Source organism: Streptomyces flaveolus (genome assembly GCF_044765825.1).
In the GTDB taxonomy this organism is placed as follows: Bacteria; Actinomycetota; Actinomycetes; order Streptomycetales; family Streptomycetaceae; genus Streptomyces; species Streptomyces flaveolus.
Genome location: NZ_JBIWKU010000003.1, coordinates 113,257 through 224,562, shown reverse-complemented (window position 1 = coordinate 224,562; position 111,306 = coordinate 113,257). Strand labels below are relative to the sequence as shown.

At 71.4% G+C, this 111,306-nt stretch carries 107 protein-coding genes and 1 riboswitch (2 of these 108 cut by a window edge); of the genes, 49 read left to right on the top strand and 58 right to left on the bottom strand.

What is annotated here, in order from left to right:
- Positions 1-775, bottom strand: the 5' portion of a protein-coding gene (gene aroA / locus ACIRG6_RS10540) for a 3-phosphoshikimate 1-carboxyvinyltransferase (RefSeq protein ID WP_239762563.1). The gene continues 542 nt to the left of window position 1, outside the view; 775 of the gene's 1,317 nt are visible here — the first part of the coding sequence; the start codon lies at positions 773-775; its stop codon lies beyond the left edge, outside the window.
- A 141-nt stretch (positions 776-916) separates the two neighbouring features.
- Entirely contained in the window at positions 917-1,639 is a 723-nt protein-coding gene (locus ACIRG6_RS10535; RefSeq protein WP_318214360.1) for a M50 family metallopeptidase, read from the bottom strand.
- A gap of 50 nt (positions 1,640-1,689) precedes the next feature.
- On the opposite strand from ACIRG6_RS10535, the gene ACIRG6_RS10530 reads away from it, so the two are divergent.
- From ACIRG6_RS10530 to ACIRG6_RS10485, 10 genes are all read left to right on the top strand, one after another.
- Positions 1,690-2,505 (top strand): SOS response-associated peptidase, encoded by an 816-nt coding sequence (locus tag ACIRG6_RS10530; protein WP_364675795.1) that lies wholly within the window; start codon positions 1,690-1,692, stop codon positions 2,503-2,505.
- 1 nt (position 2,506) lies between these two features.
- Entirely contained in the window at positions 2,507-3,136 is a 630-nt protein-coding gene (locus ACIRG6_RS10525) for an alpha/beta hydrolase family protein (RefSeq protein WP_350714620.1), read from the top strand.
- A gap of 260 nt (positions 3,137-3,396) precedes the next feature.
- A complete protein-coding gene (sigR, locus tag ACIRG6_RS10520) occupies positions 3,397-4,080 on the top strand; it encodes an RNA polymerase sigma factor SigR (RefSeq protein ID WP_364676189.1) in 684 nt (227 codons plus the stop codon).
- Positions 4,077-4,388 (top strand): mycothiol system anti-sigma-R factor, encoded by a 312-nt coding sequence (gene rsrA / locus ACIRG6_RS10515; RefSeq protein WP_189228738.1) that lies wholly within the window; start codon positions 4,077-4,079, stop codon positions 4,386-4,388. The genes sigR and rsrA overlap by 4 nt, the downstream gene beginning before the upstream one ends.
- Before the next feature lie 121 nt (positions 4,389-4,509).
- Positions 4,510-5,835 carry an HD-GYP domain-containing protein gene (locus ACIRG6_RS10510; RefSeq protein ID WP_364820227.1) on the top strand — a complete coding sequence of 442 codons (1,326 nt, stop codon included), beginning with the start codon at positions 4,510-4,512 and terminating at the stop codon, positions 5,833-5,835.
- A 220-nt stretch (positions 5,836-6,055) separates the two neighbouring features.
- Positions 6,056-7,267: an HD-GYP domain-containing protein gene (locus ACIRG6_RS10505; protein ID WP_364675789.1), complete on the top strand. Its 1,212-nt coding sequence runs from the start codon at positions 6,056-6,058 to the stop codon at positions 7,265-7,267.
- A 114-nt stretch (positions 7,268-7,381) separates the two neighbouring features.
- Positions 7,382-8,362 (top strand): tetratricopeptide repeat protein, encoded by a 981-nt coding sequence (locus tag ACIRG6_RS10500; RefSeq protein WP_189228735.1) that lies wholly within the window; start codon positions 7,382-7,384, stop codon positions 8,360-8,362.
- Between the two features lie 72 nt (positions 8,363-8,434).
- Positions 8,435-9,085, top strand: a complete 651-nt coding sequence (gene def / locus ACIRG6_RS10495; RefSeq protein WP_350714624.1) for a peptide deformylase — start codon at positions 8,435-8,437, stop codon at positions 9,083-9,085.
- A 282-nt stretch (positions 9,086-9,367) separates the two neighbouring features.
- Positions 9,368-10,453: an epi-isozizaene synthase gene (cyc1, locus tag ACIRG6_RS10490; protein WP_365021352.1), complete on the top strand. Its 1,086-nt coding sequence runs from the start codon at positions 9,368-9,370 to the stop codon at positions 10,451-10,453.
- On the top strand, positions 10,450-11,865 hold the full coding sequence (locus ACIRG6_RS10485; protein ID WP_403322038.1) for a bifunctional albaflavenone monooxygenase/terpene synthase: 1,416 nt from the start codon (positions 10,450-10,452) through the stop codon (positions 11,863-11,865). The genes cyc1 and ACIRG6_RS10485 overlap by 4 nt, the downstream gene beginning before the upstream one ends.
- A gap of 18 nt (positions 11,866-11,883) precedes the next feature.
- On the opposite strand, the gene ACIRG6_RS10480 is transcribed toward ACIRG6_RS10485, so the two are convergent.
- On the bottom strand, positions 11,884-12,852 hold the full coding sequence (locus ACIRG6_RS10480; protein WP_403322037.1) for a helix-turn-helix domain-containing protein: 969 nt from the start codon (positions 12,850-12,852) through the stop codon (positions 11,884-11,886).
- A 93-nt stretch (positions 12,853-12,945) separates the two neighbouring features.
- On the opposite strand from ACIRG6_RS10480, the gene ACIRG6_RS10475 reads away from it, so the two are divergent.
- The gene (locus ACIRG6_RS10475; RefSeq protein WP_403322035.1) at positions 12,946-13,215 is read left to right on the top strand and encodes a hypothetical protein; all 270 of its coding nucleotides are present in this window, start codon (positions 12,946-12,948) and stop codon (positions 13,213-13,215) included.
- On the opposite strand, the gene ACIRG6_RS10470 is transcribed toward ACIRG6_RS10475, so the two are convergent.
- From ACIRG6_RS10470 to ACIRG6_RS10445, 6 genes are all read right to left on the bottom strand, one after another.
- Entirely contained in the window at positions 13,128-14,141 is a 1,014-nt protein-coding gene (locus ACIRG6_RS10470) for a ribonucleotide-diphosphate reductase subunit beta (protein ID WP_350714634.1), read from the bottom strand. The two genes, ACIRG6_RS10475 and ACIRG6_RS10470, sit on opposite strands and share 88 nt — an antisense overlap.
- Positions 14,141-16,522, bottom strand: a complete 2,382-nt coding sequence (locus ACIRG6_RS10465) for a ribonucleoside-diphosphate reductase subunit alpha (protein ID WP_403322033.1) — start codon at positions 16,520-16,522, stop codon at positions 14,141-14,143. The genes ACIRG6_RS10470 and ACIRG6_RS10465 overlap by 1 nt, the downstream gene beginning before the upstream one ends.
- A gap of 123 nt (positions 16,523-16,645) precedes the next feature.
- Positions 16,646-16,786, bottom strand: a riboswitch (cobalamin riboswitch).
- Positions 16,787-16,838: 52 nt separating this feature from the next.
- Positions 16,839-17,345: a GNAT family N-acetyltransferase gene (locus ACIRG6_RS10460; RefSeq protein ID WP_364675774.1), complete on the bottom strand. Its 507-nt coding sequence runs from the start codon at positions 17,343-17,345 to the stop codon at positions 16,839-16,841.
- Between the two features lie 71 nt (positions 17,346-17,416).
- Positions 17,417-19,045 carry a monocarboxylate uptake permease MctP gene (mctP, locus tag ACIRG6_RS10455; protein ID WP_364675771.1) on the bottom strand — a complete coding sequence of 543 codons (1,629 nt, stop codon included), beginning with the start codon at positions 19,043-19,045 and terminating at the stop codon, positions 17,417-17,419.
- Entirely contained in the window at positions 19,042-19,299 is a 258-nt protein-coding gene (locus ACIRG6_RS10450) for a DUF3311 domain-containing protein (RefSeq protein WP_239762585.1), read from the bottom strand. Before ACIRG6_RS10450 ends, mctP begins: the two co-directional genes overlap by 4 nt.
- 138 nt (positions 19,300-19,437) lie before the next feature.
- The gene (locus tag ACIRG6_RS10445) at positions 19,438-20,202 is read right to left on the bottom strand and encodes a GntR family transcriptional regulator (RefSeq protein WP_239762586.1); all 765 of its coding nucleotides are present in this window, start codon (positions 20,200-20,202) and stop codon (positions 19,438-19,440) included.
- 453 nt (positions 20,203-20,655) lie between these two features.
- On the opposite strand from ACIRG6_RS10445, the gene ACIRG6_RS10440 reads away from it, so the two are divergent.
- From ACIRG6_RS10440 to ACIRG6_RS10425, 4 genes are all read left to right on the top strand, one after another.
- A complete protein-coding gene (locus ACIRG6_RS10440) occupies positions 20,656-21,936 on the top strand; it encodes an extracellular solute-binding protein (protein WP_239762587.1) in 1,281 nt (426 codons plus the stop codon).
- 88 nt (positions 21,937-22,024) lie between these two features.
- Positions 22,025-23,011 carry a carbohydrate ABC transporter permease gene (locus ACIRG6_RS10435; protein ID WP_189228722.1) on the top strand — a complete coding sequence of 329 codons (987 nt, stop codon included), beginning with the start codon at positions 22,025-22,027 and terminating at the stop codon, positions 23,009-23,011.
- Positions 23,008-23,838, top strand: a complete 831-nt coding sequence (locus tag ACIRG6_RS10430; RefSeq protein WP_239762588.1) for a carbohydrate ABC transporter permease — start codon at positions 23,008-23,010, stop codon at positions 23,836-23,838. Before ACIRG6_RS10435 ends, ACIRG6_RS10430 begins: the two co-directional genes overlap by 4 nt.
- Positions 23,839-23,847: 9 nt before the next feature.
- Positions 23,848-25,338 carry a glycoside hydrolase family 3 protein gene (locus tag ACIRG6_RS10425; protein ID WP_403322028.1) on the top strand — a complete coding sequence of 497 codons (1,491 nt, stop codon included), beginning with the start codon at positions 23,848-23,850 and terminating at the stop codon, positions 25,336-25,338.
- A 102-nt stretch (positions 25,339-25,440) separates the two neighbouring features.
- Here ACIRG6_RS10425 and nagB read toward each other — a convergent pair whose 3' ends face one another.
- Complete coding sequence (gene nagB, locus ACIRG6_RS10420; protein ID WP_077796539.1) at positions 25,441-26,226, bottom strand: glucosamine-6-phosphate deaminase; 786 nt, start codon at positions 26,224-26,226, stop codon at positions 25,441-25,443.
- Between the two features lie 586 nt (positions 26,227-26,812).
- Here nagB and ACIRG6_RS10415 point away from each other — a divergent pair.
- A complete protein-coding gene (locus ACIRG6_RS10415) occupies positions 26,813-28,279 on the top strand; it encodes a sensor histidine kinase (RefSeq protein WP_239764920.1) in 1,467 nt (488 codons plus the stop codon).
- A 197-nt stretch (positions 28,280-28,476) separates the two neighbouring features.
- Here ACIRG6_RS10415 and ACIRG6_RS10410 read toward each other — a convergent pair whose 3' ends face one another.
- Together ACIRG6_RS10410 and ACIRG6_RS10405 are read right to left on the bottom strand one after the other, a co-directional pair.
- A complete protein-coding gene (locus tag ACIRG6_RS10410; protein ID WP_003973730.1) occupies positions 28,477-28,734 on the bottom strand; it encodes a WhiB family transcriptional regulator in 258 nt (85 codons plus the stop codon).
- A 319-nt stretch (positions 28,735-29,053) separates the two neighbouring features.
- Positions 29,054-30,022, bottom strand: a complete 969-nt coding sequence (locus ACIRG6_RS10405; RefSeq protein ID WP_318214376.1) for a diacylglycerol/lipid kinase family protein — start codon at positions 30,020-30,022, stop codon at positions 29,054-29,056.
- 116 nt (positions 30,023-30,138) lie between these two features.
- On the opposite strand from ACIRG6_RS10405, the gene ACIRG6_RS10400 reads away from it, so the two are divergent.
- Positions 30,139-30,591 (top strand): hypothetical protein, encoded by a 453-nt coding sequence (locus tag ACIRG6_RS10400; RefSeq protein ID WP_239762596.1) that lies wholly within the window; start codon positions 30,139-30,141, stop codon positions 30,589-30,591.
- Positions 30,592-30,613: 22 nt separating this feature from the next.
- On the opposite strand, the gene ACIRG6_RS10395 is transcribed toward ACIRG6_RS10400, so the two are convergent.
- The 3 genes from ACIRG6_RS10395 to ACIRG6_RS10385 all read right to left on the bottom strand — a co-directional run bounded on the left by ACIRG6_RS10395 (position 30,614) and on the right by ACIRG6_RS10385 (position 32,651).
- Positions 30,614-31,699: an RNA polymerase sigma factor SigF gene (locus ACIRG6_RS10395; RefSeq protein ID WP_350714653.1), complete on the bottom strand. Its 1,086-nt coding sequence runs from the start codon at positions 31,697-31,699 to the stop codon at positions 30,614-30,616.
- Between the two features lie 17 nt (positions 31,700-31,716).
- Positions 31,717-32,130: an ATP-binding protein gene (locus tag ACIRG6_RS10390; protein WP_003973726.1), complete on the bottom strand. Its 414-nt coding sequence runs from the start codon at positions 32,128-32,130 to the stop codon at positions 31,717-31,719.
- A 260-nt stretch (positions 32,131-32,390) separates the two neighbouring features.
- Entirely contained in the window at positions 32,391-32,651 is a 261-nt protein-coding gene (locus tag ACIRG6_RS10385; protein ID WP_189228715.1) for a UBP-type zinc finger domain-containing protein, read from the bottom strand.
- 61 nt (positions 32,652-32,712) lie between these two features.
- On the opposite strand from ACIRG6_RS10385, the gene ACIRG6_RS10380 reads away from it, so the two are divergent.
- Positions 32,713-34,308, top strand: coding sequence for a Na+/H+ antiporter (locus tag ACIRG6_RS10380; protein ID WP_364675759.1), 1,596 nt, complete (start codon positions 32,713-32,715; stop codon positions 34,306-34,308).
- 213 nt (positions 34,309-34,521) lie between these two features.
- On the opposite strand, the gene ACIRG6_RS10375 is transcribed toward ACIRG6_RS10380, so the two are convergent.
- Together ACIRG6_RS10375 and ACIRG6_RS10370 are read right to left on the bottom strand one after the other, a co-directional pair.
- Positions 34,522-35,430, bottom strand: a complete 909-nt coding sequence (locus ACIRG6_RS10375; RefSeq protein ID WP_403322025.1) for a 1-aminocyclopropane-1-carboxylate deaminase/D-cysteine desulfhydrase — start codon at positions 35,428-35,430, stop codon at positions 34,522-34,524.
- Positions 35,431-35,469: 39 nt separating this feature from the next.
- Positions 35,470-36,060, bottom strand: coding sequence for an N-acetylmuramoyl-L-alanine amidase (locus tag ACIRG6_RS10370; RefSeq protein WP_239762601.1), 591 nt, complete (start codon positions 36,058-36,060; stop codon positions 35,470-35,472).
- A 306-nt stretch (positions 36,061-36,366) separates the two neighbouring features.
- Between ACIRG6_RS10370 and ACIRG6_RS10365 the strand changes: the two genes are divergently transcribed.
- The 3 genes from ACIRG6_RS10365 to ACIRG6_RS10355 all read left to right on the top strand — a co-directional run bounded on the left by ACIRG6_RS10365 (position 36,367) and on the right by ACIRG6_RS10355 (position 39,861).
- A complete protein-coding gene (locus ACIRG6_RS10365) occupies positions 36,367-37,773 on the top strand; it encodes a family 2B encapsulin nanocompartment shell protein (protein WP_318214381.1) in 1,407 nt (468 codons plus the stop codon).
- 87 nt (positions 37,774-37,860) lie between these two features.
- Positions 37,861-39,000, top strand: coding sequence for a family 2 encapsulin nanocompartment cargo protein polyprenyl transferase (locus ACIRG6_RS10360; RefSeq protein ID WP_365021360.1), 1,140 nt, complete (start codon positions 37,861-37,863; stop codon positions 38,998-39,000).
- Positions 39,001-39,231: 231 nt separating this feature from the next.
- Positions 39,232-39,861 (top strand): GNAT family N-acetyltransferase, encoded by a 630-nt coding sequence (locus ACIRG6_RS10355; protein WP_364675750.1) that lies wholly within the window; start codon positions 39,232-39,234, stop codon positions 39,859-39,861.
- On the opposite strand, the gene ACIRG6_RS10350 is transcribed toward ACIRG6_RS10355, so the two are convergent.
- Positions 39,858-40,448 carry a TetR/AcrR family transcriptional regulator gene (locus ACIRG6_RS10350; protein WP_318214384.1) on the bottom strand — a complete coding sequence of 197 codons (591 nt, stop codon included), beginning with the start codon at positions 40,446-40,448 and terminating at the stop codon, positions 39,858-39,860. The genes ACIRG6_RS10355 and ACIRG6_RS10350 overlap by 4 nt on opposite strands.
- A gap of 108 nt (positions 40,449-40,556) precedes the next feature.
- On the opposite strand from ACIRG6_RS10350, the gene ACIRG6_RS10345 reads away from it, so the two are divergent.
- A complete protein-coding gene (locus ACIRG6_RS10345; RefSeq protein ID WP_364675747.1) occupies positions 40,557-41,141 on the top strand; it encodes a dihydrofolate reductase family protein in 585 nt (194 codons plus the stop codon).
- Between the two features lie 128 nt (positions 41,142-41,269).
- On the opposite strand, the gene sodN is transcribed toward ACIRG6_RS10345, so the two are convergent.
- A complete protein-coding gene (gene sodN, locus ACIRG6_RS10340; protein ID WP_077796552.1) occupies positions 41,270-41,665 on the bottom strand; it encodes a superoxide dismutase, Ni in 396 nt (131 codons plus the stop codon).
- Between the two features lie 145 nt (positions 41,666-41,810).
- On the opposite strand from sodN, the gene sodX reads away from it, so the two are divergent.
- Positions 41,811-42,245 carry a nickel-type superoxide dismutase maturation protease gene (gene sodX, locus ACIRG6_RS10335; RefSeq protein WP_364675744.1) on the top strand — a complete coding sequence of 145 codons (435 nt, stop codon included), beginning with the start codon at positions 41,811-41,813 and terminating at the stop codon, positions 42,243-42,245.
- Here the strand turns inward: sodX and ACIRG6_RS10330 are convergent.
- Positions 42,149-42,778: a CGNR zinc finger domain-containing protein gene (locus tag ACIRG6_RS10330; protein WP_350714674.1), complete on the bottom strand. Its 630-nt coding sequence runs from the start codon at positions 42,776-42,778 to the stop codon at positions 42,149-42,151. The two genes, sodX and ACIRG6_RS10330, sit on opposite strands and share 97 nt — an antisense overlap.
- 101 nt (positions 42,779-42,879) lie before the next feature.
- Between ACIRG6_RS10330 and ACIRG6_RS10325 the strand changes: the two genes are divergently transcribed.
- A complete protein-coding gene (locus ACIRG6_RS10325) occupies positions 42,880-43,650 on the top strand; it encodes a class I SAM-dependent methyltransferase (RefSeq protein ID WP_318214388.1) in 771 nt (256 codons plus the stop codon).
- 58 nt (positions 43,651-43,708) lie between these two features.
- Here the strand turns inward: ACIRG6_RS10325 and ACIRG6_RS10320 are convergent, their stop codons facing one another.
- The 3 genes from ACIRG6_RS10320 to ACIRG6_RS10310 are packed head-to-tail and all read right to left on the bottom strand — an operon-like array spanning position 43,709 to position 46,417.
- The gene (locus tag ACIRG6_RS10320; RefSeq protein WP_302898714.1) at positions 43,709-44,482 is read right to left on the bottom strand and encodes an amino acid ABC transporter ATP-binding protein; all 774 of its coding nucleotides are present in this window, start codon (positions 44,480-44,482) and stop codon (positions 43,709-43,711) included.
- Positions 44,479-45,417 (bottom strand): amino acid ABC transporter permease, encoded by a 939-nt coding sequence (locus ACIRG6_RS10315; RefSeq protein ID WP_350714679.1) that lies wholly within the window; start codon positions 45,415-45,417, stop codon positions 44,479-44,481. Before ACIRG6_RS10315 ends, ACIRG6_RS10320 begins: the two co-directional genes overlap by 4 nt.
- 37 nt (positions 45,418-45,454) lie before the next feature.
- On the bottom strand, positions 45,455-46,417 hold the full coding sequence (locus ACIRG6_RS10310; protein ID WP_318214390.1) for an ABC transporter substrate-binding protein: 963 nt from the start codon (positions 46,415-46,417) through the stop codon (positions 45,455-45,457).
- Positions 46,418-47,038: 621 nt separating this feature from the next.
- On the opposite strand from ACIRG6_RS10310, the gene ACIRG6_RS10305 reads away from it, so the two are divergent.
- The 4 genes from ACIRG6_RS10305 (at position 47,039) to ACIRG6_RS10290 (ending at position 50,513) form a co-directional block, all read left to right on the top strand.
- Entirely contained in the window at positions 47,039-48,268 is a 1,230-nt protein-coding gene (locus ACIRG6_RS10305; RefSeq protein WP_318214391.1) for an NAD(P)-dependent malic enzyme, read from the top strand.
- A 380-nt stretch (positions 48,269-48,648) separates the two neighbouring features.
- A complete protein-coding gene (locus ACIRG6_RS10300; protein ID WP_364675736.1) occupies positions 48,649-49,614 on the top strand; it encodes a zinc-binding dehydrogenase in 966 nt (321 codons plus the stop codon).
- Positions 49,615-49,743: 129 nt separating this feature from the next.
- Positions 49,744-49,953 (top strand): helix-turn-helix domain-containing protein, encoded by a 210-nt coding sequence (locus ACIRG6_RS10295; RefSeq protein ID WP_055417899.1) that lies wholly within the window; start codon positions 49,744-49,746, stop codon positions 49,951-49,953.
- Entirely contained in the window at positions 49,953-50,513 is a 561-nt protein-coding gene (locus tag ACIRG6_RS10290) for a Clp protease N-terminal domain-containing protein (RefSeq protein WP_403322017.1), read from the top strand. Before ACIRG6_RS10295 ends, ACIRG6_RS10290 begins: the two co-directional genes overlap by 1 nt.
- Positions 50,514-50,546: 33 nt before the next feature.
- On the opposite strand, the gene ACIRG6_RS10285 is transcribed toward ACIRG6_RS10290, so the two are convergent.
- The 7 genes from ACIRG6_RS10285 to ACIRG6_RS10255 all read right to left on the bottom strand — a co-directional run bounded on the left by ACIRG6_RS10285 (position 50,547) and on the right by ACIRG6_RS10255 (position 59,816).
- The gene (locus ACIRG6_RS10285) at positions 50,547-51,614 is read right to left on the bottom strand and encodes a helix-turn-helix transcriptional regulator (RefSeq protein ID WP_364820272.1); all 1,068 of its coding nucleotides are present in this window, start codon (positions 51,612-51,614) and stop codon (positions 50,547-50,549) included.
- Position 51,615: 1 nt separating this feature from the next.
- The gene (locus ACIRG6_RS10280) at positions 51,616-52,560 is read right to left on the bottom strand and encodes a DUF4097 family beta strand repeat-containing protein (protein WP_403322014.1); all 945 of its coding nucleotides are present in this window, start codon (positions 52,558-52,560) and stop codon (positions 51,616-51,618) included.
- A 203-nt stretch (positions 52,561-52,763) separates the two neighbouring features.
- On the bottom strand, positions 52,764-52,946 hold the full coding sequence (locus ACIRG6_RS10275) for a DUF6104 family protein (protein ID WP_003961784.1): 183 nt from the start codon (positions 52,944-52,946) through the stop codon (positions 52,764-52,766).
- A 174-nt stretch (positions 52,947-53,120) separates the two neighbouring features.
- Entirely contained in the window at positions 53,121-56,885 is a 3,765-nt protein-coding gene (locus ACIRG6_RS10270) for a multifunctional oxoglutarate decarboxylase/oxoglutarate dehydrogenase thiamine pyrophosphate-binding subunit/dihydrolipoyllysine-residue succinyltransferase subunit (RefSeq protein WP_403322013.1), read from the bottom strand.
- A gap of 281 nt (positions 56,886-57,166) precedes the next feature.
- Positions 57,167-58,276: a HAMP domain-containing sensor histidine kinase gene (locus ACIRG6_RS10265; protein WP_364675723.1), complete on the bottom strand. Its 1,110-nt coding sequence runs from the start codon at positions 58,274-58,276 to the stop codon at positions 57,167-57,169.
- A complete protein-coding gene (locus ACIRG6_RS10260; protein WP_043380000.1) occupies positions 58,273-59,013 on the bottom strand; it encodes a response regulator transcription factor in 741 nt (246 codons plus the stop codon). Before ACIRG6_RS10260 ends, ACIRG6_RS10265 begins: the two co-directional genes overlap by 4 nt.
- Before the next feature lie 113 nt (positions 59,014-59,126).
- Positions 59,127-59,816, bottom strand: coding sequence for a spermine/spermidine synthase domain-containing protein (locus ACIRG6_RS10255; RefSeq protein ID WP_403322009.1), 690 nt, complete (start codon positions 59,814-59,816; stop codon positions 59,127-59,129).
- Between the two features lie 184 nt (positions 59,817-60,000).
- On the opposite strand from ACIRG6_RS10255, the gene lon reads away from it, so the two are divergent.
- Positions 60,001-62,424 (top strand): endopeptidase La, encoded by a 2,424-nt coding sequence (gene lon / locus ACIRG6_RS10250; protein ID WP_403322006.1) that lies wholly within the window; start codon positions 60,001-60,003, stop codon positions 62,422-62,424.
- A 193-nt stretch (positions 62,425-62,617) separates the two neighbouring features.
- Here lon and ACIRG6_RS10245 read toward each other — a convergent pair whose 3' ends face one another.
- Positions 62,618-63,436, bottom strand: coding sequence for a lysozyme (locus ACIRG6_RS10245; RefSeq protein WP_364675716.1), 819 nt, complete (start codon positions 63,434-63,436; stop codon positions 62,618-62,620).
- Positions 63,437-63,676: 240 nt separating this feature from the next.
- On the opposite strand from ACIRG6_RS10245, the gene ACIRG6_RS10240 reads away from it, so the two are divergent.
- On the top strand, positions 63,677-64,171 hold the full coding sequence (locus tag ACIRG6_RS10240) for a MarR family winged helix-turn-helix transcriptional regulator (RefSeq protein WP_318214400.1): 495 nt from the start codon (positions 63,677-63,679) through the stop codon (positions 64,169-64,171).
- 18 nt (positions 64,172-64,189) lie between these two features.
- On the opposite strand, the gene ACIRG6_RS10235 is transcribed toward ACIRG6_RS10240, so the two are convergent.
- Entirely contained in the window at positions 64,190-64,981 is a 792-nt protein-coding gene (locus tag ACIRG6_RS10235) for a protein phosphatase 2C domain-containing protein (RefSeq protein WP_364820283.1), read from the bottom strand.
- Between the two features lie 441 nt (positions 64,982-65,422).
- Here ACIRG6_RS10235 and ACIRG6_RS10230 point away from each other — a divergent pair, with 441 nt between their 5' ends.
- From ACIRG6_RS10230 to ACIRG6_RS10210, 5 genes are read left to right on the top strand one after another with little or no spacing between them, the layout of a single operon-like run.
- On the top strand, positions 65,423-68,446 hold the full coding sequence (locus ACIRG6_RS10230) for a sensor histidine kinase (protein ID WP_403322003.1): 3,024 nt from the start codon (positions 65,423-65,425) through the stop codon (positions 68,444-68,446).
- Positions 68,443-68,946: a roadblock/LC7 domain-containing protein gene (locus ACIRG6_RS10225; RefSeq protein WP_318214403.1), complete on the top strand. Its 504-nt coding sequence runs from the start codon at positions 68,443-68,445 to the stop codon at positions 68,944-68,946. Before ACIRG6_RS10230 ends, ACIRG6_RS10225 begins: the two co-directional genes overlap by 4 nt.
- Positions 68,943-69,386, top strand: a complete 444-nt coding sequence (locus ACIRG6_RS10220; protein ID WP_239762639.1) for a DUF742 domain-containing protein — start codon at positions 68,943-68,945, stop codon at positions 69,384-69,386. The genes ACIRG6_RS10225 and ACIRG6_RS10220 overlap by 4 nt, the downstream gene beginning before the upstream one ends.
- Positions 69,367-70,005 carry a GTP-binding protein gene (locus ACIRG6_RS10215; protein WP_364675707.1) on the top strand — a complete coding sequence of 213 codons (639 nt, stop codon included), beginning with the start codon at positions 69,367-69,369 and terminating at the stop codon, positions 70,003-70,005. Before ACIRG6_RS10220 ends, ACIRG6_RS10215 begins: the two co-directional genes overlap by 20 nt.
- Before the next feature lie 16 nt (positions 70,006-70,021).
- Positions 70,022-71,284, top strand: a complete 1,263-nt coding sequence (locus ACIRG6_RS10210; protein ID WP_350719222.1) for a styrene monooxygenase/indole monooxygenase family protein — start codon at positions 70,022-70,024, stop codon at positions 71,282-71,284.
- On the opposite strand, the gene ACIRG6_RS10205 is transcribed toward ACIRG6_RS10210, so the two are convergent.
- From ACIRG6_RS10205 to ACIRG6_RS10160, 10 genes are all read right to left on the bottom strand, one after another.
- Positions 71,248-72,402: a C40 family peptidase gene (locus ACIRG6_RS10205; RefSeq protein WP_365020735.1), complete on the bottom strand. Its 1,155-nt coding sequence runs from the start codon at positions 72,400-72,402 to the stop codon at positions 71,248-71,250. The two genes, ACIRG6_RS10210 and ACIRG6_RS10205, sit on opposite strands and share 37 nt — an antisense overlap.
- 104 nt (positions 72,403-72,506) lie before the next feature.
- The gene (locus tag ACIRG6_RS10200; RefSeq protein ID WP_318214407.1) at positions 72,507-72,806 is read right to left on the bottom strand and encodes a hypothetical protein; all 300 of its coding nucleotides are present in this window, start codon (positions 72,804-72,806) and stop codon (positions 72,507-72,509) included.
- Positions 72,807-72,816: 10 nt separating this feature from the next.
- Positions 72,817-73,470, bottom strand: a complete 654-nt coding sequence (locus tag ACIRG6_RS10195; RefSeq protein ID WP_350719228.1) for a TetR/AcrR family transcriptional regulator — start codon at positions 73,468-73,470, stop codon at positions 72,817-72,819.
- 358 nt (positions 73,471-73,828) lie between these two features.
- Positions 73,829-74,767 (bottom strand): AurF N-oxygenase family protein, encoded by a 939-nt coding sequence (locus tag ACIRG6_RS10190; RefSeq protein ID WP_225636049.1) that lies wholly within the window; start codon positions 74,765-74,767, stop codon positions 73,829-73,831.
- 129 nt (positions 74,768-74,896) lie between these two features.
- Positions 74,897-75,400 (bottom strand): DUF3291 domain-containing protein, encoded by a 504-nt coding sequence (locus tag ACIRG6_RS10185; protein ID WP_364820293.1) that lies wholly within the window; start codon positions 75,398-75,400, stop codon positions 74,897-74,899.
- Positions 75,401-75,445: 45 nt separating this feature from the next.
- Positions 75,446-76,903: a penicillin-binding transpeptidase domain-containing protein gene (locus tag ACIRG6_RS10180; RefSeq protein ID WP_364675699.1), complete on the bottom strand. Its 1,458-nt coding sequence runs from the start codon at positions 76,901-76,903 to the stop codon at positions 75,446-75,448.
- On the bottom strand, positions 76,900-78,294 hold the full coding sequence (locus ACIRG6_RS10175; RefSeq protein WP_364820295.1) for an FtsW/RodA/SpoVE family cell cycle protein: 1,395 nt from the start codon (positions 78,292-78,294) through the stop codon (positions 76,900-76,902). Before ACIRG6_RS10175 ends, ACIRG6_RS10180 begins: the two co-directional genes overlap by 4 nt.
- A gap of 427 nt (positions 78,295-78,721) precedes the next feature.
- Positions 78,722-79,966: an ATP-binding protein gene (locus ACIRG6_RS10170; protein ID WP_403321997.1), complete on the bottom strand. Its 1,245-nt coding sequence runs from the start codon at positions 79,964-79,966 to the stop codon at positions 78,722-78,724.
- Positions 79,963-80,766: a hypothetical protein gene (locus ACIRG6_RS10165; RefSeq protein ID WP_403321995.1), complete on the bottom strand. Its 804-nt coding sequence runs from the start codon at positions 80,764-80,766 to the stop codon at positions 79,963-79,965. Before ACIRG6_RS10165 ends, ACIRG6_RS10170 begins: the two co-directional genes overlap by 4 nt.
- A 104-nt stretch (positions 80,767-80,870) precedes the next feature.
- Positions 80,871-81,377 carry a protein-tyrosine phosphatase family protein gene (locus ACIRG6_RS10160; protein ID WP_350719241.1) on the bottom strand — a complete coding sequence of 169 codons (507 nt, stop codon included), beginning with the start codon at positions 81,375-81,377 and terminating at the stop codon, positions 80,871-80,873.
- A 106-nt stretch (positions 81,378-81,483) separates the two neighbouring features.
- On the opposite strand from ACIRG6_RS10160, the gene ACIRG6_RS10155 reads away from it, so the two are divergent.
- The gene (locus tag ACIRG6_RS10155; RefSeq protein ID WP_364675689.1) at positions 81,484-82,287 is read left to right on the top strand and encodes a nuclease-related domain-containing protein; all 804 of its coding nucleotides are present in this window, start codon (positions 81,484-81,486) and stop codon (positions 82,285-82,287) included.
- A gap of 31 nt (positions 82,288-82,318) precedes the next feature.
- Here the strand turns inward: ACIRG6_RS10155 and ligD are convergent, their stop codons facing one another.
- Positions 82,319-83,200, bottom strand: a complete 882-nt coding sequence (gene ligD, locus ACIRG6_RS10150; RefSeq protein ID WP_318214416.1) for a non-homologous end-joining DNA ligase — start codon at positions 83,198-83,200, stop codon at positions 82,319-82,321.
- Between the two features lie 67 nt (positions 83,201-83,267).
- Here ligD and ku point away from each other — a divergent pair, with 67 nt between their 5' ends.
- A complete protein-coding gene (ku, locus tag ACIRG6_RS10145; protein ID WP_364675685.1) occupies positions 83,268-84,293 on the top strand; it encodes a non-homologous end joining protein Ku in 1,026 nt (341 codons plus the stop codon).
- A gap of 561 nt (positions 84,294-84,854) precedes the next feature.
- Here the strand turns inward: ku and ACIRG6_RS37730 are convergent.
- Entirely contained in the window at positions 84,855-85,607 is a 753-nt protein-coding gene (locus ACIRG6_RS37730; protein ID WP_450152403.1) for a hypothetical protein, read from the bottom strand.
- A 191-nt stretch (positions 85,608-85,798) separates the two neighbouring features.
- On the opposite strand from ACIRG6_RS37730, the gene ACIRG6_RS10135 reads away from it, so the two are divergent.
- Entirely contained in the window at positions 85,799-86,014 is a 216-nt protein-coding gene (locus ACIRG6_RS10135) for a hypothetical protein (RefSeq protein ID WP_403321991.1), read from the top strand.
- 26 nt (positions 86,015-86,040) lie between these two features.
- Here ACIRG6_RS10135 and ACIRG6_RS10130 read toward each other — a convergent pair whose 3' ends face one another.
- From ACIRG6_RS10130 to ACIRG6_RS10085, 10 genes are all read right to left on the bottom strand, one after another.
- The gene (locus ACIRG6_RS10130) at positions 86,041-86,787 is read right to left on the bottom strand and encodes a DUF4142 domain-containing protein (protein ID WP_318214419.1); all 747 of its coding nucleotides are present in this window, start codon (positions 86,785-86,787) and stop codon (positions 86,041-86,043) included.
- Between the two features lie 110 nt (positions 86,788-86,897).
- Positions 86,898-87,332 carry a PPOX class F420-dependent oxidoreductase gene (locus ACIRG6_RS10125; RefSeq protein WP_403321988.1) on the bottom strand — a complete coding sequence of 145 codons (435 nt, stop codon included), beginning with the start codon at positions 87,330-87,332 and terminating at the stop codon, positions 86,898-86,900.
- 67 nt (positions 87,333-87,399) lie between these two features.
- Positions 87,400-88,305, bottom strand: coding sequence for a DUF3152 domain-containing protein (locus tag ACIRG6_RS10120; protein WP_403321986.1), 906 nt, complete (start codon positions 88,303-88,305; stop codon positions 87,400-87,402).
- 343 nt (positions 88,306-88,648) lie between these two features.
- Positions 88,649-88,984 (bottom strand): TcmI family type II polyketide cyclase, encoded by a 336-nt coding sequence (locus tag ACIRG6_RS10115; RefSeq protein ID WP_318214422.1) that lies wholly within the window; start codon positions 88,982-88,984, stop codon positions 88,649-88,651.
- A 48-nt stretch (positions 88,985-89,032) separates the two neighbouring features.
- The gene (locus ACIRG6_RS10110) at positions 89,033-89,512 is read right to left on the bottom strand and encodes an SRPBCC family protein (RefSeq protein WP_350719250.1); all 480 of its coding nucleotides are present in this window, start codon (positions 89,510-89,512) and stop codon (positions 89,033-89,035) included.
- A 1-nt stretch (position 89,513) separates the two neighbouring features.
- On the bottom strand, positions 89,514-89,783 hold the full coding sequence (locus ACIRG6_RS10105) for an acyl carrier protein (RefSeq protein WP_239762684.1): 270 nt from the start codon (positions 89,781-89,783) through the stop codon (positions 89,514-89,516).
- A gap of 99 nt (positions 89,784-89,882) precedes the next feature.
- Complete coding sequence (locus ACIRG6_RS10100) at positions 89,883-91,130, bottom strand: ketosynthase chain-length factor (RefSeq protein ID WP_403321982.1); 1,248 nt, start codon at positions 91,128-91,130, stop codon at positions 89,883-89,885.
- Positions 91,127-92,416: a beta-ketoacyl-[acyl-carrier-protein] synthase family protein gene (locus ACIRG6_RS10095; protein ID WP_364675676.1), complete on the bottom strand. Its 1,290-nt coding sequence runs from the start codon at positions 92,414-92,416 to the stop codon at positions 91,127-91,129. The genes ACIRG6_RS10100 and ACIRG6_RS10095 overlap by 4 nt, the downstream gene beginning before the upstream one ends.
- Positions 92,413-92,880, bottom strand: a complete 468-nt coding sequence (locus ACIRG6_RS10090; protein ID WP_239762690.1) for a cupin domain-containing protein — start codon at positions 92,878-92,880, stop codon at positions 92,413-92,415. Before ACIRG6_RS10090 ends, ACIRG6_RS10095 begins: the two co-directional genes overlap by 4 nt.
- Positions 92,881-92,957: 77 nt before the next feature.
- Positions 92,958-94,181 carry a SchA/CurD-like domain-containing protein gene (locus tag ACIRG6_RS10085; RefSeq protein WP_318214427.1) on the bottom strand — a complete coding sequence of 408 codons (1,224 nt, stop codon included), beginning with the start codon at positions 94,179-94,181 and terminating at the stop codon, positions 92,958-92,960.
- A 266-nt stretch (positions 94,182-94,447) separates the two neighbouring features.
- Between ACIRG6_RS10085 and ACIRG6_RS10080 the strand changes: the two genes are divergently transcribed.
- Both ACIRG6_RS10080 and ACIRG6_RS10075 read left to right on the top strand, forming a co-directional pair.
- Positions 94,448-96,112 carry an FAD-dependent oxidoreductase gene (locus tag ACIRG6_RS10080; RefSeq protein WP_364682101.1) on the top strand — a complete coding sequence of 555 codons (1,665 nt, stop codon included), beginning with the start codon at positions 94,448-94,450 and terminating at the stop codon, positions 96,110-96,112.
- A 150-nt stretch (positions 96,113-96,262) separates the two neighbouring features.
- Positions 96,263-96,673: a hypothetical protein gene (locus ACIRG6_RS10075; protein WP_364682099.1), complete on the top strand. Its 411-nt coding sequence runs from the start codon at positions 96,263-96,265 to the stop codon at positions 96,671-96,673.
- A 20-nt stretch (positions 96,674-96,693) separates the two neighbouring features.
- On the opposite strand, the gene ACIRG6_RS10070 is transcribed toward ACIRG6_RS10075, so the two are convergent.
- From ACIRG6_RS10070 to ACIRG6_RS10060, 3 genes are read right to left on the bottom strand one after another with little or no spacing between them, the layout of a single operon-like run.
- Entirely contained in the window at positions 96,694-97,269 is a 576-nt protein-coding gene (locus ACIRG6_RS10070; RefSeq protein ID WP_364682097.1) for a rhodanese-like domain-containing protein, read from the bottom strand.
- A gap of 47 nt (positions 97,270-97,316) precedes the next feature.
- Positions 97,317-98,075: a sulfite exporter TauE/SafE family protein gene (locus ACIRG6_RS10065; RefSeq protein WP_403321976.1), complete on the bottom strand. Its 759-nt coding sequence runs from the start codon at positions 98,073-98,075 to the stop codon at positions 97,317-97,319.
- 2 nt (positions 98,076-98,077) lie between these two features.
- Positions 98,078-99,499: a rhodanese-like domain-containing protein gene (locus ACIRG6_RS10060; protein WP_403321974.1), complete on the bottom strand. Its 1,422-nt coding sequence runs from the start codon at positions 99,497-99,499 to the stop codon at positions 98,078-98,080.
- A gap of 158 nt (positions 99,500-99,657) precedes the next feature.
- Between ACIRG6_RS10060 and ACIRG6_RS10055 the strand changes: the two genes are divergently transcribed.
- The 9 genes from ACIRG6_RS10055 to ACIRG6_RS10015 all read left to right on the top strand — a co-directional run bounded on the left by ACIRG6_RS10055 (position 99,658) and on the right by ACIRG6_RS10015 (position 111,196).
- On the top strand, positions 99,658-100,143 hold the full coding sequence (locus ACIRG6_RS10055; RefSeq protein WP_364820318.1) for a VOC family protein: 486 nt from the start codon (positions 99,658-99,660) through the stop codon (positions 100,141-100,143).
- A gap of 47 nt (positions 100,144-100,190) precedes the next feature.
- Positions 100,191-102,557 (top strand): DUF4132 domain-containing protein, encoded by a 2,367-nt coding sequence (locus ACIRG6_RS10050; RefSeq protein ID WP_364682089.1) that lies wholly within the window; start codon positions 100,191-100,193, stop codon positions 102,555-102,557.
- The gene (locus ACIRG6_RS10045; RefSeq protein WP_364682087.1) at positions 102,557-102,868 is read left to right on the top strand and encodes a hypothetical protein; all 312 of its coding nucleotides are present in this window, start codon (positions 102,557-102,559) and stop codon (positions 102,866-102,868) included. The genes ACIRG6_RS10050 and ACIRG6_RS10045 overlap by 1 nt, the downstream gene beginning before the upstream one ends.
- 96 nt (positions 102,869-102,964) lie before the next feature.
- Entirely contained in the window at positions 102,965-103,750 is a 786-nt protein-coding gene (locus ACIRG6_RS10040; protein WP_403321971.1) for a hypothetical protein, read from the top strand.
- Positions 103,751-103,793: 43 nt separating this feature from the next.
- Positions 103,794-104,378, top strand: coding sequence for a hypothetical protein (locus ACIRG6_RS10035; protein ID WP_403321968.1), 585 nt, complete (start codon positions 103,794-103,796; stop codon positions 104,376-104,378).
- Positions 104,379-105,136: 758 nt separating this feature from the next.
- A complete protein-coding gene (gene hsdR, locus ACIRG6_RS10030) occupies positions 105,137-107,602 on the top strand; it encodes an EcoAI/FtnUII family type I restriction enzme subunit R (RefSeq protein WP_403321966.1) in 2,466 nt (821 codons plus the stop codon).
- A gap of 85 nt (positions 107,603-107,687) precedes the next feature.
- The gene (locus ACIRG6_RS10025; protein ID WP_403321964.1) at positions 107,688-108,287 is read left to right on the top strand and encodes a type IV toxin-antitoxin system AbiEi family antitoxin domain-containing protein; all 600 of its coding nucleotides are present in this window, start codon (positions 107,688-107,690) and stop codon (positions 108,285-108,287) included.
- A 288-nt stretch (positions 108,288-108,575) separates the two neighbouring features.
- The gene (locus ACIRG6_RS10020) at positions 108,576-110,048 is read left to right on the top strand and encodes a class I SAM-dependent DNA methyltransferase (protein WP_403321962.1); all 1,473 of its coding nucleotides are present in this window, start codon (positions 108,576-108,578) and stop codon (positions 110,046-110,048) included.
- Positions 110,045-111,196 carry a restriction endonuclease subunit S gene (locus ACIRG6_RS10015; RefSeq protein ID WP_403321960.1) on the top strand — a complete coding sequence of 384 codons (1,152 nt, stop codon included), beginning with the start codon at positions 110,045-110,047 and terminating at the stop codon, positions 111,194-111,196. Before ACIRG6_RS10020 ends, ACIRG6_RS10015 begins: the two co-directional genes overlap by 4 nt.
- Here ACIRG6_RS10015 and ACIRG6_RS10010 read toward each other — a convergent pair.
- Positions 111,168-111,306: the 3' portion of a JAB domain-containing protein gene (locus tag ACIRG6_RS10010; RefSeq protein WP_403321958.1), read on the bottom strand. The gene runs 44 nt beyond the window's last position; the window shows 139 of its 183 coding nt (coding positions 45-183); the start codon falls outside the window, past its right edge; the stop codon is at positions 111,168-111,170. The two genes, ACIRG6_RS10015 and ACIRG6_RS10010, sit on opposite strands and share 29 nt — an antisense overlap.

Sequence of the window (111,306 nt, the reverse complement as noted above, 5' to 3'; positions counted from 1 at the left end):
GGGCGTTCGACAGGTCCGGCTCGATCGTCAGGTCGCGGCCGAGCAGCGCGCCCGGCGTGACCCGCCAGACGTTCGGCTCGCCGCCGGACTCCGGGGTGTCCACCTGCGCGCCGACCGAGCGCAGCATGTCGACGGTCATGCGGATGTGCGGCATGGACGGCAGCGCCGAGCCGGTGTGGCGGACCTCGACGCCCTGGTTGAAGCGCGGTCCGGACAGCAGCAGGGCGCTGACGAACTGCGAGGACGACGACGCGTCGATCTCGACCGGGCCGCCCTCCAGGGCGCCGCCGCCGTGCACGGTCATCGGCAGCGCGCCGCGTCCGTCGTCGTCGACACGGGCACCGAGCGCGCGCAGCGCGTCGATCACCCCGTGCAGCGGGCGCTCGTACGAACGGGGATCGCCGTCGAAGCGGACGGGACCGTCGGCGAGGGTGGCGACCGGGGGGAGGAAGCGCATGACCGTGCCGGCGTTGCCGACGTCGACCGTGGCGGGACCGTGGAGGCCGGCCGGGATGACCCGCCAGAACTCGCCGGTGCCGTCGGGGCCGACGCCCTCCTCGATCTCGACGCCCATCGCGCGCAGTGCCCCGGCCATCAGCAGGGTGTCCCGGGAGCGCAGCGGGCGGCGCAGCCACCCGGGCTCGGAGGCGAGGGCGGCCAGCACCAGGGCGCGGTTGGTGACCGATTTGGATCCCGGCACATGGACGGTCGCGTCGACGGCTCCGCTCGCGTGCGGGGCGGGCCAGAGGGCGGTGTGCGCGGAATTCACGGTCATGGGCCCCACTTTAATGGCTGAAGCCGATCGGAGATTTTGATCAAAGGCGGCGAAATCCGACCGAAACTGCGCCTTGGGAATTGCCGTGCATATATGCGGCAGTCTTCGGCGCCCGCGCGACCGCCGGCCCCGGGGGCCCGCTCACAGCTCCAGCAACCAGCGGCCCCCGCCGACCAGCGAGCACAGCGAGACCGCGTGGAACAGGAAGAACCACACCGCCGCCGGCGCATGGGACAGCCGGGCCAGCTGGTCCGCGTCCGAGTCGCCGGCCCCGCCCCTCGCCCGCTTGGCCTGGAGCTCGAACGCCGGCCGCACACCGCCCAGCAGCAGGAACCACACCGCCGCGTACGCGAACGCCGCCTGCACCTGCGGACCGGCCAGCCAGGACACCAGCAGGAACGTCCCGCCGGTCAGCACGACCGTCAGCACTCCGTACGCGTTGCGGATCATGACCAGCAGGGCGAGCAGCAGCGCCGTGGCCACCCACAGCAGCAGCGTGACGCGTCCCGAGGCCAGCAGCGCGGCCCCGCCGAGGCCCAGCAGCGAGGGAGCGGTGTAGCCGGCCACCGCGGTGAGGATCATGCCGAGCCCGTGCGGCTTGCCCCGGCTCACGGTCAGGCCGCTGGTGTCCGAGTGGAGGGTGATCCCGGTCAGCGTGCGCCCCGTGAGCAACGCCACGAGCCCGTGACCGCCCTCGTGCGCGATGGTGATCGCGTTGCGCGCCGTCCGCCACAGCGGGCGCGACACGACGACGGCGAGCGCGGCGACCAGGGTGGCGATCACCACCCACAGCTCGGGGTCGGGCTGGGTGCCGGTGATCTCGTCCCACAGGGAGGCGGGCGAGACCGATGCGAGGTGGTCCATGGGGGGGGAAGGCTCCTCGTACGAGCGCGGGGTCTGGCAGTGTGGCACGTATGTGCGGACGGTACGCGGCGAGTCGTCGACCCGAGGATCTCGCAGGAATCTTTGAGATCGAGAAGTGGGAGCCCGAGGAGACCCTGGAGCCCGACTACAACGTGGCCCCCACCAAGGAGGTCTACGCCGTCCTGGACCGTCCTCTGAAGGACGTCCAGGACCCGAGGCCGGTTCGCCAGCTGCGGAAACTGAAGTGGGGACTCGTCCCCTCCTGGGCCAAGACCCCCGAGGGCGGCGCCCGGATGATCAACGCCCGCGCGGAGACCGTCCACGAGAAGCCGTCCTACCGCCGCGCCTTCGCCACCCGGCGCTGCATCCTGCCCGCCGACGGCTACTACGAGTGGGTCACCGGCAAGCAGGAGCGGGACCTGGAGGTCGAGGGGCGCAAGAAGCGGCCCCGCAAGCAGCCCTACTTCGTGACCCCGGCCGACGGCTCCGTGTTCGCCATGGCGGGGCTGTACGAGTTCTGGCGGGACAGGACGCTGCCGGACGACCACCCGGGGGCCTGGTGGGTGACGTGCTCGGTGATCACGACCGAGGCGGAGGCCACCCCGCTCGCCGTCGCCCCGGCCGACGGCCCGCGCGCCCTGGCCGACATCCACCCCCGGATGCCGCTGATGCTGACGCCGGACCGGTGGGACGCGTGGCTCGACCCGGCGCGCACCGACCCCGACGACATCACCTCCCTGCTGACGCCCCCGCCCGCCGGGACGATGCGCGCGTTCCCCGTCTCCACGGCCGTGAGCAACGTCCGCAACAACGGGCCGGAGCTGCTGAAGGAGCTGGACGGGCCGGAAGAGGGCACACTCTTCTGACGTGAAGACCGAGATCATCGACACGGAGGCCGGCGCCGCCCGCATCACCTGGCACCCGGCCGCGAAGCCCCGACTCGTCCTCGCCGCGAGCCACGGCGCCGGCGGCGGCATCGAGGCACGCGACCTGGCGGCACTGGCGGCGGCGCTGCCCGCGCGGGGCGTGACCGTGGCCCTGGTCGAACAGCCCTGGCGGGTGGCCGGCAAGAAGCTGGCGCCCGCCCCGAAGACCCTGGACACCGGCTGGCGGGGTGTCTGGCCCGCGCTGAACGGCCCCGGCCTGCCGGTGATCTCGGGCGGCCGCAGCGCCGGCGCCCGCGTCGCCTGCCGCACCGCGACCGAGCTGGGCGCCCACGCCGTCCTCGCCCTGAGCTTCCCGCTGCACCCGCCGGGCAAGCCGGAGAAGTCCCGGGCCGGGGAACTGCTCGGGGCCGGGGTGCCCACCCTCGTCGTACAGGGCGGCAATGATCCGTTCGGGAAGCCGGAGGAGTTCCCCGAGGGGACCTACGACCTGACCCGGGTGCCGTACGGCGATCACGGCTTCGCCGTGCCCAAGCGGGCGGGGATCACCCAGGAGGAGGCGCTGCGACTGATCACCGACGGCGTCGCGGAGTGGGCCCGCTCACTCGGCTGAGGGCCCGGGAATGACCGGCGGGCGACCACTGTTGTGGCCGACGTACAGAGTTGCTGAACATCAGCACCGACGCCGTACGAGAGGAAGTCCGCCGCATGGCATCAGCCTTCTGCCCAAGTCGCAGCAGCCGCGCCGACCTGGACTGGACGGTGCTGCACGCGGCGAAGACCGCCCCTGTTCGGGCGGCGGGCGGACCGGATCGTCGTCTATCCTCCGATTCCAGCGGGGCCGGTTTCGTCTCCGCGACGTCACTGGAGGAGGTGGGTCCGGTCACTGGGACCGACGCAGGGACCGATCACGGCCAGGCGGAGCAGCCCGAGGGCCGGGGCACGGGCGCGGAGTCGACCGCGGAGCGCAGCGCGCGCTTCGAGCGGGACGCGCTCGAGTTCCTCGACCAGATGTACTCGGCCGCGCTGCGCATGACCCGCAACCCGGCCGACGCCGAGGATCTGGTGCAGGAGACCTACGCCAAGGCGTACGCGTCCTTCCATCAGTTCCGTGAGGGCACCAACCTCAAGGCGTGGCTGTACCGCATCCTCACCAACACCTTCATCAACTCCTACCGCAAGAAGCAGCGCGAACCCCAGCGCAGCGCGGCCGAGGAGATCGAGGACTGGCAGCTCGCGCGGGCCGAGTCGCACATGTCGACGGGTCTGCGTTCCGCCGAGTCGCAGGCGCTCGACCACCTGCCCGACTCGGACGTGAAGCAGGCGCTCCAGGCGATCCCCGAGGAATTCCGCATCGCCGTGTATCTGGCCGATGTAGAGGGCTTTGCCTACAAGGAGATCGCGGACATCATGGGGACACCCATCGGTACGGTGATGTCCCGGCTGCACCGGGGCCGCCGTCAGCTGCGCGGCATGCTGGAGGACTACGCCCGCGACCGTGGTCTGGTCCCGGCCGGCGCCGGAGAGTCGAACGAAGCGAAAGGCTCGGGGTCATGAGCTGCGGAGAGCCGCACGAGACGGATTGCAGCGAAATCCTCGATCATCTCTACGAGTTCCTCGACCGGGAGATGCCGGACTCGGACTGCGTGAAGTTCGAGCACCACTTCGAGGAGTGCTCGCCCTGCCTGGAGAAGTACGGGCTGGAGCAGGCCGTGAAGAAGCTGGTCAAGCGGTGCTGCGGACATGACGACGTGCCGGGTGACCTGCGCTCCAAGGTCATGGGCCGGATCGACCTGATCCGCTCGGGCCAGTCGGTGCCCGAGCACGACGTGACGGCGGCGCCGTCCACTCCGCAGGAGTCCTGAGCCCGGCGGGCCTCGCGTGGCGCGTCACTCGTACGTGCTAATCCGCGGGGCATCCGCCCGCCTCCCCCCGTCGCCGAACCTAGGCTCGCGAGCCTGACAGGCTCGGCCGGGGGAGGCGCTCATGGACGCGGTACCGGCACGGGCGCGTGCGTATGTCGCCGGTGTCGTCCTCGCCGCCCTGCTCTGTCTGCGCCCGCTGCCCGAGATGACCACTCCCTGGTGGGCGGTGCTGCTGCTCGCCGGGCTGTACGCGGGCTGCGAACAGGTCGCCCGGACCCGGTTCGTCGGGACCTGCTACCCCGTGCTGCTCGCCGGGGCCTTCCTGCTTCCGCCGCCCGCCGCCGCACTCGTGGCGCTGCCGGGGGCCCTGCTGTCCCCGGTGACCCAGCGGCCGGCCGCCCTGCGACGGACCTGGCGGGCCGCGCAGCTGACACTCGCCGTGTGGGCCGCGGCCCGGGTGCACGCGGAGTTCGGCGGACGGGACGCGGTCGCGGCCGCCGACTTCCCCTACGCGCTCGTGCCGGCCGGGGCCGCGGTGCTGGGCTTCTGCCTGGTGCTGACCCTGCTGGACGGCGGAATCCTGGCGCTGGCCGACAGGGTGCCGTTACGGCGGGCGTGGCGGGGGCTGTTCTCCCGATCGCTCGCCCCGATCGCCGTGCACGGGCTCGCCGGTCTGATGATGGCCGTCCTGTGGCGCAGCCCCTACGGACCGGTCGCCGCGCTGCTCGTGCTCCTGCCGATGTGCGTGGCGTGGTGGTCCTTCGCCCAGTACCACCGGGAGCGAGCCGCGCACCAGGCGACCATCCGCGCCCTCGTCCAGGCCGTCGACATCAAGGACGGCTACACGCGCGGGCACAGTGAGCGGGTCGGCCACGCCTCGATGATGATCGCCCGCGAGCTGGGCCTGGACGACGAACGCGTCGAGACGCTCCGCTTCGCCGGGATCCTGCACGACGTGGGCAAGCTCGGCGTGCCCACGCGGTTGCTGCGCAAGGACGGGCCGCTCACACCCGAGGAGCGGCGCGTGATCGAGCTGCACCCCGAGTACGGGCACGAGATGGTGCGCGGCATCCGCTTCCTCGGCGAGGCCCGGGCCGCCGTACTGCACCATCACGAACGCCTGGACGGCAGCGGATACCCCTACGGGCTGGCGGGCGGCCAGATCCCCGAGTCGGCCCGGGTGGTCGCCGTCGCCGACGCCTTCGACGCCATGACGTCCACACGGTCCTACAGCAGGGCGCGGCCCGTCGCGGCCGCCGTGGCGGAACTCCAGCGGTGCGCGGGCACCCACTTCGACCCCCGGATGGTCCTGGCCCTGGTGCGGGCCCTGGAACACCACGGCTGGCACCCGGCCGTGACCTCCGATGTCACTCCCGCCCGCCCGTCCGGGGCGGTCGACGGCCGCAGCGAGGACGCGCACGACAGTGTGGCGAGGGGGGCCTCGTGACGCCGGGACGGGCCGGCCGGGACGCACGGCGGCCGGCGGTCCGCCCCGCCGGCGACCGGACGTCGGTCCCGCGCGTCGGAAGGGGCGCGCGGTGACGCCGCCGGGGGCGGCCGGGGCGACGGGGGGCCTCCGTCCCGCCCGCACCGGCCGTGGCCGAGCCGGCCCGTGGCCGGGGCGGGAGCGGCCCGGGACGGGGGCGCGGACCCCCGCGGTACTCCTGATGTACGCCGGCGCCGCCCTCGTCGCGCTCGTGTGCCTCGCCTCCGTGCTGTGGTCGGGCACCGTGGAGCGCCCCGTCGCGCTCGCCTTCGGCATCCTCGTCGCGCTCGGCGAGCTCACCCGCCGCACCGGGGGCGAGGGCCGGGAGACGGCGCCGCTCGGGACCGCCGGAGCGCTGGCGTACGCCCTGCTGGGGGAGAACGCCGGACAACCCGTGCACCACGGGGCCGCCCAGACCGTCACCGTGGTGCTCGTCGCCTCGCTGCTCGGCAGCGTCCCGCACATCGCGCGCGGGGACGGGCCCGTGCTCGACCACCTGGCGCGGCGCCTGCTCACCGTCGCCTTCGCCGCCGTGTGCTTCCAGCCGCCGGCCGGGCAGGGCACCTTCCGTGACTGGGGCGGTCCCGCCTACGCGCTGCTGCTGATCGCGCTGCTCGCCCTGACCGCGCTGTGCGACGCCGTGCTCGCCGCGGCACCGGCGCACGCGCGCACCGGCTGGCCCTTCGGCCCGCTGCTGCGCGAGGAACTGCGAGCCATGGTCGGCATCACCTCCGCGGTGTGCGCGACGGGGGCGGTGATGGCGCTCGGAGTGGCCGTCGCGGGACTGTGGGCGCTGCCCGTCTTCAGCGTGCCGTTGCTGCTCACCCAGCTGTCCTACCGGCGCTACGCCGACGTCCGGGCCACCTACCGGCAGACCATCGCCTCCCTGGCCCGGGCCACCGAGATCGCCGGGTACACCCCGGCCGGGCACGCCCGCCGCGTCGCCGAGCTCAGCGCGGCCGTCGGACGGGACCTGGGGCTGTCCGGGCCGGAGCTGACGGTGCTGGAGTACGCGGCCCTCATGCACGACATCGGACAGCTGAGCCTCGTCGACCCGGTCCCGGCGGGGGCCACGGCCGCCCTGCCCGTGTCGGAACAGCGGCGGATCGCGCTGCTCGGCGGGGCCGTCGTCCGCCAGACCGGCGTCGACGCGGCCGTCGCCGTGGTGGTGGAGCGGCAGGCCGACCCCTGCCACGAGCAGCCGGTCGCCGCGCGGATCGTGCGCGCCGTGAACGCCTACGAGGAGAAGGCACGGGACGCCGGGCCCGGCGGCGACCTCACCGTGCTGGAGGAGCTGCGCCTGGCGACGGCCGGCGACTACGCTCCGGAAGTCGTGGAGGCACTGGCCCGAGTGCTCTCCCGAGGCAGCCTTACCTCGCCCCCGGCTGGGTAACCCATGGGTAATGAGCGCCCCGCAGGCCGTACATGGTTTGATGCGCAGGAGAGGGTGTACGGGGGCGCGGAAAGGCACAGCCAGCCCACTGAACGGAACTGGCAGGCGGGAATCGTGAGGATCTTCGGCAAGGGACGGCACCGGCCCTCCGCCTCCTGGCGGCAGGCCACCGACCGGGCGTTCACACTGATCGGCGACGGTCGCTACGAGGACGCGGGCGCGCTGCTGACGCGAGCGGCCGACCTGGAACCCTGGCTGTCGGAGTCGTGGTTCAACCTCGCCCTGCTGCACAAGTTCCGGCACGACTGGGAGCAGGCCAGAGCGGCGGGCCTGCGGGCCGTGGCGCTGCTCGACCGGGACAGCGGAGCGCCCGACTGGTGGAACGTCGGCATCGCCGCGACCGCCCTCCAGGACTGGCCCCTGGCCCGCCGCGCATGGCAGGCGTACGGGCTGAAGACGCCCGGCGACGCCACGGACGCCGGCGAACCCCTCGGCATGGACCTCGGCAGCGCGGCCGTACGGCTGTCGCCCGAGGGCGAGGCCGAGGTGGTGTGGGGGCGGCGGCTGGACCCCGCCCGCGTCGAGGTGCTGTCCATTCCGCTGCCGTCCTCCGGGCGCCGCTGGGGCGAGGTCGTGCTGCACGACGGCGTCCCGCACGGGGAGCGGACCACGGCCGCCGGGCACGCCTACCCGGTCTTCGACGAGATCGAGCTGTGGGCGCCGTCACCCGTCCCCACGTGGGTGGTCCTCCTGGAGGCCGCCACCGAGGCCGACCGGGACGCCCTGGAGCAGCTCGCCGCCGACGCCGGTTTCGCCGCCGAGGACTGGTCGTCCTCCGTGCGGCTGCTGTGCCGGATGTGCTCGGAGTCCCGGATGCCGTCCGACGAGGGCGACGGCGAGCATCTCGACCCGCACGATCACAGCGAACCGGGGCACCCCGGGCCGCTCGGGCACCGGACCGACGGGCAGCTGTGGGTGCCGGAGCGGGAGTGCGGGGTGGCCGCGCCGGCCTCCCTGGTGCGGGGGCTGCTGGACGGGTGGGTGGCGGACAGCCCGGATTCCCGGGACTGGCGGGACCTCGAAGAGGTCTGCTGAGGCCGTCGTCCCGTTCCCCGTACCCTGTAACAGGCATCAACCCGGGTTTCATGAGGAAGGCGTACGTCGGTCATGGCGCAGCAGGACACCGATCAGCAGCACGCGGGCGTGCTCCCCGTGGACGACGAGGGCTTCGTCGTCGACACCGAGGACTGCGAGGAGCGCGAGGCTGCCTGGCGTGAGCGCGGTACCTCGCGTCCGATCACGGTGGTCGGCAATCCCGTGCTGCACAAGGAGTGCCAGGACGTCACCGACTTCGGCGAGGAGCTTCAGCAGCTGGTCGCGGACATGTTCGCCAGCCAGCGCACCGCCGAGGGCGTGGGCCTGGCCGCCAACCAGATCGGTGTCGACAAGAAGGTCTTCGTCTACGACTGCCCCGACGACGAGGGCGTCCGTCACGTCGGAGTGGTCTGCAACCCGCGCCTCGTCGAACTGCCCGCCGACCGGCGCCGCCTGGACGACAGCAACGAGGGCTGCCTGTCCGTGCCGACCGCCTACGCGCCGCTCGCCCGCCCCGACTACGCCGAGGTGACCGGGCAGGACGAGAAGGGCAACCCGGTCAAGGTGCGCGGCACCGGCTACTTCGCGCGGTGTCTGCAGCACGAGACCGACCACCTCTACGGGTACCTCTACATCGACCGGCTCTCCAAGCGCGAACGCAAGGACGCGCTGCGGCAGATGGCCGAGAACGAGCCGCGCTACCCCGTGGTCGCGAACGACTGATTCACCCCGGCCTCACAAGCCCCAGGCGCACGGCGTCCGTTCGGGTCCGACCCGAGCGGGCGCCGTTCGTCTGCCCGTCACCCGTTCGATCCCTGTCGCCCGCCCGGAGATCCAAAAGCCGACACACAACAGGAAAATTCAGGCGCCGTAGGGTAGTGAATGCAGCAAATCCGTTCCCAGAACGGTCAGTTGTGGTGCTGAATGGAAGAGCGGGGATACGCAACGGCGCACGCCCCGCTCAGCGGGAGGAGTGCGCCACCGGCGGCTGAGAGGGGTTTGTTCGTGCACGCTTTCTCACACGGCACCACAGCGACACCGACCGCGACCGCAGTTCCACCGCAGCTCTCACTCCCGGTGATCGAGGCGGAATTTCCCCGGCAACTGCACCCGTATTGGCCGAAGCTCCAGGAGAAGACCCGTACCTGGCTGCTCGAAAAGCGGCTCATGCCGGCGGACAAGGTCGAGGAATATGCCGATGGCCTGTGCTACACGGACCTCATGGCCGGGTACTACCTGGGCGCCCCCGACCAGGTCCTTCAGGCGATAGCCGACTACAGCGCGTGGTTCTTCGTCTGGGACGACCGGCACGACCGGGACATCGTCCACGGCCGTCCGGCCGCCTGGCGGCAGCTGCGCGACCGGCTGCACACGGCGCTGGACTCACCCGTGGACCACCTGCACCACGAGGACGCGCTGGTCGCCGGATTCGCCGACAGCGTGCTGCGGCTGTACGCCTTCCTGACGCCGACGTGGAACGCCCGGTTCGCCCGGCACTTCCACGCGGTGATCGATGCGTACGACCGGGAATTCCACAACCGCACCCGTGGAATCGTGCCCGGCGTCGAGGAGTACCTCGCACTGCGCCGGCTCACCTTCGCGCACTGGATCTGGACCGACCTGCTGGAGCCGAGCGCGGGGTGCGAACTGCCCGACGCCGTGCGAAAGCACCCCGCATACCGGCGGGCGGCACTGCTGAGCCAGGAATTCGCCGCCTGGTACAACGACCTCTGCTCGCTCCCGAAGGAAATAGCGGGCGACGAGGTCCACAATCTCGGAATCAGTCTCATCACCCATCATCAACTGACTCTGGAAGAAGCGATAGAAGAAGTCCGGCGACGCGTGGAGGAATGCATCACAGAATTCCTCGCCGTCGAACGGGACGTATTACGGTTCGCCGACGAACTCGACGACGGAACCGTACGCGGAAAGGAACTGGGCGGCGCCGTGCGGGCCAACGTCGGCAATATGCGGAACTGGTTCAGTTCCGTCTACTGGTTCCACCACGAGTCCGGCCGGTACATGGTCGACAGCTGGGACGACCGGTCCACGCCCCCGTACGTCAACAACGAAGCGGCAGGTGACGAATGACCGTCGAGTCCTCCCCCAAGTCCTCGGTTTCGCTCGGACAGGGGGCGCCCCCATCCCCTGATATCCGGACCGATCACGCCCCGGAGCTGCGCGAGCCGCCCGTCGCGGGCGGCGGCGTCCCGCTCCTCGGCCACGGCTGGAAACTGGCCCGCGACCCGCTGGCCTTCATGGCCCAGCTGCGCGACCACGGCGACGTGGTGCGCATCCGGCTCGGCCCGAAGACCGTGTACGCGGTCACCACTCCGGCGCTCACCGGCGCCCTCGCGCTGAGCCCCGACTACCACATCGCCGGCCCGCTGTGGGAGTCGCTGGAGGGCCTGCTCGGCAAGGAGGGCGTGGCCACCGCCAACGGCCCGCTGCACCGGCGCCAGCGGCGCACCATCCAGCCCGCCTTCAAGCTCGACGCGATCCCCGCCTACGGGCCGATCATGGAGGAGGAGGCGCACGCGCTCACCGAGCGCTGGCAGCCGGGGCAGACGATCGACGCCACCTCCGAGTCCTTCCGCGTCGCCGTGCGCGTCGCGGCCCGCTGCCTGCTGCGCGGCCAGTTCATGGACGAGCGCGCCGAGCGTCTGTGCGTCGCCCTCGCCACCGTCTTCCGCGGCATGTACCGGCGGATGGTCGTCCCGCTCGGTCCGCTGTACCGGCTGCCCCTGCCGGCTAATCGCGAATTCAACAACGCGCTGGCCGATCTGCACCTCCTGGTCGACGAGATCATCGCCGAGCGCCGCGCATCCGGTCAAAAGCCGGACGATTTGCTGACGGCTCTGCTGGAGGCCAAGGACGACAATGGCGACCCGATCGGGGAACAGGAGATCCACGACCAGGTCGTCGCGATACTCACCCCCGGCAGTGAAACCATCGCCTCCACGATCATGTGGTTGCTTCAGGCACTTGCCGAACACCCGGAACATGCCGACCGCATACGCGACGAAGTCGAAGCGGTCACCGGTGGGCGCCCTGTGGCATTCGAGGACGTCCGCAAGCTCACGCACACCGGCAATGTCATCGTGGAGGCCATGCGTTTGCGTCCCGCCGTATGGGTATTGACGCGGCGCGCCGTGGTCGAGACGGAACTCGGTGGCTATCGCATTCCGGCCGGGGCGGACATCATCTACAGTCCGTACGCAATCCAGCGCGACCCGAAGTCGTACGCCCGCAACCTGGAGTTCGACCCGGACCGATGGCTTCCGGAACGCGTGACGGAACTGCCGAAATACGCCATGCGGCCGTTCAGCGTGGGCAATCGCAAGTGCCCCAGCGACCACTTCTCCATGGCCCAGCTGACGCTGATCACGGCGGCACTCGCGACCAGGTACCGCTTCGAGCAGGTGGCGGGCTCGAACGACGCCGTGCGCGTCGGCATCACGCTGCGTCCCCACGACCTGCTGGTCCGGCCCGTGGCGAGGTGAGCACGACGGGGACGCGTCTCAGGCGGCGGCCTCGGGGCCCCCGAAGGCGCGCCGGTAGGCGTGCGGGGTGGTGCCGAGAGCCCGGACGAACTGGTGTCTCAGGGCCGCCGCCGTACCGAAGCCGGCGCGCCAGGCCACCGCGTCCATCGTCTCGTCCGTCGCCTCCAGCAGCCGCTGGGCCAGCAGCACGCGCTGGCGCAGGATCCAGCGGTAGGGAGTCGTGCCCGTCTCCTGCTGGAAGCGGCGGGCGAAGGTGCGCGGCGACATGTGCGCCCGCGCCGCGAGCTGCTCGACGGTGACCTCCTGGTCGAGGTGCTGTTCCATCCAGGACAGCACCTCGCCGACGGTGTCGCAGGAGGAGCGGGGCAGCGGCCGCTCGATGTACTGCGCCTGACCGCCGTCCCGGTGGGGCGGTACGACCATGCGCCGGGCGATCTTGTTGGCGACCTCCGGGCCCTGCTCCTTGCGCACGATGTGCAGACAGGCGTCGATCCCGGCGGCGGTGCCGGCGGAGGTGATCACCGGGTCCTCGTCGACGTAGAGCACGTCCGCCTCGACCCGCGCCCCCGGGTACTGCCGGGTCAGCTCGTCGGCGTGGTGCCAGTGCACCGCGCACCGCCGCCCCTCCAGCAGCCCCGCGGCGCCGAGCACGAAGACCCCCGAGCAGACGCTCAGCACCCGCGCCCCCCGGTCCACGGCCCGCCGCAGGGCGTCCAGCAGCGCGGGCGGATACACGCGGCGGGCGTAGTCGCTCCCGGCCGGCACGGTGATCAGGTCGGCCTCGTCGAGCCGGTCCAGCCCGTACGGCGTCGAGACGGTGAGCCCCCCGACGTGGGTGCCCAGCGTCGGGCCCTCCGCGGACACCACCGCGAAGTCGTACACGGGCAGCCCGTCGTCGCTGCGGTCGACGCCGAAGACCTCGCAGACCACGCCGAGTTCGAAGGGATGTGCGCCGTCCAGCAGAACGGCGGCCACGTTCTTCAGCATGCCGTCAGTGTGCCTCGAAAGTGGCAGGAAATCGAGGCCCTACGGCAGTCCTGCCACTCACGGTAAGGAGTCTGGAGCGCGACAGTGGTGTCTATGAACGCAGACCAGACAGAAGCCCTGATCGGAATGCTCCTGACCTTCGGACTCCTGGTCCTCATGGTCCTCCCCTCGGTGATCGGCATCGTGCGCGACCGGCGCATCGATCGGCAGATCAGGGAGGCCCAGGAGGACCGGGAGAACCTGGAGGACCGGGAGTCCGTCCCACGGAGGGAGACTCAGAAGTCCTCGTCCAGGTCGACGGTGCCCTCCACCGCCACCTGGTACGCCGAGGGACGACGCTCGAAGAAGTTGGTCAACTCCTGAACGCCCTGGAGCTCCATGAAGGAGAAGGGGTTCTCGGAGCCGTACACCGGGGCGAAGCCGAGCCGCGTCAGACGCTGATCGGCCACGCACTCCAGGTACTGCCGCATCGAGTCGGTGTTCATGCCCGGGAGGCCGTCACCGCACAGGTCGCGCGCGAACTGCAGCTCGGCCTCGACGGCCTCCCGCAGCATGTCGGTGACCTGCTGCCGCAGCTCGTCGTCGAAGAGGTCCGGCTCCTCCTTGCGGACGGTGTCGACCACGTCGAAGGCGAACGACATGTGCATCGTCTCGTCGCGGAACACCCAGTTGGTGCCGGTGGCCAGGCCGTGCAGCAGGCCCCGGCTGCGGAACCAGTACACGTAGGCGAAGGCGCCGTAGAAGAACAGGCCCTCGATGCACGCGGCGAAGCAGATGAGGTTGAGCAGGAAGCGGCGGCGGTCGGACCTGGTCTCCAGGCGGTCGATCGACTCGACCGAGTCCATCCACCGGAAGCAGAACTCGGCCTTCTCCCGGATCGAGGGGATGTTCTCCACGGCCGCGAAGGCGGCGGCGCGGTCGTCCGGGTCGGGCAGGTAGGTGTCGAGGAGCGTCAGATAGAACTGGACGTGGACGGCCTCCTCGAACAGCTGCCGGCTCAGGTACAGCCGCGCCTCGGGGGAGTTGATGTGCTTGTAGAGGGTCAGCACCAGGTTGTTCGCGACGATCGAGTCGCCCGTCGCGAAGAAGGCCACGAGCCGTCCGATGAGGTGCTGCTCCTCGGGGCTGAGCTTCGCGAGGTCGGCGACGTCCGAGTGGAGGTCGACCTCCTCCACGTGCCAGGTGTTCTTGATGGCGTCCCGGTAGCGCTCGTAGAAGTCCGGGTAGCGCATGGGGCGGAGAGTCAGTTCGAAGCCCGGGTCGAGCAGGTTCTTCGTGGTGTCGTTCATCACTGGCAGGCCTCGCAGGACTCGGGGTTTTCCAGGGAGCAGGCGACCGCTTCGGGGTCCGGGGCGGCCTGCACGGGCACGGTGGCCCGGCCGGCGGCGCGGGCGATGCGGGTCGCCGGGCGGGAGCGCAGGTAGTACGTGGTCTTCAGGCCCTGCTTCCAGGCGTACGCGTACATCGAGGAGAGCTTCCCGATGGTCGGCGTCTCCAGGAACAGGTTCAGCGACTGGGCCTGGTCGAGGTACGGGGTGCGGGCGGCGGCCATGTCGATCAGGGCGCGCTGCGGGATCTCCCAGGCGGTGCGGTACAGCGCGCGCACGTCCTCGGGGATCCACGCGAAGTCCTGCACCGAGCCGTTCGCCTCGCGCAGCGCCTCACGGGTGCGGGCGTCCCACACGCCCAGCCGCTTGAGGTCGTCGACCAGGTACGAGTTGACCTGGAGGAACTCGCCGGACAGCGTCTCGCGCTTGAACAGGTTGGACACCTGCGGCTCGATGCACTCGTAGACGCCCGCGATGGAGGCGATCGTGGCGGTCGGCGCGATCGCGAGGAGCAGCGAGTTGCGCAGCCCGGTCGTCGCGATGCGCTCGCGCAGGGCAGCCCAGCGCTCCGGCCAGGCCGCCCGGACGTCGTAGTGGTCGGGGTGCAGCACGCCCCGGGCGGTACGGGTCTTCTCCCAGGCCGGCAGCGGACCGTTCCGCTCGGCGAGGTCGGCGGACGTCTCGTACGCGGCGAGCATGATCCGCTCGGCGATGCGGGTGGACAGGTCCCTGGCCTCGGGGGAGTCGAAGGGCAGGCGCAGCTGGAAGAAGACGTCCTGCAGGCCCATCGCGCCGAGGCCGACCGGGCGCCAGCGGGCGTTGGACCGGCCCGCCTGCTCGGTCGGGTAGAAGTTGATGTCGACGACCCGGTCCAGGAAGGTGACGGCGGTGCGGACGGTGGCGTCCAGCCGTTCCCAGTCGATGTCGCCGCCGGTCACGAAGGCGCCCAGGTTGACCGACCCGAGGTTGCAGACCGCGGTCTCCCCGTCGTCGGTGACCTCCAGGATCTCCGTGCAGAGGTTGGAGGAGTGGACGGTGTGGCCCGGCTCGGCAGTCTGGTTGGCGGTGCGGTTGGCGGTGTCCTTGAAGGTCATCCAGCCGTTGCCGGTCTGCGCGAGGGTGCGCATCATGCGGCCGTACAGCTCACGGGCCGGGAGGGTCTTCCTGGCCAGGCCCTTCGCCTCGGCCTCCCGGTAGGCCGCGTCGAACTCCGCGCCCCACAGGTCGACCAGCTCCGGCACGTCCGAGGGCGAGAACAGCGACCAGGGTCCGTCCGCGTCCACCCGGCGCATGAACTCGTCCGGGATCCAGTGGGCGAGGTTCAGGTTGTGCGTGCGGCGGGCGTCCTCGCCCGTGTTGTCCCGCAGCTCCAGGAACTCCTCGATGTCGGCGTGCCAGGTCTCCAGGTAGACCGCCGCCGCGCCCTTGCGCCGGCCGCCCTGGTTCACCGCGGAGACCGAGGCGTCCAGCGTCTTCAGGAACGGGACGATGCCGTTGGAGTGCCCGTTGGTGCCGCGGATCAGCGAACCCCGGGCGCGCACGCGGGAGTAGGCGATGCCGATGCCGCCGGCGTGCTTGGAGAGGCGGGCGACCTGGTGGAGGCGGTCGTAGAGGGAGTCCAGCTCGTCCTTGGGGGAGTCGAGGAGGTAGCAGGACGACATCTGGGCGTGCCGGGTGCCGGAGTTGAAGAGGGTGGGGGAGGAGGGCAGGTAGTCCAGGCGGCTCATCAGCCCGTAGAGCGCGGCGACCTCGTCCACCGAGCGGAGTGTGTCGTCCTCCGCGAGCCCGGCGGCCACGCGCAGCAGGAAGTGCTGGGGGGTCTCGACGACCTTGCGGGTGAGCGGGTGCCGGAGCAGGTAGCGGCTGTACAGCGTGCGCAGCCCGAAGTAGCCGAAGCGGTCGTCGGCGGCCGGGTCGGTCAGCGCGTCCAGGCGGGCCGCGTGCAGCCGTACGAACCCGGCGGTGCGGTCGGCGATCAGTCCCTCGCGGTGGCCGGTGGCGACGGACTCGGTGAAGGAGGTGACGCCCTGGGAGGCGGCCTCGGCGCGGATGCCGATGGTCAGCAGCCGGGCGGCCAGCCGGGAGTAGACCGGGTCCTCCGAGATCAGGCCGGCCGCGGCCTCCGTGGCCAGCTCCCGCAGCTCCGCCTCGTCGGCCCGCGCGGACCGGCCGCGCAGTGCGGCGGCGGCGACCCGGCCGGGGTCGGCGTCGGGGAGGTCGGCGGTGAGGTCGGTCAGGGTCCGCAGCAGGGCGGCACCGGGTCCGTCGGCTTCCTCGGTCACGGGGGTCGCAGAAGCCGTCGCAGCGGACGCTGAGACCGGGTCGGCTGGCGCGATGGTCACGTGGGGCACTCCCTCGCTCGGCACGGGGCCAGGCGGAGGGCGGGGGCAGCTCACGAGCGCACGCGGCGTCGCGTCCACCGGCCCATTCCGCGAGGCCCGGACGTCATGGCACCCGGACCGGGACGGCCGGGCGCACTGTCGGCAGGTCCTCGGACTGAAGCCCGTGCGCGCTCACGCGGGTACGCGAACACACACAAGTACACCGTTGCGGGACAGTTCCGGATTCGCACCGGATTCCCCTGCGGCGACAGCGAGCATGAGCATACATCTTGTGCCGGGTTCCGCGAGCACCCCCAGATGTTGTGCCGCGCCGGTGTCAGAGCGTCAGTTGGTAGGTGAGCAGCGTGATGTCGTCGAGCTCCGGCAGCGGGTTCCAGTCGCGGTCGGGCGTGCGGGTGAAACCCAGGCGTTCGTAGAGCCGGTGGGCGGTGCGCATGGTCCGCTGGGTCGACAGCACGACGCGTGCGCAGCCCTCGACGGCCCGCGCGCGGTCGACACAGGACCGTACGAGGGCCTCGCCGACACCGCGTCCCCGCGCGTCGTGGGCGACGGCGAGCATGCGTATCTCGGCCTCGCCGGGCCGGGCGATGTCGGCCATGGGGCCGCCGGACGGCACGAAGGTCACGCCGCCGAGGACGCGGCCGTCCGCGGCGGCGACCAGGAGCTCCGCGGCGGCGGCCCGCTTGGCCGCGTTCCGCAGTTCGCCGAGGTAGGGGTCGCTCCCGCCGAAGTCGAGGAGGCCGTCGTGGAGATAGGCGTGGGCAGTGATGTCGCCGAGGGCCCCGTACTCGTCGGGTGACGCCGGCCGGATCGCGAAGTCCATGGGCCGAGTGTGCCCGACGGGCACGACGACGGGCCGCCGGATTTCTCCGACGGCCCGTCGCTCGCGGGGGATCAGTGCGAGGTGCCCGCGGTGGCCGGGGGCAGCTCCACCTGGACGCCGGGGTCGCCCGCGTCCGCCGTGTAGTCGCTCGGCCGGGTCTCGTCGATGCCGTCGGGTGCCTTGGCGGCCTTCAGGACGAACGTCAGGACCACGGTGACCAGGACGTTCAGCACGAACGCGGTGAGACCGATGTAGCCGATCTCGCCGATGCCCGGGATCTCCTTCGAGGAGCCGCCGAAGTGCGCCTGCGTCGGCGAGGCGACCCCGTACGCGGCGGCCGTGCCGTAGACCATGCCGACCGCCCAGCCGGCGAGCAGGGCCCAGCGGTGGAACCAGCGGGTGAACAGGCCGCCCACCAGGGCCGGGAAGGTCTGCAGGATCCAGATGCCGCCGAGCAGCTGGAAGTTGATCGCGACCGTCTTGTCCATCGTCAGGACGAAGACCAGGGCGCCCACCTTCACCAGCAGCGACACCAGCTTGGAGACCTTGGTCTCCTGCGCCGGGGTGGCGTCGGGCTTGATGAAGTCCTTGTAGATGTTGCGGGTGAAGAGGTTCGCTGCTGCGATCGACATGATCGCCGCCGGGACCAGGGCACCGATGCCGATCGCCGCGAAGGCCACGCCCGCGAACCAGTCCGGGAACATGTCCTCGAACAGCTGCGGGATCGCCAGCTGGCCGTTGCTCACCTTGACCCCGGCCGCGATCGCCATGAAGCCCAGCAGGGCGAGCAGGCCGAGCATCAGGGAGTACAGCGGCAGGATCGTGGTGTTGCGGCGGATCACCTCACGGCTGCGGGAGGACAGCGTCGCGGTGATCGAGTGCGGGTACATGAAGAGCGCGAGCGCCGAACCGAGCGCCAGCGTGGCGTACGTCCACTGGCTCGCCTCGCCCGGCACCACCGCGCCGCGCGGCTTCCCGGTCGCCTCGTTGGTCTGGCTGAACGCCTCGCCCGCCTTGGCGAAGATGTCGTCGAAGCCGCCCAGCTTGATCGGGATGTAGATGATCGCCACCGCGATCACGAGGTAGATCAGCGTGTCCTTCACGAACGCGATCAGCGCGGGGGCGCGCAGACCCGACGAGTAGGTGTACGCCGCCAGCACACCGAAGGCGATCAGCAGCGGCAGGTCCTTGACGAACCAGTTGGTGTCCTCGCCGCCGCCTACGCCCATCACGTCCAGTACGGCCTGGATGCCGACCAGCTGGAGCGCGATGTACGGCATCGTGGCGAGGATGCCGGTGACGGCGACCGCGAGCGACAGGCCCTTGGAGCCGAACCGGCCGCGCACGAAGTCCGAGGTCGTCACGTAGCCGTGCTTGTGGGAGACCGACCACAGGCGGGGCAGGAAGGTGAAGATCAGCGGGTAGACGAGGATCGTGTACGGCACCGCGAAGAAGCCGGACGCGCCCGCCGCGTAGATCGCCGCCGGGACGGCCACGAAGGTGTACGCCGTGTAGAGGTCGCCGCCCAGCAGGAACCAGGTGACCCAGGTGCCGAACGAGCGGCCGCCGAGGCCCCATTCGTCGAGGCTGTGCTCGTTCTCGGCCTTGCGCCAGCGGGCGGCCAGGAAGCCCATCGCGGTGACGAGCACGAAGAAGAAGATGAAGACGGCGAGTGCGACGCCGTTCACGCCGTCGTTCACTGGGCACCGCCTTCCCGGCGGGCGCGCTGGTCACGCTGCCAGAGCTTGTACGCGATCACCGTCAGCACGGTGGAGATCAGCACCCACGCCATCTGGTACCAGTAGAAGAACGGGATGCCGATGAGCGTGGGGTCGGTCTTGGCGTACGAACCGACCCACAGCATGGCGACGAACGGTGCGACAAGGCAGAGGGCGATGACGACGCGCACCGGCGTCACCGTCGGCCCTCTGCTCACTTCTGGGGCTTGTGACATGCGGTGGCTCCGTCCCCTCGCTGATCACCTGGTGCAGTGCGCACGAAAATGTAGGTGACGGCGTCAAGAGAGCGGAAGACCTCGTCCGTATATCGGTCCTCAACCGCAATGTCGCGTGCCGCGCGGGAACGACAGGCCCTAGTCCTGGGGACGCTTGAGGCGAGCCACGAACTTGTAGCGGTCGCCCCGGTACACCGACCGGACCCACTCCACCGGCTGGCCCGTCCGGTCCAGCGAGTGCCGGGAGAGCATCAGCATCGGCAGGCCGACGTCGGTGCCGAGCAGGCCGGCCTCGCGCGGGGTCGCCAGCGAGGTCTCGATGGTCTCCTCGGCCTCGGCGAGATGGACGTCGTACACCTCGGCGAGGGCCGTGTAGAGGGACGTGTACTTCACCAGCGACCTGCGCAGGGCGGGGAAGCGCTTCGCCGACAGATGGGTCGTCTCGATGGCCATGGGCTCGCCGTTGGCCATGCGCAGCCGCTCGATGCGCAGCACCCGCCCGCCCGCCGTGATGTCCAGCAGCCCGGCGAGCCGTTCGTCGGCGGTGATGTAGCCGATGTCCAGCAGCTGCGAGGTGGGCTCGAGGCCCTGCGCCCGCATGTCCTCGGTGTACGAGGTGAGTTGCAGCGCCTGCGACACCTTGGGCTTGGCGACGAAGGTGCCCTTGCCCTGGATGCGCTCTAGGCGGCCCTCGACGACCAGCTCCTGCAGGGCCTGGCGCACGGTGGTGCGCGAGGTGTCGAACTCCGCGGCCAGCGTGCGCTCGGGCGGGACCGGCGTGCCCGGCGCCTGTGTCCGGGTCATGTCGAGCAGGTGCTTCTTCAGTCGGTAGTACTTGGGCACGCGCGCGGTACGGACGGTCGCCCCACCCTCGTTCTCCGCACTGCTGACGTCGGTGCTCATGCTCTGCCTTCCCGGCTCCGGGTGCCGAAGCGACCGACATCCCCTATCGGCCACGGCTCACATCGTGGCACGGGTTGGTGCCGGGAGGATCCCGCACGCTCCGTGATCCCTTCTGTATACCTCCGAGGTCCCCGTTGGTCTAGTCCACCGCGCCGCCCGAGGTCATTGGTACGTGCCGTCCGGCCGGTGCCGGCGCCGCGCCGTGGGGCGGTGGTACACCCGGCACCGGTCCGTCCGATGTGTCGCTTGCGCAATGAAAGGTCCCTGCATATCTCGGTCGCATCACGGACGCCCGGAGGGTGCTTGAACACCCTTGACAGCCCTATTGGTCTGGGCCAAGCTCCCCGTACTGGTCTACACCATTGGTCCAGGTCCCGGCCCCATGGGCGGTCCGCGTCGACGAGCAACCGCGGGGAGGCAGGGGGGTTTTGTGGCATCCCTGAGGAGGGTGGCGTGAAGCGCAAGCTGATAGCCGCGATCGGTATCGCGGGCATGATGGTCTCGATCGCGGCGTGCGGGGGCGACGACGGCGGCGACGACGGCAAGAAGGCCGGGGCGGACGGCTACGCCGGCCAGACGCTCACCGTGTGGGTGATGGACGGTTCCTCGCCCGACCAGTGGCAGTCGGACCTCGCCAAGGAGTTCGAGGCGAAGACCAAGGCCAAGGTCAAGTTCGAGATCCAGAAGTGGAACGGTATCCAGCAGAAGCTGACCACCGCCCTCTCCGAGGAGAACCCGCCCGACGTCTTCGAGATCGGCAACACCCAGACCCCGGCCTACGCCAAGACCGGCGGCCTGGCGGACCTGAGCGATCTCAAGAGCGGGCTCGGCGCCGACTGGTCCGAGTCCCTCAACAAGTCCGCCGTCTTCGACGGCAAGCAGTACGCGGCCCCGTGGTTCGTGGTCAACCGCGTGGTCATCTACAACAAGAAGATCTGGGCGGACGCGGGCATCAAGGACACGCCCAAGACCCGCGACGAGTTCTACAACGACCTCAAGACGATCGGCGAGAAGACCGACGCCGAGCCGATCTACCTGCCCGGCCAGAACTGGTACCACTTCGTGGGCCTGGCCATCGGTGAGGGCGCCGAGCTGGTCAAGAAGGACGGGGACAAGTACGTCTCCAACCTGGACGACCCGAAGGTCGCCGCCGCCACCGAGACCTACAAGAAGTTCCAGGCCCTGTCCAAGGCGCCCAAGGACAAGGACGAGGCCACCCCGCAGCAGGGTGAGATCTTCGCCAAGGGCAAGACCGGCGCCATCATCGGCATGGGCTGGGAGGCCGGCACGGCGATCACCGCCAACCCGGCGATCGAGAAGGACCTCGGCTACTTCACCATCCCCGGTGCCACGGCCGGCAAGCCCGAGGGCGTCTTCCTCGGCGGCTCCAACCTGGCCGTCGCCGCGGGCAGCAAGAAGCAGGAGCTGGCCAAGGAGTTCCTGAAGCTCGCGCTCTCCGACAAGTACGAGGGTGCGCTGGCCAAGGCCAACGGCGTCATCCCGAACAAGGAGTCGCTGCAGGGCAACCTGCAGGGCAACGCCGCCGCCGAGGCCGCCGCGCCGGCCGCCGCGGGCGGTGACACCACGCCGCTGATCCCGGAGTGGGCCGCGGTCGAGAACGACCCCAACCCGATCAAGACCTACCTGACGGCCGTGCTGAAGGGGAAGTCCCCCGCCGAGGCCGCCAAGCAGGTCGAAGGCGAGTTCAACAAGCGCCTGGCGCAGCAGCAGTAACACCGGGTGAGCCGGGGCGGGGGCTGGCACACGACGGCCCCCGCCCCGGCTTGAGTTGGACAGGTCGAGAAGAAGAGAGACCGCGAGCATGACCGTGCAGACCGAACGGCCGCCCCGAGGCCCGTCGGACGTCCGCAAGGCGGACGGCGGGAACACCGGCCAGGCGAAACCGAGAGCCGCGTCCCGCGCCGGCGCGCTCGTCCCGTACCTGTTGCTGCTGCCGGCCTGCGCGGCCACTGTGCTGCTGCTCGGCTGGCCGCTGCTGAAGGACGGCCTGCTGTCCTTCCAGAACCTCAACATGGCGCAGCTGATCCAGCACGTCACCGAGTGGACCGGCGTCGACAACTACAAGGAGGTCCTCACCGGCGAGGACTTCTGGCGGGTCACCGTCCGCTCGATCCTCTTCACCGCGGTCAACGTCGTCCTCACCATGGTGCTGGGCGGCCTGATCGGCCTGCTGCTCGCCCGCCTCGGCAGGGTGATGCGGTTCGTGCTGATGATCGGCCTGGTGCTGGCGTGGGCGATGCCGGTGGTCGCCGCGACCACCGTCTACCAGTGGCTCTTCGCCCAGCGCTTCGGCGTCGTCAACTGGGTCCTGGACAAGCTCGGCTGGCACTCCATGGCCGACTTCAGCTGGACCGGCAGCCAGATGTCGACCTTCTTCGTCGTCACCGTGCTGATCGTCTGGATGTCCGTCCCGTTCGTCGCGATCAACCTCTACGCCGCGACCACCACCATCCCCGGCGAGCTCTACGAGGCCGCCTCCCTCGACGGGGCCGGCGTCTGGCGCAGCTTCACCACGGTCACCCTGCCGTTCCTGCGCCCGTTCCTCTACGCGACGACCTTCCTGGAGATCATCTGGATCTTCAAGGCGTTCGTCCAGGTCTACACGTTCAACGGCGGCGGCCCCGACCGTCTCACCGAGATCCTGCCCGTCTACGCCTACATCGAGGGTGTCGGCAACCAGCACTACGGCATGGGCGCCGCGATCGCGGTCCTGACCATCCTGATCCTGCTCGGCCTGACCGCCTACTACCTCAGGATCGTGCTCAAGCAAGAGGAGGACGAGCTGTGAAGCGCTCACTCTTCGGCCGCCTGTGGCCCAACGTCACGGCCGTCGTCCTGTTCATCGGCCTCGTCTTCCCCGTCTACTGGATGTTCGCCACGGCCTTCAAGCCGACCGGCGACATCATCTCGGAGGACCCGGTCTGGTTCCCGACCGACATCACCTTCGAGCACTTCAGGACCGCGGTCGACGCCGACCACTTCTGGACCTACGTCACCAACTCGCTCATCGTCACCGTCTGCGCGGTCGTCTTCTCGCTGATCATCGCGCTGGCCGGGGCCTTCGCCCTGGCGCGGATGCGGTTCAAGGGGCGGCGCGGCTTCATCGTCGGCTTCATGCTCGCCCAGATGGCGCCCTGGGAAGTCATGGTCATCGCCATCTACATGATCGTGCGCGACGCGTCGATGCTGAACAGCCTCGTCCCGCTCACGCTCTTCTACATGATGATGATCCTGCCCTTCACCATCCTGACGCTGCGCGGCTTCGTCGCCGCCGTGCCGAAGGAGCTGGAGGAGTCCGCGATGGTCGACGGCTGCACCCGCGCCCAGTCGTTCCGCCTGGTCATCCTGCCGCTGCTCGCCCCGGGCCTGATGTCCACCTCGATGTTCGGCTTCATCACCGCCTGGAACGAGCTCCCCCTCGTCCTGGTCGTCAACAAGGAGGCGGAGTCCCAGACCCTGCCGCTGTGGCTGACCAGCTTCCAGACGGTCTTCGGCGACAACTGGGGTGCGACCATGGCCGCCTCCTCCCTCTTCGCCGTCCCGATCCTGATCCTCTTCGTCTTCCTGCAGCGCAAGGCCGTCAGCGGCCTGACCGCCGGCGCCGTGAAGGGATAACGCCATCCGATGACGACAATCGCCAGCGGCACCGACACGCTCACACGCGACGCGCTGACCGTCCTCCAGCCCGGTTTCACCGGCACCACCGCCCCCGACTGGGTGCTGCGCCGCCTCGGCGAGGGCCTGGCCTCCGTCGGCCTCTTCGGGCGCAACATCGCCTCGGACGAGCAGCTGGCCGCCCTCACCGCCCAGCTGCGCGCCGAGCGCGAGGACGTGCTGGTCGCCATCGACGAGGAGGGCGGCGACGTCACCCGCCTCGAGGTGCGCACCGGCTCCTCCTTCCCCGGCAACCTCGCCCTCGGCGCGGTGGACGACGTGGGGCTCACCCGGCAGGTCGCCGCGGAACTGGGCCGCCGCCTCGCCGCCTGCGGCGTCAACCTGAACTGGGCCCCGTCCGCCGACGTCAACTCCAACCCCGGCAACCCGGTCATCGGCGTGCGCTCCTTCGGCGCCGGCACCGACCTGGTCGCCCGGCACACCGCGGCCTACGTCACCGGGCTGCAGTCGGCGGGCGTGGCCGCCTGCACCAAGCACTTCCCGGGCCACGGCGACACCGCCGTCGACTCCCACCACGCCCTGCCGCGCATCGACGTGGACGCCTCGGTGCTGGCCGAGCGCGACCTGGTGCCCTTCCGCGCGGCCATCGCCGCCGGCAGCCGCGCGGTGATGAGCGCCCACATCCTGGTCCCGGCCCTGGACCCGGACCGTCCGGCAACGTTGTCCCGCCGCATCCTGACCGACCTGCTCCGCGGCGAGCTGGGCTACGACGGTCTGATCGTCACCGACGGCATGGAGATGCGGGCCATCGCGGGCACCTACGGCATCGAACGCGGCAGCGTGCTGGCCGTCGCGGCCGGCGCCGACGCGATCTGCGTGGGCGGCGGCCTGGCCGACGAGGAGACCGTACGACGACTGCGCGACGCCCTGGTGGAGGCGGTCCGCTCGGGCGAGCTGCCCGAGGAACGCCTGGCCGACGCGGCCGAGCGGGTGCGTGCCCTGGCCCGCTGGACGGCGGCGGCCCGGGCGGACGCCTCGCGGTCCGTGACCGCCGACGGCGACGTGGGCCTGCGCGCCGCCCGCCGCGCCCTGCGCCTCACCGGCGCCGAGGGCTTCACCCCCCTCACCGAACCGCCGTACGTCGCCGCGCTCACCCCCGTCGCCAACATCGCGGTCGGCGACGAGACCCCCTGGGGCGTCGCCGCCGAGCTGGGCCGCCTGCTCCCCGGCACCGAGACCGGCAGCTTCGCCGGAGCGGACGCCGGGGACCAGGTGCTGGCGGCGGCCGGCTCGCGCCGCGTCGTGGCGGTCGTCCGCGACGAGCACCGCCACCCCTGGATGGCGGCGGCCCTCGACACACTGCTGGCGGCCCGGCCCGACACCGTCGTGGTCGAGATGGGCGTCCCCGGCGCCGAGCCCCGCGGCGCCCTGCACGTGGCCACCCACGGCGCGGCCCGCGTCTGCGGCCTGGCGGCGGCGGAGGTCGTCGCGGGCGTCTGACCCGAGCATCCGGCCGTCACGACGAAGGCGCCGCACCCTCCGATCGGGGGGTGCGGCGCCTTCTGCCTTCGGGCCCGCAGGGGGTGTGCGCGGACCTGTCGGTCAGATGCCCTGCCAGTCGGGCTTGTGGGCGTAGGTGTGCCGGAAGTAGTCGGCGAGCTTCAGCTTGCTCGCGGCGGCCTCGTCGACGACGACCGTGGCGTGCGGGTGCAGCTGCAGCGCCGAGGCCGGGCACACGGCCGCGACCGGGCCCTCCACGCTCGCGGCGACCGCGTCCGCCTTGCCCTCGCCGGTGGCCAGCAGCACCAGGTGCCGGGCCTCCAGGATGGTGCCGATGCCCTGCGTGATCACGTGGTGCGGGACCTGCTCGATGTCGCCGTCGAAGAACCGCGCGTTGTCGACGCGGGTCTGCTCGGTCAGCGTCTTGATCCGGGTCCGCGAGGCGAGCGAGGAGCACGGCTCGTTGAACCCGATGTGCCCGTCGGTCCCGATGCCCAGGAGCTGGAGGTCCACCCCGCCGGCCTCGCCGAGCGCGCGGTCGTACGCCTCGCAGGCGGCCTGCACGTCGGCGGCCGTGCCGTCCGGGCCCATGAACGCGTCCATGCTGATCCCGAGCGGTTCGAGCACCTCGCGCCGCAGCACCGAGCGGTACGACTCCGGGTGTTCCGCCGGCAGCCCCACGTACTCGTCGAGCTGGGCGATCCGTGCCCGCGCGGTGTCCACGGAGCCCGCGCGCACCCGGGCCGCCAGTGCCTCGTACACGGGCAGCGGCGTCGAGCCGGTGGCGACCCCGAGCAGGGCGTCGGGCTTGCGCCGGAGCAGCTGCGCCATGGCCTCGGCAATGAGCTCGCCGCCCGCCCTGGCGTCGGGAACGATGACAACTTCCACGCTTGCCTGCCGTTTCGAAGTAAGGGACCCACCCGGTGCCCGGGACTGGCTGTGTGGTTTAGACCAATCTAACAGAGGAGGGTCCCGGAGGCGTGTCGAAACGGCGGCCGGACCCGGACGCGTGCCGACGTGCGCGCGGAAATTGCCCCGGCCGTCCGGCCCCGCTCGTGAGCCAACAGGGTTAGGCTTCAGGCGACCGCCCGGATGCCCGGGTGGCCGTCGGAACACGACAACTGCAAAGACCGTCCACCGCATGGACATGGCTAGTGGTCTAGTCCACAATGGTCACCGAGACACTGGCCGCGACACTCATGCGAGATGGACGTCGGACTTCCGCCTTCCCCGCACAGGAGGGCGGACCGAGGAACCGGAGCTCTCTGCCCTGACTGCCCCGGCTCCTCATCCTTCGGCCGACCGGGACCGCACACCCCACGGCCGATGTTGCTCCGGGCTGCGGTGCCGGGAGGGTTGAGGGTCCCTCCCAGGCGCCGCGGCCCGCGGGTGTTTCCGGGCCCCGGACGCGGCGGAATCTGGCCGATTTCGATCGCTGTCCGTACCGCCAGGTACGCTCGGCCACGTGCCCTCCATGAACGAACTCGTACGCCAGCACACCGCCCTCGACGACTCCGACCTCGAGTGGCTCCACCTGCTGGTCTCGGAGTGGCAGCTCCTCTCCGACCTCTCCTTCGCCGACCTGGTCCTGTGGGTCCCCACCCGCGACGGCACCCGGTACGTGTCCGTCGCCCAGATGCGGCCCAACACCGGCCCGACCTCGTACCAGGACGACATGGTCGGCCACCTCGTCCCGCGCGGGCGGCGCCCCATGCTGGACGTCGCCCTGGACGAGGGCCGGATCGTGCGCGAGGGCGACCCGGAGTGGCGCGAGGAGGTCCCGGTCCGCGTCGAATCCATCCCCGTACGGCGCCAGGGCCGCGTCCTCGGCGTCATCGCCCGCAACACCAACCTCCTCACCGTGCGCACGCCGAGCCGTCTGGAGCTCACCTACCTGCAGAGCGCCTCGGACCTCGCGCAGATGATCGCCGCCGGAGCCTTCCCGTTCGAGAACCAGCAGGTCGACATGGACGCCTCGCCCCGCGTCGGCGACGGCCTGATCCGCGTCGACGGGGACGGCATCGTCCAGTACGCCTCCCCGAACGCGCTGTCGGCCTACCACCGGATGGGCCTCGCCGCCGACCTGGTCGGCCACCACCTGGGCCGGACCACGGCCGAACTCGCCCCGTCCCGCGGCCCGGTGGACGAGGCGCTCGCCAAGGTGGCCAGCGGCTGGGCGCCGCGCGAGTTCGAGATCGAGGCGCACGACGGGGTGATCCAGTTCCGCGCCATCCCGCTCAAACCCAAGGGCACGCGCATCGGTTCGCTGGTGCTGCTGCGCGACGTCACGGAACTGCGCCGCCGTGAGCGAGAGTTGATCACCAAGGACGCCACCATCCGGGAGATCCACCACCGGGTGAAGAACAACCTCCAGACGGTGGCGGCCCTGCTCCGGCTCCAGGCCCGGCGCATCGAGTCCGAGCGCGGCCGCGAAGCGCTGGAGGAGGCGGTACGCCGGGTCGGTTCGATCGCGATCGTGCATGAGACGCTGTCTCAGAACCTGGACGAGCGCGTGGAGTTCGACGAGATCGCCGACCGTGTGCTGGCGATGGTCGCCGAGATCTCGCCCGGCAAGGTGACCGGCCGGCGCACCGGCCGCTTCGGCATCCTGGACGCCGAGGTGGCCACACCGCTGTCGATGGTGCTGACCGAGGTCCTGCAGAACGCGCTGGAGCACGGCTTCCGCGAGGGGGACACCGGCACGGTCGAGGTCTCCGCGGTGCGCGGGGGGACGACGAAGGAGGCACGGCTGCTGGTCACCGTCCAGGACGACGGGGTCGGCCTGCCCGAGGACTTCGACCCGCACCGCTCCGGCAATCTCGGGCTGCAGATCGTCCGCACGCTGGTCGAGGGTGAACTGGGCGGCACCTTCGACATGGTCCCGGCCCCCGAGCGCGGCACCAGCGTGATCCTGGACATCCCGGTGCCGGCGCAGAAGTAGGAGCGGCGGGGGAGAGGGCGGAAGCAGGACCGGGGATACCGGCCGGGGACAGCAAAAAGCCCCGGACCGGTGAAGGTCCGAGGCCAGTGCTCATGCGATGCGGAGCATCGGGGGTACTGCGCGCTGCGGCTCGGGGGCGGGAGTTGCGTACTCGCTGTACGCGCCGCCAAGCTCAGGCTGTCAGCAGGGGTGACTGGTCAGGCGGAGGCCTGACGAGCCCGGTTGCGGGCGGCACGGCGCTTCATCGCGCGGCGCTCGTCCTCGCTGAGACCACCCCAGACGCCGGAGTCCTGACCGGACTCGAGCGCCCACTGCAGGCACTGCTCCATGACAGGGCAGCGACGGCAGACGGCCTTGGCTTCCTCGATCTGCAGCAGCGCGGGACCGGTGTTGCCGATGGGGAAGAAGAGCTCGGGGTCTTCCTCGCGGCAAACGGCGCGGTGACGCCAGTCCATGGCTGCTACCTCTCCTTGGTATGACTGTGCAGGGTGCTTGTGAATGTGAACGCTTTCACGAATCCCTCAACAAGGGAAGGGCCTACCGCCAGGTTCCCGGCGTGGTCCTTGGGTTTGAAGAGGGGTTCCGGTGATCTGTGGAGGCTGGTGTTGCGGGCCGTCCCGATCGCCAAGAAGAGACTCGCAAACCTCGGCGGTGGATACAACCCCTTCCGGAAAGTTTTTTTTGATTCTTCGGTGTCGACTAGGTCACAGCCGTACTTCTATGGGGTGGACCCTGGCCTAAACGTTCGAGTGAAAGGACTTTCGCCGGTTCTGCTCACACAATCACACGCAGTGCACGGCGTACGCCTGTGAACGTCACGCTCGTCCGCAGCCCCAGATGGTCACCGTCCATCTGGAGGGGCAGGGGCACCTTCGAATGCAAGGTGAAGTCACTCAGATCGTGCAGGGTGACGGCGTGCTTGCCGCGGGGGCCGCGCTCGGGGGACGAAGTGAGCAACTGGGTGCCATACCGGGCAACCGCGGCCGTCGACAGCCGGCTGAGACCGAACACGTCGAGCCCGGTGTCGAACGACGCCTCGGGCGACGCGTAGATCGGACGGTTCCCGAGGAACGTCCACGGGCACGTGTTCGAGACTATGGACAGCACCAGATCGGTGACCGGGTCCTCACCGGCGCGTTCCAGCGTGATGGTGCCGCTGCGGCGGTGCGGCTCACCGATGAGCTGGCGCACCACCTGGCGGACGTAGAGAGCGTGTGTGGATTTCTTGCCCTGTTCGCGGTGCTGCTCGACCCGGCCGACCACACCGGCGTCGAAGCCGAGTCCGGCGTTGAAGGTGAACCAGCGGGCCGGCACGGACTCGTCCTCCGAGCCCGGCGTGCCGGAGGCCAGTCCCAGACCGACGGTCCGTTCGCTGCCCTCGCGCAGCGCGTCCAGCAGGGCGCCGGTGGCCTCCACCGCGTGGTTGGGCAGGCCGAGGGCGCGGGCGAAGACGTTGGTGGAACCGCCGGGGACGACCGCCAGACCGGGCAGGTGCTCCGGGGCGGGGCCGGCGTGCAGCAGGCCGTTGACGACCTCGTTGACCGTGCCGTCGCCGCCGAGGGCCACCACGAGATCGATGTCGTCGCTCAGCGCGGCCTGCCGGCCGAGGTCGCGCGCGTGGCCGCGGTACTCGGTGGTGACCGCCTCCAGCTTCATCTCGCTCGCGAGCGCGTGGATCAGCACGTCGCGCGTGCGCGCGCTCGTGGTGGTTGCCGCCGGGTTGACCACGAGAAGTGCACGCATGGTGTGCAGGGTACCTACTGGGCGGTACCCCGGCCCAGACCGAGGTAGGGATCAGGTAAGAGACCGGCGCGGGACCGGGCCGCGGACACCGGCATCGTGCGGGCTACCCTTCAGGGGTGAGCAGTGAGCAGAACCCCACCCCCGAAGCCGAAGCCGCCGAAGAGGCGGGCCCTCGACCCGGCCGGCTGACCGTCGCGGCCGCGCTCGCCGCGCTGGAGGGGCTGGCGCTCGTCGTCGGCGGCGCCTGGATGCTCGTGGAGGGGCTCACGGGGCAGCCCGACGACCGGACCTCGGCCGTCACCGGCGGCGTCACCCTGATCGTCCTCGCCCTGCTGCCGCTGCTCGCCGCGCGCGGGCTGCTCGGCCGGCGCGGCTGGAGCCGGGGACCCGCCGTGATCACGCAGATCATGGCCCTGCCGGTGGCCTACAACCTGCTTCAGGCCGACAGTGTGGCCATCCCGGCGGGGATCGTGCTCGCCGTGGTGTCCGTCACGGCGCTGGTCCTGCTCGTGAACCCCACGACGACCCGGGCCCTCGGCATCCGCGGACCCGGCCGCGTCGAGAAGTAACCGGCGCGACCGGCGCCGAGGACTACTCCTCGACCAGCAGCTTCTCCCGCAACTGCGCCAGCGTGCGCGCCAGCAGCCGCGACACGTGCATCTGGGAGATCCCGACCTCCTGCGCGATCTGCGACTGGGTCATGTTGCCGAAGAAACGCAGCAGCAGGATCCGCTTCTCGCGCGGCGGCAGGTCCTCCAGCAGCGGCTTGAGCGACTCCCGGTACTCGACGCCCTCCAGCGCCTCGTCCTCGGCGCCGAGGGTGTCCGCGACCGCCGGCGACTCGTCGTCGGTGTCCGGGACGTCCAGGGACAGCGTGGAGTACGCGTTGGCGGACTCCAGGCCCTCCAGGACCTCCTCCTCCGAGATCGCCAGCTTCTCGGCGAGCTCGTGGACCGTGGGGGAGCGGCCGTGCAGCTGCGAGAGCTCCGCCGTGGCCGTCGTCAGGGCCAGCCGCAGCTCCTGCAGCCGGCGCGGGACGCGCACCGCCCAGCCCTTGTCCCGGAAGTGCCGCTTGATCTCGCCGACGACCGTAGGCGTCGCGTAGGTGGAGAACTCCACCCCGCGGTCCGGGTCGAAGCGGTCGACGGACTTGATCAGCCCGATGGTGGCTACCTGCGTGAGGTCGTCCAGGGGCTCGCCCCGGTTGCGGAAGCGGCGCGCGAGGTGCTCGACGAGCGGCAGGTGCATGCGGACCAGCCGGTTGCGCAGTTCCGCGTACTCGGGGGTGTCCTTCGTCAGCGTGCGCAGCTCCAGGAACAGGGCCCGCGCCCCGCTGCGGTCCTGCGGGTCGTGCCGTGTGCCCTGGGTGCCGCGCGCGCCCGGCGCCCGGTCGTCGGAGTGTCGCTCGTGCTCGCTCATCGTCCCGCCCGTCGCCCTTTCCCGAGCCCTCGCCTCCGCTCGGCCGGGCCGGGCGGGCGTGCCCCCGGTCCGCCCGGCCGTGGGCGCGCTCCGCACGGCACCGCCCCCGCTCCCGGCCCCCGGAGGGGCGTCGTCCTCCGGGTGCTGCCGGGCCTGCTCGGGAATGCCGTCGATGCCGTCCGTCATGCGTGGGGCCTCGTTCTCAGAACGTGCGCCCTCGGCCGACAGCTCTCGTGTGCCGCGCTCTTCGTCCCGCACCGGCCCGTCCCCGTTCCTCACGTCGGCCCGGGTCCCGCGCCGCGCTGTTTGTAGAGGCTGATCGAAACGGTTTTGTCCTCGTCCACGGCGGAGGAGACCTTGCCCGCGAGAGCGGACAGGACGGTCCAGGCGAAGGTGTCCCGTGAGGGGGCGTGACCGTCCGTGGTCGGCGCCGAGACAGTGACTTCGAGCGAGTCGTCGACGAGGCGGAAGACACAACTGAGCACCGAGCCGGGCACGGCCTGCTGCAGCAGGATCGCGCAGGCCTCGTCCACTGCGATGCGCAGGTCCTCGATCTCGTCGAGGGTGAAGTCCAAGCGGGCTGCGAGGCCGGCCGTCGCCGTACGCAGCACCGACAGGTAGGCACCCGCGGCCGGCAGCCGGACTTCCACGAAGTCCTGGGTCGCGGGCTCGCCTGCGATCTGGGACACCCTCACCTCCAAGGTGGTACAAGCGTTACAGGGCCGGGGGTCGCCCCGGGGGTAACGCGACACGTGGTTCAGCGGTGACGTTATCGCGCTCCGAACTTTCCTGTCCCCGAGACCCCAACCCCTTGCTGTCACTCATAGTAAACACATGAACACGCACAGTGGCTAGGGGTTCGGCGGGCCCAAATCGGGAGAGCGCGCGCCGGGTTGACGTACCCAGGCGCCGGACGGTCGAACCGTCCCCCGGCGCAGTCGTACCAGGGTCACACGAGGACGTGATCCACGAAGCACCAGCGCCAGGTCTCCCCGGGCTCGAAGGTCCGCATCACGGGGTGGCCGGTCTCCTTGTGGTGCGCCGTCGCGTGCTGCCTCGGCGAGGAGTCGCAGCAACCGACGTGGCCGCAGGTGAGACACAGCCTCAGCTGCACCGGATCCGTCCCCTCGGCAAGACATTCCGGGCAGGTGTCGCCCAGCGGCTTCGGCTCCGGGTGCGGCAGCGCGTCGGCGTGCGTGCACTGTTTCATGATTGCCAGGTTACGACGGGCGTGCGGATGACCGCGCGGAGAAAAAGGGTGGGCGAGGACCATGGACGTGATGCCGCTGCTGTTGCTGGTGGCGGGGAGTGCCGCGATCGCCGCGGCGGGCCGGCGCACCCCCGTGCCGGCGCCGCTGCTACTGGTCGCGGCCGGTCTGGCGGTCAGCTACGTGCCCGGGGTGCCCGAGTACACCCTGGACCCGCACGTGGTCCTGCCCCTGCTGCTGCCCCCGCTGCTGTACACGGCGGCCACCGACAGCTCCTACCTCGACCTGCGGGCCCAGCTGCGGCCGGTGGCGCTGCTGTCCGTGGGGTACGTGCTCTTCGCGACCTTCGTGGTCGGCTACGCCGCCTACCTGATCGTGCCGGGGCTGCCGCTGACCGCCGCGCTGGTGCTCGGCGCGGTGGTGGCCCCGCCGGACGCGGTCGCGGCCACGGCGGTCGCGCGCCGGGTGGGGCTGCCGTCCCGGATCACCACCATCCTCCAGGGAGAGTCCCTGGTGAACGACGCCACCGCGATCACCGCCTACAAGGTCGCCCTCGCGGCGGCGGTCGGCGAGGGCGCCACCTGGGCGGGCGGGATCGGCGAGTTCCTGATCGCCGCGGTCGGCGGTGTCGGCGTCGGGCTGGTGCTGATGGTGCCCATCCACTGGCTGCGCACGCACGTGAAGGACGCGCTGCCGCAGAACACGCTCTCCCTGCTGATCCCGTTCGTCGCGTACGCGGTCGCCGAGCAGGTGCACGCCTCCGGGGTGCTGGCGGTGGTGGTCGTCGCGCTCTACCTCGGCCACCGATCGTGGGAGGTCGATTTCGCCACCCGGCTCCAGGAGGAGGCGGTGTGGAAGATGGTCGCCTTCGTCCTGGAGTCCGCCGTGTTCGCGCTGATCGGTCTCCAGCTGCCCGTGGTCCTCAAGGGCCTCGGCGCGTACGAGGGCGCCGACGCCGCCTGGTACGCGGTCGCCGTCTTCCTCGTCGTCGCCGCGGCCCGTTTCGTCTGGGTGTACCCGGCGACCCTCCTGCCGCGGATGCTGTCGGCACGCATCCGCGCGCGCGAGGAGGACCCCGGCTGGAAGGGGCCGTTCGTGATCAGCTGGGCCGGGATGCGGGGCGTGGTCTCGCTGGCCATCGCCTTCTCCATCCCGCTCACCGTGCACGGCGGCGCGCCCTTCCCCGAGCGCAACCTCATCCTGTTCCTGACCTTCACCACGGTCATCGGCACCCTGGTCGTGCAGGGCGTGACCCTGCCGCCCCTGATCCGCCTGCTGAAGTTCCCGCCGCGCGACGTGCAGGCCGAGACGCTCGCGGAGGCCAACGCCCAGGCGCAGGCCTCCCGGGCCGCCGAACAGTGCCTGGACGACCTGCTCGCCGACGAGCGCAACGCCCTGCCGGCGCCCCTGGCCGAGCGCCTGCGCACGGTCCTGGAGCGCCGCCGCAACGCCGTGTGGGAACGCCTCGGGCAGGCCAACCCCGTCACCGGCGAGACCATCGACGACACCTACCGGCGGCTGTCCCGGGAGATGATCAGCGCGGAGCGCGAGGTGTTCGTCCGGCTGCGGGACGGCCGGTACATCGACGACGAGATGCTGCGGACGCTGCTGCGCCGCCTGGACCTGGAGGAGGCGGCGGCGTACCGGGAGGCCGCGTAGGGCCGTCCGGCGGATCGAGGCGTGGAGGAGCCGCAGCCCCGGACCGGCGCCGGTGTGCCGGGGGGATGGGCCCCCGCGAGTCCGTGCGAGCGTGGGGGAGCGGGCGACTGACGCAACGCCGCCGGGGACAGCGCCCACGCCCCTCGGGCAGGGGGAGGGTGTGCCGGACCGCACGTCCGCGGCACGATCCGCCGGACAGGTGCTGGACCGGTCTCAGGGGAAGGGGCGGCCGGTGACGACCGCCGCGAGGGTCGTTCCCCGCGGGAAGGCCCCCTCCTCGGCCAGCGTGAGCAGGGCGTACAGCATCTTCGCGACGTACACGCGCTCGACGGGCAGGCCGTGGCGTCGTTCGAAGTCCGCGGCGAACGAGTCGAGCTCTGGGGTGGTGCGGGCATAGCCGCCGCAGTGGAAGCGGTCGTCGAGGCTCCAGGTGCCGCGCGGCCCGCCGAAGGCCCGCTGCTGGAGCCGTCGCACCTCGTCGGCCATGAAGCCGCCCTTGAGCACGGGTATCCCGAGCGTCCGCCGGTCCCGGGGGAGTCCGGCGGCCAGCCCGGCGAGCGTGCCGCCGGTGCCGCAGGCGAGCGCGACGACATCGGCGTGCCCGGCCAGCTCCTCGCCGAGGGCCCGGCAGCCGCGGACGGCCGCGGCGTTGCTGCCGCCCTCGGGGACCACGACCGCGTCCTCGGTGCCCGCCGCCCGCAGCAGGGCCGCCAGGGTCCCGGGCTCGGCCTTGCGGCGGTACGTCGAGCGGTCGGTGAAGTGCAGCCGCATGCCGTCGGCCACGCAGCGGGCCAGGGAGGGGTTCAGGGGCCGCCCGGCCAGCTCCTGGCCGCGCACCACGCCGACCGTCGGCAGCCCGAGCAGCCGGCCCGCGGCGGCCGTGGCGCGCAGGTGGTTGGAGTACGCGCCCCCGAAGGTGACGACGGTACGACCGTGCGCCGTGGCGAGATTCGGCGCGAGTTTGCGCCATTTGTTGCCGACCAGGTCCGGGTGGATCAGATCGTCGCGCTTCAGCAGCAGCCGCACCCCGCGCCGCTCGAACCGGTCGTCCACAGCCTCCTGCAACGGCGAGGGCAGCCGGGGGCGCAGGGCGGCGAGGTCGGCGGGGTCGGTGCTGGTCACCGCGCCATTGTCACGCCGCTCCGCGCACGGCGTCCGCGGTCACTTCAGCCGGTCCCGGATCCGCGCCCGCATCGACGCCATCGTGAACCCCCTCGGGTCCACCTTCCCCGGCTGCCACTCGAGGTGGCCGATGACGGAACGTTCCGTCCACCCGTGATGGCGGCAGACCGCGGCGGCGGCCCGCTCGATCGCCTCCAGCTGTGCCGCCGGCCACGGGTCCTCGCCGTCGCCCAGGTTCTCGCACTCGAAGCCGTAGAAGTGCCGGTTGCCGTCGGTGTTCGCCTCGTTGTCCCGGGGCAGCGCCTTCTCCGCGATCACCGCGCGCAGGACGTCGTCGTCACCCAGCCCGGCGTGGTTGGCCCGGCCGTAGCCGACCAGGTGGACCTTGCCGTCCTTGGTGACGACCCCGTGGCACAGCGGCCCCGGCAGCCCCTCGTAGCCCTTGCGGCAGATGTCCACGGTCCGCGCGCTGCCCTGGGTGACCGTGTGGTGGATCATCACGCCGTGGACGGGGCCCCACGGGCCCTTGTGGTTGCGGTTGTGGTGCCGCCAGTCGCCGACCTCGACGACGCTGAGTCCCTCCGCCTTCAGGGCCTTGAGGAAACTGCCCGCGGACATGGGTGAGGCCATGGCCGACTCCTTCACGCTGCGCGACGACCGCCGGGCGCGACCGCCTCGTACGGTGCTTGTACCGAAACGGAGCCGTCCCTATGACTCGTTCGGGCCGTGTGCGAGCCGATCCGGACAATGTTGGCCCCGGGGTGACGGCAGGGCCCGGCCCCGGGCGGCCGCGCGAACCCCTCTTCCTGCCCCGGCGGACGGTGATCCATTCCCGCTCTTTCGGGTAATAGCACCGGCACGCTCCGTGAGCAAGGCTGGTCCCCGCACATCGATGCCGGGCGCAGGCGTCCGGCACGACCGGGAGGGCAATTCCTTATGTCGGTAGGCGAAGAGGTCCGCACCGAGCAGACCAGGCCGCAGCAGAGCCTCGGCACGGCGGCCGCGCGGAACCTGGCCACCACGACCAAGTCCGTACCTCAGATGCAGGAGATCAGCTCGCGCTGGCTGCTGCGCACGCTCCCCTGGGTGGACATCCAGGGCGGCACGTACCGGGTGAACCGGCGCATGACCTTCGCCGTCGGCGACGGCCGGGTGACGTTCGTGAAGACCGGCGACCGCGTCGAGGTCATCCCCGCGGAGCTGGGCGAGCTGCCGGCCCTGCGGTCGTACGAGGACGAGGAGGTCCTGTCCGAACTCGCCCAGCGCTGTGAGCAGCGGGAGTTCGGCCCGGGAGAGGTGATCGCCTCGTTCGGCGGTCAGGCCGACGAGGTCTATCTGCTTGCGCACGGCAAGGTCGAGAAGATCGGCACCGGCCCGTACGGCGACGACGCGGTCCTCGGAGTCCTCGCCGACGGCGCCTACTTCGGCGACCAGGCGCTGCTCGACGGGGACGCCATCTGGGAGTACACCGCCCGCACGGTCACCGCCTGCACGGTGCTGGTGCTGCCCCGCCAGGAGGTGGAGCAGGTCGCGGAGCGCGCGGACACCCTGCGCGAACACCTCCAGCAGCAGCGCTCGATCCCCGAGCAGCGCACCAACAAGCACGGCGAGAAGGCCATCGACCTCGCGGCCGGCCACAGCGGCGAGCCGGACATCCCGCACACCTTCGTCGACTACGAGGCGCGGCCCCGCGAGTACGAGCTGAGCGTCGCCCAGACCGTGCTGCGCATCCACTCGCGCGTGGCCGATCTCTACAACCAGCCGATGAACCAGACGGAGCAGCAGATCCGCCTGACCGTCGAGGCGCTGAAGGAGCGCCAGGAGCACGAGCTCATCAACAACCGCGAGTTCGGGCTGCTGCACAACTGCGAGTACGACCAGCGGATCCAGCCGCACGACGGCGTGCCCGGCCCGGACGACCTGGACGAGCTGCTCAGCCGCCGGCGCGGCACCAAGCTGCTCCTCGCCCACCCGCGGGCGATCGCCGCCATCGGACGTGAGCTCAACAAGCGCGGACTGGTTCCCGAGACGATCGACATCGCCGGCAACCGCATCCCGACCTGGCGCGGTGTGCCCATCTACCCCTGCAACAAGATCCCGGTCAGCGAGGCCCGTACATCCTCGATCATCGCGATGCGTACCGGCGAGGCGGACCAGGGCGTCATCGGTCTGCGGGCCACCGGCATTCCGGACGAGATCGAGCCGAGTCTGTCGGTGCGGTTCATGGGCATCAACGAACAGGCCATCATCAAGTACCTGGTCACGGCCTACTACTCGGCCGCGGTCCTCGTGCCCGATGCGCTCGGCGTCCTGGAGAACGTCGAGATCGGCCGCTGGCGGTGACGCCTGTCTTCCGAACGCCGTGTCCCCGCCCGCCCGGGCGGGTACACCCCGGGGGTACGCAGACGGACGCATGGGGGAGGTGAGCCGATGACGGAGGCTGGGCACGGCGCCGCCGAGACGCCTCACCCCACCGGCATCCTGGAACGGCACGGGGCCATCGGCGGGCAGCGCGGCAAGGAGCCGGCGGCACCCGTGTCCGACGGGCACGAGGCGGCGGAGCTCCTGCGCCGGTCCCGGGCCTCGGTCGATCCCGAACTGCGGTCCGCCATCGCGTCGCTCCCCGCCGCCATGCGCCGGGTCGCGCTCTACCACTTCGGCTGGCAGCACGCGGACGGCACGCCCGCCTCCGGGAACGCGGGCAAGGCGATCCGCCCCGCCCTCGTTCTCACCTCGGCCGCCGCGCTCGGCGGGGCCGGGGCCCGGGCGGCGGCGGTGCGGGCGGCTGCGGCGGTGGAGCTGGTCCACAACTTCACGTTGCTGCACGACGACGTGATGGACCGGGACGCCACCCGCCGTCACCGGGCGACCGCCTGGGCCGTGTTCGGCGACGCCGACGCGATCCTCGCGGGGGACGCCCTCCACGCGCTGGCCCTGCGGTTGCTGGCGACGGACCCGCATCCGGCGTCCGCCGCGGCGGCCACCCGGCTGGCGGACTGCGTCATGGAGCTGTGCGAGGGGCAGCAGGTGGACACCGCCATGGAGCGGCGCGGCCCGCACGAGGTCACCCTCGGCGAGACGCTCGCGATGGCCGAGGCGAAGACCGGCGCGCTGCTGGGGTGCGCCTGCGCCCTCGGCGCGCTGTACGCCGGCGCCGCCGACGAGGACGTGCAGGCGCTGGACGCCTTCGGCCGCGAGGCCGGCCTGGCCTTCCAGCTCATCGACGACGTCATCGGCATATGGGGCGACCCGGGCCACACCGGGAAACCGGCCGGCGCGGACCTCGCAGCCCGCAAGAAGTCACTGCCGGTGGTCGCCGCCCTGGCCGCCGGCACCCCGGAGGCCGCCGCGTTCGCCGAGCTGTACGCGGCACCGTATGCGGAGGACAAGGAGGATCTGGAGCACACGGCACTGGCCGTGGAGCGGGCGGGCGGCCGGGACTGGGCGCAGGCCCAGGCGGCCGACCGGATGGCGCGGGCCATGCAGGAGCTGGCCCGCGCGGTGCCCGAGCCGGAGGCGGCGGGCGGCCTGCTCGCGCTGGCCGAGTTCGTGACCCGGCGCAGCACCTGACGGCCACGGCCGCGCAAGACCCCGGAGCCCGTGCAGCGTTCGGCACCTGACCGCCGTGCGACCGCACCGCCGAGGGCTCCGGTACGGCGGGTCCCGCACTTCCCCACGGTGTGCGGGGCCCGCCACCCCACCGCGTACCGCCCGGAACACCGTTCACCCTCCTCGGATGCCTGCCGATAGGCTCAACCGCCGTACGCGTGGGCGCTGTTGAGGCGAAGGGGCGGGCGGGACATGGGTGTGGCGATCCGGACGGCGGGGGAGGGCGACCGGGAACTGGTCGTGCGGCTGCTGGACGAGGCTTTCCAGGACGACCCGGTGAGCCGCTGGGTCTTCCCCGGCGAGGAGTACCGCCGCAGGACCCACCGCCGGCTCATGGCCGCCTTCACCGACGCCGTACTCGCGGACGGGTGGATCGACATCACCGAGGACGGCGCGGCCTGCGCGCTGTGGCTGTCCGTGTCCGAGGACGGGCACGACGACGGGCACGGCGGCGAGACCGACGAGGCGGGCGCCGACGGACCCGCCCAGGTGCGCGAGGCGGTGGACCCGGACAACGCGCGCGTCGAGCGGATAGCCAGGCTGACGGAGGGCATCCACCCCTCCGGCCGTGCCCACGCGTACCTGTGGATGATCGGCGTGGCCCCGGGGCGGCAGGGCGAGGGCCTGGGCACCGCGCTCATCGAGTCGGTCCTCGACCGCTGCGACCGCGAGGAGCTGCCGGCCTATCTGGAGGCGAGCAGCGCCCGCAGCCGGGGGCTGTACGAACGCCTCGGCTTCGAGTTCACCGGCCGCGCCCTGGACCTGCCGGACGGCCCCCGGATGTGGCCCATGTGGCGCGAGCCGCGGCAGGGGGCCCGCTAGGCCTCCGGCACCACCGTCGCCACGATCCGTTCCACCAGAGCGTCCGGGACGTCCACCGTGGGCAGTACGCCGTTCAGGACGTCCGGCAGGGTCAGGTGCTCCAGGATCAGCCCCAGCATCGCGAGATAGAGCACGACGACGGTCTCGTCACCGCCGGGCAGGCCCGCCGCCCGGTGGAACTCCATGCCCTCCTCAAGGTCGCCCCGCACCGAGCGGGTGTACGAGGCGAGCAGTCCGGGGCGCCGGGTGGCCTCCAGCCGCATCTCCAGCAGGGCCAGGTAGCCGGTGCGGTCACGGGTCGCCCGGCCCATCAGGTCGTGCATGAAGGCGGTGACCAGGGAGCGGTCCTTCGGCCTCGTCAGCAGTTCCGCCACCACCTCGGGATCGGGCGCGAGCCGCTGGTGCAGCCGGGTGTCGATCTGGCGCAGCAGATCGTCGCGACCGGTGAAGTAGTTGGACGCGGTGCCCACGGGCACGCCCGCCTCGGTGTCCACCGCGCGGAACGTCAGCCCGCGTGCCCCCTCGCGGGCCAGCACCTCGACGCCCGCGTCGACCAGGGCGGCGCGCCGCTCCGGATTGCTGACCATGTGGAACCTCTTCTCTTGCTCGACCCCTTGCAACCTCTACACATGAAGCACTATAACTGAAGTGGTTAACGTTCCGGACTTCTTCTCCTCCCGACGGAAAGAGACCACTTGCGCAAGCTCACGTACTTCGTCGCCTGCTCGATCGACGGCTTCATCGGAGGCCCGGACGGCGACGCGTCCTTCATGATGCCGTTCGTCGACGAGGAGTTCCTCGCGTTCCTGACAGCGGAGTATCCGGAGACGATGGCGACGCACGGCCGCCGGGCTCTCGGTCTCGACGACCTGCCGAACAAGCGGTTCGACACGGTCGTCCAGGGGCGGGCCAGCTACGACCTGGCCCTGAAGGAGGGCATCACCAGCCCTTACGCCCATCTGCGGGAGTACGTCGCCTCGCGCACGCTCGTCCCGTCACCCGACCCGAAGGTCGAGATCATCTCGACGGACCTGGTCGGCAGGGTCCGCGAGCTGAAGGCGGGGGACAGCCCCCTCGGCATCTACCTGTGCGGTGGTTCCGCCGTCGCCGGCGAGCTGATCGACGAGATCGACGAGCTGGTCATCAAGACGTACCCCGTCGTGCTGGGCACCGGCATGCCGATGTTCGGCTCCGGCTTCGAGGTCTCCCGGTTCGCGCTGGATTCGGTACGGGCGTTCGGAAACGGTGTCCTGGTGCGTACCTACGGCAGGAAGCGCTGAGCCGCCTCCCGGGGAGCGGTACCACGCACCGAAGGGGCCCGGCCGCGTTGGCGGCAGGGCCCCTTCGGGCTGTCCGTCGGCCTGCGATGGTGCACCGATCGCAGGCGTGCGGAGAGACTGACCGGACGTCAGGCCTTCTTGGTCTCCCAGAAGATCTTGTCGATCTGGGCGATGTAGTCCAGCGCCTTCTGGCCGGTGGCCGGGTCGGTCGACGCCTTGGCGGCCGAGAGGGCCTTCAGGGTGTCGTTGACCAGCTGGTGCAGCTCCGGGTACTTCTCGAAGTGCGGGGGCTTGAAGTAGTCGCTCCACAGCACGGAGACGTGGTGCTTCGCGAGCTCGGCGCGCTGCTCCTTGATGACCGTGGCACGCGCCTGGAAGTGCGGGTCGTCGTTGCCGGCCATCTTCTCCTGGACGGCCTTCACCGACTCCGCCTCGATGCGGGCCTGGGCCGGGTCGTACACGCCGCAGGGCAGGTCGCAGTGGGCGCTGACCGTGACCTTGGGGGCAAACAGGCGGGAAAGCATGGAGCGTTCCTTCCTCGTGATCGTCTTCTCAGGGGGGACATTACTCCCTGGGAGGCCCGTTTTCGCGAGTGCCCCCGTGGGCTTAGGACAAAAGTCCGGGGTGAGACTGAGACTGGTGGAGGAAAGACCGGGGAGGTGCCGGGTGATGCCGGAGCTGTCGCAGGAGTCCGAGCGGGCGAGAGGGCCGCTGCCGTTCGGGCCGGCCGAGGTGACCGGGCCGTCGATGGTGCCCACGCTGCACCACGGGGATCTGCTCCTCGTGCACTGGGGGGCCAGGGTCAGGCCCGGTGACGTGGTCGTGCTGCGGCATCCCTTCCAGCAGGACCTGCTGGTCGTCAAGCGGGCGGCGGAGCGGCGCGGGGCCGGCTGGTGGGTGCTCGGGGACAACGCCTTCGCCGGCGGCGACAGCACCGACTACGGGACGGTCCCCGAGGACCTCGTGCTGGGCAGGGTGCGGTTCCGGTACCGGCCGCGGCGGCCCGGTCAGCGCTCGCCGCTCGCCGTGGTCCGCTGGGCCGTCTCGGCGCTCAGGCCGGTGCTCTCCGACCGGTCCGCCTCCAGGCGCTTGCGGGCGCGGTAGGCCGCCACGTTGGCGCGGGTGGCGCAGCGGTCGGAGCAGTAGCGCCGGGAGCGGTTGGTGGAGGTGTCCAGGTAGGCGTTGCGGCAGGGGGACGCCTCGCACAGGCCCAGGCGGTCCACGCCGTACTCGGTGAGGTGGAAGGCCAGGCCCATCGCGGCGATGGCGGCGAAACCGGCGGTCGCGTTGGACGGGTGGTCCGCCAGGTGCATGTGCCACAGGGGGCGGCCGTCGTCGTCGCGGTGGTCGTGGCCGGAGATCTGCGGGCTCACCGGGAACTCCAGGAGCAGGGAGTTGAGGAGGTCCACGGCGAGCGTCTCGTCGCCCTCGTCGGCGGCCTCGAAGACCGCGCGCAGCCGCCCCCGTACCGACCGGAACCGGGTCACGTCCGAGTCCGTGGCCCGCCGGGCCGCCGACTGGTTGGCGCCGAAGAGTTCGCGGACGGCCTCGACCGAGGTCAGGGAGTCCTGCCCCCGCGCCGGTTCCTCGGTGTTGACGAGACGCACGGCGTAATCCGAGTAATAGGCCAGTTCCACTTGTAGTCCTTACGAAGGGGCTCTATGGTCGTGCCTGCGGTCAGGTAACAGCTGATCGTGCCTACAGGGTATTACGTACGCCGACGTGACGGAGGGGCTCGATGACGGACGCGGAGATCACCACCACCACTGCCGACTGGAACGCCTGGCAGGAGAGCTGGGACCGGCAGCAGGAGTGGTACATGCCGGACCGCGAGGAACGCTTCCGGATCATGCTCGATATGGTCGAGACCCTGACCGGCCCCGCACCCCGCGTGCTCGACCTCGCCTGCGGCACCGGCACCATCACCGCCCGGCTGCTCGCCCGGTTCCCGGATGCCGTCAGCACCGGCGTGGATCTCGACCCCGCGCTCCTCGCCATCGCCGAGGGCACCTTCGCGGGCGACGACCGGGTCTCCTTCGTCACCGCCGACCTCAAGGACCCCGACTGGCCGGCGAAGCTGCCGTACGACTCCTACGACGCCGTCCTGACCGCGACGGCCCTGCACTGGTTCCACGCCGAACCCCTCGCCGCCCTCTACGGTCGGGTCGCGGAGCTGGTCCGCGACGGCGGTGTCTTCATGAACGCGGACCACATGATCGACGAGACCACGCCCCGGATCAACGCGGCCGAGCGCGCGCAGCGGCACGCCCGTATGGAGGAGGCCAGGCGGGACGGTGCCCTCGACTGGGCCGAATGGTGGCAGCTCGCCGCCAAGGACCCCGTCCTCGCCGAGCCCACGGCCCGGCGCTTCGAGATCTACGGCGAGCACGCCGACGGCGACATGCCCTCGGCGGCCTGGCACGCGCGCGTGCTGCGCGAGAAGGGCTTCGGTGAGGTGCGGCCGGTGTGGTGCTCCCCGTCGGACACGCTGCTGCTGGCGCTGAAGTAGGAGCACGCGCCGAGGGGCGGTACGGAGATCCGTACCGCCCCTCGGCATGCGCGTGCGCTCAGAGAACCTTGGACAGGAACGACTTGGTCCGCTCGTGCTGCGGGTCGGTCAGCACGTCGCGCGGGTTGCCCGACTCGACCACGACGCCGCCGTCCATGAAGACCAGGCTGTCGCCCACCTCGCGGGCGAAGCCCATCTCGTGGGTGACCACGACCATCGTCATGCCGGACTCGGCCAGGTCGCGCATGACGTCCAGGACGTCACCGACCAGCTCCGGGTCCAGGGCCGAGGTCGGCTCGTCGAACAGCATCAGCTTCGGGTCCATCGCGAGGGCCCGGGCGATCGCGACCCGCTGCTGCTGGCCGCCGGAGAGCTGCGAGGGGTAGTTGCCGGACTTGTCGCCCAGGCCCACGCGGTCCAGGAGCTGCAGGGCGCGCTCCCTGGCCTGCGCCCTGCTGACGCCCTTGACCTGCACCGGCGCCTCCATGACGTTCTCCACGGCCGTCATGTGCGGGAACAGGTTGAAGCGCTGGAAGACCATGCCGATGTCCCGGCGCTTGAGGGCGACCTCGCTGTCCTTGAGCTCGTAGAGCTTGTCGCCCTTCTGGCGGTAGCCGACCAGGTCCCCGTCGACGTACAGCCGTCCGGCGTTGATCTTCTCCAGGTGGTTGATGCACCGCAGGAAGGTCGACTTGCCGGAACCGGAGGGGCCGATGAGGCAGAACACCTCGCCCTGCTTCACCTCCAGGTCGATGCCCTTGAGGACCTCGACCGCGCCGAAGGACTTGTGCACGCCCTCGGCCTTGACCATGGCGTGGGAGGACTGCTTCATGCCGCGGCTCCCTTCGGACGGCGCGTGGGCAGAACGGCGGCCCTGAGGCGCTGCAACGGCGTCGGCGGCAGGGACCGGCTCGAACCGCGGGCGTAGTAGCGCTCGACGTAGTACTGCCCGACGCTCAGGATCGAGGTCATGATCAGGTACCAGGCGGCGGCCAGGAAGTACATCTCGACCGGGGAGCCGGCGTTCTGGCCGATGTCCTGGGCCTGCTTGAACAGGTCGTAGAACTGCACTGCCGAGACGAGCGAGGTCGTCTTCAGCATGTTGATGACCTCGTTGCCCGTCGGCGGCACGATGACCCGCATCGCCTGCGGGATCACGATCCGGCGGAGCGTCTTCGTGTGGCTCATGCCCAGGGCGTGCGACGCCTCGGTCTGTCCTTCGTCGACCGAGAGGAGACCGGCACGGCAGATCTCGGCCATGTACGCGGCCTCGTTGAGACCCAGGCCGAGCAGCGCCGTCAGGAGCGGCGTCATGAAGGACGACCAGTAGTCCTTGTAGATCGGGCCCAGGTTGATGTACTCGAAGACCAGGCCCAGGTTGAACCAGACGAAGAGCTGGACCAGGACCGGTGTGCCGCGGAAGAACCAGATGTAGAACCACGCCACCGACGAGGTCACCGGGTTCTTCGACAGCCTCATCACGGCGAGCAGGATGCCGCCGGCGATGCCGATCGCCATCGAGAGCACCGTGAGGACCAGGGTGTTCCAGACGCCGTCGAGAATGCGGTCGTCGAAGAAGTATTCGGGGATCGTGCCCCAGTTGATCTTGCCTTGCGCGAAGGCGTAGACGACCGAGCCCAGAAGGGCGAGCACGACGACCGCGGACACGTACCGCCCCGGGTGCCGGACCGGAATGGCCTTGATGGCCTCCGGCCCGGCGGGGGGCCTCGCGTCGGGACCGGTCGTCTTGTTGACGTCAACAGTCACGGATGGAGCCTTTCAGAGCCGCGTCGAACCGGACGGTTCAGGAGCCGCCGTTGATCTTGGCCTCGGTGACCGCGCCGTCCGCGACACCCCACTTCTCGACGATCTTCTTGTACTCGCCGCTGTCGATGACGGCCTGCACGGCCGCCTGCAGCGCGTCGCGCAGCTGGGTGTTGTCCTTGGCGACGGCGATGCCGTACGGGCCCGCCTCGACCTGGTCGCCGACGATCTCGAAGTAGTTGCCGCCGCCGGAGTTCTTCACCGAGTACGCGGCGATCGGGAAGTCGGCGGAGACGACGTTCGCGCCCTTGGAGCGCATCCGGGTCTCGGCCTCGGGGTTGGTCGCGAAGTCCTCGATCTTCAGGGTCTTCTTGCCGGCCTTCTCGCACTTCTGCGCCTGATCCTTGGCGAGGTCGTGGGAGAAGGTGTTGCGCTGCACGGCCATGGTCTTGCCGCACAGGTCGTCCCAGGTCTTGATGCCCTGGTCGTCGCCCTTGTTGGTGTAGAGCGAGACGCCCGCGGTGAAGTAGTCGACGAAGTCGACGCCGGCGCCGACCTTCTTGCCGGTGTCGGCGTCGATGCCCTCCTGCCGGTCCTTGGTGTCGGTCATGGCCGACATGGCGATGTCGTAGCGCTTGGATGCCAGACCGCCGAGAAGGGTGTCGAACGTGGCGTTCTGGAACTCGAACTTCACGCCGAGCTGCTTGCCCATGGCGGCCGCGAGATCGGGGTCGATGCCGGCCGTCTTGCCGGAGTCGTCCTTGAACTCGACCGGAGCGTAGGCAATGTCGGATCCGACCTTGATGACGCCCTTGTCACGTATCGCCTGCGGCAGCTTTTCGGCCAGCGGGGCTCCCGAGGCGGACTGGCTGTCGCCGCCGTCGTTCTTCTTGGTCTGGTCGCCGCATCCGGTGAGCAGCAGAGCGCCTGCGACCGCGATCGCACCGACCGCTGCTAGCCGGGACTGCGCGGCGGTCGGACGACGGGTGGAGCTTGCGGTCATGGTGGTTCCTCCGGCGGATGATGGAGTTGCCGATGGGACGGGACGCCGGCCGGGGGACCGACAGGCGCTGTGGGTCGACGAGAGCACACGCCTTCGAGTGTCGCGACCTCGTGTGATTACGGCATCTTGCCATTCGGACTCGGCCATTCAGGGGAGCCGTCATGTCAAAATCGGATAACGGGTGACCCCCCGAACCGCACCAGGTCGGTACATCACGACCGAACCTTTCCGGGAATCGGCCCTTCCGGCCGGAAGATCTTCGGTATTTCTCGTTATACGGACATGGTTCGCGGGCGCGTGTCCCCGTTGAGATGTTGTTCTCCGGGACTGTCAAGAGGTGCCGGGAAGTTGACCGGATACCCGGCTATGAGTCATGTCACCGACATGCGGCGAGCGGCGTCCGACATGTGAGCTTGCACTTATCGGACTCGTCGCCGGAGGCGTCCGTCGGGTAAGAAGGTTCTTTACACCCCTCATCAGGGGCTCAGGGCGCGTGTGCGGCGCGCCCGTCGCGCAGGGGCCCATGCGCATCAACGTGCCATGTCCCTGGGCGGTGCCCGCCCACCCCTCACCAGGAGTGGACAAACCCTCAAACCATGAACACTTAAGGGGTAAGACAAAGTGGCAGCGGAGATCGTCAATCCTCGCAGCGACAGTGACGTCGGTACGGACCAGGAGGCCGGGGCCGAGCCCCTCGACTCCTTCGACCCGGCGTTCGCGCTGCACCGCGGCGGCAAGATGGCTGTGCAGGCCACCGTGCCGATCCGCGACAAGGACGACCTGTCCCTGGCGTACACGCCCGGCGTCGCGAAAGTGTGCAGCGCGATCGCCGAGCAGCCCGACCTCGTGCACGACTACACCTGGAAGTCCTCGGTCGTGGCGGTCGTGACGGACGGTACGGCGGTGCTGGGACTCGGGGACATCGGGCCCGAGGCCTCTCTTCCGGTGATGGAAGGGAAGGCGATCCTTTTCAAGCAGTTCGGCGGTGTGGACGCGGTCCCGATCGCGCTGGACTGCACGGACGCCGACGAGATCGTCGAGACGGTGGTGCGCCTCGCGCCCTCGTTCGGCGGAGTCAACCTGGAGGACATCTCGGCACCGCGGTGCTTCGAGATCGAGCGCAAGCTCCAGGAGCGTCTCGACATCCCGATCTTCCACGACGACCAGCACGGCACGGCGGTCGTGACGCTGGCGGCGCTGCGGAACGCGGCGCGGCTGAGCAAGCGGACGCTGGGTGAGCTGCGGGCGGTGATCTCGGGCGCGGGCGCGGCCGGTGTCGCCATCGCCAAGATGCTGGTCGAGGCCGGCATCGGGGACGTCGCGGTCGCCGACCGCAAGGGTGTCGTCTCGGCCGACCGGGACGACCTGACGCCGGTGAAGCAGGAACTGGCCTCCTTCACCAACAAGGCCGGGCTGACCGGCTCGCTGGAGGAGGCCCTCGCGGGCGCCGACGTCTTCATCGGCGTCTCCGGCGGTACGGTGCCGGAGCCGGCGGTGGCCTCGATGGCCGAGGGCGCGTTCGTCTTCGCCATGGCCAACCCGAACCCCGAGGTGCACCCGGAGGTCGCGCACAAGTACGCGGCGGTCGTGGCGACGGGGCGGTCGGACTTCCCGAACCAGATCAACAACGTGCTGGCGTTCCCCGGCATCTTCGCGGGCGCGCTGCAGGTGCGGGCGTCGCGGATCACCGAGGGCATGAAGCTCGCGGCGGCGGAGGCGCTGGCCTCCGTCGTGGGCGACGACCTCGCGGCGGACTACGTCATCCCGTCCCCGTTCGACGAGCGCGTCGCGCCGGCCGTTACGGCGGCGGTGGCGGCGGCGGCTCGTGCCGAGGGGGTTGCGCGCCGGTGACGGTGTGAACCGTGTGTCGTGAGCGGCCTCGTCCGAGCGGACGGGGCCGTTCGCTTTGGGCGGTGGTGAACCGGGCGGCGTCGTATCGCGGGGTGGGAGGGCGGCGGGCGGGGCCGGCGTCGGGTGGGCGGGGGTCGGACCGGTGGGGGCGCTGCCCGGCGTTGCGGGGTGCCTCCCCCACGCTCGGCTGCGCTCGCGCGGGGGACCCCCATGAGCGGGGGGCCCCACCGCCCACCCGCGCCGCCCCCCTGGGGGTGCCTCCCAGGCCGTTCAGGCACTGGGGGAGGCACGACGGCCCGCACGCAACTGCGTGGCAAGAGGGTGTGTGTCACACGGGCGTACGGTTTCGGATGGCGGGTGCGGAACCTATCGTCAAGGTCATGTTCGCTGCCTACGCCGCCCGAATCGACCGCGACCAGCCGCTGAACGGTCTGGAGCTGGGGGAGCGTCCGGCCCCCGAGGCCCGTCCCGGCTGGAGTGTCGTCGATGTGCGGGCCGCTTCCCTCAATCACCACGACCTGTGGTCCCTGCGCGGTGTCGGCCTGCCGGAGGACCGGCTGCCGATGATCCTCGGCTGTGACGCCGCCGGTGTCGACGCCGACGGCAACGAGGTCGTCCTGCACTCCGTGATCGGCCAGACCGGCCACGGGGTCGGACCCGAGGAGCCCCGCTCCATCCTCACCGAGCGCTACCCGGGAACGTTCGCCGAGCAGGTCGCCGTGCCGACCTGGAACGTCCTGCCGAAGCCGAAGGAGCTCTCCTTCGAGGAGGCCGCCTGTCTGCCGACCGCCTGGCTGACGGCCTACCGGATGCTGTTCACCAACGCCGGGGTGCGTCCCGGTGACTCGGTGCTGGTGCAGGGAGCCGGCGGCGGGGTCGCCACGGCCGCGATCGTGCTCGGCAAGGCCGCGGGGCTCAGGGTCTTCGCCACCAGCCGGGACGAGGCCAAGCGGAAGCGGGCCCTGGAGCTGGGCGCGGTGGAGGCCGTGGAGCCGGGCGCGAGGCTGCCGCAGCGGGTCGACGCCGTCATCGAGACCGTGGGTGCCGCGACCTGGTCCCACTCGGTGAAGTCGCTGCGGCCCGGGGGCACGCTCGTCATCTCCGGCGCCACCAGCGGCGACCGGCCCTCCCACGCCGAACTGACCCGGATCTTCTTCCTGGAGCTGAAGGTCGTCGGCTCCACGATGGGCACCAAGGACGAGCTGGAGGACCTCCTCTCCTTCTGCGCCGCCACCGGCGTTCGTCCGGTCATCGACGAGGTGCTTCCGCTGGACCGGGCCCGGGAGGGCTTCGAGCGGATGGCGTCCGGCGAGCTGTTCGGCAAGATCGTGCTCACCGCCTCCTGAGCCCCCTTCCTCCCGAACGTCCGCGGCGGGTCCGGTTCCTCCGGGCCCGCCGTTCGCTTTCCCGCCCCCCCGTGATCCAGTTGTCAACTGGGGTTGACGAAACGAGCCTTGTCAACCTACGTTGACTGCATGAGCGAAGCAACGGATCTCGCCGCGCGTGCGGGCGACCGTGACCCGCGGGTCGGGCTGCGGGCCGTCGCCGCACTGCGACGGCTGCTGGAGCAACTGGAGGCGGTGCAGGTGCGCAGCGCGCGCAATCAGGGCTGGTCGTGGCAGGAGATCGCCACGGAACTCGGGGTCAGCAGGCAGGCCGTGCACAAGAAGTACGGGAGGCATTGATGTTCGAGCGGTTCACGAAGAACGCCCGCGCCGTGGTCGAGGGCGCCGTCGAGTACGCCGAACGCACACGGACGGGGAGCGTCGGCGCCGAGCACCTGCTGCTCGCCCTGCTGGACCGTGAGGGGAGCCGTGCCTCCTTCGCGCTCACGGCGCTCGGGGGAGGCGAGGGCCGGGAGTCGGTGCGCCGGGCCCTGGAGGAGGCGCGGCGGCGCGCCGGTCTCTCGCAGGCCGAGGCCGACGCCCTCGCCGGGCTGGGCATCGACGTCACGGAGGTCGTCGCCCGGGTGGAGGAGACCCACGGCGTCGGCGCCATGTCCGGCGGGCGGGCGGGCCGGCGCTCGCGGTCGGGGCGTCCCGGCTTCGGCCAGGACGCCAAGGACGTCCTGGAGAAGTCCCTGCGGATGGCCCTCGCCCGGCGGGAACGGTACATCGGGGACGAGCACCTGCTGCTCGCCCTCACTGTCCGCCCGGGAGTGCCCGCCGAGGTGCTCGCCGACCACGGCGTGACCCACGACTCCCTGACCCGGGTGCTCGGCGGCGCGGGGGAGGCCTGCGCCTGACCCGGGCGGACGGGCCCTGCCCGCACCGGGGGTTCAGGCCTTCGGTGTCCGCAGTATCGCCCCGATGTGGGCGGCCGCGGCCGACAGCTCGCGGCGGGCGTCGCGGAGCTGGTCGGCCGTGACGCCGTGGTCGCGGGCCGCGTCACGGATGTCGTCCCGGAAGCGGTCCAGCAGCCGGTCCAGGTCGCGGGCCGGATCACCGGTGGACTCCGCGGTGTCCTCGTGGGCCCACGCCGGCTCGTATCCGGCCGGGAAGTCCGCGGGGGTGCGGGAGTAATCCGGCCGGGAGGCGGACGTACCGGTGTCCGTGCGGCCGAAGCCCCAGTCCCTGCCGAGGTCCTTGCCGAAGTCCTTTCCGAACTCACCGACCTCCTTGACGAGTTCGCCCAGGCCCTCGCGCAGTCCCGTCGGCCAGTCGCCCCGCGAGAAGTGGTCCTGCATCTGCTCCTGAACCCGCTGGGCGATGCGCTGCACCTCCTCCTGCGCCTGGGCGCGGGCCCGCTCCTGCGCCTCCTTGGCCTGGCGCCGGGCCCGCTGGGCCTCGTCACGGGCACGGCGGCTCTCGTCCTTGGCGCGGCGGGCCTGCTCCTTCCATTCCTGCTTGACCCGGCGCATCTCCTCCTTGGCGGCGCGCCAGGCCTCCTTGTCCCCGAGGTCCGTGCTGTCGCCGAGGCCCCCCGTTCCCTCGGCCCGGGGGCCTGTGCCGGTGCCCCGGCGGGCCTCGCCGGCCGCCGCCCGCATCTCCCGGCGCAGATCACCGGCCGCGCCGCGCACATCGGCCCGGATCTCGGCCGCGAGCTCGGCGACCGAGTCGCGGATCTCCAGCTCCAGGTCGGCCAGCTCGCCGCTGCGGTCGGCCAGCTCGGCGCGGCCCGCGTCGGTGATGGCGTACACCTTGCGGCCGCCTTCGGTGGTGTGGGTGACCAGGCCCTCCGCCTCCAGCTTGGCCAGGCGCGGATACACCGTGCCCGCCGACGGCGCGTAGAGGCCCTGGAAGCGCTCCTCGAGGAGCCGGATCACCTCGTAGCCGTGGCGCGGGGCCTCGTCGAGCAGCTTCAGGAGGTACAGGCGGAGGCGGCCGTGGGCGAAGACGGGGGGCATGTCAGAGCACCTTCTTGTCGGTCGTGCCGTCGGCCGGGGCGTCGCTGACGCCGTCGTTCCGGCCGGAAGCGGAATTGTCCCCCGAGTCGCCCTGTGTGCCGCCCGCCGGTCCGGTGTCCTCCGGCTCCCACGGTGTGTCCTCCACGGGCGGCCGGCGCAGCAGCGCGATCGAGCCGGAGACCGTCGTGGCCTTCAGCCGGCCGTTGCCAGCGCCGAGCCGGCCGGTGATCCGCTTGGCACCCCACTGGCCGGTCACCCGGAGGTCCTCGAAGGCACTGGAGACCGTGCCGCTCGCGGTGTTGGCCTCCACCTCGGCGTCGGCCGGCTGGGGCAGCCGGATGGCGATCTCGCCCGAGACGCTGGTGAGGCTGATGTCGGTGGGTCCGTCGGCCGAGTCGAGGTCGACGATCATCGAACCGCTCACCGAGTCCGCCTTGACGGACGAACCGGCCTCCACCACGGTCAGGTCCCCGGAGACGGAGTTGAAGCGCAGGTCCCCGGTGAGGGCCTGGGCCTCCAGATTCCCGGCGACCGTGTCCGCGCGGACCGGTCCCGCGAGGCCCACCAGGGTGGTGTCCCCTGAGACGCCCTTCACCTCGGTGCCCGCGTCGATCCCGGAGACCACGGCCGCGGCGCCGACGACGCCCACTTCCACGCGGGTGCGGGTGGGGACGGCCAGGGAGACCACCGCGCTACGGCGCCAGCCCTTGCGGTCCAGCCACTTCAGGAAGCCCTTCCAGGGCAGGTCCTCGTAGGCCACGGTGAGGGTGCCGTCCCGGTGGGTGACGATCAGCGGCGGGCCCTCGATCTCGGACACCTCCAGTCTGGCGGAACCCTCGTCCGTGCCCACGACGTTCACCGTTCCGTTGACGATGCGCACGTGGAGCTCGCTCACGGACTCGTCGAAGGTGAGCTTCCTGGGCTCCGCGACGGACCACTCGGACATGCTGGGGACCTCCTGACCGAACGCGCCATATCGCGTCCTCGCTCATTCACGATATATCGCGGAGGGGGAAAGTCAAGACACCCGTTCCGGTGGTCGTGACATGCCGAAGGGCCCGCCCCCGGTGGGGCAGGCCCTGTTCTCACATGCGCGGGAGTCGGGACGGACCGGCGGAAGCGTCCCCGCGGTTCGCCCGCTCGTCGTCCCTACTCGTCCTCGTCCTCGTCGTCCAGCCGTGCCAGCCACGTGGCCAGCCGCTCCACCGGCACCTCGAAGTCCGGGTTCAGGTCGACGAACGTCCGCAGCTGCTCGGCGAGCCACTCGAAGGTGACCTCCTCCTCGCCGCGCCGCTTCTCCAGTTCCTCGATGCCTCGATCGGTGAAGTACACAGGTGCTCTCCTGGGGATGGGCCGCCTGGGGCCTCGGGTCCTACCCGTCAAGGTTATGCGCCCGCGCGTGGAGGGCGAGCTCCGCGTCCCCGGGCTCGGCCTGTGCCCATGACGACAGGGCGCGGCCCCCGGAAGTACCGGGGGCCGCGCCCTTCGTCATGGGCCGTACGAGGCTCAGGCCTCGAAGACCTCACGCACCAGCTGCTCCTGCTCGGCCTGGTGCCGCTTCGCGGAACCGACGGCCGGGGACGAGCTGTGCGGGCGCGAGATGCGGCGCAGGCGCTCGCCGTGCGGGACGTCGGCGCCGACCGCCAGGTCCAGGTGGTCGATCAGGTTGAGCGCGATGAACGGCCAGGCACCCTGGTTCGCCGGCTCCTCCTGGGCCCAAAGGTACTTCTCGGCGTTCGGGTACTTGGCGATCTCCGCCTGGAGCTCGGCACCCGGCAGCGGGTACAGGCGCTCGATGCGGATGATGGCCGTGTCCGTGACGCCGCGCTTCTTCCGCTCGGCCTCGAGGTCGTAGTAGACCTTGCCGGCGGTGAAGACGACCTTCCTGACCGCGGTCGGGTCGACCGAGTCGTCGCCGATGACCGGCTGGAAGCGGCCCGTCGTGAACTCCTCCGCCTTCGACGCCGCCGCCTTCAGGCGCAGCATCGACTTCGGGGTGAAGACGACCAGCGGCTTGTGGTGCGGGTTGTGCACCTGCCACCGCAGGAGGTGGAAGTAGTTCGCCGGCGAGGTCGGCATCGCGACCGTCATGTTGTTCTGCGCGCACAGCTGGAGGAAGCGCTCCGGGCGGGCCGAGGAGTGGTCCGGGCCCTGGCCCTCGTAGCCGTGGGGGAGGAGGAGGACCACACCGGAGGTCTGGTTCCACTTCTGCTCCGCCGAGGAGATGAACTCGTCCACGACCGTCTGCGCGCCGTTGACGAAGTCGCCGAACTGCGCCTCCCACAGCACGAGCGCGTCGGGGCGGGCCAGCGAGTAGCCGTACTCGAAGCCCATCGCCGCGTACTCGGACAGCAGGGAGTTGTAGACGTTGTACCGGGCCTGCTCCTCGGCCAGGTACAGCAGCGGCGTGAACTCGTCGCCCGTCTCGCGGTCGATGATGACCGCGTGGCGCTGGCCGAAGGTGCCGCGCTGCGAGTCCTGGCCCGCCAGGCGCACCGGCACGCCCTCCAGCAGGAGGGAACCGACGGCGAGGGTCTCGCCCATGCCCCAGTCGATCGTGCCGTCCTCGACCATCGCCGCCCGGCGCTGCAGCTGCGGCAGCAGGCGCGGGTGGACCGTGATGTGGTCGGGGATGTTGACCTGCGACTCGGCGATCCGCTTGACGACCTCGGCGGTGACCGCGGTGTTCACGGAGACCGGGAACTCGGCCTGCGGGTCGGTGGGCGCGGCGGCCGTGGGCTGCGAGGTGGCCTCGCGGACCTCGGTGAACACCTTCTCCAGCTGGCCTTGGTAGTCCTGGAGCGCCTGCTCGGCCTCTTCCAGGGTGATGTCGCCGCGGCCGATCAGGGACTCGGTGTACAGCTTGCGCACCGAGCGCTTGCGGTCGATCAGGTCGTACATCAGCGGCTGGGTGAAGGCCGGGTTGTCGGACTCGTTGTGACCGCGGCGGCGGTAGCAGATGAGGTCGATCACCACGTCCTTGTTGAACGCCTGGCGGAACTCGAAGGCCAGGCGCGCGACGCGCACGACGGCCTCCGGGTCGTCGCCGTTCACGTGGAAGATCGGGGCCTCGATCATGCGGGCCACGTCCGTCGCGTACATGGAGGAACGCGAGGACTCGGGGGCCGCCGTGAAGCCGACCTGGTTGTTGATGACGATGTGCACCGTGCCGCCGGTGCGGTAACCCCGCAGCTGCGACATGTTCAGGGTCTCGGCCACCACGCCCTGGCCCGCGAAGGCCGCGTCGCCGTGGATCGCCACCGGCAGGACGGTGAAGTCCGTGCCGCCCTTGTTGATGATGTCCTGCTTGGCGCGCGCGACGCCCTCCAGGACCGGGTCCACCGCCTCCAGGTGCGAGGGGTTGGCCACCAGGGAGACGCGGATCTGGTCGCCGTCCAGGCCGGTGAAGGTGCCCTCGGCGCCCAGGTGGTACTTCACGTCGCCGGAGCCGTGCATCGACTTCGGGTCGAGGTTGCCCTCGAACTCGCGGAAGATCTGCGCGTACGACTTGCCGACCACGTTGGCCAGCACGTTCAGCCGGCCGCGGTGGGCCATGCCGATGACGACCTCGTCGAGGCGGGACTCGGCGGCCGAGTCCAGCACGGCGTCGAGCAGCGGGATGACGGACTCGCCGCCCTCCAGGGAGAACCGCTTCTGGCCGACGTACTTGGTCTGCAGGAAGGTCTCGAAGGCCTCCGCCGCGTTCAGCCGGCGCAGGATGCGCAGCTGCTCCTCGCGCTCCAGCTTGGAGTGGGCGCGCTCCACGCGGTCCTGGATCCACTTGCGCTGCTTCGGGTCCTGGATGTGCATGAACTCGATGCCGGTGGTGCGGCAGTACGAGTCGCGCAGGACGCCGAGGATGTCGCGCAGCTTCATCATCGACTTGCCGGCGAAGCCGCCGACGGCGAACTCGCGCTCCAGGTCCCACAGGGTGAGCCCGTGCTCGGTGATGTCCAGGTCGGGGTGCTTGCGCTGCTGGTACTCCAGCGGGTCGGTGTCGGCCATGACGTGGCCGCGGACCCGGTAGGAGTGGATCAGCTCGAAGACGCGGGCGGCCTTGGTGACGTCGTCGTCGTGGGAGGCGTCGATGTCCTTGAGCCAGCGGACCGGCTCGTAGGGGATGCGCAGCGCCTCGAAGATCTCGTCGTAGAAGCCGTTCTCGCCGAGGAGCAGGTTGGCGACCTGGCGCAGGAACTCGCCGGAGGCGGCGCCCTGGATGACCCGGTGGTCGTAGGTCGACGTGAGCGTCATGACCTTCGAGATGCCGAGCTTGTTCAGGGTGTCCTGGCTGGTGCCCTGGAACTCCGCCGGGTAGTCCATGGAGCCGACGCCCATGATGACCGACTGGCCGGGCATCAGACGCGGCACGGAGTGGACGGTGCCGAGACCGCCGGGGTTGGTCAGCGAGACGGTGACGCCGGTGAAGTCGTCCATCGTCAGCTTGCCGTCGCGGGCGCGGCGGACGATGTCCTCGTAGGCCTGCCAGAACTCGAAGAAGTTCAGCGTCTCGGCCTTCTTGATGGCGGCCACGACGAGCTGGCGGTCGCCGTTGGGCTTCACCAGGTCGATGGCCAGGCCGAGGTTGACGTGCGCCGGCTTGACGAGGGTCGGCTTGCCGTCCTTCTCGCCGAACGCGTAGTTCATCGTCGGCATGGCCTTGATGGCCTGCACCATCGCGTAGCCGATCAGGTGCGTGAAGGAGATCTTCCCGCCCCGGGCGCGCTTGAGGTGGTTGTTGATGACGATGCGGTTGTCGAACAGCAGCTTCACCGGGACCGCGCGCACGGACGTGGCCGTGGGCAGCTCCAGCGAGGCGTTCATGTTCTTGGCGACCGCGGCGGCCGGGCCGCGCAGCGTCACGAGCTCGGGGCCTTCGGGGGCTTCCTTGGCGGGCTCGGCCTTCGCCTGCGGCTTCGCGGCCGGCTTCGCGGGGGCGGCGGCCGGCTGGGGAGCCGCCGGAGCCTGGGCCGGGGCGGGCTGCGCGGGAGCGGCCGGGGCGGGAGCCTGCGCCTGGGGCGCCGGGGCGGCCTGCGGCGCGCTCGTGCCCGTGGTCGTCGCGGAGCCGGCCGCCGCCTGGGCGGCGGCCGCCCCGGGCTTGTAGTCGGCGAAGAAGTCCCACCAGGCTCGGTCCACGGAATTCGGGTCCTGGAGGTACTGCTGATAGATCTCGTCGACGAGCCATTCGTTGGCACCGAACGCGGCAGCGGGGTTCTTGCCCGCTTGGTCGGTGTCGGTCGAGATGCTCGAGTTACTGGGGGACTGTGGCGACACGGCGAGAACCGCCCTCTTCCGCTTCACAAGGTGGTGGACAGCGGGAATCAAGGCTACGCCTCCCCGGACCGGAAGGTCAGACCGGGCCCGTTCAACGTCGCGTAAGTCACATTGCAGACCGTGTTTCGGCGCTGGAAATGGCGGGAAACAAGCGAGGTTCTGTTGCGCGTGGGAAGGGGAGACCGCGGCCCTGCGCGAAGAATTCGCGGGCCTGTGCCTGATCACACGTGTCCGTCAGCGCGAACGCTCGTGGATCTTGGTGCTCCGCTTCGAACCCTACGTCAACTCGACGTCGGCGGCAGGCCCGGAAGAGTGATGAGAATCCGGCAGCCCCGCTCGGATTCGGCCACACCGATCCGGCCGCCGTGCAGATCCACCGCCCAGCGGGCGATCGCCAGACCGAGTCCGGTGCCGCCGTCGCTGCCGGGACCGTGCGGCCGGGACACCGAACCCCGGTTGAACCGCTCGAACACCCGTCGCCACTCCGACCGCGGAATGCCGGGCCCCTCGTCCAGAACCTCCAGCTCGAGGGATTCCGGCTGTGCCCCGCGCCGCGCCCTGACCGTCACCCGGCCGTGCGGCGGGCTGTGCTTGACCGCGTTGTCGATGAGGTTGGCGACCACCTGGTGGATGCGCTCGGGGTCGGCGTGGGCGGTCAGGTCGGACGGGAACACGTCGAGGGCCAGATGCACGTCGGTACGCGTGTGGCTGCCGGATCCGGAAGCGATGCCCGCGCGCGCCGAGGCGACCATGTTGGCCTCCTTCAGTACGCCCGACAGGTACGGCCACACCTCGAAGCGCCGCTTGCGCAGCGGTACGACGCCGTTGTCCAGGCGAGAGAGGTCCAGCAGCGTCTCGACCAGCCGGCCGAGCCGCTCCGTCTGCCGCAGCGCGGTCCGCATGGTCTCCGGGTCGGCCTCGGTGACGCCGTCGACGATGTTCTCCAGCACCGCGCGCAGGCCCGCGATGGGGGTGCGCAGCTCGTGCGAGACGTTCGCCACCAGCTCCTTGCGCTGGAGGTCCTGGGCCTCCAGGTCGTCGGCCATGCGGTTGATCGTGACGGCCAGGTCGCCCAGCTCGTCGCGCCGGTTCTCGCGCACCCGGCGCGTGTAGTCGCCGTGCGAGATGGACCGGGCCACGGCGTTCATCTCGTCCAGCGGCGCGGTCAGCGAGTGCGCCACGAACTGCGTGATCAGCAGTGTGGCGATCATCGAGAAGACCGTGATGAAGCGCAGCTCCGTCTTCGTGTGCACCGCGATCACCGACAGGCCGGTGGTGATCAGCACCGACGTGACGACCAGCGCGCCCAGCTTGGTCTTGATCGAGAACGGGCGTACGCCGCCCCAGGGCTCCCCGGGGCTCCTCCGTGCGGCTTCCCGTCCCGAGCTCATGGCGTCGGCGTCTCCAGCGCGTAGCCCACGCCGTGCACGGTGCGGATGCGCTCGGCCCCGATCTTGCGGCGCAGCGCCTTGATGTGGCTGTCGACGGTCCGGGTGCCGGAGGCGTCGGCCCAGTCCCAGACCTCGGCCAGCAGCTGCTCGCGGGAGAGCACCGCGCGCGGGGTGTTGGCCAGGCACACCAGCAGGTCGAACTCGGTGGGCGTCAGGTGGACGTCCTCGCTGCGCACCCGCACCCGGCGCTGCGCGTGGTCGATCTCCAGCTCGCCGAGGCGCAGGATGCCGCTGCGCGGCGTCGAGGCGGCCACGACGGCCCGCTCCACCCGGCGCAGCAGCACGTGCACGCGTGCGGCCAGTTCACGCATCGAGAACGGCTTGGTCATGTAGTCGTCGGCGCCCACGCCGAGGCCGACCAGCATGTCCGTCTCGTCGTCGCGCGCGGTGAGCATCAGCACCGGCACCGGCCGCTGGGCCTGCACACGCCGGCAGACCTCCAGGCCGTCGAAGCCGGGCAGCATGATGTCGAGGATCAGCAGGTCGGGCTGCCAGGCCTCGGCCGTGTCGACGGCGGCAGGGCCGTCGCCCGCCGTTTGCACCAGGAATCCCTCGGCGCGCAGGCGGGTCGCGATGGCGTCCACGATCGTCTGGTCGTCCTCGACCACCAGCACCCGGCGCTGTGCGCCCTGGGTGGCCGTCGCCGTGCCGTTGTGGGAGGTCTGTGTCTGCTCCATCGCCCGCCCCTGAGGTGTGCTTTCCGGAATCCGTGGGGTGATCCCATGACTGCGCTTGACGCTTGAATGATCTGCGCCAGGGCAGCAGCGTACGGGGAGGTGCCGCGCCTTTGCTATCCAGGCCCGATGCCGAGGTGGACGACGTCCGGAACGCCCCGGGCAACCGGGATCTCTTCGGTACGCACCTGCTGGAACCCGGCATTACGCAAGGTTTCTTCGAATTCCGGAGAGGGCTGCGCGGACCATACGGCGAGCACCCCGCCGGGCCTCAACACCCTTGTGCAGCCCGCGAGTCCGGACGGCGAATACAGCCCGTCGTTGCCCTCGGTGACGGTCCAGTCGGGGCCGTTGTCGATGTCGAGGCACAGCGCGTCGTACGTGTCGGAAGTCTCATTGACGTAAGCCACCAGATCCGCCTCGACGATCTCCGCGCGCGGATCGGCCAGCGCCCCGGCGGACAGCTCGGCCAGCGGCCCGCAGCGGTGCCAGTCGATGACGGCGCGTTCGCGTTCGACGACCGCGATCCGCCCCCAGCGGGGGTCGGCGGCCGCGTGGGCCAGGGAGAAGCCGACGCCGAGCCCGCCGATGAGGACGTGCGGTGCCGCCCGGCCGTCGAGCGCCTCGGCCGCCGCGTCCACCAGCCGGCGCTCCGAGCGTCCGTCGGAGGTGTCCATCAGGAAGCAGCCGTTCGCGATGATCTGCAGCAGCTTCCCGTGCCGGCGCAGGACGACCTCGCCGTACGGGCCCTCGCGACGGTCCAGAACTTCCGGGGTGCCGTGGGAGTCGTAAGAGGTGATGGGCATCGGCCCATCCTGGCACTCCGGCAAGGGGAATGACCGGCGGTCCGGTGGCGCTGGTGGTGCGTGAGGGCGGCTCGCGACCCGGCATCGCCCCTTGATCGCTCAGAGCGAACAGGCCCTCGGGAACAATCATCGGCTCCCGAGCATTGAGTCGGCATAACTCAACTTGACTGCCGAAGGGGAGATCATGGCTGCTGAGTCCGCTGCCTTCACACCGCTCACCCTGCCCGTGCTGCCGCTCGACGACGAGGTCGTGCTGCCGGGGATGGTCGTCCCCCTGGACCTGAGCGACTCCGAGGTACGGGCCGCGGTGGAGGCCGCGCAGGCCGCCGCCAGGGACGAACCGGGCAAGCCCCGGGTCCTGCTGGTCCCGCGCATCGACGGCACCTACGCGAAGACCGGTGTCCTCGGCACGGTCGAGCAGGTCGGCCGGCTCGCCGACGGAGACCCGGGCGCGCTGATCCGCGGCCGGAGCCGGGTGAGCATCGGCGCCGGCACCACCGGCCCGGGCGCCGCGCTGTGGGTCGAGGGCACCCGTATCGACGAGAGCGTGCCCGATCCGCTGCCCGGCCAGGTCGCCGAACTCGTCAAGGAGTACAAGGCCCTCGCCACCGCCTGGCTGCGCAAGCGCGGCGCCTGGCAGGTCGTCGACCGCGTCCAGGCCATCGACGACGTCTCCGCGCTCGCCGACAACTCCGGTTACTCGCCCTTCCTCACCACCGAGCAGAAGGTCGAGCTGCTGGAGACCACCGACCCGGCCGCCCGCCTGAAGCTCGCCACCCGGCAGCTGCGCGACCACCTCGCCGAGCAGGACGTCGCCGAGACCATCGCCAAGGACGTCCAGGAGGGCGTCGACAAGCAGCAGCGCGAGTTCCTGCTGCGCCGCCAGCTCGAAGCCGTCCGCAAGGAGCTGCGCGAGCTGAACGGTGAGCAGGAGGGCGAGGAGTCCGACGACTACCGCGCCCGCGTCGAGGCCGCCGACCTGCCCGAGAAGGTCCGCGAGGCCGCGCTCAAGGAGGTCGACAAGCTGGAGCGGTCCTCCGACCAGTCGCCCGAGGGCTCGTGGATCCGCACCTGGCTGGACACCGTCCTCGAACTGCCGTGGAACGAGCGCACCGAGGACGCCTACGACATCCAGGGCGCCCAGGCCGTCCTGGACGCCGAGCACGCGGGCCTCCAGGACGTGAAGGAGCGGATCACCGAGTACCTGGCCGTGCGCAAGCGGCGCAGCGACCGCGGCCTCGGCGTCGTCGGCGGACGGCGCGGCGGTGCCGTGCTGGCCCTGGTGGGGCCGCCCGGCGTCGGCAAGACGTCGCTCGGCGAGTCCGTCGCGCACGCCATGGGCCGCAAGTTCGTCCGCGTCGCCCTCGGCGGCGTCCGCGACGAGGCCGAGATCCGCGGCCACCGGCGTACGTACGTCGGCGCGCTGCCCGGCCGGATCGTGCGGGCGATCAAGGAGGCCGGGTCGATGAACCCGGTCGTGCTCCTGGACGAGATCGACAAGGTGGGCTCCGACTTCCGGGGCGACCCGGCCGCCGCGCTGCTGGAGGTCCTCGACCCGGCGCAGAACCACACCTTCCGGGACCACTACCTGGAGGTCGAGCTCGACCTGTCCGACGTCGTGTTCCTGGCCACCGCCAACGTCCTGGAGGCCATCCCCGAGGCCCTGCTCGACCGCATGGAGCTGGTCCGCCTCGACGGCTACACCGAGGACGAGAAGGTCGTCATCGCCCGTCACCACCTGCTCCCGCGCCAGCTGGAGCGGGCCGGTCTGGACAAGGACGAGGTCACGATCGACGAGGGCGCGCTGCGCAGGCTGGCGGGCGAGTACACCCGCGAGGCGGGCGTGCGCACTCTGGAGCGGTCGATCGCGCGGCTGCTGCGCAAGGTGGCGGCCCAGCACGAGCTGGGCGAGCGGGAGCTGCCGTTCACCGTCACCGACGGCGACCTGCGCGGCCTGATCGGCCGGCCGCACCACGTGCCCGAGTCCGCGCAGGACCCGGCGGAGCGGCGCACCGCGGTGCCGGGCGTGGCCACGGGCCTCGCGGTCACCGGCGCGGGCGGCGACGTGCTGTACGTCGAGGCGTCCCTCGCCGACCCGGAGACGGGCGCGGCGGGTCTGACGCTGACCGGTCAGCTGGGCGACGTGATGAAGGAGTCCGCGCAGATCGCGCTGAGCTTCCTGCGCAGCCACGGCGCCGAGCTGGAGCTGCCGGTGGCCGACCTGAAGGACCGGGGGGTGCACATCCACTTCCCGGCGGGCGCGGTCCCCAAGGACGGCCCGAGCGCGGGCGTCACGATGACGACCGCTCTCGCGTCGCTGCTCAGCGGGCGCCTGGTCCGTACGGACGTGGCGATGACCGGTGAGGTGTCGCTGACCGGCCGGGTCCTGCCGATCGGCGGTGTGAAGCAGAAGCTGCTCGCCGCGCACCGGGCCGGGATCACCACGGTGATCATCCCGAAGCGCAACGAGCCCGACCTGGACGACGTCCCGGCGGAGGTGCTGGACAAGCTCGACGTCCACGCCGTCACCGACGTCCGGCAGGTCCTGGAACTGGCCCTGGCACCGGCGACGAGCGGTGCCGAGCCGGAGGTTCCGGTCGCGGCGTGACGGACGTGACCGGGAGAGGTGAGGGCCCGGGTCCCCGAGAGGGGGACCCGGGCCCGGCCCCTGTGCGGGGCAGCCGTCGGCGAGTGCCCGTCGGCGATGCTCAGTCGTCGGCGAGTGCCTGCACCCGGTCCAGGGCTCCGTTGCTGTGTCTGTCCGGGGGCAACCCCCGGGCCCCCGGCCGGGGGTGTGTGGATCAGCCGTTGGCGAGTGCCTGCACCCGGTCCAGAGCTCCGTTGAACTTGTCGTGGTCCCCGACTGTCGGGCCCGACGAGGTGTACTGCCACATCGTGTAGTAGCCCCAGCCGGCCGGCAGCGTCCCCACCGTGGAGGCGTACCGGGCGATCCACAGCGGGTTGGTCGCGGCGAAGCCGCTGTAGTCGCCGGTGCACTGGGTCCACCAGCTGGTGGCCGTGTAGATGACGGCGTCCCGGCCGGTGCGGGCCTTGTACTGGTTCAGGAAGTCCCGGATCCAGGTCACCATCGCGCTCTGCGTCTTGCCGTAGCAGGCGGCCCCGTACGGGTTCCACTCGATGTCCAGCACGCCCGGCAGCGTCTTGCCGTCCCGGGACCAGCCGCCGCCGTGGTCGACGAAGTAGTTGGCCTGGGTCGCGCCGCTGGTCGTGTCCGGGGTGGCGAAGTGGTACGCGCCGCGGATCATCCCGACGTTGTAGGAGCCGTTGTACTGCTGGGCGAAGTACGGGTTCGTGTAGTACGTCCCCTCGGTGGCCTTGACGTAGGCCCACTTGACCCCGCTGTTCCACAGGGTCGACCAGGCGACGTTGCCCTGGTGGCCGGAGACGTCCACGCCCTCCGTCTGGGTGGCGTCGCCGGGAACGGGGGTGCCCTGCTGTCCGTCGTGGGCCAGGACGCCCATGCCCATGTGGGCGGAGCCGCGGGACGGGACGTCGGCGGCCGACGAGGGCTGGGCGAGGAGAAGGGAGAGGGCGGCGAGCAGAATCCCGGTGGCGGCGAAACGCCGGCCGCGGGCCGATCCGGATCTGTGCACGAGCATGAACGTGCCTCCGATGGCTCGGTGGTGCTCGGTGGGGGTTGCGTGGGTGGGGAGAACCCGTGAGTGGCGTGAGCATGCCATTCACAGGTCCGGTGAAGACGCTACGCACGTAGAACGGGGGGTGGGAAGAGGGACTGGAAGCTGCCGTTGGTCTAAGCCTGCGAAATACTTGCCAAGCTGCGGTGATGGCGGCCCGTGGCGGAAACTTTCAGGACCGGGAAAATCGAGGCAGGGGCTGACGTGCACGAAGACGGAAACAGCGGCGGTCGCCAGAGCGAATCCCACCTGTCCGGCAGTGGTGTGAACCAGCCACAGTTCCTGGCGCTGGAACGCGAGTTGACGGTCCTGCTCCGGCGCGCCCGGGCCAACCAGGGCGAGATGGCCCGGGAGGTCCACCCCGACCTGGAGTCGTCCGCGTACGGCCTGCTCGTCCGGCTCGGCGAGTGCGGTGGCCAGCGCGCCACGGACCTCGCCGCCTACATCGGAGTGGGCAAGGCGACGATGTCCCGCCAGCTGCGCGCCCTGGAGGAACTCGGCCTCGTCGCCCGCGAACCCGACCCCGCCGACGGCCGCGCCTGGCTGGTCACCCTGACCCCGGAGGGGCAGGAGCGGGTGGGCAGGGTGCGGGAGGCCCGCCGGGCCCGGTACGCCCGCCGGCTCGGCGACTGGGACCCGCGGGAGGTGGCGGAACTGGCCCGCCTGCTGCACGAACTGAACCGGGGGATGGAGAAGTAGCTCCGCGGGCCCGCCCCTTCACAGCTCCGCGTACACCACCGTCGCATCGTCGTGCGTCTTGCTGCGGCCGAGGAACTCCCGCGCCCCGGCCGCGTCCCCGTGCTCCAGCTCCCGCACCCGGTCCACCAGTGCCTGCGCGCCCTGCTTGCGCACCAGGGCGAGGCAGTCCGCCCAGTCGCCCTCGCGGAACTTCTCCACCCAGCGCGCGGCCCCGTCCGTCAGCGCCGCCAGCGCCCGCACCTCCGCGCGGGGCAGCGCCCCCGTCACCGCCCGTGCCGCCACCGCGGGGTCCGCCGCGGCCGTGAAGAAGCCGCCCTCCTTGTTGCGGAAGCCGGCGTCCACGATCGCGTCCGTGGCAAGGGCCGAGCGCGGCAGACGGGCCAGCCGGTCGTCCAGGACCGCCGTGACCGTGCCGGCGGGGGCCTCCACCAGCAGGGCGGAGTCGGACAGCACCAGGTACTCGACCAGGTCGGGGGACCAACGCGCCAGGACCACGGTTGCCTGAGGTGTGCGCGGGTGAGAAAGATCACAGGTTGCCGCGTGTGCCACGGAGGTACGTGCGATGGCGCGGGCCAGGACGTCGGAGAGAGGAACATCCGCGAGTGAAACGGTCAGTTCGGTCAGCGCCCCACCGAGCCGCGCGGTGAACCAGGGCACGGAATGCAGACAGCCCGTCGCGCCCCTCGGCGGTGTCACGCCGTCCAGCACGACGAGCGAACCACCCTGTCCCGAGGCCGGTAGTGCGACGCTCGCGAAGTCCTCGTTGGGGTGGTCGGCGAGGCCTGGTTCCGAAACGAGTTCCGTACGCATCCGGCCAGTCTGCACGACCCCTTCACAGCGTCCGCAAAAGACCGGCAACTCTCCCCGAAAACACCTCGGTCGCGCAGGTCAGCAGCCGGATTTGGGGTGGAATGCTTCACTCCGGGAACGCGTGGCGGCACATATTGCCATCGCCCGTCGCAGACGTCCAACCGGCGCGCGGACCGGGCACGTCGCACGAGCCACGGGAACTTGCCCGCCAACTCCCGTCCGGGGTTCACTCCTTCGGGTGGCGGGTCAGGTGATGCACGCCCACCGCCCACCGGCACTGGGAGGGTCTGGAACCGGTGGGGGGCCTGCCCTGCTCACGCGGTTTCCCCGTCCGGCGCACGGTCGGCGGCGGGGGAGCAGCCCAGAGCTTGGGGAAGGGTGCACGCGCCGGCCGGCCAGTTGACGGAGCGCCACCCGGGCCCACGGGTACACGAGTCAGGAATGCGAGCACCGGTGCACAAGACGCGGCCTCGTCGTACAGGCAAGCAGACGGCCCCCGGGGGGAGCGCGGAGCGAACCCCCGGCACCCCCTCCACCCCGGTGGCCGAGGCGCCGCCCGTCGGCAAGGGCCGTCCCACCCATGTACGCAACCGGCTCATCGTCGCCGTGGCGGTCGTGGCAGCGGCCGTCGCCGGAGCCGGGGCTCCCTCGGTCGTGGCCGCCTCCGGGCAACTGCACGACACGCAGGACCTGGTGACGCTCGCCGAGCAGACCCAGGACGCGCTGACCCTCGCCCACTCCCTCGCCGACGAGCGGGACGAGGTCACCCCCTACATCGCCGCGGGCCGGCCGAAGTCCAAGGCCCCCTCCGAGCAGCGCAGCGCCCGCGTCGACCGGCAGGTGGAGGAGCTGCTCGCCGACACGGACACGCCCGCGTCCCTGCGCGAGGACCTCGACGCCATCGCCGCGCTGCGCCGGGCGGCGCTCACCGGGAAGAGCACCGCCCTCCAGGCGCACGAGGCCTACTCCGAGGCGATCGCCGAGCTCCACGCCCTGGCCGAGGAGCTGGCCGAGCGGATGCCGCCCCGCGCGGGCGCCGGCGCCCACGCCCTCGCCGAACTGGACACCGCCGTCCAGCAGGCCGCCGCCACCCGGGGACTGCTGCTCGCGGCCCTCGGCGTGCCGAGCAGCACCGAGACCGTCATCGACCCGGTCACCGGGCTGCCGACCGAGTCCGTCTCCTCCTCGGACGCCGACACCGAGCAGCGCGACGCCCTCGCCGCCGCCGCCCAGCAGGCCCGGGTGCGCTCCGACGCGGCCCTCGCCGACTTCCGCGAGGGGGCGCCCAAGGAGGCGCGGGACAGCTTCGACGCCACGGTCACCGGGCCGGAGGTCAACTCCGCCGAGAAGTACCTCGCCGGCCTCACCGACCAGCCCACCCTCTCCGACGACGACCTCGGCACCTCCGTCAAGAAGCTGGACGCCGCGCTCTCCGCCCGCGTCGACGCCATGCGCGGTGCCGAGTCCGCCCTGTACGAGAAGCGCACCCAGGCACTCGAGCAGCTGCGCGACGACGACGTGACCGCGCTGGAGATCCGGATCGCCGCCCTCGGCGCCCTGATCCTGCTCGCCCTCGGAATCGCCACCGCCATGGCGCGCACCCTCACCCGCCCGCTCTCGGTGCTGCGCCGCGGCTCGGCCCGGCTCGCCGGCGCGCCCGACCCCGCCGCCGAGGAACCGGTCGCCTTCACCGGCCGCAACGACGAGTTCGCCCAGGTCGTCCGTTCCGTCAACGCCCTGCACGCGCACGCCGCCACGCTCGCCGAGCGCGTCACCACGCTGGAGGCCGACCGCAAGCACCTCGTCGGCCAGCGGCAGAAGATGGCCGACGCCCGCGAGGAACTGCGCGCCGAACTCGCCGAGTCCGCCGCCCAGCTCGAGGTCGTCCGCAAGAGCATCGGCTCCACCTTCGTCAACCTGGCCCTGCGCACCCTCGGTCTGGTCGAGCGGCAACTCGCCGTCATCGAGAGCCTGGAGGAGCGCGAGCAGGACCCGGAACGCCTCGCCACCCTGTTCAAGCTCGACCACTTCGCCACGGTCATGCGCCGGCACAGCGAGAACCTCCTCGTGCTGGCCGGCACCGAGCACATCCAGCACAGCGCCGGTCCGGTGCCGCTGGTCGACGTGGTCCGGGCCGCGGTCAGCGAGATCGAGCGGTACGAACGGGTCCGCATCGCCGCGCTGCCGCCGCACGCGCACGTGGCCGGATTCGCCGCCGACGACCTCTCCCACCTGCTCGCCGAGCTGATGGAGAACGCCACGTCCTTCTCGCCGCCCGACCTGCCCGTCGAGGTCTCCGGCTGGCTGCTGGAGAACGGCGAGGTGATGCTCTCCGTCCAGGACGAGGGCATCGGCATGGCCACCGAGCGGCTCCAGCGGCTCAACGCCCGCCTCACCGACTTCGACCCCGAAGCGCCCTACGACCAGGAGGGCGAGGACGGGCTCGGGCTCGGCCTGTACGTGGTGGCCCGGCTCGCCCACCGGCACGGGGCGCGCGTGCGGCTGCGGGAGCAGAAGCAGGGCGGCGTCGCCGCCGTCGTGGTCCTGCCGAGCACGCTGCTCGCGGCGGCGCCCCCGGCGGCCCTCGCCCCGGTCGCGCCGGTGTCCGACGGCACGGGCTCCTTCACCCTGCCGGGCGCCGGCGCGGAGGCCAACTCCAACGTCCTGCACGGCCGCACGGAGAAGGGGGTGCGGCAGGACGTCGACCCGCTGGTGGCCTCGGCGGAAGAGGCCGTACGGCGCGCGGAGGCGGAGGCCGAAGCGGAAGCGACGGCGCAGGCGGCGGACGCTGCCGAGCCCGCGGAGGCGGCGGACGCCGGGGTGACCCCCGAGCCGACGGAGGCGGGCACGCACGCGCAGGAGCCCACCGACGAGGCCGCGGAGACCGGCGAGACGAGGGCTGCCGAGCCGCAGGAGGCCCCGGAGACCGGGGGCGCGCACGGGGTCAGGGACTTCCCGGACGACACCACCATGGAGCTCTTCCTGCCCGCACAGCCGCAGGAGCAGGAGCAGGAGCAGGCCGAGCCCCGGGACCAGGCTCCGACCGAGCCCCCGGCCCCCGAGCCGGCCGCCCCGCAGCCCCCGGCCCCGGCTCCGCCGCACGCCGCCGCCCCGCCGGAGGCGCCCGCTCCCGCCGACGACCCCTACGCCATCGGCCCCGACGTCCACGAACGCACCGCGGACGAGAGTGCCGAGCCGGCCGGTGGCCCCGTCACCGCCAAGGGTCTGCCCAAGCGGACCCCGAAGATCACCACACCCGCCGCGGTCCCACGGCCGCGCACGGCGGGTTCCGTCGACGCCGAGGCGCTGCGCCGCCGCCTGGGAGGGTTCCGCCGGGGGGCGGAGGCCGGGCGGCGCGACGTCGAGGCCGAGATCGCCGAGCGGACGGACCAGAACGAGGCGCCGCCGGCCGCAGGCACCACCGAAGAAGCCACGGGGGGCACTGTCGAGGAGGCAAGCAGTTGACCGCTCCCAGTACCTTCGGGCTGAGCAGCGAAGCCCGTAATCTGCACTGGCTGCTGACCAACCTCGTCGAGGAGGTCCCCGGCATCCTGTCCGTCGCCGTGGTCTCCTCCGACGGCCTGCTCCTGCTCTCCTCCGACCAGGACAGGAACGAGGCGGCCCGGGTGGCGCGGGGCGAGCGACGCGCCGGCCCGCGCGGCTCCGCAGCCGACCTCGCCACGGTCGTCTCCGGCGTCGGCAGCCTGACCATCGGCGCCGCCCGGCTGATGGACTTCGGCAACGTGAAGCACACGATGGTCGCCATGGACGAGGGCAGCCTGTTCGTGATGTCGATCAGCGACGGTTCGCTGCTCGGCGTGCACGGTTCCGCGGACGCCGACATGAGTGTCGTCGCGTACCACATGGCGCTGTTCGTCGGCCGCGCCGGTCACGTGCTGACCCCCGAACTCCGCAGCGAGCTGCGGAAGTCCCTGGAGTCCGAGTCGACGGGGAGTGCCCGATGAGCAGCAGTCCCGGGATGAACAGCCGGGGTCACCTCCCCGTACGCGGCGCGGACCGCAAGCCCTCCCGCGTCCGCCCCTACTCGCTCACCGGCGGCCGCACCCGCTTCGGCCACGTGCTGCTCGTCGAGACGTTCGTCGGCGCCACCGCGGGCACCGCAGCGCTCGAAGCCGCCGAGGAGCGCAAGGAACTGACGAACGGTTCGCTGACCTCCCGCGTGATGCCGGAGATGCGGGCCATCGTCGAACTGTGCCGCCGTATGCGTACGGTGGCCGAGATCGCCGCGCTGCTGAAGATGCCGCTCGGCGTGGTCCGCGTGCTCCTCAGCGACCTGGCGGACCAGGGAAAGATCCGTGTGTACGGCACCGGAACCGGCCACGGCACGGGCCGCCCGGACCGCGCACTGCTCGAAAGGGTGCTCAGTGGACTCCGTCGTCTCTGACGCCGCCTACGGCGTCTCCCCACTCGTCGACCCGGACGAGACCGTGCAGCCCTGGCAGACGGATCGCACCCGTGCGCCGATCGCGACGAAGATCGTCGTGGCGGGCGGCTTCGGCGTCGGCAAGACCACGCTGGTCACCACCGTCTCGGAGATCGCGCCCCTGCAGACCGAGGCGCTGATGACCGAGGCGAGCGAGGACACCGACGACCTCACCGCCACCCCGGACAAGCTCACCACCACCGTGGCCATGGACTTCGGCCGCATCACGCTCGACGACGACCTGGTGCTCTACCTGTTTGGCACGCCGGGCCAGCAGCGGTTCTGGTTCATGTGGGACGACCTGGTGCGCGGCGCGATCGGCGCCGTCGTCATGGCCGACACCCGCCGCCTGACGGACTGCTTCCCGGCGCTCGACTACTTCGAGAGCTGCGGACTGCCGTACGTCGTCGCGGTGAACCATTTCGACGGCAGCGAGCTGTTCGATGCGGAGGACGTGCGGGAGGCGTTGACGATCCCCGCGCACATACCTGTAATGATCATGGATGCGCGCCGCCGGATCTCGGCCATCGAGACCCTCTTGTCCCTCGTGGGCCACGCGCTCGACGAAACCCCCGAGTAGGAGACGGAACACCCGCATGCGGAAGATACTCGTCGTCGGAGCCGGCCAGTCCGGTCTCCAGCTCGCCCTCGGCCTCCAGTCTCACGGCTACGAGGTCACCCTGATGTCCAACCGGACCGCGGACGAGATCCGCACGGGCCGGGTCATGTCGACGCAGTGCATGTTCCACACGGCACTCCAGCACGAGCGCGATCTCCAGCTGAACTTCTGGGAGTCCCAGGCCCCGAAGATCGAGGGACTCGGCGTCTCGGTGGCGGCCCCCGGCTCGTTCGACCCGGGCCCCTCGCAGCGCGCGATCGACTGGCTGGGCCGGCTCGACGGCTACGCGCAGTCGGTCGACCAGCGGGTGAAGATGGCCGGCTGGATGGAGACCTTCGCCCAGCGCGGCGGCCAGCTCGTCATCCACGGCGTGGCCGTCGGCGACCTGGACTACTTCTCCCGCGCCTACGACCTCGTCCTCGTCTCCGCGGGCAAGGGCGAGCTGGTCCAGATGTTCGGCCGGGACGCCTCCCGCTCCCCGTACAGCGAGCCGCAGCGCGCCCTCGCCGTCGCCTACGTGCACGGGCTGGGCCCGCGTCCGGAGCACCCGGACACGGAGGCCGTCCGCTGCAACCTGGTGCCCGGCGTCGGCGAGATGTTCATCATGCCGACCGTGACCACCTCCGGCCGCGCCGACATCCTGTTCTGGGAGGGCATACCCGGCGGCCCGCTCGACGCCTTCAAGGACGTGAAGGACCCCTCGGAGCACCTCTCCCTGACCCTGGAACTCATGGAGAAGTTCCTCCCCTGGGAGTACGCGCGGGCCACCAAGGTCGAACTGACCGACGCCGGCGGCACCCTCGCCGGCCGCTACGCCCCCACCGTCCGCAACCCCATCGGCCGCCTCCCCGGCGGCGGCGCGGTCCTCGGTGTCGCCGACGTGGTCGTCGCCAACGACCCCATCACCGGCCAGGGCTCCAACTCGGCCTCCAAGTGCGCCGCCGCCTACCTCGCCTCGATCCTGGAGCACGGCGACAAGGAGTTCGACGAGGCCTGGATGCAGCAGACCTTCGACCGCTACTGGGAGACGGCCCAGCACGTCACCAAGTGGACGAACGCCATGCTCGCCCCGCCGCCGGAGCACGTCCTGAACCTGATCGGCGCGGCCGGCCAGCTCCAGCCGGTCGCCGACCGCTTCGCCAACGGCTTCAACAACCCGGCGGACTTCGAGAACTTCTTCTTCGATCCGCAGAAGACGGAGGCCTACCTGATGGAGGTCTCCGGAGCCACCGGCGCGTAGGGCGCGGCGTATCCCTCGTCGGTTCCGCCCGTCGCCCCCTCGGGGAGCTTCGGCGGCGTGTACCGCCGCAGAGGCTCCCCACCGGGGTCGGGACGTACGGCGCCCAGCACCGGGTTGGCCGCGATCGGCGACACCTTGACCTCGGCGCCGGGCCGCGGCGCCTGGACGACCATGCCGTCGCCGAGGTACAGCGCCACATGGGTGGCCTCGGGGAAGTAGACGACGAGGTCGCCGGGCCGCAGGTCCTCCAGCGGGATGTGCTCCAGCCGCGCCCACTGCTCCTGGCTGGTCCGCGGGATCGGCGTCCCGGCCCGCTGCCAGGCCACGGAGGTCAGCCCCGAGCAGTCGTACGACGCAGGGCCCTCCGCGCCCCACTGGTACGGCTTGCCGAGCTGCTCCACCGCGAAGCGCACCGCCCGGTCGCCCTCCGCGGACGGCTTGTCGTCGTCGCCGATCGCGCCGGACGCCATGAACCGCTTCTGGGCCTCGGCGATGCCGTTCTTCTCCAGGGCGGCCAGCTCGGTCAGCCGCTCGGTGCTGAGCGAGGCGAGCATGTCCTCCACGGCGTGGAGCCGGGCGTGCACGGCGTCGCGGTCCTTCTTCTGCTTTTCGGCGAGGGCGACTTGCTCGTCGAGGGCCTCGCGAGCCCGGCGGGCCAGGTCGTCGGCCTTCTTCTCGTGGCCGGCCAGGCGCCCCACCGTCTCGACGCGCTCCCGGGCCAGCCGCCCGATCACATGCCCCTGGTCGAGCGCGTGCTGGGGATCGCGGGCCAGCAGCAGCCGCAGGTAGGGGGAGAGGCCGCCGCTGTTCTGGTACTGCTGCCGGGCCAGCCGGCCGACCGCGCCACGGCCGTCGCGCAGGGAGAGCCGGGCCCGGGCCAGCTCGGTCTCCAGCCGCTGCACCTTCGCGCGCTGTCTCGTCAGCTTCTCCTCGGTGCCGTTGTAGGTCTCCGTGGCCTTCTCGGCCTTCCGGTACAGGCCCTGAAGCTCCGTCAGCAGTTCGGCCACGGACCGCTCCGCGGGGGCGGGCGCGGGTTGCGCCGTGGCGGGTACGGGTGCGAGCGCGATCCCCGCCGTCACCGCCGCCGTACAGGCCAGACGGAGAAACCTTCCTGACATGCTGTCACCTCCGGTGCGGCGGCCCCTTCGTCCGCTCCGCACCGCGAGCATCAGACGATCTTGCGGAACGCGCGCGCCGGTGTGCGCGGTTCGGCGCAATCACGTCACCCGTCGGCGTCGTCCGGCTTGCCACCCGGCGTGGCGTCCGGCCGGGACCACGGCCAGCGCCGGCGGGAGCCCTTGCCGCCCTCGGGATCGTAGGCGTACTTCCAGCGTGCGAACCCGATCCGCGCCCGTTCCGAGCGGGGCACGCGACGGTAGACGAGCACGGTGGGCGGTCCGCCGTCCGGGGCCGGTACGGGGATGCGGTACGTCTTCGGCGGATGCCCGGTCGGACCGACCAGCACGGGCAGCACCCGCCCGTCCATGGGGCCGCCCTCGAAGGGGGTGTCTTCGCTCTTCACGGCACCAGTGTCAGACATCCTCCGCCAGCACCTCGACCAGCGCCGAGGTCTGCGGGTCGCGCCGCGCGGTAACCGTAAGCATGGCGAGGAACTGATCGACGAGCCAGTCCCGCAGCTCGTCGACGGGCGGCTGCTTGCCCTCGTCCAGCCAGATCAGCGAGGCCGCCTCCACCGCCGTGATCCACATCCGCACGGTCATCCGGAGCCGCGGGCCGGCCTCGGCGACCTCCAGGTGGCTCATGATGTGCTCGGCGGCGGCCCGGCGCACGCCGTCCACGATGGACGTGGTCCGGGAGGTCTCGGCCACGCTGCCGCCCCGCAGCAGGGCGCTGAAGCCGGTGTCGTGCTGGTCGACGAAGGCCAGGTAGCGGTCCAGGGCGCGGGACAGCCGGGTCAGCAGGGGCCCCTCGCGGGGTTCGTCGAAGCACTGCCGCAGCTCGTCGGCGGCCGACCTGAGGGCGGCCTCGTAGAGCTGCTGCTTGCCGCCGGGGAAGTACCGGTACACCAGCGGGCGCGAGACCCCGGCCTGCTCCGCGACGTCGTCCAGGGAGACCTCCTCCGGCGGCCGGTGCGCGAAGAGGGCGAGCGCGGCGTCGAGCAGCTGACCGCGGCGCTCCTCGACGCTGAGCCGGCGGTAGGCGGGGGTGGGGGCCTGCGGGGTCATGGACCGCAGCGTAATCGCTCCGCTGGGTGGGGCTGGGGGGCCGGTGCGGTGGGCGGTGTCCGGAACGTGCCGTCGGGTCCGGCGGGGGGTACGTCACGTGGTCCGGCGCTGCGGGGGTGTCCGGCGCTGGTGCGGGGCGGGGGTGGGCCGCGGCGCCCGGCGCTGCCGGGGTGCCTCCCCACTCTCGGCTTCTCCCCCACGCTCGGCTGCGCTCGCGCGGGGGGACCCCCATGAGCGGGGGGACCCCCACCGCCCACCCGTGCCGCCCCAGCGGCACTGCTGCCCGCAGCTACGGCAGGTCGAGTGCCGCAGCCGCGGCGGCACTGCTGCCCGCAGCTCAGGGGGGTCGGCTGCGTGTCTAGGCCAGGAGGCCCGAGGACTTCCACAGGCGGCGGCCGGCTCCGCGCAGGACGCCGATGTCGTCCAGGAAGTCGGTCAGGCGCTTCGCGCCGGTCTGCATGATCTCCTTGCGGTGGCCGCTGGCCTGGACCTGTGCCAGGGCCTCCCGCTTGTCCAGGCCGACGTTCGTGTAGACCTCGGGGTTGATGAAAGCCTTGGAGAAGACGCGGGCGAACTCGCCGGAGGTGACCCGGGTGAACTCCTGCGACCACTTCGGGGCCGTCACCATCTGGCGGCGCAGCTCCTCACGGGCGTAGCGCACGTGGCGGGCCTCCTCCACGACGTGGATGCGCGTGACGCCCCGGATCAGCGGCTGGATCCGCTCGTCCGGGAAGGTCAGCCGCTGCATCCAGTCCAGGACCTCCTCGCCGAGCAGCGTGGCGGTGAAGGAGCCGGGCGTCGTGGAGATCGTCTTGAACAGGCGGCCCAGGTGCTGGTGGACCGGGCTGACCGGGTACCACGGGGTCTCACCGCGGGATATCAGCCGGGCGAACATCTTGGAGTGCCGGCACTCGTCCTCGATCTCCGTCAGCGCGTACCGCACGTGCGCGCTCGTCGCCGCCTTGTCGTAGATGTGCCGCACCAGCAGCTGCATGAGGATCAGCTCGAACCAGATGCCGAGCGAGGCGAGCGCCGCGGCCTCGTGCTGGGAGAGCAGGATGCGCTGTTCCTCGCTCATCCGCTTCCACATCGGGGTGTCGTACAGCGACACCAGCTCCGGAGGCCAGAACCACTTGCCCTCCTCGAAGGGCGCGTCCCAGTCCAGTTCCTTGTCCGGGTCGAAGGAGTGCTTGGCGGACGAGTCGAGGAGCCGTTCGGCCACCTGCTCCCGGTCCTTGAGCAGGCCGAGCGCGTCGCGCAGACCGTCGAGCGCGTCGGCTTCCGTCAGGGTCGTCATGGCTGTCCCACCTCTTCGTGTTACCCGCGGTCACTCACTCGTCTTATGAGACTGCCTGTCAGCAAGCTCGTCAATCCCCTGGGCGAGACTTGTTGACCGCGAGTAAAGAAGTGAGGGGTGCTCAGGTCCCTAGACCGAGCAGCCGAGCCCCTCCGGCACCTCGACCGCCGCCGGCCTCGACGCCCCCGGCGGGAACGACGTCCGCAGGGTGAAGGCGTACGGCGTCGGACCGTGCGTGCGCAGGTGGAGCAGCCGTGACTCCGCCTCCGCGACCGTCGGCCGGTGGCCCGCCGGGACCCACCACAGGGTCGCCATCGCCTCGGCCACCCGCTCGAACCACTCTCTGCGCCGGGCCAGCATCTCCCGGTGCTGCCCCTGGTACATGAACGCCGTCAGGGCGTTCGCGTCCCGCCACACCGACATGTTGATGATCAGCCAGGAGTCCCCGAGGACCGGGATGTCGGTCGCGTCCCCCGCCTCGCTCTGCAGGCGCCACACGAACCCCTCGGCGGAGTCAGCGTCGGCGTTCACCGGGTCGAGCCCGTCCACGAAGTCCTTCAACTGCGGCGATTCCAAGGGTGCTTTGAGGCGGGCGATGTTGACCTGTGCGAGTTCGTACGCGGCGTCAGTCATGTACCGAACGTTAGGTCGGGCTGTCTGGGTGCCGGTACCCCCGTCTCATTCCGCGAGCACCGCCTCCATCACCGCGCGCGCGATCGGTGCCGCCAGCCCGCCCCCGCTGATGATCTCCCGGCCGCCCGGGGTGCCCTCCACGACCACCGCCACCGCGACCTTGGGCTCCAGGTCCTGATCGCCCTGCGCCCACGAGACGAACCAGGCGTACGGAGTACCCGAGTTGCCGACGCCGTGCTGGGCGGTGCCGGTCTTGCCGCCGACCGTGGCCCCCGGGATCGCCGCGTTCGCGCCGGTGCCGTCCTCCACCACGCCGGTCATCAGCTCCTTCAGCTCCCTGGCCGTCGACGGCCGCATCGCCTGCCGGGCGGGCCGCGACCCGGCCGTCGCCACGAGGCTGCCGCCCGCCCGCACCGTCCGCTCCACCAGGTACGGCGCCCGCACCTGCCCGTCGTTGGCCACGGCCGCCGCCACCATCGCCATCTGCAGCGGGGTGGCCCGCGTGTTGTACTGGCCGATCGACGACAGTCCGAGCTGCGCGCGGTCCACCGAGGTGTCGAAGGTGCTCCGCGCGACCGAGAAGGGGACGCGCAGCCCGTCGTCGTTGAATCCGAACGCCTCCGCCGTGGCCGCCATGTCCGCCACGCCCACGTCCACGCCGAGCTTGGCGAACACCGTGTTGCAGGACCACTCGAAGGCCTCCCGCAGCGAGGCGTCCCGGCACCCCTCGCCCTCGTTCGTCAGCCGCGTCCGCGTGCCGGGCAGCGTGTACGGGTCGGGGGAGCGGGTCGGCGCGTCGAGGTCCGGGATCAGGCCCGCGTCCAGCGCCGCCGCCGCGGTGACCACCTTGAACGTCGAACCCGGTGGATAGGTCCGGCGCACCGCACGGTTGAGCATCGGCTTGTCCGGGTCGCCGTTCAGCCGCTCCCAGGTCCGGGTGGCGGCCGAGCTGTTCCCGGACAGTAGCTGGGGGTCGTACGACGGGGCGGACACCAGTGCCAGGATCCGCCCGGTCGACGGCTCGATCGCGGCCACCGCCCCCTTGTGACCGCCGAGCCCCTCGAACGCCGCCTGCTGCGCGGCCCCGTTGATCGTCGTCACCACGTCACCGCCCGGGTTGCGGTTGCCCGTGACGTCGTTCCACAACGGCAGCGGCGCGAGCATCGGGTCGGCGCCGGACAGCAGGCTGTCCTCGGCGTGCTCCAGCAGGGTCGTGCCGTACACCTGCGAGGCGAAGCCGGTGATCGGGGCGTACATCGGGCCGTTCGCGTACGTCCGTTCGAAGCGCAGGTGCTCGCCGGTGTCCCGGGAGCCGGTGACCGGCTCGCCGCCGACCAGGATGTTGCCGCGCGGCTGCTGGTAACGGGCGATGTCCGGACGCCGGTTGGCGGGGTTGTCGTCGTACTCCGGCGCCTGGACGATCTGGACGCGGGCGGCGTTCACCACCAGGGCGACCAGCAGCAGCGCGCAGAAGGCGGCGGCGTGCCGGATGTACCGGGTCATCGCGGCTCCTCCCCGCTCACGGTGCCGCCCGCCCCGTCGCCCAGGCTGCGGGCCGCGTGGCTGACCCGGATCAGCAGGGCCACGATCGCCCAGTTGGTGACCACCGACGAACCGCCCTGGGCCAGGAACGGCATCGCCATGCCGGTCAGCGGGATCAGCCCGGTCACCCCGCCCGCGATGACGAACACCTGGAGCGCCACGATCGAGGAGAGGCCGACCGCGAGCAGCCGGCCGAACGGGTCGCGGGCGGCGAGGCCGGCGCGGAAGCCGCGCTCCACCAGCAACGCGTACAGCAGGAAGATCGCGGTCAGACCGAGGAAGCCCAGTTCCTCCCCGGCCGTCGCCAGGATGAAGTCCGACTTGACGGCGAAGCCGATCAGGACGGAGTGCCCGAGGCCCAGGCCCGTGCCGGTCACCCCGCCCGCGGCGAACGCGAACAGCGACTGGGCGAGCTGGTTGGCGCCCACACCGGCCTCGATCGACGCGAAGGGGTGCAGCCAGTCCTCCACCCGGCCGTGCACGTGCGGCTCCAGCCAGCCCACGGCGACCGCGCCCAGCGAGGCCAGCAGCAGGCCGACGGCGATCCAGCCGGTGCGGCCGGTGGCGACGTAGAGCAGGACGACGAACAGGCCGAAGAACAGCAGCGAGGTCCCGAGGTCGCGCTCCAGGACCAGGACGCCGACGCTGACCAGCCACACGGCGACGATCGGGCCGAGCACCCGGCCGGTGGGCAGTTGCAGCCGCCACACGCGGCGGCCCGCGTACGCCAGGGCGCTGCGGTTGGCGGCCAGGTAGGCGGCGAAGAACACGGCGAGGAGCACCTTGGCGAACTCGCCGGGCTGGATGGAGAAGCCCTCGATGCGGATCCAGATGCGGGCGCCGTTCACGGCCGGGAACAGGATCGGCACGGTCAGCAGGACGAGCGCGGCGGCGACGCACACGTAGGCGTAGCGCTGGAGGGCGCGGTGGTCGCGCAGGAGCAGGACGACGACGATGAACAGCGCGACGCCCAGCGTGGACCACACCAGCTGGGCCGGTGCCGCCCGGTCGTCCGGCGTCTCCAGGTCGAGCCGGTAGATCAGCACCAGGCCGAGGCCGTTGAGCAGCACGCCGATGGGCAGCAGCAGCGGATCGGCGCAGGGGGCGCGCAGCCGTACCGCCAGATGGGCGAAGACCGCGAGCACCCCGAGCCCGGCGCCGTAACCGGCGGCGCCGGGCGGCAGGGTGCCCTGCTGGGCGAGGCCGACGTTGCAGTAGCCGAACACCGACAGCAGGACGGCCATGACGATGAGGGCGAGTTCGATGCCACGGCGCCGGGGGAGGCGGGCGGCGGGAGCGGGGGTGTCCGCCTGTGCCACGGTGATTCCGGTCTCGGTTCCGGACTTGGTCATGTCCGGAACTTACCTAAATGATGGGGTGTGCGAGCTGTCGGCATCAACACCAGCGCGGCGCGGGACCGATGTTGTCGATGCAGCGGGCCGCGCCCCAGGCCCCCGTGCCCTCCGTGAGGAGGGACCAGAGCGGGTTGCCCCGCACCCGGTCGCCGGGGGCCTTGCGGTAGACGTGGACGGTCTCGCCCCGGCGGGCGTACCGGATGACCTGCGAGCCGCGGCTCGGCGAGATGCGCAGGGCGAGCCGGTCGGCCGTGACGCGGCCCCGGTGGTCGCCCTGCTGCTGCCGGCCGTCGCGCCCGCCCCCGTCGCCGCCGTTCTCCCCGGCAAGGTCGCCGGTGATGCTGCCGGAACCGGAGCCCCCGCCGTCCCAGTCGTCGTTCGCGACGGCGGGCGTGACGGCGAAGCCGGCGGCGAGCGTGCCGGTTCAGGGCCGCTGAGGCAGCGTCAGGATCGCCAGCGCCCCGCCGTCGGGCGGATTCGCGAACTCCAGCCGCGCGCCGAGCACCTCCGCCTGCCCCAGCGCGATCGTCAGCCCGAGCCCGTGCCCCTTCGCGCCGCTCTCGGTGCGGAACCGCTGCGGCCCGTGCGCGAGGAGGTACTCCGGATAGCCGTCCCCGTGGTCCCGCACGGTGATCACCGGCCCGTCCACGGTGAGCACCACCGGCGCCCGCCCGTGCCGGTCGGCGTTCGCGACGAGATTGCCGAGCACCCGCTCCAGCCGCCGCCGGTCGGTCTCCACCCGCGCGTCCCGTACGACGTCCACCCGCGCATCGGTGCCGGAACCCCGCACGACCCGCCGGGCCAGCGCGCCCAGCTCCTCCGGGTCCGCCTCCAGACGCTCCCGCCCGGTGTCCAGCCGGGAGATCTCCAGCAGGTCCTCGGTGAGCGTGCGCAGGGCGGCCACCCGGTCCCGCACCAGCTCGGTCGGACGGCCCGGCGGCAGCAGCTCGGCCGCCGCGTGCAGCCCGGTCAGCGGGGTGCGCAGCTCGTGCGCCACGTCCGCGGTGAACCGCTGCTCGGCGAGCAGCTTGCCCTGCAGCGACGCCGCCATGGAGTCCAGCGCGGTGGCGACCGAGGCCACCTCGTCCTGCGGGCGCGTCGGATCCTTCGTCCGGGGATCACCGACCCGCGCGTCGAGGTCGCCCGCGCTGATCCGCCGCGCCACGCGCGCCGTCGTGTGCAGCCGGCGCGTCACCCGGGTCACGGCGAACGCGCCCACCACCAGCGTCGCCCCGATCGCCAGCCCCGACGACCACACGATCGCCCGGTCCAGGCCGTCGATGGTGCGCTCGCCCTGGGAGTGGTCGACCCGCACCGCGAGGACCCGGCCGCCGTCGGCCGGGCCCGCCGCCCACATCGTGGGGCGCCCGCCGTTCTCGGCGACCATCGTCCCGCGCCGGCCGGAGGCGGCCAGCTCCCGCAGCGACCGCGGCAGCCCCGGCGGATCGACCCTCGCCCCCGGGCGCAGCGGGTCCCCGGCCTCGTACGCCGCCGTCGCCTCCCGCAGCCGGGCCAGAGCGACGTCCCGGGCCTGCCCCACGGTCTGGTCGGTCACCGAGACGTGCACCAGGACGCCGAGCAGGGCGGCGAGCGCGCAGCACATCACGGTGATGAACACGGCGGCCTTCAGGGCGAGCGGGCCGGCCCACCGCGGCAGGACGGCCCTCACCGGGTGCTCGCCGACGGAGAGGCGGACGGCGACGCGGACGGCGAGGCGGTGGGGGAGGCGGACGGCGAGGCGGTGGGGGAGGCGGTGGGGCGTTTCGCGCCCGCCGCGTCGCCGGTGCGCAGCATCTCGTCGTGGGTGAGGAGCATCGCGTTCTGGTCGGGGTCCCAGGTCCACTGGAGGCGGTACTCGTAGCCCGCCACCTCCGACGGCGACCGGACGATCAGCGACCGCCCGGCCAGCTCGACCGTGCTCACGGCGTCCTCGTAGGACATGACGCGCACGAGCCGGCCCTTCTCCACGCTGTAGACGCGCACGGCCGTCATCTTCGCGGGCAGCAGCCGGAAGCCCAGCGTCAGCTCGGCGTGCCCGTCGCCGGTCAGGTCCCGGTAGTACGGCTTGAGGACGGGGCAGCGGGCGCTCTCGCCGGCTGCGCCGCAGTCGGCCATGCGGCGGGCCGTCTCGCGGTACGGCGCCTTGTCGCCCGCGTAGTCCTTCGGGTGCGCGGCGATCTCGGCCCGTACCGCGGCCAGCGGGTCCGCACGGCGGATGTCGCCGCCCGGCACGGCGACGCCCTCGACCACCTCGTGGTCCACCTCGCCGATGTCGTAGGCCGGGGACGACGCCGGCGTCAGGTCGGGCCACAGCCGGGCGGGACTGACCGCGGTGGATGTGGGGCCCGCGCTCCGCAGCCCGCCCGTGTCACCGCAGCCCGCCACCGTCACCGAGGCCGCCGCGGTCGCCAGCAGCAGCACGCAGGCGGCGGGGACACGGGCCGGGCGCCCACGGCGGCTGGGGAGCACGGCACTCCTGGAGTTCGGTGATCGGCGAGTCGGCGATCGTCGTCGGTGGCCCCGCACCCTCGTTCGTACGGGAGTCCATTTTGCCTGCCCGGCCGCGTGCCGGGCTACTCGGCCAGTTCCTCCAGCAGCCGGGCGGTCACCAGACCGGCCCGCAGATACTCCGCGAACAGCTCGTTGTGCAGCGCCCACGGCGAGCGGCGGGTCCGGATCAGCCGCATCGCATCCTCGGCGCCGCGGCCTCGGTGCATCAGGACCTGGGCCACCACGAGTCCGGAGCGGTTGTAGCCGTGGTAGCAGCGGACCAGGACCCTGCGTCCCTCGTCCAGCGCCTCGCCCGCGGCCTGGGCCAGCCGGATCACCCCCGCGAGCTGTGTCCCGTCCAGCGGCCCGTCGGGGATCGGCCACACCTGGTGCTCGACGCCCGGGTCCGGGCCGTGACCGGGCAGCCTGAGCAGGGTCTGCACGAGGTCGAACTCGTCGCGCACCACGGCGGACTCCAGCAGTCCGCCCTGCCGCCTGAACTCGTGCCCGCCCATCCACAGTCCGGGCACGATCTCGTCCCACGGCCTCGCCGGGGCCGGTACGTCGGATCCCTTGCCACGGGTACGCAACGCGCCTCCCCATCCCGCCCGAGGACCTGCCCCGTTCCCGTTCCAAGGTAGCCCGGTCTTGCCCCACGAGCACCCTCCTGGTCCCATGGTCGTGGGGTGATGGTGCATGAGCGGACTGCGCGTCATACCGACCTGGCGGCACGGCCGGGAGCGGCTCTACGTCTGCCGCGCGGACGGCGGGAACATCGCCTGGTACGACCGTGAGGCGTCCCGGGTCAGCCTGCTGAGCGACGAGCGCGAGGACGAGGTGCTGGAGGCCCTCGGGCCCTTCCTCACCGGCCCCGTCACCGTCGGGCCGCCCCCGGTCCCCACCCCCGCCGAGCTGGCCCGGCTCTCCCTCCACCCGGACGACGACCTCGCCCCCAACCGGCCCGGCGAGGCGCTCCTGGTCGCCCTGGACCGCGACCCCGGCCCGGCGCACCGGCTGCGGCCCGACCCGCGCCGCCGGGAGCTGGCGGCCGAGCAGCTGACCGGGCAGGTCCTCGACCGGCTCGAAGGCGCCGGCTGGCACACCCTGCACTCGGTCCCGCTGCCCGGCGGGGACCGCATCCACCACCTGGTGATCGGGCCCGGCGGCCTCTTCGCCCTCCATGTGCTGCCCGCCCGCAGGCAGCGGGTCCGGATCGCCGACCCGCTGGTCACCCTGGGCCGCCGCGCGCCGTGGCCCCTGCTCGACCGGGTCCGCGCCGACGCCGACCGCGCCTCCTACGCCCTGACCGCCGAGGTCCGGCCCGTCCTGGTCCTCGCCGGCCCGGCCGGCGTGGAGGTCGCGGTCCCGCCGCGCGAGGTCCGCGTCCTCACGGCCGAGGAGCTGCCCGGCCTGGCCCGCCCGGGCGGGGTGCTCAAGCCGGCGGACGTGGAGGCCCTGCACGCGATGGCCCGGGACCGCACCGCGTGGACGCGGGTGTGACGGTCCGGCGTCGGGACGGGCCCGGGAACCGTCAGGGCAGCGGCGCCGCCCGGCGCCGGTCGAACAGCGGTGCCAGCAGGTCGCCGTAGTCCTGCACCCGCGGTCCGAGGTCCCCCGCCCGGAACACCAGCTGCTCCGCCCGCCGGCACGCGGCCACCTCCTCCCACGTCACCGGCGTGGAGACGGCCGGTTCGGTGCGGGCCCGCATCGTGTACGGCGCGGCGGTCGTCTTGCGCGCGGCATTCTGGCTCCAGTCCACGAACACCTTCCCGGGGCGCAGGCTGCGGGTCATCCGGTGCACCACCAGCCGAGGCAGGGCCCGCTCCGCCTCCACGGCCAGCGCTTTCGCGTACTCCGACACCCGCTCGGACGACGACCCGCGCACCCCGGCCAGCAGGTGCAGCCCCTTCGCGCCGGACGTCTTGGCGTACGCCTCCAGCCCGTCCGCCGCCAGCCGGTCCCGCAGCCACAGCGCGACCTCGCAGCAGTGCACCACGGTCGCGGGCGGCCCGGGGTCCAGATCGAACACCAGCCGGTCGGCCTCGCCGGGATCGTCCGCGGTCCACTGGTGCGTGTGGAACTCGGTCACCAGGTTGGCCGCCCACATCAGGCTCGCCAGGTCCTGCACCAGCACCATCCGGGCCGGCCCCTCCGACCGGGGCACCTCGGCGGTGGTGACCCAGTCGGGCGTACCCGGCGGCACGTTCTTGGTGAAGAACAGCTGGCCGTCCGGTCCGTCCGGGTACCGCAGGAAGGACACCGGGCGGTCCCGCAGGTGCGGCAGCAGCACCTCGGCGGTCGTCGCGTAGTAGTGCAGCAGCTCGCCCTTGGTGAGGCCGGTCGCCGGATACAGCACCTTCTCCAGGTTGCTGAGGGCCACCCGTCGCCCCTCCACCTCCGTGATAGGCGCCATACGATGAGAATCTCATGAAACACGGACAAACCGCCCAGCGTGGCAAGCGATCGGAAGGGTGCTGCACGTGAGGTCCATCTGGAACGGCGCCATCTCCTTCGGCCTGGTCAGCATCCCGATCAAGCTGGTGAACGCGACCGAGAGCCACGCGATCTCCTTCCGCCAGATCCACACCGAGGACGGCGGCCGGATCCGGTACCGCAAGGTCTGCGAGCTGGAGGACCGCGAGGTCACCCAGGGCGAGATCGGCAAGGCCTACGAGGACGCGGACGGCTCGATGATCCCCATCACCGACGACGACCTGTCCCACCTGCCGATCCCGACCGCGCGGACGATCGAGATCGTGGCCTTCGTGCCCGAGGAGCGCATCGACCCGCTCCAGTTGGACGCCGCGTACTACCTGGCGGCGAGCGGCGCCCCCGCCGCCAAGCCGTACACCCTGCTGCGCGAGGCACTCAAGCGCAGCAACCGGGTCGCCATCGCCAAGTACGCGCTGCGGGGCCGTGAGCGGCTGGGCATGCTGCGGGTCGTCGGCGAGGCGATCGCGATGCACGGTCTGCTGTGGCCGGACGAGGTGCGCGCCCCCGAGGGTGTCGCCCCGGACACGAACGTCACGGTCCGCGACCAGGAGCTGGACCTCGCGGACGCCCTGATGGACACGCTCGGGGAGATCGACCTGGACGACCTGCACGACGAGTACCGCGAGGCGCTGGAGGAGGTCATCGCCGCGAAGGCCGCCGGCGAGGCGCCCCCGGAGAGCCCGGAGCCGGCGCGGTCCGGCAAGGTGCTGGACCTCATGGCCGCCCTGGAGAACAGCGTGCGGGCGGCGCGCGAGTCCCGGGGCGAGGAGGGGGAGGAGGCCGAGGTCAGGACGCTGCCCAAGACGGCGGCGGCCCGCACGCCGAAGGAGACCGGCGGCAAGAAGTCCACGTCGACCGCCGCGAAGAAGACGGCGGCGAAGAAGACGGCCGCCGCCACGAAGAAGTCGACGGCCGCCGGGTCCGGGAAGAAGACGGCGGCCAAGACCACGGCGAAGAAGGGGGCGGCCAAGAGCACCGCGAAGAAGACGGCATCCCGCAGACGCAGCGCGTGACCCCACGGGAGACGGTGGCCGACCGCGGGCTTCGGGCGCGCGGGGTGCTGGGCCGGGTGATGGTTCCGGGCGTTGGTGCGGGTGCTGGGCGGGGTGGGGCGTGGGCGCCGGCACAGGTGCTGGTGCGGGCACTGGGCCGGACGCGGGCCGCGGACGCCGGCGCGCGGCGCTGAGCCGGGTGCGGGCGCGGGTTCCGGTGCGGGGCGTTGGTCGGGCGAGGACGCGGGGCGCCACCCGGGCGGTGGCGGACGCCCGGGGAACGGCCGACGGTCCGGGCTCGAAGGCCGCGGGGGTTGCGGAAGTGCCGGGTGCCGCTTGGGCGGTGGGGCGGGGGCTCAGTCGATCGTCGGGGTGGTGGCGGGGGCCGGGGGAGCGGTGGACGGTCCGGGCTTGAAGGCCGCGGGGGTCGCGGAGGTGTCGGGTGTCGCTCGGGCGGTGGGGCGGGCGCTCAGTCGATCGTCCGGGTGGTGGCGGGGGCCGGGGGAGCGGTGGAGGGTGCGGGCTTGGGGGCCGTGGGGGTTGAGGAAGTGCCGGGTGCCGCTCGGGCGGTGGCGTGGGGGCTCAGTCGATCGTCCGGGTGGTGGCGGGGGCCGGGGGAACGGCTGACGGTACGGGCGCGAAGACCGCGGGGGTCGCGGAGGTGCCGGGTGCCAGGGAGGCGGCGGTGGGGAGGGCCGTTTCCTCCAGGCGTCGGCCGATGGTGTCGCCGGGTCCGCGGGCGGGGGTGCCGGGGCCGGTGGACAGCTGCGACCACGCCGTGAGCGCGAGGGCCACCGCGGCGGCCGTGCCGACCACCCTTCCGGCCCGCCGGAGCCGGGCACGGCCGTCCAGCTCACGCCACGCCGGACCGGCCCACGGCTCCTGCGGACACCAGAGGTCACCGACCGCGTCCACCCCCTCCCCGCCCGGCGACGCACCCGACCCCGGGCGCACCGCTCCGGGGCGGGGGCGCGGACGCGGGTACGCACCCGGGCGCAGGTCCGGCGAGGGATGCGCGTCCGAGCCGGGGAGCGCGCCGGTCCCCAAGAACGTGTCGGCGTCCCCACCCGGGCGTGGCTCCGGCGGCGCCGGATGCGCGTCCCCGGAGCCGGTCCCCGGGCCCGCCCCCAGGCGCCCGTCCCGCGCAGGGCCCGTGGCCGGGGGTCGGGGGCGGTGGCCCTGGGACCGCTCGCGGGCGGACGGTTCTCTCGGGGCGGTGGCGCGGATGGCCTCCTCACTGTCCGCGAGGAACTTGCGCCAGACCTCCGCGGGCACGGACGGCGTACCGTCCTGCTCCTCCGGTGTGGCGCCGCCGTCCGGTCCTGATGCCGTCATGTTCCCCCTCTTCCCGATCCCGTCGCGTACGCCTCCGCCCCGCCCCGCCTCGCGGAACGACGCCTCGCCGCCGTCCACGGCCACCCCCATGAACGCGCACGGACGCCGGGCCGTTCCCGGGCGCCACCGCGCGTACCCGGCCATGATCGCGGCACCCGGGACTCGGCCGGCGGGAAGCGGGCGGTGACGGCGTGGTGGCGGTCGCCGTGGAGCACGTCATCGCGCGGCGCCGCGCGGAGGTCGCCGCCGTCGGCGAACGGCTCGCGCCCCCGCAGCGGGCGGCATTCGTCGAGGGGCTCACCGCCTTCAGGGAGGCGGGCGGTGAGCCCCTCGCCCCGTCACCGGACGACTCCGCGCCGCATCCGCCGGTCCGGGCGGCGGACGTCACGGCGCCCCCCGGCGCCTGATTCCCCCCGCCGTTCCCGCGGCGCGGTCAGGGAGCCGCCGGTGACGGCGTCGGCGTCGGCGCGGCCGTGTTCACATTCAGGTCGGGGCGCGGCCTGAGCACCAGCACCCGCTCCCCCGGCTGCGGCGGGGGCGGGGTGACCTTCTCCTTCGGCAGCTTCGCCGGGCCGGTCTGCTGGAAGGTGACCTGGTCGTACTCGACCAGTCCGGTCTTCTCCAGGACCGTGATGTGGTCCAGCACGGTGTCGTTGGCCAGGTCGGCCAACTGCCGCACGAGCGTGTTCTTGGTGGTGGCCCGGATCTTGGCGATGGCCGGGAAGATCTGACCGTGGGTCACACGCATGATGTTGACCGCCGAGGAGTCGAACTCCCTGCCGCTCTTGGCGTCGACGGTCGCCACGAAGCCCTGCTGCTGCGGGGAGGCCAGGTTGGGCAGGGTGATGCCCAGCTCGGGGGCGATCTCGCGGCACATCGCGTCGAGGCCGGCGTGCCCGACGACCAGGTGCTCGCCGGCCGTCCTCATCTCCTTGGTCGTGCCGCGCCGCATGGCCATCTCGCCCAGCGGGTACTCCCACAGCCCGGCGGCGCGGACCTTGACGACGAAGTCGCGGTCGGCCTCGGTGAGCGGCCCGTACTTCGTACTCGCGACGACGCGGTCCTGATTGCCGTCGGGCTTGTCCAGGCCGAGCAGGGCCGGGAAAGCCAGCGCGGTGAGGGTCAGGGTCATCGCACCGAACAGGACGACGACTCCGATCCTGCTGCGGGACGGCCGCATGATGCCTCCAGGGCGACGCGTGGGACTCGTACGCCAGGAGGTACGCAAACGGCGCGCGGATCGATCACCGCTCCGGCACAAAACTTGGACCGGCCCCGCCCCCGTCCCGCTCAGCCGAGATTCGCCCCGTACACCCGGTCGACGGTGATCGTGACCAGCACCCGGCGGTCGGACACCATGACCGCCCGGTACTCGTCCCAGTCCGGGTGCTCCCCGGCGGCCGCCCGGTAGTACTCCACGAGCGCCTCGACCTCCGGGCCGTGCGGGTCGGTGCCCGGCCCGGTCAGGGTGACTGTGCCCTCGGCGGTGGCCCAGGACCTGCCGTCCGGGGCGGTCACCTCCAGCGCGGCCCGCGGGTCCCGGCGCAGGTTGGCGGTCTTGGCCAGGCCCTCGCGGGTCGAGACGCGGATGACGCCGGCCTCGGGGTCGTAGGACGGGGAGACGGGGGACAGCTGCGGGCGGCCGTCCGCCTTGATCGTCGCGAGCACGCCGAGCCGGCTCGCCGTCAGCAGGGAGCGCGGGTCGAAGGAGGGTGTGGTGGTCATGGAGGGATCATCACCCCTCGCCCCGCCCGCTGTCCCGCGAACCGCCCGCCGGCGGGGCAGGTCGTTGTCAGGGAACCGAGGGCCCGCCGACGTAGCCGCCGTCGCGGTCGTAGGGCCAGGCGTTGGCGACGCAGCCCTTGAGGCCCTTGATCTGCTGCATCATCGCGGGTGCGGGGCGGCCGGGGCCGGGGCAGGTCTCGTGGCCGTGGCCGATGCGGTGGCCGACCTCGTGGTTGACGATCAGCGCCCGGTACTCGCCGATCGGGCCGTCGAACTCCGGTGAACCGAGCACCCAGCGCTTGAGGTTGACCACGACATCCGTGCCGACGCTGCAGTTCACCTCGCCCCGGGTCCGCAGGCCCGCGGCGCCGCAGATCTCGTCGACGGTGCCGGGCGTGGCGATTTTCACCACGAAGTCGTACGAGCCCGAGCCGACGAGCCGGAACGAGTCGGTGCCGCCGCGGGTCCAGCCGCGGCGGTCGGCGAGCACCTCGGAGACCTCGGCCGCCGCCTCGCTCGGCCGGATGTCGATGCCCTCCTCGACGAGCACCTTGTAGCGCCGGACGCGGCTGCCGGTGCCCACGGTCGTGCCGTCGGCCTGCGCCGTGATGAAGGTGCCGGGACCGGTCGCGGGAATGGCGACGGCGGCGGGGGACGCGGACGGAGAGGCGGAGGCGCTGCCGCTCGGGGTCGCGGACGGCGGCGCGTCCGTGGCGTCGGGGCCGGCCGGCCGCTCGGCGGCCTCCAGCACGTCGGCCGTGTCGGCCGCCTGATCGTCCGTCACCGCGAGCCGGGCGTCGCGCCAGTAGGCGCCGGCGGCACCGGCGCAGAGCAGCACGGCGCCGAAGGCGGCACCGGCCAGGGCCACGCGGACCGGACGTCGTCGCCGCCGCTGTGCGTGGGTGCGGGATCTCGGCCCGTCACCCCCCGACGCCGTTCTCCGGTGGGGGCGGCGGGCGGTGGATCGGCCCACGACGTGCGTCCTCTCTCCTGGTCGGCGGGGCGCGCGGCGGACCGTGGTCCGGCCGCCGTGCGGATCCGGCACGGCACGGGGTGCCGGGCGGTGACAGGTGTGCGGCGCGCTCCCGTGGCACACCTGTGCGCTTCTGCCCCCACGAAGATCAAAGCGGAAGGGTGTGCGAAACCCTCACAGGCCCTCATGTGGGGCTTCTCACCCGGGAGTTGACTCCCTCGGTGCAACCCTCGGCCGCCCTCGACGGTCCGCGCGGGCCTCGCGCCCTGACGGCGGCCGGTACGCGCGTCGGGGCCGCCCGCGGAGGGCGGGCGGCCCCGACGCTGCGGGCGGCGGACCGGCGTCAGCCGGCGGTGCTCCGGTCCCAGGTGTAGAAGCAGCGCGCCATCGCGTCCTTGGGACTGCGCCAGGTCGCCGGGTCGTACGCCGACACGTACGGCTCGAGCCGCTCGCTGACCTGCCGGAACTCCGGATGCCCGGTCAGCCTGCCGATGGCGGGAGCCGGGTCGTCGTCGCTCTCGATGAGGTGCAGGTACACACCGTCACCGAACTCGAAGAGACGGCGCCGGTTGACGCCCACCAGATGGGGCAGCTCGCCGCGGTCGGACTCGGCGAACACCTTCGCGATGTCCGGTGCCGCGCCCGGAGCCATCCGGGCGACGATCAGAGTGTGGTGCATGGGGAGGTGCCCTTCGTCGGTGCCGGTCGGCACTGTGGTTCGACGGGATCAGTCGGCGAGCACCGCGGCGGTCCGCCGCTCGCCCGCGGCCTGCTCGATCCGGTCCCGGATCAGTTCCATCTGCGTACGGGAGTTCCGGTTGATGTGGTCCGTCATCCCCGCGTCGTCGACGGGCGCCTCCGGCTTCATCGCGAAGTCCTGGACCCAGCGCATCCGGGTCCCCTCCGCGGTCTCGGTGTACTCCCAGACGATGTTCATGTACTGGAAGGGACCGGTCTCCACCCGGTGGGCGCGGACGGTGCGCGTCACGGGGTCGGCGACGCGCTCGGACACCCAGCTCCACACCCGCCCCTCCTCGTCCGGGTGCATGGTGAGCCGGAAGGTGACCCGGTCGCCGTCGCGTTCCAGGACGTCCACGGAGGCGTACTCGCTGAACAGCCGGGGCCAGTTCTCGATGTCGTTGGTCATGTCCCAGACCAGCGGCATCGGAGCGGCGATGGTGATCTCGTTGTCGGTGTGCCCTGCCATGTCACACTCCCGTCTTCAGGGCGCCGTTGATCAGCGCGAGGAAATCCGCGGGCGTCTTGCAGCGCTCGGCCTGCTCCGGCAGGCCCAGCCCGTACCGCTTCTCCAACTCGGCCACGATGCCCAGCAGGCCGAGGGAGTCCAGGCCGAACGTGTCGAAAGTGGCGTCGGCCTGCTGCTGGAGGGTGACCGGGTCGACGTGCACACCGGCGGTGCGCTTCATGAGCGCCGACAGTTCCTCGACGGTCACCTGGTAGTCCACTTGGTCGGTCATGTGGAGGTGCTCCTTCACTCGGATCGGCGCCCACCGGGAGGCGGCGCCCGCTCGGGATGGTGATGGCTCGGGAGGGGGCGGGACGGGTCCGTGCGGTGCTCAGGCGGTGGGCGCGCCCTGGCGCAGGACCAGCGCGGAGTTGCAGCCCATGAGCCCCCGGCCGAGGACCAGGGCCGTGCGCGACTCGGCGGGACGGGCCCGGCCGGCCACCAGGTCCAGGTCGTGGCAGACGTCGTACACGTTCGGCGTGGGCGGGATCAGCCCGTGCTCCATGGCGAGCACCGCGGTCGCCACGTCCAGCACCGGCGCCGCGCAGTACGCCCGCCCGGTCCCGGTCTTGGGCGCGGTGACCGGCACCCGCCGTGCGTGCGGCCCGAGGGCGTCGGCGAGCGCGAGGGCCTCGGCCCGGTCCGCCTCCGGCACCCCGAGGGCGTCCGCGAACACCACGTCCACCTCCTCGGGCCGGCAGCCGGCCTCCGCCAGCGCGCCCTCGATCGCCCGCGCCAGCCCGGCCCGCGACTGCTCCCAGCGGGAGGCGCCGGTGAAGGTCGCCGCGTGCCCGGCCACCGTCGCCCGCGTGTCGGCCCCGCGCTCGCGCGCCGCGCCCTCCTCCTCCAGCAGGAGCATCGCCCCGCCCTCGGCCGGCGCGAAACCGCAGGCCGCCTGCGTGAACGGGCGGTAGGCGCGGTCCGCCTCGGTGGCCCGGCTCAGCTCGGGGTAACCGAGCTGGCAGACGATCGAGTACGGGGCGAGCGGCGCCTCCGTCGCGCCGCACACCACCGTGTCGGTACCGTTCCGCACGGCCAGCGCCGCGTGCGCCAGGGCGTCCAGACCGCCCGCCTCGTCGGCGGCGACGACACCGCACGGGCCCTTGAAGTCGTTGCTGATGGAGATCTGGCCGGTGCTGGCCGCGTAGAACCAGGCGATCGACTGGTACGGGCCGACGTACCGCGACCCCTGGCCCCACAGGTTCTGCAGCTCCCGCTGCCCGAACTCGCCGCCGCCCGAACCGGCCGCGGTGACCACGCCCACCGAGTACGGCGACTCGACGTCGGCCCGGCCGAACCGCGCGTCGCTGAGCGCGAGCTGCGCGGCGGTCATCGCGAAGTGCGTGAACCGGTCGGTCTGGACGAGATACCGCTCCTCGGTCAGTTCCGACGGGTCGAAGCCGCGCACCTCGCCCGCCACCCGCAGCGGCAGGTTCTCGCAGCCCTCCCGGGTGACGGGCCCGAGGCTGCTGGTGCCGTCCGCGACGGCCTTCCAGTGCGCCTCCGCCCCGATGCCGTGCGGGGACACCACACCGAGGCCGGTGACGACCGCCCGCCGGGGCCGTTGTCGTCCGCTCATCGCGGCCCTCCTTCCGTGCCGGAACCAGAACCGGAACCGCTGAGTACGACGGCGGACTGGAACCCGCCGAAGCCACTGCCCACCGACAGCACGTGCCGAAGCGAACGCTCCCGGGCCTCGCGCGGCACGTAGTCCAGGTCGCACTCGGGGTCGGGGGTCGTGTAGTTGGCCGTGGGCGGCACCACCTGGTGGTGCATCGCCAGCACGCACGCGGCCAGCTCGATCGAGCCGATCGCGCCGAGCGAGTGCCCCACCATGGACTTGATCGAGCTCATCGGCGTCTTGTAGGCGTGATCACCCAGCGACCGTTTGACGGCGGCGGTCTCGTGCCGGTCGTTCTGCTGGGTGCCGGAACCGTGCGCGTTGACGTAGTCGACCGAGGAGCCGTCCAGCCGGGCCATGGCGAGCGCCGTGTCGATGGCCCGCGCCATCTCCAGGCCCTCCTTGGTGAGCCCGGTCATGTGGTACGCGTTGCCGAAGGTCGCGTAGCCGGAGATCTCGCAGTACACGTCCGCGCCGCGGGCCCGGGCGTGCTCCAGGTCCTCCAGGACCAGCACGGCCGCGCCCTCGCCCATGACGAAACCGTTGCGGTCGGCGTCGAAGGGCCGGGAGGCGTGCGCCGGGTCGTCGTTGTTCGGCGAGGTCGCCTTGATGGCGTCGAAGCAGGCCATGGTGATCGGCGAGATCGGCGAGTCCGCCGCGCCCGCCAGGCACACGTCGACACGTCCCTCGGCGACGGCGTGGTAGGCGTACCCCACCGCGTCCAGGCCGGACGTGCACCCGGTGGACACGGTCTGCACCGGCCCGTGCACGCCGAACTCCTCGGCCACGGCCGACGCGAGCGTCGCCGGGGTGAAGGCCCGCTCCAGATGCGGCTCGGCCCGCCGCTCGTCCACGTCCCAGCGCGAGCCGCGCTCGCTGACCAGGACGTAGTCGTGCTCCAGCCGGGTCGTGCCGCCGACCGCGGTGCCCAGCGTGGCACCGGCCCGCCACGGGTCCAGCCGGCCGAGGTCGAGCTCCGCGTCGCGCACCGCCTCGGCGGCGGCGACGAGCGCGAACTGCACGTACCGGTCGCACCGCTGCACGGTGGCGAGATCCAGCCCCAGCGCGGCGGGATCGAAGTCGCACTCGGCGGCGATCTGGGAACGCAGGCCGGCCGGATCGAAGAGGGAGATGCGCCGCGTCGCCGTACGGCCGTCGGACAGCAGCCCCCAGAACTGGGGTACGCCGATCCCGCCGGGAGCGACGACGCCTATGCCCGTGACGGCGACCCGTCGCCGCGTCATGACACCGCCTCGGCCGCGGCGGCGGGACGCTCGTGCCCGGCGCACCCCGCGTGGCCCTCGTGCGGCAGGGCGTTGCCCTCCGCGTCCTCCGTGTCGACGTGGCCGAGCTCCGGCCGCGGGGCCAGCGGCCCCAGGTGGAAGACGATCCGCGCCTCGACGCCGCCGACGTTGCGGAAGCGGTGGCGCACGTTCTGCGGGATCAGCACTCCCTGCCCGACGGAGAGCGAGTGCGGCGCCCCGTCCAGGTCCACCTCGAGCGTGCCGTCGGTGACGTACACGAACTCCTCGGAGTACGGGTGGTAGTGCTCGGCGATGCGGTCGCCGGGCTGCACGATGGCCACGCCCATGAAACCGCTGGTCGACCCGGCGGTGGTGGGGGTGAGAAGGGCGCGGAGGTCTCCGCCGCGGCGCGTGTTGGGCGCGATGTCGCCGAGGGAGACGATGCGTACCTGCTGGTCTGTCATGTCGGTCACTCCGGAAGGACGGAAGGCGGTGGGGGAGGACGGCGCGCGGCCCGGCCGGCGGGCCGCGCGCCGACGGGTCAGGAAGGGAGCGAACGCCGGTCGGTCAGCGGCGTCATGCGGGCCCGCGCGAGCAGCCGCGACAGGGTGCCGGCGTCCGTCAGGGGCCCGTCGATGCCGACGGAGGCGATGTCCAGCAGCCGCTCGGCCACCGCGACACCGGCCGCGTCGGCGGACCCGGCGCGGTCGTGCAGCCCCAGGACGAACGCGGGCGCCTCGTCCGGGTCACCGGCCACGTCGACCAGCCGTACGACGAGGTCGTCGCGGTGGAAGACGGTGGCGGCGAGGACCGGACCGTCCGGCGTGTACACGGCGGACGCGTCCTGCCGGGCCAGCAGCCGGGCGAGTTCCGGCCCCGCACCGGCCCGGACCGGATACAGCAGCGCACACCGCTGCGGACGCGCCTCGGCCCCGGTCGCGGACGCCACGTGGTGGACGGCCGGCATCGCGGCCAGGGTGAAGAACCGGCGGGCGGAGTGCGGATCGTTCAGGTCGCGGTCCTGCTCCAGGTACGGGTTGAGGGCCTCCTCGACGGCCCGGACCCCGGGCTGCCGGGCGACGTGACGCAGCGCGGCCTGCAGATCGCCCTTCACCTCCACGGCCCGCACGATCCGGTTGCCGTGCATGAAGAGCGAGGTGCGCAGCAGCCGGGTGGCCTCGTCGACCTGGGCCTCGGGGGACGCGTAGTTGGACAGCAGCTCGGCGACCTTGGCCTCGCTGCCGGGCCGCACGGTGAAGGTCAGGGCGTGCCGGACGACGTTGCCCCCCACGCGGGGAGCGGCCCGCAGCTCCTCGCCGGCCGCTGCGGACGGTGCGGCGCCGTCGGCCGCGGTCTCCCGCAGCACGCTGTAGCGCAGGGAGCGGGTGTCACGGACGCAGTCCTGCAGGGGCTCGACGGTCGCCAGGTGCTCGTCGCTGTTGACCCACGCCAGGAAGGGCGCCGCGCTCTCCCATTCGCTGGTGAGCAGCCACTGCGTCGGGTTCTCCAGGGACTGGCACAGCTGGTCGCTGACATGTCCCGGTACGGCCGCGACCCGGTGGCGGATGCGCTCGTAGGCGTTGAGGAACTCCTGCTGCATGCCGTCGTGGATGTCCAGCATCAGCACGACCCGTACGCGCGAGCCGTCGAACGCGGATATCGAGACGCCACCCGCGTCCGCGGACACGGCGGCCGTCGCCCCGGCACCCATGGCTGCGGCATTCGTCGATCCGGTATCCGACGACACGACGGGAGAGACCGTCATCCGGCCCACCTCTTCTCGGGGGAACTTCCTCGTGGACTGGGGGAGTACGACCGTCGCTGCCCGCGCCGTGTGCGGCGGGGTGCGCCGGTCGCGTAAGCACGATCGTGTGCCGTGCCCCCGGGGACCGCGAACCAGACGGGTTAAGCGGGTGAAGCCTGAGCCGCCGCGGGCGTCACGGGGCATGCATGAAGGCCCGGCCCCTGCATGTCCCGGGACCTGCCACTCGACGACGGCCCGACCGGGCCCGACGCAATGGAGGACGAGCGATGAACGAAAGAGCCGATCGACCGGGACCCGGGGTCCACCGCGTCCCGGTGCTGATCGTCGGAGGGTCCCTGGTCGGCCTGTCGACCTCGGTTTTCCTGGGTCGGCTCGGCGTCCGGCACACGCTGGTGGAGCGCCACGCCGGCACCTCCATCCACCCCCGGGGACGCGGCAACAACGTCCGCACGATGGAGCTCTTCCGGGTGTCGGGCACCGAGCCGCACATCCGGCGGGCCGCCGCCACGCTGGCCGACAACCACGGCATCCTCCAGACGCCGACACTGGTCGGCGACGCGGGGGAGTGGCTGTTCAAGCAGATCGACCCCGGCAACGGACTCGCCCGGTTCAGCCCCAGCGGGTGGTGCCTGTGCAGCCAGAACGACCTCGAGCCCGAACTGCTCGCCCACGCCCGCGAACTCGGCGGCGAACTGCGCTTCGGCACGCAACTGCTGTCGTTCGACACGGACGCCGAGGGGGTCACCGCGGTCGTCGAGAACCGGGAGACCGGCGAGCACACCACGATCCGCGCGGACTACCTGGTGGCCGCCGACGGTCCCCGCAGCCCCGTCCGCGAGCAGCTCGGCATCGGTCAAAGCGGTCCCGGCGACCTCTTCCACAACATCAGCATCACCTTCCGCTCCCGCCGGCTCGCCGACGTCGTCGGCGACCGCCGCTTCATCGTCTGCTACCTCACGGCTGAGGACGCGGACGGCGCCCTGCTCCCGGTGGACAACCGCGTGAACTGGGTCTTCCACGCCCCCTGGCACCCGGAGAACGGCGAGACGGTGGAGGACTTCACCGACGAGCGCGTCGCCGCCCACATCCGCCGCGCGGTCGGCGACCCGGACCTCGACATCGAGATCACCGGCAAGGCCCCCTGGCACGCCGCCCAGCGCGTCGCCCGCAGCTACCGCTCGGGCCGCGTCCTGCTGGCCGGCGACTCGGCCCACGAGATGTCCCCCACCGGCGCGTTCGGCTCCAACACCGGCATCCAGGACGCCCACAACCTCGCCTGGAAACTGGCCGCCGTCCTCGACGGCTGGGCCGGTGACGGCCTCCTCGACACCTACGACGCCGAACGCCGCCCGGTCGCGGAGGCCACCAGCGCCCGCGCCGCCGCCCGCTCCGCCGAGCACAGCCACCCGGGCTTCGCCCCGCCCCCGGCAGCCGGAGGCGGCGGCGGACCGCAGCGCGGCATCCTCAACGTCGCCCTCGGCTACCGCTACCCCCAGGGCGCGGTCGTCGGCGCGGACCCGGCGACGCCGGTGGTCCCGGACGCGCTCTCGCTGACGGGCGAACCCGGAAGCAGGGCCCCGCACCTGTGGCTGCGCCGCGGCGACGACCGCGTCTCCACCCTCGACCTCTACGAACGCACCCTCGTCCTGCTCAGCGACGCGACGGAGGCCAGCGGCTGGCACGAGGCGGCGACGCGGCTGGCCCACGAGATGCGGGTCCCGCTGACGCCGTACCGGGTGGGCAAGTCCCCCGACGCCGAACTGCTGCCCGAGGACGACGACACCGACTGGGCGAAGTCCCACGGCGTGACGCGCGGCGGGGCGGTCCTGGTGCGCCCGGACGGCTTCGTGGCGTGGCGCGCCCCCGGACCGGCGCCGGACCCCGCGGCGATGCTGCGTCAGGTGCTGACGTCGGTCCTGTCCCTGGCCTGACACTCCGGGCCCCGCTTGGCCAGACCCGAGCGGCATGGTTCACGCCAACGGGTGAATCCCTGAATGGGCGTCCGGTCCGCCCCCGCCGGGTGCGCTGTGCTGAGTCCGCTGAGACACAGCGCGCGTCACCGGGCAGGGGGAACGGAACACATGGACATGGTCGTCCTGGGCGCCTGGCTGCTGACCGCGGCCCTGGGCGCCTACCTCGCCACCGTCTGGATCCGCCACGGCGGCCTGCGCCAGCGCACGCCCGGCGTGACGCGGCTGCCGCTGTGGCTGGTGGTCGGTCACGTGGTGCTCGCCGTCAGCGGCCTGGCCGCCTGGGCCGTCTACCTCCTGGGCGGACTCCGGGGCACGGCGTGGGCGGCCTGCGCCGCGGTCCTCGTCGTGGCCGCCCTCGGCTTCATGATGCTGCTGCGCTGGCTGCCCAGCTCCGGCCGCCACTCGCAGGCCACGGGCACGGCGGAACGTCACTTCCCGCTGACCGGGGTGGTCGCGCACGGCATGAGCGCGGGCGCGACCGTGCTCCTGGTCGTCCTGGTGGTGATCCGCCAGGTCTGAGGGGCGGCGCCGCGGCGCGGTCAGTGGCCGCGCAGCCGGGCGAGCGTGGCGTCGAGGTCGGCGGGCCGGGGCCGGTTGTGGGGGAGCCTGGCCAGCACGGCCGCCATGCCGCAGGTGTCGGTGAGGGCGGAGAAGACCAGTCCGCCCGCGATGCCCGCGGACAGCAACTGGAAGGCCGGATGCACCAGCACGCCGAGCAGGAGGCCCAGCAGCACGATGAGCCCGGCGGTGAGGCGGACCTGCCGTTCCATGCCCCAGGTGGCCTTCGCGGTCCCCGCGGGCCGGGCGAGTTCGTGCCCCTGCGCGGCCCACGCGCCGGTGCCACCGACGAGGGTCGCGGCGTGGACGCCGTGCTCGGCGAGGACGCGGCAGGCGTTCGCTGAGCGGTTGCCGGAGGCGCAGACGACGAGCACGTCCCCGCGCTCGGCGGCGGCCCGGACGGCGGGCAGGGCATGCCGGAGCCGGTCCAGCGGCACGTTGAGGGCGCCGGGCAGGTGACCGCCGGCGTACTCGCCCGGGGTGCGGACGTCGATGACGGTGAGTTCGTGCAGGCGGGAGTGGGCCTGGCGGGGGTCGAGGGTGGCGGGGGTGGTCATGGGACGAGGTCCTTCCTGTGGACGTCGGGTTGTGCTGTGGTCGCCGTTCACGGGACGAGCGCGTCGGCGAGCATGAAGAGTGCCACCGCGAGGAGCACGTAGGCGAAAAGGGTCTGCAGCGTCCGGCCCCTGACCTTCCCGGCCAGGCGTTTGCCGTCCCAGGCGCCGAGCACGGCGGCCGCGGTGAAGGGGCCGACGACGGCCCAGTCCAGGTGCATCCCGGTGCCCGCCCGTGCGCCGAGCGCGGCCAGCGAGTTGACCGTGATGACGAGGAGGCTCGTACCGACGGCCCGGCGCATGGCCAGACCCAGCACGCCCACCAGCGCCGGCACGGCGAGGAAGCCGCCGCCCACACCCAGAAACCCGGTCACCGCGCCGAGCCCGGCACCGACGGCACCGGCCTTCGCGGGGCGGACGGGGGGACCGGGGCGGCCGGACGGGTCGGTGGCCGGGGAGCGCAGCATCCGCGCCGCCGCCAGCGCGGCGACGACCGAGAAGGCCACGACCAGCGCCGTCGCCGGCACCCGGTCGGCCAGCACTCCGGCGAGCATCGCGGGCACGACGCCCGCGGCGGCGAACAGGAGCCCGGTGCGCCAGGCGACGTTGCCGTCCCGGGCGTGCCCGCTCAGTGCGGTGGCGGAGGTGAGGGTGACGATCACGAGGCCGGCCGTCGTCGCGTCGGCCGGGCCGAAGTGGAGCAGGTAGATCAGGGCGGGTACGGCGAGGACGCTGCCGCCCCCGCCGAGACCCCCCAGGGCCAGGCCGGCGACGGCACCGGCGACGAGCGCGGCGATCAGAGCGGTCATGCTCAGCGGTCGGCGCGGTCGGCGCGGTCGGCGCGGTCGCTCCGGTGGCCCGGGTCGTCCGGGTCACCGGGGCCGGTCACCGTCAGCCCGGCCGCGTCGGCGGCGTCGAAACCGTCGTCGACGGCCACGACGTCCCGTCCGGCGGCGTGGAGCAGCGACGCGGCGATCGCGGCCCGCATGCCGCCCGCGCAGTGCACCCACACCGTGCCCGCCGGCACCTCGCCCAGCCGCTTGTGCAGCTCGTGGACCGGAATGTGCACGGAGCCCGCTATGTGCCCGGCGGCCCGCTCGGAGTTCCGCCGTACGTCGAGGACGACCACCCCGTCCGTGCCGCGCTCGGCCAGTCCGGCGAACGTCGACCTCGGGAACGACACCGGCGACCCGCCCTCGGGCACCCACGCCTCGGGCGCCCCGGTCGCGGCGCCCGCGGGCCGGTCGATACCCACCCGGACCAGCTCCCGCTGGGCGGCGGCCACCTGCTCCGGGGACTCGGCGAGCAGCGTGACGGGCTTGCCCCACGGGATCATCCAGGCCAGGTACGTGGCGAGCTTGCCGTCCGCCTCGAAGTTGTACGACCCGGCGACATGCCCCTCGGCGAAGGCCACGCGGCTGCGCAGGTCCACGACCCACTCACCGGCCGCCAGCCGGGCGGCGATCTCCTCGGCGTCGGCGACGGCCGGCGGGGTCAGGTCGACCGGGGCGGGGCCGCCGGCGTTGGCCGGGCTCATGTGGGTGTAGTACGCGGGCACGTCGTCCAGCCCGGCCAGCAGCCGGGCCACGAAGGAGTCGACGTCCTCGGTCAGCGCGGCGTTGACGGCCTTCTCCCGGCCGATCGTGGTGGCGTCCCCCTCGGCCTGCGCGGAGGAACAGAAGCTTCCGAAGCCGTGCGTCGGGAGGACGGACGTCTCGTCCGGCAGCTCCGCGGCCAGCCGGTGCGCGGAGGCGTGCTGGGCCCGGGCCAGTTCCGCGGTCAGCCGCGGCTCCACCAGGTCCGGACGCCCCACGGTGCCGATCAGCAGCGAGCCCCCGGTGAACGCCGCCACCGGCACGCCGTCCTCCCGCAGCACGTACGAGGTGTGGTGCGGGGTGTGGCCCGGGGTGGCCACCGCCCGCAGCTCCAGCCCGGCGTCGACGTCGACCGTGTCGCCGTCCGCCACCGGCACCCGCGAGAACGAGACGCCGGCCCCGGCCGGCACCAGGTACACGGCGCCCGTCACCCGGGCCAGCTCCAGACCGCCGCTCACGTAGTCGTTGTGGAGGTGTGTCTCCACCACGTGCGAGATCCGCACCCCGCGCCGGGCGGCCACCGCCAGGACCTGGTCGATGTCACGCGGCGGATCCACCACGACCGCGCTCCGCGCGCCGCCGGCCAGGTAGGAACGGTTGCCGAGCCCCTCCAGTTCGAGGGTGTCGACGAAGAACATCGGAAACTCCTTCACAGACGATTACCCCCCGGGGTATCCACCGTAACACGGGTACCCCGGGGGGTATTTTCACGCTTGACCTGAACCAAACTTGAGCTTCTAGGTTCGTTCCAGAGCCGCAGGAACCGACCCGCGGTGGCTTTCCGAGGAGGTTCACCATGACCGAGGACTCAGCCCCCACCGAGATCCCCGACCGCTACCGCTACGCCGTGATCCCGCACATCATGGTCGACGACGCCGCCGCGGCGATCGACTTCTACGAGCGGGCGTTCGGCGCCCGCGAGGCCTTCAGGATCGACGCTCCGGGCGGCGGGGTCCTGCACGCCGAGATCACCGTCGGACGGTCGGCCCTGATGCTCGGCGACGCGGGCGAGGCCGGCGCGGAGACCGCCGGCTTCGCCGCGCCGGCCTCGCTGGGCGGCGGCACCTCCGTCATGCTGCACGTCTTCGTGCCGGACGTCGACGGCCTCGCGCGCCGCGCGGAGGCCGCCGGCGCGGAGATCCTCCAGCCGCCGACGGACATGTTCCACGGCGACCGCACGGTCATCCTCAAGGACCCGTCGGGTCACAGGTGGGTCTTCCTGACCCACCTGGAGGACCTCTCGGAAGAGCAGCTTCTGAGCCGCCTGCCCACCGCCGGCTGACCGACGCGAGGGGTCGTGTTGTCAGTCCCCTCTGCCATCATCCCGCCATGCTGAACGACGCCCCGGCGACCCGCCCCAGCGGCCACGACTCGCCCCCGACGAGCCCCGCCGCCCGGCTGATGCGCGCGCTGACCGACCCGTCGTTCACCGGCGAGGACGGGCGCCACGACCTGTCACAGGTCACCGACGAGGAGCTCGGCAGCCTGTTCGTCGCGGCCTACCGGGTGGACGCCTCGGCCACACCCGCAAGGCGGGCGGCAGCCTTCACGATCGGGGCCGCGGTCAGGGAACGGCAGCCGCGCTACACGCCCGCCGCGTGCCGCCGGCTGTTCGAACTGCTCGTCGAGGAGTGCGAGGAGCACGGCTGGGCCGACCTCACCCTGGGCCTGGACGCACTGCAACACTGCACGGGCCCGCTGCCCGACGTGTCCGAACCGGCCCGCGCCCTCGTCGGGTTGTGGCTGGCCAAGGACTCCGTACGCCAGCCGTACGCGCTGCTCGCGGTCGCGTCCCTCGCCGGCGACGAGACACTGAGCACGGCCGTGGAGCGGCTCTCCCGCGACGTGGGCCCCGTCATCGCCGACGAAACAGCCGTCATCGCCGGGCTCCCTCCGGCCGAACAGGCGGTGCTCTCCGAGATCGACCGGGAGCACCGATTCGTCCCGCCGCACGCCCACGCGTGGCACAGATCGGCCGAGAACCCGGCGTACGTGGCGTTCACCCGCCGCGCGCTGGAAGCGGCCGCCGACCGCACCGACGCCATCCGGGCCGGCGAGATCCCGTACCGGGCGGACAAGGCGTTCACCGACCGGGAGGTCACCTCCCTCGGCCAGGCCCTGCGGGTCGCGCTGCTGCGCGACGAACCCTGGCTGCCGGAGCTGTTCGACCGGCTGCTGCCCGGCATCGCACTCGCCCCCACGGCGGCGAGGACACTCCCGTCACAGGCCCTCCTGTACGAAGTGGTCCGCGCCGCCCAGGACTACCCGACACCCGAGCTGGTCACCGCGATCCGCACCGTGCGCCGTGCCGTCCGGCACGCCGGCGTGCCCAAGCAACTGGACAAGATGCTCAAGAAGGCGGACGCGGCCCTGGCCGAACGCACCGACGTGGCACTACGGCTGCCCAGGCTCGACTTCGACGGCGACGGCGTCCTGCGCCGGACGGCCGGCGACTACCGGGCGCTCGTCACGGTCACCGACACCGCCACGCTGACCTGGGAGAAGGACGGCCGCCCGCTGCGCACCGTCCCGGCACCGGTCCGCCGCGACCACCCCGCCCTGGTCAAGGAACTCCGCGACCTGGTGAAGCGGCTCAACGCCCAACTGGCCACCCTCCTGCGGGCCCTGGAGGGCGGTTTCACCGTCGACGCCGTCCACCCGTACGGCCGGTGGCGCACCGAGCTGGCCGGCCACCCCCTCGCCCGGACCCTCGTAGGCCGGCTGATCTGGGAGATCGAGGTCGCGCCCGACGAGTGGCGGGCCGTACTCCCCGAGACGGACGAGGCCCTCCCCGACGCCCCCGACGACGCCTCCGTACGGCTCTGGCACCCGCTCCGCTCCGACCCCGACGCCGTAGGGGCCTGGCGGGACCTGCTCACCGAACGGCGCGTACGGCAGCCCTTCAAGCAGGCGTTCCGCGAGATCTACGTCCTCACCCCGGCCGAGGAACAGACCGGCGTCTACTCCAACCGCTTCGCCGCCCACCTCGTCCACTACCGCAAGTTGTTCGCCCTGTTCCGCGCCCGGGGATGGAAGAGCCGCATGATCGGCCCCTGGGACGACGGGGACGGCGACGAGGCCGAGCGCACCCTGGCGGCGGGGGAGTGGCGGGTCCGCTTCCACCACACCTGGTCCGACTCCGCCGGCGACGACGACCTGGCCACGACCGACCAGGTGCGCTTCGACCACCGGCAGGAGGGCACCTGGCGCGAGACACCGCTGGCCGACGTGCCCCCGCTGGTGTTCAGCGAGGCCATGCGCGACGTGGACCTCTTCGTCGGCGTGACCTCGATCGCCACCGACCCCGACTGGACCGACGGTGGCGCCCGGCGCGCCTACTGGGAGCGGACCGCGTTCGGCGAGCTGACCGAGAGCGCCCTGGCACGCCGCGACGTACTGGAACGGCTCCTGCCCCGCCTGAAGATCGCCGACCGCTGCACACTCGACGGCCGCTTCCTGCGCGTCCGAGGCGACCGGCGCGCGTACAAGATCCACCTCTTCTCGGCCAACGTCCTGATGGAGCCGGACGACAGCTACCTGTGCGTCGTCGCGGCCCGACGCGCGACGGACCGCACGGTCTTCCTGCCCTTCGACGACGAACGGCTCGCCCTGATCCTCAGCAAGGCGTTCCTGCTGGCCGCCGACACCGACATCACCGACGAGACCATCCTCCGCCAGATAGAACGAGGTGCCTGATGGCCACCGTGACCTTCCGGGACGAGACGCCGACGGGCAAGCAGCTCACAGAGCGGAAGCTGACCGGCCTGCCCGACCGGATGACGGTACGGGAGCTGATCGCCCTCCGAGTCCGCGAGGAGACCACCCGCCACAACACCCACCCCGTCGACGCGGCCCGCCGGACGAAGGCAGCCGAACACGCCTTCCTGACCAACGGCTTCTTCGTCCTGTCCGGCGACCGCCAACTCGAGTCCCTCGACGAGACGGTGGACCTGACTCCGGCCCCCACCCTGATCTTCATCAAGCTGGTCGCCCTGGTCGGCGGCTGAGACGGTCGTACAGTGGCCCGGGGCAACAGGCCAGCCGCACGGGGGAATTGAGCAAGTATGCGATCAGCCGGACCGACCCGGACACTCATCACCGCCATGCTCTGTGCCGCAGCCGTCCTGCTCCTCGGCGCGTGCGGGAGCGAGGTGGCCGACCGGGGGGACGGAACGTCACCGTCGCGGACGACGGCGGAACCGATCCCATGGACGACGATGCAGCCGTCCGAGGTCACCGGAGTCCGTCTCGGCGAGGACCACCGCACCCTGCTCCTCGATGCCCAGGTGCCCAGCGGCCCGCACCCGTGCGTGCGCGAGCTGAAGGCGGTCCTCACCGACCCGCTCTCGGACCTCGCACGGGTACAGGTCACCTTCACCTCGCCGTCGGGGGACAGGGCGTCCGGATGCACCGAGGAGAGCACGGCCACCGCACGGGTGACGCTGCCGGAACCACTGGGCGACCGGGACGTGATCGTCGACAACTACACCCGCTTCACCGCCCACGGCGCCACCCCACCCGCGCTGCGCCTGTGCGGAGAGCTGGGCTGCACCCCACCGGCCACGGGCTGCACCGCGCCCTCCTACGAACAGGCGCTGAAGGCGGTCGACGCCCCCATGCACACGTACCGGAACGCGGAACACTGCGACGGCAAGTGGCTCGTCCTGGACTTCTCCTGGCGCACGGGACCGATCTGCGGCGACACGACGAACCCCGCGTGCACGTCCCGCCTGGGCGACCGCTGGTTCTACCGCGCGGAGAAGACGGGATGGGACCCGTTCTTCCGCACCGCGACAGGAGGCTGTGAGGCCGTACAGCAGAGGGAGCCCGCGTTCCCCACCTGGCTGTGCGCGTCACTGCCCCCGCTGTCCCGCAGCGGAACGGAGTGACAGGACGTTGCGATGCCGACCGCGCCGGTGATTGGGTGACGCGGTGCAACAGCCGCCTCCACAGCCCCAGTACGGCCAATACGGCCCGTACGCACCGTCCACCCCGTACTACGCCCAGCCGACGCCCCATCCCGTCGTGCCGCCGGCGGAACTGTCCGGCCTGTGGGAGCCACAACCACCGCGTTCGAAGGCCGGACGACGGCTGCGCTTCGTCCTGACGGTGCTGTACTTCCCGTTCCACGTGATGCTGTGGCTGATCATCATGGCGTTCGTCGTGGTCTACGGCCTGGTGATGGAATTCGTCTGCGGCATCCTCCCCTTCCTCGAACGCCCGGTGCTGAAGGTGCTGGACCGGACGATCGGCTACTTCCCCGCACGGCCACGCTGGTGGACCTCATGGGGCGAGCTGCAACGCGAGGACGACCCGGCCTTCCACCGGGAGCGCATAGAGAAGCACCTCCGCAAACAGAAGCCCAAACAGCGCACGACGCTCATCAGAACCCACAAACACCGCTGCGTCGGAGCCCGCACCCTCCTGGAAATCGCGGTCCCCCACGGCTGGACCCTCAGCGACGGCGCACCCGCCCGCCTCCGCGAGGGCATCGAACTGTCCCGAACGACACGCTGACGGCCGGTGACCAGGGAAAACCAGCCGGTCACTGTGTGATCTCGCAGCACAGCCCTGGCCAGCCCTTTCACTGTCGAGAACCAGGGTGCCGCCGGGGATGGCAGGGGAACGCGATGATCGACTCAGAAACTTCCCGGAACCTATTGACTCCGCAGATTGCCTGCCTAACCTGATTAATAAGCCACAAAACCGGAAGAGCCATGAAGTCGATGAGGACGTCTAGTCGGCGGAGTGACTTGGACAGGATGTGGTCCAGGCCCCCGGCAAGCCGGCGCGATACCGGAGCGACAGTGACGACTGAAGCCCCAGGACACGTGCAGCACTACCGGGGACTGTTTTTTGCCCCCACGGCCTTCGCGGCACGGTCGGGTCGCGGAAAGATCCCGTCCACGCCGCGCCCGCGGACCCCGACGCACGCCCACCCGGACTGACTCACGCCTGCACATACGCGAAGACCCCGGCCTCAGCGTTTCCGCTGGTGACGGGGTCTTTGGGCACCTCATGGTGGGTGCCCCCGGCAGGATTCGAACCTGCGCACACGGCTCCGGAGGCCTCTTCTGCTCGCTGCTCTTCTCCTACTCAGCCAACTGTAGGGCGGCAATTGCCGGTGACTCGTCCACGAATGGTCCATGAGCCGCCCACTGGCACCACCTCGAGCTGTCGGGGGGGACACCGTCCCCCGCACGTCAGTGAGAGGCAGAGGCTGGATCTCGCCAATGGTGAGGACAGCCGCGATCAGCGGCACTACTCTCCGTGTGGTGACAGCTGCACAGGGGATGACAGAAGACGAGACGTGCCGGGCACTGGTCATACCTGCCCTCGCGGATTCCGGGTGGACCAGTGATCAGATTCGCCCGCAGTTCCGCATCAACGACGGGCGGCTCACACCCACGCCGAAGCGGCACGTCTACGGCGACCCTCTGGTTGCCGACTATGTGCTGGAGTACGCACCGGACGTCCCAATCGGGGTTGTCGAGGCCAAGCGCTACCGAGTCGATGCCAACGACGGTGTGGAGCAGGCTCGTCGGTACGCCGCGAAGCTTGGGCTGTCCTTCGCTTACGCCACCAACGGTCGACAGATCGTGGAGATCGACTATAGCGGTGCTGCTCCCACGATCCGGGACATCGACCGTTTCCCCACGCCCGAGGAGCTGTGGAGCCGCTATCTGGCCGACCAGCAGGCGGACTCCAGCGTCGGGCGCGAACTCCTGGCTGCCCCCTACGATCACACGCTGCGAAATTCGGACAACACCGCCAAGCGGCCCCGCTACTACCAACGCGTGGCGGTAGCCCGCACCCTCGCGGCCATCGCCGCAGGGCAGAAGCGGATCCTTCTCGTGCTGGCCACTGGTACGGGGAAGACCATGGTGGCTCTTCAGACAGTTGCCAAGCTCTACAGGTCCCAGTGGATCTCCGGCCGCAAGCCCAGAGTTCTGTACTTGTCCGACCGCTCGATGCTTGTCGACGATCCCAAGGACAAGTACTTCCTCCCCGTCTTCGGCCAAGACGACGTCCACAAGATCAGCGGCGAGCCCGTGCGAGGCCGGAAGATCTACTTCGCTCTGTACCAGGCGCTGGAGAAGGGCGATGAGGAAGAACTTTTCCGTCGCTACGAACCCGACTACTTCGATCTTGTCATCGTGGACGAGTGCCATCGCGGCAGCGCCCGGGACAACTCGCAGTGGCGTCGCGTGCTGGAGCACTTCTCACCTGCGACCCAGCTCGGGCTGACCGCCACCCCGATCAGTAAGAAGGAGGTCGACACCTTCGACTACTTCGGCGAGCCCGTCTATACCTACTCGCTGGCCGACGGCATCGAGGACGGCTTCCTGGCCCCGTACCGGGTGCGCAGGGTCCGGCTCAACGTGGACATGGAGGGCTACCAGACCGAGCCAGGGCAGCGGGACAAGTACGGCAACGAGATCCCGGAGGGCGTTTATGGCCCGAAGGACTTCGAGCGGGTCATGGTGATCCTGGAGCGCACGGAGGCAGCGGCGCAGTACGTCATCGACTACCTGCGCTCTACCGCGGAGGACGGCAAGCACGGTAAGACCATCGTGTTCTGCGAGGACAACAACCACGCCGCACGTATGCGCACGGCCCTCTTTAATGTGGCCTCGGCGGAGGTGCAGGCGCACCACGACTATGTCGTGCGGATCACCGACGCCGACGGCCCCCATGGCAGGGCTCTGCTGGATGACTTCCGCAAGGACGACTCCGACGAACCGGTGATCGCCGTGACGTCGAAGCTGCTCAACACGGGCATCGACCTGCCGGCCGTACGCAACATCGTCCTGTTCCGGCGCATCGGCTCGATGCCCGAGTTCAAACAGACCATCGGTCGGGGCACCCGTCTGTGCCCGGAGATCGGCAAGGGGTCCTTCGACATCATCGACTTCGTCGAGGCCACCCGGCTCTTCAACGACCCCGGGTTCGACGGCCCTCCGCTCCGCGTCGTACGCGATACCGCAGACGAGCAAGGGCATGTGGTCGGGAGCGCACCGGAGACCCCCGAGGGCGACGAGATCGACCCGGAGAGCGTGACCGAGCCCGAGGCCGCGTACGACCAGACGGACGGCGGCAGCTTCGACGAGCCCCGTGCCGATGACAGGGTGGACGACCCTGACGAGGTGGACCGCATCCAATCCCGCGGCAGGCGCTACGTGGTCAACGGAGTACACGTCTACAAGTGGGGCGAGCGGCGCTACCAGCTCGACACGGACGGCCGGACGATGAGGCTGGTGACCATCCAGCAGTGGGTACACGACCGCGTACTCGAACTCGACCTCGCACCGGACAAGCTGCGCTCCCAGTGGGCCGTCGCCAAGAGCCGGCGCGAACTCATGGCCATCCTGCACACCGCCGACGTCGAGGCGGAGGAGCTGCCTGAGGAGTTCGGTAGCCCGGATGTCGATCCGGTCGACCTGCTCCTTAACGTCGCCTGGGGACTGCCGCTGGTCAGCCGGGAGGAACGGCTGTACCGATTCCTGCACGAGCACCGGGACTTCCTGGAGTCCTTCCAACCTCAAGCCCGACAGGTGCTGGAGGAGATGCTGCTGAAATTCGCCGAGCATGGCTCGCCCCAGCTCAAGCCGGAAACCCTCGGGGTGCGCCCGTTCACCGAGATGGGTTCGGTGGTCGAGCTGGCGAACCGCTTCGGCGGCGCGAAGTCTCTGCACGAGGCCATAGACGAGCTGAGCAAGCGGCTACTGGAAGCTTCGTGAGTAAAATAAAACTGTAGTTTGATGTCAAAGGGTCTCGCTAAACTAAAGACGACTATTAGGTATGTGTCCCTGATAGGCTGCGTAGGTGCTCAGAGACCGTACGGACACCAGGGCTGCCCTCTGGCGCATCGCCGGCGGGCAGCGTGGTTACTTCACCGCAGCTCAGGCGCTTGAGGCTGGGTACTCGTACCAAGCCCAGCGGTACCACGCCCAGCGTGGCAACTGGACGGCCGTCGATCGTGGTATCTACCGCTTCCGTGAGTTCGACGTCCTGCCCGGCGGTGAGGACGACCAGCTGGTCCGCTGGTCCTTGTGGAGCAGGGGGCGCGCGATCGTTTCCCACATCACCGCCCTGTCTGTTCACGACCTCGGGACGGCCAACCCATCACAGATCCACCTCACAGTCCCTCCCGGCTTTCGTCAGAAGGACGATGCTGTAATCCTTCACCGGGCCGAACTGGCCCAGGACGAGATCGAGGAGCGTGACGGCTACCGCGTGACGACACCGGTACGGGCGATCATCGAGTGCGCGGCCGCGCAAGTGGAGCAAGACGTAGTGGGCTCAGCCGTCGTGGAGGCTCTGGAACGGGGGCTGGCTACCCGGCGACGCCTCCTGCACACGGCTCAACGGCTGGGCGCGCGAGCGGAACTCGGTGTCGAGCGGGCGCTTCAGGAGACGCAGTGACCGATCGCTATCGTGACGCCACCGCGCTCCGGCGGCCCCTTGAGGTCCGGCTTAAACAACAGGTAACCGATACCGGTACAGACCTAGCTAGGCGGCGCCGTCGCGTCGTCTTGGATCGAGTCGCAGCCCGCCTCTCCGCTGACGCGGCAGCGGGTTGGGTCCTCAAGGGCGGGGCAGTGACGGAGTTCCGTCTGCGTGGCAGAGCGCGCACAACCAAGGGCACAGACAACAGCGAAGCCGTACCGAAGCAGAAAGACTGAGATGGCGTCCACTAATAAGAAGGCGGCTGTGGCCACCACGTCAAGGGCGCGGCTCGCGTCCGTCATCAAGTCGGCACGCGACACCATGCGCAAGGATGCCGGCCTAAACGGTGACCTCGACCGCCTTCCCCAGCTTTCCTGGCTGCTGTTCCTCAAGGCATTCGACCAGCGTGTCGAGCAGGTGGGACCGCTATTCGACCCCGACTATCGCCCGGCGATTGAAGAGCCGTACCGGTGGCAGGACTGGGCGACAAAGCCGGACTTCAGCGGTAACGAACTGAAGACCTTCATCAACGATGAACTCATCCCGCATCTCGCCGGACTGAAGGGCGGCGACGCCGAGGACCCACGGAACGTCCTGTCGACCATCTTCAAGGATGTCAACAACCGCATGCAGTCCGGGACCCTCCTCCGGGATTTGGTGAACCTGGTAGACGAGATCCACTTCGACTCCTCGGACGACATCCACACGATGGCGTTCCTCTACGAGTCGATCCTCAAGGAGATGCGAGACGCAGCCGGCGACTCCGGCGAGTTCTACACCCCTCGCCCCGTCAACCGCTTCATGGTGCAGCAATCCTTCCTCAGACTGGGAGAGTCAGTCCTCGACCCGGCCTGCGGTACTGGAGGCTTCCTGGTCCAGGCATACGAGGACCTAGTGCAGCGCGTGGAGACCGACACCCAGCGCAGGCAGCTGCACGACGACATCCGCGGCATCGAGAAGAAGTCGCTCCCATACCTGCTGGCCAGCATGAACCTGCTGCTGCACGGTATCGGCGCGCCACGGTTGGTCCGAGAGAACGCCCTGCTGCAGATGCGGGACGCTACGGCAGCGGACCGGGTGGACGTGGTGCTGACGAACCCGCCGTTCGGGGGTGAGGAAGAGCGGTCGGTGGTCGAGAAGTTCCCGAAGGGCTACCAGACCCAGGAGACGTCCTGGCTCTTCCTGCATGCCATCCTTGACCAGCTAAAGAAGGGTGGACGCTGCGCGATTGTCCTGCCGAACGGCAGCCTCTTCGCTAGCGGCGAGAATAGCATCGGTGCCCGCATCAAGCAGAAGCTGATGAAGGAGTGCAACCTGCACACCATCGTCCGGCTGCCCCAGGGCGTCTTCGCTCCCTACACCCAGATCCCGTCGAACCTGCTGTTCTTCGAGAAGGGGCAGCCGACTGAGGAGGTCTGGTTCTACGAGATCCCGATGCCGGACGGCCGTCGCGGCTATACCAAGACGAAGCCGATGCGGGTCGAGGAATTCGAGCCGTGTGTGGAGTGGTGGGGCGGTGCGAGGCGCGAAGGCCGCGAAGAAGGCGGGAACGCGTGGAGGGTATCGGCGACCGAGATCGTGAAGGCTGGGTTCAACCTCGACATCCCTAACCCGCATGTCGGAGATGGCCTCGCGCACCGCCCACCAGAGGAGCTTGTGAACGAGCTCATCAAGACGGAGAGCGAGATTCTGGGACTTCTGGAGGAACTGCGCGAGGAACTTGGAGGACGACGATGAAGCGTAGTGACGTCCGCATGGGAGATGTTCTGCGTCTGGACCGGCGTCCTGTCGATGTAAGCGCGGATGGTGACTATGTCGCTCTAGGAATGAGGTCTTTCGGTCGCGGAATCTTCCACTACGAGACCTGCAAAGGGGACGAACTGTCCAAGCTTCGCCATTTCAGATTTCCAGCGCATGCGCTCGCGTTCAGCAACATCAAGGCGTGGGAAGGAGCGGTAGCTGTCACCAGTGAGGAGGATGCTAAGACTGTTGCATCAAGCCGGTTCCTCTTTTATGTTCCGAAGGGGGAGGATGTTGATGTCCGGTATCTTCGCTATTACTTCCTCAGCTTTAAGGGTCTTCGCCAGATCGGTCAGGCATCTCCTGGATCGGCTGATCGGAACCGGACGCTCAGTATTAAGTCCTTCGAAGATCTTGAGGTGACCATCCCCGACATTGATGAGCAGCGCCGCGTCGCCGACAAGCTCGATATCCTCATGTCGAAACTTGGCACAACGGTCGCGGCCTCTCCTAGCGCGGAAAATCCCCGCCAAATCGCAGTATCTGGGCTCGATCGGGTACTCTCCCGCTGGGCAACCGGCACAATCAGAGTGGATGAGGCCTGCGCACTAGTAAGCGACACTGTTCATCCTGGTGACGATGCAAGCCCGGCCAGGGAGTTCGTGGGCCTGGAACACATTGCGCCACACTTCGGTACGCGAATCGGATCCCGCCCGCTCGGTGATGAGAAGGGACGTAAGTTCAGGTTCGCATCGGGGGATGTTCTCTATGGTTACCTGCGCCCATATCTAAACAAGGTGTGGCTCTCCGACCGCGCCGGGCTGTGCAGTGTGGAGCAGTATGTACTACGCCCCAACGGCATCATGCCTGGCGAGCTTCTTGCGGCTGGCCTGCAGAGCAGATCCACTTTGGACAAGGTCCTAAATGCCACCCATAATCTCCAGCTTCCGCGCCTTCGCTCTGGTCTCCTCATGGCCATGGAGATTCCCAGTATTCCGCGCGACCGCCACAAGCAGGCGGTCGCCGATGTCAATGCATTCATGCAGAAAATTCGGACCCTTGATGACCGCCAGCGCTACCGTGACGAACTTCTGACTGCTGTCCGCCCCGCCCTCCTCAACGCTGCGTTCTCCGGGCAGCTGTAGCTGGCCCGAAGCCGGCGCTCAGCCGGAGGGTGGCCTCCACCCGTCGCCACTCCCGGTCCGTGACCACCACATGGTCCAGGAATCGGAGTCCGACTGCCCCCGCTCCTGCC

Bases quoted from the DNA above. Each gene is read 5' to 3' on its own strand.
- ACIRG6_RS10090 (WP_239762690.1), bottom strand. From the start codon at position 92,880: ATGACAGACCAGCAGGTACGCATCGTCTCCCTCGGCGACATCGCGCCC.
- ACIRG6_RS10180 (WP_364675699.1), bottom strand. From the start codon at position 76,903: ATGACCCGGTACATCCGGCACGCCGCCGCCTTCTGCGCGCTGCTGCTG.
- ACIRG6_RS10355 (WP_364675750.1), top strand. From the start codon at position 39,232: ATGGGTGTGGCGATCCGGACGGCGGGGGAGGGCGACCGGGAACTGGTC.
- def (WP_350714624.1), top strand. From the start codon at position 8,435: ATGGCGCAGCAGGACACCGATCAGCAGCACGCGGGCGTGCTCCCCGTG.
- ACIRG6_RS10470 (WP_350714634.1), bottom strand. From the start codon at position 14,141: ATGAACGACACCACGAAGAACCTGCTCGACCCGGGCTTCGAACTGACT.
- ACIRG6_RS10085 (WP_318214427.1), bottom strand. From the start codon at position 94,181: ATGACGGTCTCTCCCGTCGTGTCGTCGGATACCGGATCGACGAATGCC.
- ACIRG6_RS10255 (WP_403322009.1), bottom strand. From the start codon at position 59,816: ATGCCCATCACCTCTTACGACTCCCACGGCACCCCGGAAGTTCTGGAC.
- ACIRG6_RS10230 (WP_403322003.1), top strand. From the start codon at position 65,423: ATGCGAGCACCGGTGCACAAGACGCGGCCTCGTCGTACAGGCAAGCAG.
- ACIRG6_RS10350 (WP_318214384.1), bottom strand. From the start codon at position 40,448: ATGGTCAGCAATCCGGAGCGGCGCGCCGCCCTGGTCGACGCGGGCGTC.
- ACIRG6_RS10125 (WP_403321988.1), bottom strand. From the start codon at position 87,332: ATGACCACCACACCCTCCTTCGACCCGCGCTCCCTGCTGACGGCGAGC.
- ACIRG6_RS10410 (WP_003973730.1), bottom strand. From the start codon at position 28,734: ATGGACTGGCGTCACCGCGCCGTTTGCCGCGAGGAAGACCCCGAGCTC.
- ACIRG6_RS10110 (WP_350719250.1), bottom strand. From the start codon at position 89,512: ATGGCAGGGCACACCGACAACGAGATCACCATCGCCGCTCCGATGCCG.
- ACIRG6_RS10290 (WP_403322017.1), top strand. From the start codon at position 49,953: ATGTTCGAGCGGTTCACGAAGAACGCCCGCGCCGTGGTCGAGGGCGCC.
- ACIRG6_RS10425 (WP_403322028.1), top strand. From the start codon at position 23,848: ATGACGACAATCGCCAGCGGCACCGACACGCTCACACGCGACGCGCTG.
- ACIRG6_RS37730 (WP_450152403.1), bottom strand. From the start codon at position 85,607: ATGACGGCATCAGGACCGGACGGCGGCGCCACACCGGAGGAGCAGGAC.
- ACIRG6_RS10100 (WP_403321982.1), bottom strand. From the start codon at position 91,130: ATGAGCGGACGACAACGGCCCCGGCGGGCGGTCGTCACCGGCCTCGGT.
- ACIRG6_RS10045 (WP_364682087.1), top strand. From the start codon at position 102,557: ATGGCCACCGTGACCTTCCGGGACGAGACGCCGACGGGCAAGCAGCTC.
- ACIRG6_RS10320 (WP_302898714.1), bottom strand. From the start codon at position 44,482: ATGAAGCAGTCCTCCCACGCCATGGTCAAGGCCGAGGGCGTGCACAAG.
- ACIRG6_RS10015 (WP_403321960.1), top strand. From the start codon at position 110,045: ATGAAGCGTAGTGACGTCCGCATGGGAGATGTTCTGCGTCTGGACCGG.
- ACIRG6_RS10205 (WP_365020735.1), bottom strand. From the start codon at position 72,402: ATGTCAGGAAGGTTTCTCCGTCTGGCCTGTACGGCGGCGGTGACGGCG.
- ACIRG6_RS10220 (WP_239762639.1), top strand. From the start codon at position 68,943: ATGAGCAGCAGTCCCGGGATGAACAGCCGGGGTCACCTCCCCGTACGC.
- ACIRG6_RS10475 (WP_403322035.1), top strand. From the start codon at position 12,946: ATGAACGCAGACCAGACAGAAGCCCTGATCGGAATGCTCCTGACCTTC.
- sodN (WP_077796552.1), bottom strand. From the start codon at position 41,665: ATGCTTTCCCGCCTGTTTGCCCCCAAGGTCACGGTCAGCGCCCACTGC.
- ACIRG6_RS10300 (WP_364675736.1), top strand. From the start codon at position 48,649: ATGTTCGCTGCCTACGCCGCCCGAATCGACCGCGACCAGCCGCTGAAC.
- ACIRG6_RS10235 (WP_364820283.1), bottom strand. From the start codon at position 64,981: ATGCGTACGGAACTCGTTTCGGAACCAGGCCTCGCCGACCACCCCAAC.
- ACIRG6_RS10485 (WP_403322038.1), top strand. From the start codon at position 10,450: ATGACCGTCGAGTCCTCCCCCAAGTCCTCGGTTTCGCTCGGACAGGGG.
- ACIRG6_RS10265 (WP_364675723.1), bottom strand. From the start codon at position 58,276: ATGAGCTCGGGACGGGAAGCCGCACGGAGGAGCCCCGGGGAGCCCTGG.
- lon (WP_403322006.1), top strand. From the start codon at position 60,001: ATGGCTGCTGAGTCCGCTGCCTTCACACCGCTCACCCTGCCCGTGCTG.
- ACIRG6_RS10070 (WP_364682097.1), bottom strand. From the start codon at position 97,269: ATGACCACCCCCGCCACCCTCGACCCCCGCCAGGCCCACTCCCGCCTG.
- ACIRG6_RS10095 (WP_364675676.1), bottom strand. From the start codon at position 92,416: ATGACGCGGCGACGGGTCGCCGTCACGGGCATAGGCGTCGTCGCTCCC.
- ACIRG6_RS10175 (WP_364820295.1), bottom strand. From the start codon at position 78,294: ATGACCAAGTCCGGAACCGAGACCGGAATCACCGTGGCACAGGCGGAC.
- ACIRG6_RS10050 (WP_364682089.1), top strand. From the start codon at position 100,191: ATGCTGAACGACGCCCCGGCGACCCGCCCCAGCGGCCACGACTCGCCC.
- ACIRG6_RS10130 (WP_318214419.1), bottom strand. From the start codon at position 86,787: ATGCGGCCGTCCCGCAGCAGGATCGGAGTCGTCGTCCTGTTCGGTGCG.
- ACIRG6_RS10450 (WP_239762585.1), bottom strand. From the start codon at position 19,299: ATGTCACAAGCCCCAGAAGTGAGCAGAGGGCCGACGGTGACGCCGGTG.
- ACIRG6_RS10060 (WP_403321974.1), bottom strand. From the start codon at position 99,499: ATGTTCTTCGTCGACACCCTCGAACTGGAGGGGCTCGGCAACCGTTCC.
- ACIRG6_RS10155 (WP_364675689.1), top strand. From the start codon at position 81,484: ATGAGCGGACTGCGCGTCATACCGACCTGGCGGCACGGCCGGGAGCGG.
- ACIRG6_RS10530 (WP_364675795.1), top strand. From the start codon at position 1,690: ATGTGCGGACGGTACGCGGCGAGTCGTCGACCCGAGGATCTCGCAGGA.
- ACIRG6_RS10210 (WP_350719222.1), top strand. From the start codon at position 70,022: ATGCGGAAGATACTCGTCGTCGGAGCCGGCCAGTCCGGTCTCCAGCTC.
- ACIRG6_RS10325 (WP_318214388.1), top strand. From the start codon at position 42,880: ATGACGGACGCGGAGATCACCACCACCACTGCCGACTGGAACGCCTGG.
- ACIRG6_RS10480 (WP_403322037.1), bottom strand. From the start codon at position 12,852: ATGCTGAAGAACGTGGCCGCCGTTCTGCTGGACGGCGCACATCCCTTC.
- ACIRG6_RS10365 (WP_318214381.1), top strand. From the start codon at position 36,367: ATGTCGGTAGGCGAAGAGGTCCGCACCGAGCAGACCAGGCCGCAGCAG.
- ACIRG6_RS10510 (WP_364820227.1), top strand. From the start codon at position 4,510: ATGGACGCGGTACCGGCACGGGCGCGTGCGTATGTCGCCGGTGTCGTC.
- ACIRG6_RS10535 (WP_318214360.1), bottom strand. From the start codon at position 1,639: ATGGACCACCTCGCATCGGTCTCGCCCGCCTCCCTGTGGGACGAGATC.
- ACIRG6_RS10310 (WP_318214390.1), bottom strand. From the start codon at position 46,417: ATGACCGCAAGCTCCACCCGTCGTCCGACCGCCGCGCAGTCCCGGCTA.
- ACIRG6_RS10460 (WP_364675774.1), bottom strand. From the start codon at position 17,345: ATGGACTTCGCGATCCGGCCGGCGTCACCCGACGAGTACGGGGCCCTC.
- ACIRG6_RS10260 (WP_043380000.1), bottom strand. From the start codon at position 59,013: ATGGAGCAGACACAGACCTCCCACAACGGCACGGCGACGGCCACCCAG.
- ACIRG6_RS10190 (WP_225636049.1), bottom strand. From the start codon at position 74,767: ATGACGACCCTGACGGAAGCCGACGCGCTCGACGGTCTGCGCGACGCG.
- ACIRG6_RS10080 (WP_364682101.1), top strand. From the start codon at position 94,448: ATGAACGAAAGAGCCGATCGACCGGGACCCGGGGTCCACCGCGTCCCG.
- ACIRG6_RS10185 (WP_364820293.1), bottom strand. From the start codon at position 75,400: ATGACTGACGCCGCGTACGAACTCGCACAGGTCAACATCGCCCGCCTC.
- ACIRG6_RS10405 (WP_318214376.1), bottom strand. From the start codon at position 30,022: ATGCGTGCACTTCTCGTGGTCAACCCGGCGGCAACCACCACGAGCGCG.
- ACIRG6_RS10370 (WP_239762601.1), bottom strand. From the start codon at position 36,060: ATGGCCTCACCCATGTCCGCGGGCAGTTTCCTCAAGGCCCTGAAGGCG.
- ACIRG6_RS10105 (WP_239762684.1), bottom strand. From the start codon at position 89,783: ATGACCGACCAAGTGGACTACCAGGTGACCGTCGAGGAACTGTCGGCG.
- ACIRG6_RS10415 (WP_239764920.1), top strand. From the start codon at position 26,813: ATGAACGAACTCGTACGCCAGCACACCGCCCTCGACGACTCCGACCTC.
- ACIRG6_RS10295 (WP_055417899.1), top strand. From the start codon at position 49,744: ATGAGCGAAGCAACGGATCTCGCCGCGCGTGCGGGCGACCGTGACCCG.
- ACIRG6_RS10385 (WP_189228715.1), bottom strand. From the start codon at position 32,651: ATGAAACAGTGCACGCACGCCGACGCGCTGCCGCACCCGGAGCCGAAG.
- ACIRG6_RS10075 (WP_364682099.1), top strand. From the start codon at position 96,263: ATGGACATGGTCGTCCTGGGCGCCTGGCTGCTGACCGCGGCCCTGGGC.
- sodX (WP_364675744.1), top strand. From the start codon at position 41,811: ATGCCGGAGCTGTCGCAGGAGTCCGAGCGGGCGAGAGGGCCGCTGCCG.
- ACIRG6_RS10055 (WP_364820318.1), top strand. From the start codon at position 99,658: ATGACCGAGGACTCAGCCCCCACCGAGATCCCCGACCGCTACCGCTAC.
- ACIRG6_RS10445 (WP_239762586.1), bottom strand. From the start codon at position 20,202: ATGAGCACCGACGTCAGCAGTGCGGAGAACGAGGGTGGGGCGACCGTC.
- ACIRG6_RS10115 (WP_318214422.1), bottom strand. From the start codon at position 88,984: ATGCACCACACTCTGATCGTCGCCCGGATGGCTCCGGGCGCGGCACCG.
- ACIRG6_RS10380 (WP_364675759.1), top strand. From the start codon at position 32,713: ATGGACGTGATGCCGCTGCTGTTGCTGGTGGCGGGGAGTGCCGCGATC.
- ACIRG6_RS10285 (WP_364820272.1), bottom strand. From the start codon at position 51,614: ATGCCCCCCGTCTTCGCCCACGGCCGCCTCCGCCTGTACCTCCTGAAG.
- rsrA (WP_189228738.1), top strand. From the start codon at position 4,077: ATGAGCTGCGGAGAGCCGCACGAGACGGATTGCAGCGAAATCCTCGAT.
- ACIRG6_RS10040 (WP_403321971.1), top strand. From the start codon at position 102,965: ATGCTCTGTGCCGCAGCCGTCCTGCTCCTCGGCGCGTGCGGGAGCGAG.
- ACIRG6_RS10505 (WP_364675789.1), top strand. From the start codon at position 6,056: ATGTACGCCGGCGCCGCCCTCGTCGCGCTCGTGTGCCTCGCCTCCGTG.
- ACIRG6_RS10195 (WP_350719228.1), bottom strand. From the start codon at position 73,470: ATGACCCCGCAGGCCCCCACCCCCGCCTACCGCCGGCTCAGCGTCGAG.
- ligD (WP_318214416.1), bottom strand. From the start codon at position 83,200: ATGGCGCCTATCACGGAGGTGGAGGGGCGACGGGTGGCCCTCAGCAAC.
- ACIRG6_RS10245 (WP_364675716.1), bottom strand. From the start codon at position 63,436: ATGCTCGTGCACAGATCCGGATCGGCCCGCGGCCGGCGTTTCGCCGCC.
- ACIRG6_RS10065 (WP_403321976.1), bottom strand. From the start codon at position 98,075: ATGACCGCTCTGATCGCCGCGCTCGTCGCCGGTGCCGTCGCCGGCCTG.
- ACIRG6_RS10435 (WP_189228722.1), top strand. From the start codon at position 22,025: ATGACCGTGCAGACCGAACGGCCGCCCCGAGGCCCGTCGGACGTCCGC.
- ACIRG6_RS10360 (WP_365021360.1), top strand. From the start codon at position 37,861: ATGACGGAGGCTGGGCACGGCGCCGCCGAGACGCCTCACCCCACCGGC.
- ACIRG6_RS10280 (WP_403322014.1), bottom strand. From the start codon at position 52,560: ATGTCCGAGTGGTCCGTCGCGGAGCCCAGGAAGCTCACCTTCGACGAG.